This is a genomic window from Amycolatopsis sp. NPDC049691 (genome assembly GCF_040675005.1).
Lineage (GTDB): Bacteria > Actinomycetota > Actinomycetes > Mycobacteriales > Pseudonocardiaceae > Amycolatopsis.
Window position 1 is genome coordinate 1 of record NZ_JBFANX010000020.1, and the last position, 112,086, is coordinate 112,086.

Sequence of the window (112,086 nt, forward strand, 5' to 3'; positions counted from 1 at the left end):
AAGATGCAGGGCCCGATCGGCATGTCCGAGGAGAAGGACAGCGCCCAGATGGCGGCCGAGCAGGCGATGTTCGACGCCGGCCACCACGCGGGCGGCGTCGAGGACATCTCCGGCGTGCCGCCGCAGATGCAGCCGACGCCGGGCGTGCCGACCCGGATGGGTGCCGTCCGCCGCAAGGACCGGGTCATGGAGATCATGCACCGGCTGCCGGACGCCGCGCAGCAGAGCATCATCGCCTCGCTGAGCCCCGAGGAGCAGCGCCACTACGGCGTCAGCCCGCGGCGCGTCGCCCACGCCCAGCAGCAGCAACAGCAGCAGGTCCCGGCCGGCGCGCGCCCGCAGGGTGACGGCGTGCCGAACCAGCACCACGGCCAGCTGCCCGCCGATCAGGTCGCGCGCATCCCCGGCGGCCAGCCGCCGAGACCCGGCGCCCGGCGCATGCCACCGCCGCCGAACAACGGGCCAGGTGGCCGGTGAGCTCTCCCGCATCACAGGCGAAGATCCCCGGGATCGGCATGCTCCGCGAGACCGGGAACCTGTTCGCTCTCGGCCTGGACATCATCCGCGGCCTGTTCCAGCGCCCGTTCCAGCTGCGGGAGTTCATCCAGCAGTCGTGGTTCATCGCGAGCGTGACCATCCTGCCGACGGCCCTCGTGGCCATCCCGTTCGGCGCGGTCATCTCGCTGCAGTTCGGTTCGCTCGCCCGCCAGCTGGGCGCGCAGTCCTACACCGGCGCGGGCTCCGTGCTCGCCACCGTGCAGCAGGCCAGCCCGCTGGTCACCGCGCTGCTGGTGGCGGGCGCGGGCGGCTCCGCCGTCTGCGCCGACATCGGCGCCCGGACCATCCGCGAAGAGATCGCCGCGATGGAGGTGCTCGGCGTCTCCGCGGTCCAGCGGCTGATCGTGCCGCGCACCCTCGCGATGATGCTGGTCGCGCTCCTGCTCAACGGCATGGTCAGCGTCATCGGCGTGCTCGGCGGCTACTTCTTCAACGTCGTGCTGCAGGGCGGGACGCCGGGTGCGTACCTGGCGAGCTTCTCCGCCCTCGCGCAGCTGCCCGACCTCTGGGTCGGCGAGCTCAAGGCGCTGATCTTCGGGTTCATCGCCGCCGTCGTCGCGTCCTACCGGGGCCTGAACCCCTCCGGCGGCCCGAAGGGCGTCGGGGACGCGGTGAACCAGTCGGTGGTCATCACGTTCCTCATGCTCTTCGTCGTGAACTTCGTGATCACCCTGATCTACCTGCAGATCGTGCCCGGAAAGCTGGACTAGCGCCATGACGTTCCTCCAGGGCGCCAAGCGCGTCGCCAACCGTCCTCTGCAGACGCTGGACACCCTCGGTGACCAGATGTCGTTCTACGGCCGGGCGCTGCTGTGGACGCCGCGGACCATCCGCCGCTACACCAAAGAGGTGCTCCGGCTGCTGGCCGAGGTGAGCTTCGGCTCCGGCTCGCTGGCGGTCATCGGCGGCACGGTCGGCGTGATGGTCGGCCTGACGCTGTTCACCGGTGTCCTCGTCGGCCTCCAGGGCTACTCGGCGCTGAACTCGATCGGGACGTCGGCCTTCACCGGTTTCCTGACCGCGTTCTTCAACACCCGCGAGATCGCGCCGCTGGTCGCGGGCCTCGCCCTGAGCGCCACGGTCGGCGCCGGGTTCACCGCCCAGCTGGGCGCCATGCGGATCTCCGAGGAGATCGACGCGCTGGAAGTCATGGGCGTGCCGAGCCTGCCGTACCTGGTGACGACGCGGATCATCGCCGGGTTCGTCGCGGTCATCCCGCTCTACATCATCGGCCTGCTGAGCTCGTACCTCGCGTCACGGCTGGTCGTCATCTACATCTACAACCAGTCGGCCGGTACCTACGACCACTACTTCGACCTCTTCCTGCCACCGCAGGACGTGCTCTATTCGTTCATCAAGGTGCTGCTGTTCAGCGTCCTGATCATCCTGTCGCACTGCTACTTCGGTTACCGCGCGACCGGCGGCCCGGCCGGCGTCGGCGTCGCGGTCGGCAAGGCCGTGCGCCTGTCCATCGTCACGGTGTCGATCATGAACTTCTTCATCGGGTTCGCCATCTGGGGAACCGACGTCACGGTAAGGATCGCGGGATGAGGACGCTCCGACGCAGGCTGCTCGGCCTGCTGCTCATCGCCGTGATGGTCGGCGGGGTGGCGCTGTCCATCGCGCTCTACGACAAGGCGTTCACGCCGGTCGTCACGGTCAAGCTGCAGGCCGACAAGATCGGCAACCAGCTGATCAAGCAGTCCGACGTCAAGGTGCGCGGGCTGATCGTCGGGTCCGTCCAGGACATCGTCGCCACCGACCACGGTGCCGAGCTCACGCTCGCCCTCAAGCCGGAGTCGGCGAAGCTGATCCCGGAGAACGTCTCGGCGCGGTTCCTGCCCAAGACGCTCTTCGGCGAGCGGTTCGTCTCGCTGGAGATCCCGAAGGACCCGTCGGCGAAGACGCTGGCCAACGGCGACGTGATCCCGCAGGACCGCACGTCGAGCGCGGTCGAGCTGGAGCAGGCGTTCGCCCACCTGATGCCGGTCCTGCAGGCGGTGCAGCCGCAGAAGCTGTCGGCGACGCTCACCGCGATCTCGACGGCGCTGCAGGGCCGCGGCGACCAGCTCGGCGACACGCTGTCGCAGCTGGGCACCTACATCGGCGAGCTGAACCCGCACGAGCCGGAGCTGCAGCACAACCTCAAGGCGCTCGCGGAGTTCTCCGACCACCTCAAGGACGCCGCGCCGGACCTGGTGCAGAGCCTCGACAACCTGAGCACGACCACCCGGACCGTGGTCGACGAGCGGCAGAACCTGGCGAACCTCTACGGCAGCCTGACGACCGCGTCGCTGGACCTGCAGACGTTCCTGCAGAACAACAAGGAGAACATCATCTCCCTCGCCGACACCGCCCGGCCGACGGCCGAGCTGCTGGCGAAGTACGCACCGGAGTACCCCTGCGTGATCTCCCAGATGGCCGACAACGTGCCGCTGATCGACCAGGCGCTGGGCAAGGGCACCGACAAGCCCGGCCTGCACGCGACGATCGAGATCATCGTGCCGCGCGCGCCGTACGAAGCGGGCAAGGAGGAGCCGCGGTTCGAGGACAAGCGCGGCCCGCGGTGCTACGACATGAAGGACATCCCGAAGCCGTTCCCGTCCGAGCCGCCGGACGGCGCGTTCAAGGACGGCACGAAGCACCAGGCCGCCCCGAAGACCGTCGGCGAGGGCCTCAACCCGGCGAAGTTCAAAGCCGACGCGGCAGGCAACGGCGCGGGCGGCGGTGACCTGGCGTACTCGACGGCGGAGCAGGGCTTCCTCGCCGACCTGCTGGGCCCGCAGCTCGGCATGAACTCGGCGGACGTCCCCAGCTGGAGCGCGCTGCTCGTCGGCCCGCTGTACCGGGGCGCGGAGGTGACGGTCAAGTGAGGGGCCTGCTCGCGCCGCTGATCAAGCTCGGCATCTTCGTGGTCGTCACCGTGCTGTTCACGACGATCCTCGGGATCAGCATCGCCAACATCAACACCACCAGCACCAACGCCTACAAGGCGCGCTTCACCGACGCGACGCTGCTGCTGCCCAACGACGACGTCCGCATCGCCGGCGTCCGGGTCGGGCAGGTCAAGGACGTCAAGATCGTCGACAAGCGCCAGGCCGAGGTCGAGTTCGAGGTCGACGCCGGCCGGACGCTGCCCGCCGGGGTGACCGCGCAGATCAAGTTCCGCAACCTGGTCGGCCAGCGCTACGTCTCCCTCGGCGAGGGGGAGAACAGCGGCGGCAAGACCCTGCAGCCCGGCGGCACCATCCCGCTGGAGCGCACCACGCCCGCGCTGGACCTGACCGAGCTGTTCAACGGCTTCAAGCCGCTGTTCACCGCGCTCAACCCGGACGACGTCAACAAGCTGTCCTACGAGGTCATCCAGGTCCTGCAGGGCGAGGGCGGCACCGTGGAGAGCCTGCTGTCGCACACGGCCTCGCTGGCCACCACGATCGCGAACAAGGACCAGGTGATCGGCGAAGTCATCGACAACCTCAACTCGGTGCTCGACACGGTCAACGCGCACACGCCGCAGCTCAACGACCTGATCGTCAAGCTGCAGCAGCTGACCTCCGGCCTCGCCGCCGACCGCAAGCCGATCGGCGACGCCATCGAGAGCCTCGGCAACCTGGCCGAAACGACGTCCGGCCTGCTGGGCGACGTCCGGGAGCCGCTGAAGAACGACATCAGCGCCCTCGGGACCCTCACGGACCAGCTCAACAAGAACGAGCCGGAGCTGGAGCACTTCATCCAGTTCCTGCCGACCAAGGTGAGCACGCTGACCCGCACCGCGGACTACGGCTCCTGGTTCAACTTCTACGCCTGCGAGTTCACCGGGACGGTCAGCTTGCCGCCATTGATCCCCGCGACGGACCTGCCCCTCCTGCCCGCCAACCGGGAGAGGTGCAAGGGATGAAGTCCTTCCAGAAGCGCAACCCCGTCCCGATCGCGCTGGTCGGCATCGCCGTCCTCGCGCTCGGCTTCATCGCCGCGCTGAACTCCGACGACCTGCCGGTGATCGGCGGCGGCACCACCTACTCCGCCGAGTTCAGCGAGGCCTCCGGGCTGCAGAAGGACAACGACGTCCGGATCGCCGGGGTCAAGGTCGGCAAGGTCAGCGACATCGAGCTCGACGGCGCGTCGGTCAAGGTGTCGTTCAAGGTCAAGGACGCCTGGCTGGGCGATCGGACCAGCGCCGCGATCAAGATCAAGACACTGCTCGGCCAGAAGTACCTGTCGCTGGACCCGCAGGGCGAGGGCTCGCTGAACCCGGGCACCGCGATCCCGCGCGACCGCACGATGGCCCCCTACGACGTGCTCGACGCGTTCCGCGGCCTCTCGCAGACGGTCGACAACATCGACACCAAGCAGCTGGCGCAGAGCTTCGACACGATCTCGCAGACCTTCGCCAACACGCCGCAGGACGTGAAGGGCGCGCTGTCCGGGCTCTCGAAGCTTTCGGACACGATCGCCTCGCGCGACGAACAGCTCTCCAACCTGCTGGCCAACACCCGCGAGGTGTCGCAGACCCTGGTCGACCGCGACGCCGAGGTGCAGAAGCTGCTCACTGACGGCAACAAGCTGCTCGACGAGCTGTCCAAGCGCGAAGACGCGATCACGTCGCTGCTCAACGGCTCCCGCGAGCTGGCGACGCAGTTGCAGGGCCTGATCGACGACAACGGCAAGCAGCTCGACCCGGTGCTCACGTCGCTGGACCAGCTGACCTCGATGCTGCAGCGCAACCAGGACTCCCTGGCCGAGGGCATCAAGAAGTTCGCGCCGTTCATCCGCGTCTTCACCAACACCATCGGCAACGGGCGCTGGTTCGACAACTACATCTGCGGCCTGCTGCTGCCGTCGATGGGTCCGCTCAACGAAGAGGGGTGCTACACGAAATGAGTGACACCCGCTTCGGCCAGGCCCTGACCAGGGGCTTCACCATCGCGATCGTCCTCGCGCTCGTCGTCGCCGGCGGGATCTGGTGGACCCTCAAGGACGCCGGCCGCAACCACCTGACCGCGTACTTCGCCGGCGCCGTCGGCCTGTACGAGGGCAACAGCGTGCGGATGCTCGGCGTCGACATGGGCACGGTCACCAAGATCACGCCGATGGGCAACCAGGTGAAGGTCGACTTCGAGTACGACCGCTCGGTCGCCGTCCCGGCCGACGCCAAGGCGCTCATCGTGGCGCCGTCGCTGGTGTCCGACCGGTACGTCCAGCTGGCCCCGGCCTACACCGGCGGCCCGCGGATCTCCGACGGCGCGGTCATCGGCCTCGACCGCACCGAGGTGCCCCTCGAGGTCGACCAGCTGGCCGCCAGCCTGGCCCGGGTCAGCGAGACCCTCGGCCCGAACGGCGCCAACAAGGAAGGGTCGCTGTCGAACCTGCTGAACACCGCGGCGGCCAACGTCGACGGCAACGGCCAGGCGCTGCACGACACGATCACCAAGCTCGGCCAGGCGGCCGGGACGCTGGCCGGCAACAAGGACGACCTGTTCTCCACCGTGGAGAACCTCGGGAAGTTCTCGCAGACGCTGGCCGACTCCGACAAGCAGGTCCGCAGCTTCGAGAGCCAGCTCGCCGACGTCAGCGGCTACCTGGCGTCCGAAAAGGACAACCTGGCCGCGACCGTGCAGCAGCTGGGCACCACGCTCACCTCGGTGCAGGCGTTCATCGACGCCAACCACGACCGGCTCAAGTCCAATGTGGACAAGCTGGCCGGGATCACCAAGGTGCTCGTCGACCAGCGCAGCTCGCTCGCCGAGATCCTGGACGTCGCGCCGGTCGGCCTGAGCAACCTGGTCAACACCTACAACGGCTCGTCCGGCACGCTCGACGCCCGGCCGAACCTCAACGAGCTGACCCAGCCGCCGCTGGTGATGATCTGCCGGCTGCTCAAGCAGGTCGGCACCAACAACATCCCCGACGTGCTCGGCAACGCCTGCGAGAGCATCGCCGGCGTGGTCGACAAGGCGATCCCGCTGCCGTCCGTGGCGCAGACCGTGCAGGCCCTGCAGTCCGGTCAGCTGCCGCCGCTGCCGCTGCCCATCGCCGGGCAGCTCTACGGAGGTGGCCAGTGAAGAAGCTACTGACCGCGTGCGCGCTCGCCACGGCGTCCGCGCTGGTGCTGTCCGGTTGCGCCTTCAAGGGCATCTACGACCTGCCGCTGCCCGGCGGCGCCGACCTCGGCGACCACCCGTACACGGTGAACGTCGAGTTCCGGGACGTGCTCGACCTGACCCCGCAAGCCGGGGTGAAGGTCGACGAGGTGCCGGTCGGCCGGGTCGAGAACGTCGGCCTCACCAAGGACGGCTGGCACGCGCTGGTCACGCTCAAGGTCAACGGCGACATCAAGCTGCCGGCCAACGCGATCGCCAACGTCAAGCAGTCCAGCCTGCTCGGCGAGAAGTACGTCGAGCTGGCCTCGCCCGGCGACGACCAGGCCCAGGGCAAGCTCGCCGACAACGCGACCATCCCGCTGGCCAGGACCAACCGCAGCGTCGAGGTCGAAGAGCTGCTCGGCGCGCTGTCGCTGCTGCTCAACGGCGGTGGCGTCGACCAGCTCAACACCATCACCAAGGAGCTCAACAACGCCACGTCGGGCCGCGAGCCGGACATCAAGGCGCTGCTGGACAACGCGAACCAGCTCGTCACGAATCTCGACCAGCAGTCGCGCAACATTACGCGGGCCATCGACGGGCTGAACCGGCTGTCCTCGACCCTGAACGACCAGAAGGACAAGCTGGTCGGCGCGGTCGACAACCTCGGGCCCGGCCTCGGCGTGCTGGAGCAGCAGCGCGGCCAGCTGGTCACGATGCTGCAGGCGCTGGACCACCTGTCCGGCGTCGCCACCGACACCGTGAACCGGTCGCAGAAGGACCTCGTCGCCGACCTCAAGGCGCTGACGCCCACGCTGCAGAAGCTCGGCGAGGCGGGCAACGACCTGCCCAAGGCCCTGCAGATCCTGCTGACGTTCCCGTTCAGCGACCAGGCCGTCAACGACGTCAAGGGCGACTACTTCAACCTGTTCGCGAAGGTGGACCTGAACCTGAAGACCGTCGTCGAGAACCTGGGCAACAGCCGCCAGAACGCCCTGTCCGGAGTGCTCCCGCTGAAGGGCCTCACGGGCGGGACCGAGGGGGCCTCGGGCAACCCGCCGCTGCCGATCCCGGGGGAGAGCGGGTCCGCGCAGTCCGGGCAGGCGCAGCCGGGCCTCGGCAACCTCTTCGGGCTGCTCTCGGGAGGTGCTGGCTGATGCTGATCCGCCGGACGAAGATCCAGCTGATCGCCTTCGCGGTCATTTCGATCGTCGCGATCGTGTACGCGCTGATCCGGTTCGCCGGGCTCGGCAGCGTGTTCGGCAACGACGGCTACACGGTGAAGCTGCAGCTCAACGAGTCGGGCGGCATCTTCACCAACGCCGAAGTCACCTACCGCGGCTACAACATCGGCCGGGTCGGCGAGATGCGGCTGACCCCGACCGGGCTCGAAGCCGACCTGAACATCGACCCGTCGGCGCCGCAGGTGCCCGCCGACCTCGACGCCGTCGTCGCCAACCGCTCGGCGGTCGGCGAGCAGTACGTCGACCTCAAGCCGAAGGCCGACAAGGGCCCGTACCTCGCGGCCGGCTCGGTCATCCCGGCGTCGAAGACGACCACCCCGGTCAGCACCGACCGGCTGATCGGCGACCTCGACTCGCTGGCGGCGTCGGTCCCGGTCGACTCGCTGCGCACGGTCGTCGACGAGTCCTACGACGCCTTCCGCGGCACCGGCGGCGACCTGCAGAAGCTGCTGGACACCGCGCGCAGCTTCACCGCGACCGCGCAGGAGTACCTGCCGCAGACGATCCAGCTGCTCGACCAGGGCGGCAAGGTCCTGGACACGCAGAACGACGAGGCGGCGAACTTCGCGTCGTTCAGCAAGAGCCTCAACGAGCTGACCGGCACCCTGAAGAACTCCGACGGCGACCTGCGCAAGCTCATCGGCATCACGCCGCAGGTGGCGACGCAGATCAGCCAGGTGCTGCGGGAGTCCGGCCCCGGCCTGGGCGCGCTGACGGCGAACCTGCTGACCACGGCCAACCTGACCGTGACCCGGCTCGACGGCATCGAGCAGGGCCTGGTCACCTACCCGGCGCTGGCCGGCGCGGCGAGCAGCGTGGCGCCCGGCGACGGCACCGCGCACCTCGGCCTGGTGCTCAACCTGTTCAACCCGCCGTCCTGCACCAAGGGGTACCTGCCGTACTCGCAGTACCGGACGGGCAACGACCTCTCGGCGAAGCCGGCGAAGGACGACGCGTACTGTGCCGAGCCGAAGGGCAGCCCGATCAACGTCCGCGGCGCGCAGAACGCGCCGTACGGCGGAGTGCCGGTCGCCCCGTCCGACGCCGACGTCGCGGCCAACGCGAACCGGCCGGCGGAGGAGCTGGCGGACGAGCGGAACACCCGGGGCGTCCCGGGCATCGTCGGCAGCCCGGGCGTCAGCCTGAACAGCCTGGGTTCGCTGCTCGGGCTCGCCTGACGTGGATTTGATGACCGTTACCTACCCTGGAGTGCTATGAGTTCGGACGAGCCGGCCGCCGTGGCGGTGGACGAGGAGCCCACCGGTGCTCCGGAGCCGTCCTCGCGGATCCTGGTGCTCGGCGCCGCGGCGCTGGCGCTGGCCGCGCTGATCGCGGCGGCGATCTTCGGCGTCCAGTGGTGGGTGGCCGCGAACGACGACAACGCCGACCTGGCGGCGTCGCGCGAGGCCGTGGTCAAGGCGGGCACCAACGCGCTGAAGGCCTACACCGAGGTCGACTACCAGGACCTCGACGGGTTCTTCGCGCGGCAGAAGTCGGTGTCGGACGACAAGATGTCGCAGCAGATCGACCAGTCGGCGCCGACGTTCCGCAAGGCGCTCGCCGACGCCAAGACGAAGGTCGTCACCGACGTCCAGGACATCGCCGTCGAGGAGCTGGACGACCACGAAGGCAAGGCCAGCTTCCTCGCCGCCATCGCCACGACCGTCACCCAGGGCGACAAGAGCAGCGCGAAGCCGCTGCGCCTCGAGGTGTCGATGACCCGCGTCGGCGACGAGTGGAAGCTGTCCGGCATCGACAGCGTCCCGCTCGTCGCGGCCGGCCAGTAGCGTCACCTCAGAAGGAGCTCGTAGTGCCCCCCTCCCGCCGCCAGCCGCCTCGCAGCAGCAGCACCCCGCCGTCGCGCCGGCCGCGCGTGGCCGGTCTGCGCAAGCCGTCGGCGGACGAGTCCGCCGCCGAGCGGACCGGCCAGCTCCCCGCGGTCCCGGCCAAGCCGCGGCCGCGCCCGGCACCACGGCCGGCGCCGCGGCCGGCCGCCAAGCCCGCCGAGCAGCCGTTCGAGGCCGACAGCGGACAGCTCGACACGGCGCCGTCGGCCGAGGACACGCAGGTCTTCGCCGCGGTCGGCACCGAGGAGGAGCCGCAGGCCGACGCTCTCGCCGATGAGCCGGAAGCCCCGGCGAAGCCGGCTCCGCGGCGGAAGAAGCGGGACACCGGGATCGCGAAGCCGACGGACGAGTCCGACGTCCCGGTGGCTTCGGAGGCCTCGGCGGCTTCGGCGGCTTCGGAAGGGGAGCCGGCCCGGCCGAAGGTGCAGCGGCCGTACGTGGTCGCGGGCGCGCTGGTGCTGGTGGCGCTGATCCTGGGCGGGCTGGCGTACTGGTTCAAGTCCGAGGAGGTCAAGGTCTCCTCGGCGACGAGCAACACGGCGCTGCTCGACGTCGCCAGGACGGCCCAGGTCAAGGACGCGGTGTCCAAGGCGGCCGAGGCGCTGTTCTCGTACGACTTCAACAACATCAAGAAGACCGAGGACGCGGCGAACGACCTGCTCGCCAACGACGACGTCAAGAACAAGTACAACTCGCTGATGGGCGAGGTGAAGCGGCTGGCGCCGGCCCAGAAGATGATCGTGACGTGCAAGGTGACGCGCGCGGCGGTGATCATGCTCAACGGCGACCTGGCGAAGGTGATGGTCTTCGTCGACCAGACCTCGACCAGGACGGACACGAAGAAGACGACGGCGGGCACCGCCCAGCTCCACTTGAACGCCCAGCTCCAGGGGGACAAGTGGAAGATCACGGACATGGACACGTACAACGCGCCCAAGGTCCCGGCGGCCACGCAGGCCCCGGCGTCGTCCTCGGCGCCGGCGTCCCCCTCGCCGACCAAGTAGCTCCCCGCGACGGCCCGCGGCCCCGGATGGGTCGCGGGCCGTTTTCGCGCCCGCAGCCGCCCCCACAGCCGCCGTCACAACCGCGGGGCACGTGTGACGCCTGAGGCGGCCGGCGCCCCCGGAAAACGGCCCTCGGGCCGATCACCCGGAACCGCCGCGACACGCCGCCGGCGGCGGAACCGGTCCCGTCCGAAGTGGCCTGGAACACACGTCGGCCGCACCTCGGAACGCGGGAAACCCCCAGGTCCAACCCCTATTACTGGCGCTACCGGCCGGTAGCTGGAAGACTATTCGGCCGCTCACGCTCCGCTGACCTTCTTCAACGCTGCGCCAACCGGCGGGACCCCCGTGTGGCATCTTGACTCTCGGGCCCGGTGGGTTCACGCTTACTCCCGACGGCGAAACCGGCGGCCCTTGCGGGAGGGACAACCGGCTCGCCTGGAGGCATACCTGAAGACGTCGCGAGGCAGGCTGGGCCCCATCGGGAGCGCCCCCTGGACAGACCGCGCCGTTCGGGCTAGACTGCCTCTTTGCGCTGCCCTCTTTCAGGCTGCCCGGAGCCGGTAGTTAGGATAGTGGGCACACGGCACCCTTGACAGTCACTCATAGCTGTTGCTATGGCGGCTGCCACCGCTCATTGTCCCCGGAAGGACGCATCTTGGCAGTCTCTCCCGCGAACCAGGCCACTGCTGCGACCACCTCGGCTGAATCTCGCTCGGAGTCCACGGGAATCCCCGGCGCGCCCAAGCGGGTTTCCTTCGCAAAGATTCGCGAACCCCTCAGCACCCCCAACCTGCTCGACGTCCAGATCCAGTCGTTCCAGTGGTTCACCGGGGACGAAGCGTGGTTCGAACGCCGTGTCGAAGAAGGTGAAGAAAACCCGGTCGGCGGCCTCGAAGAGGTCCTGAACGAGATCTCCCCGATCGAGGACTTCTCCGGTTCGATGTCCCTGTCCTTCTCCGCTCCGCGCTTCGACGAGGTCAAGGCCTCGATCGAGGAGTGCAAGGACAAGGACATGACCTACGCCGCCCCGCTGTTCGTGACGGCCGAGTTCGTCAACAACAACACGGGCGAGATCAAGAGCCAGACGGTCTTCCTCGGCGACTTCCCGGTGATGACCGACAAGGGCACGTTCATCATCAACGGCACCGAGCGTGTCGTCGTGTCCCAGCTGGTCCGCTCGCCGGGCGTCTACTACTCGAAGGACGTCGACAAGACGACCGACAAGGACGTCTTCAGCGTCCGCGTGATCCCGAGCCGGGGTGCCTGGCTCGAGTTCGACGTCGACAAGCGCGACACCGTCGGCGTCCGCATCGACCGCAAGCGCCGCCAGCCGGTCACCGTGCTGCTGAAGGCGCTGGGCTGGACCACCGAGGCGATCCGCGAGCGCTTCTCCTTCTCGGAGACGCTGCTGGCCACCCTCGAGAAGGACCACACCGCCGGCACCGACGAGGCGCTGCTCGACATCTACCGCAAGCTGCGCCCGGGCGAGCCGCCCACGAAGGAGAGCGCGCAGACGCTGCTGGAGAACCTGTTCTTCAAGCCGAAGCGCTACGACCTGGCCAAGGTCGGCCGCTACAAGGTCAACAAGAAGCTGGGCCTCGAGACGCCGTACGACACCGGGACGCTGACCGAAGAGGACATCGTCACCACCATCGAGTACCTGGTCCGGCTGCACGCCGGCGAGGACAAGATGACCGCGGCGAACGGCACCGAGATCCCGGTCGAGACCGACGACATCGACCACTTCGGCAACCGGCGCCTGCGCACGGTCGGCGAGCTGATCCAGAACCAGATCCGGGTCGGCCTCTCCCGCACCGAGCGCGTCGTGCGCGAGCGCATGACCACGCAGGACGTCGAGGCGATCACGCCGCAGACCCTGATCAACATCCGCCCGATCGGCGCGGCGATCAAGGAGTTCTTCGGCACCTCGCAGCTGTCGCAGTTCATGGACCAGAACAACCCGCTGTCGGGCCTGACGCACAAGCGTCGTCTGTCGGCCCTCGGCCCGGGTGGTCTGTCCCGTGAGCGCGCCGGCATGGAGGTCCGGGACGTCCACCCGTCGCACTACGGCCGGATGTGCCCGATCGAGACGCCGGAAGGCCCGAACATCGGCCTGATCGGCTCGCTCTGCTCCTACGCGCGGGTCAACCCGTTCGGCTTCATCGAGACGCCGTACCGCAAGGTCGTCGAGGGCCGGGTCACCGACCAGGTCGACTACCTGACCGCGGACGAAGAGGACCGGTACGTCAAGGCGCAGGCCAACGCGCCGATCTCCGACGACGGCACCTTCCTCGAAGACCGCGTCATGGCCCGCCGCAAGGGTGGCGAGGTCGAGCTGATCGACCCGCTCGACATCGACTACATGGACGTCTCGCCGCGGCAGATGGTCTCGGTCGCGACGGCGATGATCCCGTTCCTCGAGCACGACGACGCCAACCGCGCCCTGATGGGTGCGAACATGCAGCGCCAGGCCGTGCCGCTGCTGCGCAACCAGGCCCCGTACGTGGGCACGGGTGTGGAGCTGCGCGCCGCGGTCGACGCCGGTGACGTGCTCGTCGCCGAGCAGGCCGGCATCGTCGAGGAGCTCTCGGCGGACCTGATCACGATCATGCACGACGACGGCACGCGGAAGAGCTACGGGCTGTACAAGTTCCGCCGCTCGAACCACGGCACCTGCTTCAACCACCGCCCGATCGTCAACGAGGGCGACCGGGTCGAGCAGGGCCAGGTCATCGCCGACGGCCCGTCCACCGAGAACGGTGAGATGGCGCTCGGCAAGAACCTGCTCGTCGCGGTCATGCCGTGGGAGGGCCACAACTACGAGGACGCGATCATCCTCTCCGAGCGCCTGGTGCAGGACGACGTGCTGACGTCGATCCACATCGAGGAGCACGAGATCGACGCCCGCGACACCAAGCTGGGCGCCGAGGAGATCACCCGGGACATCCCGAACGTCTCCGAAGAGGTCCTGGCCGACCTCGACGAGCGGGGCATCATCCGCATCGGTGCCGAGGTCCGCGACGGCGACATCCTGGTCGGCAAGGTCACGCCGAAGGGCGAGACGGAGCTGACCCCGGAGGAGCGCCTGCTCCGCGCGATCTTCGGCGAGAAGGCCCGCGAAGTCCGCGACACCTCGCTGAAGGTGCCGCACGGCGAGACCGGCAAGGTCATCGGCATCCGCGTGTTCTCGCGCGAGGACGACGACGAGCTGCCCCCGGGCGTCAACGAGCTGGTCCGCGTCTACGTGGCCCAGAAGCGCAAGATCCAGCCGGGCGACAAGCTCGCCGGCCGGCACGGGAACAAGGGTGTCATCGGCAAGATCCTGCCGGTCGAGGACATGCCGTTCATGGAGGACGGCACGCCCGTCGACATCATCCTGAACACCCACGGTGTGCCGCGCCGGATGAACATCGGCCAGATCCTCGAGCTGCACCTGGGCTGGCTGGCGTCGCAGGGCTGGACGATCGAAGGCAACCCGGACTGGGCGAAGAACCTGTCGCCGGAGCTCTACGACGTCGCGCCGGGCACGAACACCGCGACCCCGGTGTTCGACGGCGCGAAGGAAGAGGAGCTCACCGGGCTGCTCGGGGCGACCAAGCCGAACCGCGACGGCGAGCGCATGGTCAAGGAGAACGGCAAGGCCACGCTGTTCGACGGCCGCTCCGGCGAGCCGTACCCGTACCCGGTGTCGGTCGGCTACATGTACATCCTGAAGCTGCACCACCTGGTCGACGACAAGATCCACGCCCGCTCCACCGGTCCGTACTCGATGATCACGCAGCAGCCGCTGGGTGGTAAGGCGCAGTTCGGTGGCCAGCGCTTCGGTGAGATGGAGTGCTGGGCGATGCAGGCGTACGGCGCCGCCTACACGCTGCAGGAGCTGCTGACGATCAAGTCGGACGACGTGGTCGGCCGCGTCAAGGTGTACGAGGCCATCGTCAAGGGGGAGAACATCCCCGAGCCGGGCATCCCGGAGTCGTTCAAGGTGCTCCTCAAGGAGCTCCAGTCGCTGTGCCTCAACGTCGAGGTCCTCTCCAGCGACGGCGCGGCGATCGAGATGCGCGACTCCGACGACGAGGACCTCGAGCGCGCCGCGGCCAACCTCGGCATCAACCTGTCCCGCAACGAGTCGCCCTCGGTGGACGACGTCGTGCACTGATCGCGAGCTGAGCCGGGGCCTGCCTCCCGAATTGGACACAGGCCCCGGCTCGCCCGCCAACCCCTCTAGCCGAAACAACCCCAAGGGGATCTAGACGTGCTGGACGTCAACTTCTTCGATGAGCTCCGCATTGGTCTCGCCACGGCCGACGACATCCGTCAGTGGTCGTACGGCGAGGTCAAGAAGCCGGAGACCATCAACTACCGGACGCTCAAGCCCGAGAAGGACGGCCTCTTCTGCGAGAAGATCTTCGGCCCGACCCGGGACTGGGAGTGCTACTGCGGCAAGTACAAGCGCGTCCGCTTCAAGGGCATCATCTGTGAGCGCTGCGGCGTCGAGGTGACCCGCGCCAAGGTGCGCCGCGAGCGGATGGGCCACATCGAGCTGGCCGCGCCCGTCACCCACATCTGGTACTTCAAGGGTGTTCCGTCCCGCCTGGGCTACCTGCTGGACCTGGCGCCGAAGGACCTCGAGAAGATCATCTACTTCGCTGCTTACGTCATCACCGGCGTGAACACGGAGCTGCGCCACAACGACCTGCCGACCCTCGAGAACGAGATCGGCGTCGAGCGCAAGAACCTCGAGACCAAGCGTGACGCGGACATCGAGGCCCGCGCGCAGAAGCTGGAAGCCGACCTGGCCGAGCTGGAGGCGGAGGGCGCCAAGTCCGACGTCCGCCGCAAGGTCAAGGAGGGCGGCGAGCGTGAGATGCGCCAGATCCGCGACCGCGCCGGCCGCGAGCTGGACCGTCTCGAGGAGGTCTGGACGACCTTCACGAAGCTCGACACCCGCCAGCTGATCGCCGACGAGCTGCTCTACCGCGAGCTCGTCGACCGCTACGGCGAGTACTTCACCGGTGGCATGGGCGCGGAGGCCATCCAGAAGCTGGCCACCGAGTTCGACGTCGCCGCGGAGGCCGAGAGCCTGCGCGACACCATCCGCAACGGCAAGGGGCAGAAGAAGCTCCGCGCGCTGAAGCGGCTCAAGGTCGTCGCGGCCTTCCAGGCCACCGGCAACGACCCGCGCGGCATGGTGCTCGACGCCGTCCCGGTCATCCCGCCGGACCTGCGTCCGATGGTGCAGCTGGACGGTGGCCGCTTCGCGACCTCCGACCTGAACGACCTGTACCGCCGGGTGATCAACCGGAACAACCGCCTCAAGCGGCTGATCGACCTCGGCGCGCCCGAGATCATCGTCAACAACGAGAAGCGGATGCTGCAGGAGGCCGTCGACGCGCTGTTCGACAACGGCCGCCGCGGGCGTCCGGTCACCGGCCCGGGCAACCGGCCGCTGAAGTCGCTGTCCGACCTGCTCAAGGGCAAGCAGGGCCGGTTCCGCCAGAACCTGCTCGGCAAGCGCGTCGACTACTCGGGCCGTTCGGTCATCATCGTCGGCCCGCAGCTGAAGCTGCACCAGTGCGGTCTGCCGAAGGACATGGCGCTCGAGCTGTTCAAGCCGTTCGTCATGAAGCGGCTGGTCGACCTGAACCACGCGCAGAACATCAAGTCCGCCAAGCGGATGGTGGAGCGCTCGCGGCCGCAGGTGTGGGACGTGCTGGAAGAGGTCATCACCGGCCACCCGGTGATGCTGAACCGCGCGCCGACGCTGCACCGCCTCGGCATCCAGGCCTTCGAGCCGCAGCTGGTCGAGGGCAAGGCCATCCAGCTGCACCCGCTGGTCTGCGAGGCGTTCAACGCGGACTTCGACGGTGACCAGATGGCGGTGCACCTGCCGCTGTCGGCGGAGGCGCAGGCCGAGGCCCGGATCCTGATGCTGTCGGCGAACAACATCCTGTCGCCGGCGTCGGGCCGTCCGCTCGCCATGCCGCGGCTGGACATGGTGACGGGCCTGTTCCACCTGACCCGCCTCACCGAGGACGCCGAGGGCGCGGGCAACGCGTACTCGTCGCCGGCCGAGGCCATCATGGCCTTCGACCGCAAGGCGCTGAGCCTGCACGCCCCGGTCAAGATCCGCATCACCGACCGTCAGCCGGCGAAGGCCGACGAGCCGGCGCTCGCGGAAAAGGGCTGGGAGCCGGGCAAGCCGTGGCTGGCCGAGACGACCCTGGGCCGCGTGCTGTTCAACGAGCTGCTGCCGGCGGACTACCCGTTCATCAACGAGCCGATGCCGAAGAAGCGGCAGGCCGCGATCGTGAACGACCTCGCCGAGCGGTACTCGATGACCCAGGTCGCGCAGACCCTGGACCGCCTGAAGGACGCCGGGTTCTACTGGGCGACCCGCTCGGGCGTCACCGTCGCCATCTCGGACGTGCTCACCCCGGTGGGCAAGGCCGCCATCCTCGACGAGTACGAGGGCAAGGCCTCCCAGGTGGAGAAGCGCTACCAGCGTGGTCAGCTGTCGCACACCGAGCGCAACAACGAGCTCGTCAAGGTGTGGACGCAGGCCACCGAAGAGGTCCACAAGATCATGGAGACGGCGCTGCCGGACGACAACCCGATCGCCATGATCGTGAAGTCGGGCGCCGCCGGTAACATGACGCAGGTCCGGTCGCTGGCCGGCATGCGTGGCCTGGTGTCGAACCCGAAGGGTGAGTACATCCCGCGTCCGATCAAGGCCAACTTCCGTGAGGGCCTGTCGGTGGCGGAGTACTTCATCGCGACGCACGGTGCCCGGAAGGGCCTGGCGGACACGGCGCTCCGCACCGCCGACTCGGGTTACCTGACCCGGCGTCTGGTGGACGTCTCGCAGGACGTCATCGTCCGCGAGATCGACTGCGGCACCACCCGCGGCATCATGATGCCGATCGGTGAGGACATCGGCGACGGCAAGGTCCTGCGCGACCAGCACGTCGAGACCTCGGTGTACGCGCGGAACCTCGCGACGGACGCGGTGGACGCCAAGGGCAACGTCGTGCTGAACGCGGGCGACGACATCGGCGACCCGGCCATCGACAAGCTGCTCTCCAGCGGCATCTCGAAGGTCAAGGTCCGCTCGGTGCTGACCTGCGAGTCGGCCGTCGGCATCTGCGCGACCTGCTACGGCCGCTCGATGGCGACCGGTCAGCTCGTCGACGTCGGCGAGGCCGTGGGTATCGTCGCGGCCCAGTCGATCGGTGAGCCGGGTACGCAGCTGACTATGCGTACGTTCCACCAGGGTGGTGTCGCCGGTGACGACATCACGACCGGTCTGCCCCGTGTCCAGGAGCTCTTCGAGGCTCGGGTGCCGAAGGGCAAGGCGCCGATCGCCGATGTCGATGGCCGCGTGCGCATCGAGGAGAGCGAGCGGTTCTGGAAGATCACGCTGATCCCGGACGACGGCGGCGAAGAGATCGTCTTCGACAAGCTGTCCAAGCGTCAGCGGCTCGCGAACACCCCGAACGGCCCGCTGGGCGACGGCGACCACGTCCACGTCGGCCAGCAGCTGCTCGAAGGCACGCCGGACCCGCACGAGGTCCTGCGGGTCATGGGGCCGCGCGAGGCGCAGATGCACCTGACGGACGAGGTCCAGAAGGTGTACCGGGCGCAGGGTGTGTCGATCCACGACAAGCACATCGAGGTCATCGTCCGGCAGATGCTGCGCCGGGTGACGATCATCGACTCCGGGTCCACGGACTTCCTGCCGGGCGAGCTGCCCGAGCGGACCAAGTTCGAGGCGACGAACCGGGCCGCGGTCGCCGAGGGCGGCGAGCCGGCTTCGGGCCGTCCAGTGCTGATGGGTATCACGAAGGCGTCGCTGACCACGGACTCGTGGCTGTCGGCGGCGTCGTTCCAGGAGACCACGCGAGTCCTGACCGACGCGGCGATCAACGGCCGCTCGGACAAGCTCGTGGGCCTCAAGGAGAACGTGATCATCGGTAAGCTGATCCCGGCCGGTACGGGCATCAACAAGTACCGCAACATCCAGGTGCAGCCGACGGAAGAGGCCCGGGTCGCGGCGTACGCGATCCCGTCCTACGACGACGGCTACTACACCCCGGACGTGTTCGGTACGGGCACCGGTGCCGCGGTCCCGCTGGACGACTACGACTTCGGCCGCGACTTCCGCTGAAGCTGAGTCAACGAGAAAGGCCCTCGCCGGGTTCCGGCGGGGGCCTTTCCCGTTTCTCAAGCAGCGCGAGATCCATCGCGCGCTCTTTCGCCGTTCTCGCCGCCGCGGCTCTGCTGACCGGCGGAATCGCCGTCCCGGCCGGGGCGGACGAGCCGGCTTCGACGGCACCGTCCACGGTGGAGGCGCCGAGCACTCCGGCGGCGCCGGTATCCAGTGCGCCGAGTTCCAGCGCGCCGGAAAGCGCGCCGGTGAAACAGGCCGCGCCGGTGCAACGGGCCCAGGTCGAAATCTCGGTGGCGCTCGACAAGACCACCTACCGGACCGATGAGGACATCCGCTTCACCTTCACGGTGACGAACACCGGCTCGACCACCGCGAAGGGCCTCTGGGTCTCCCAGCACATCATCGAGCCGACCGACCTGTTCGTTCCGTACGACCCGGGCTGGGGGCCGCTCACGTCCGGCAAACCCGGCGTCGACCTCGAGCCCGGCAAGTCCTTCGTGTTCCACGGCACCGGGAAGGTCCGCGAGGTCGACCAGGCCACCACCGTCCTGCGGGGCGTCGTGTTCGACGCGACCCACTTCGGCGTCGGCGAGTTCTCCGCGGACGCGAAGGTCGTCCCGGCGCCCGGCCACGCCGAAGGCGTCGTCTACGGCGACAAGAACGGCAACGGCAAGCGCGATCCCGGAGAGGAGCTGGCGGGTGCCAAGCTCACCCTGCGGTACGTCAACGGCGGCGGCACGCACACCGCCACGAGCGGCCCCGACGGGACGATCGTCTTCGACGTCCCGGGTGCGGAGTACTACGTCGGCGGCGAGGTCGTCGACGGCTGGCTGATCCCGCTCCGGGTCGTCCGGATCGGCGCGGACACCCACCTGGACGTCCGCGGGGCACCGCCGCTGAACGGCGCGCTCAAGGCGTCGATGGCCTTCACCCAGAGCAGCTACCAGGCCGGCGAGCCGGCGCACGTCACCGTGACGCTGTCGAACTCCGGCCCGATCCCGCTCCGCGGCGTCGTGGCCGAGTGCAACCGGGTCGGCAACGACTACATCCTGAAGGGCACCGGACCCGGCTGGGGCGATCTGGTCTGGTCGCGCGGGGTGACTCTCGCCGCCGGCGAGACCCGCACGTTCGATGTCACGGAGACGGTGCCGAAGGCCGCGTTCAACCGCGGTTTCGTCGCCGCCTACTGCGACTTCGGCTACTACGAAGTCGACATCGACAACCACGCGCAGGCCCGCGCCGAGGCCGCGGTGCCGGGTGCCAAGGGCAATGTGGTCGGTGATGTCACCCACGGCACGGGGCAGGGGCTGGCCGAGGTCAAGATCGTGCTGGTGTCCGACCGACACTGCCCGGTCACCGGCGAGGCGACGACCGATGCGAAGGGACACTTCGAGTTCCACGACGTGGTGCCCGGACCCGCGTACCGGCTGTACCTCCTGCCGCCGAAGGGCTGGAAGGTCAAGTACGAGAACCCGACCTCGATCGACGTCTGGGGAGGCCAGGACAGCCGGGTCGGGATCGACGTCGTGGAAGGCGACGCGCCGCTGCCGACGGTGCCCACCAATCCGGCGGACTGCACCGCCACCACCCCGACGTCGACCACCGCCGCGGCCGGCGGCTCCGGGGGCGGGCAGAGCGGCGGCAGTGGCCTCGCCAGCACCGGCGTCGACGCGCTCGGGCTCGGCGCGCTCGCACTCATCGCTCTCGCGCTCGGCGGTGGCCGGGTGCTCGGCGCCCGCCGGCGTCGGCGCTCGGCCTGACGCACGAAAACAGCGGCCCCGGTCCACAACGGACCGGGGCCGCCGTCGTCAGCGGAGGCCGCAGCGGGACACCGGGAAGTCGAAGTACGTGTCCGGGAACGGCTCGCCGTTCAGCGTGTAGTGCCACCACTCCTCGGGCAGGTTCCGGAACCCCGCCGCCGTCATGGCGTTGCGCAGCACGTCCCGGTTCGTCCGGGCGACGCCGGTGATCGCCGGGTTGTCCGTGTGGGCCAGCGGGTCGAAGCAGTCGTACCCGGTGCCCATGTCGACCATGTTGTCCGGGAACCGCTGGTCCTGCGGTGCGAAGCACGGCTTCAGCGGCTCGCCGGGACGGTACGGCCGCTGGTGCCGCGGTGGGAGCTTCACCAGCGTGAGGTCCATCGTGCTGCCGCGGCTGTGCCCGGACTTCTCCGCGATGTACCCCTCTTCGAACAGCCGGTCCTTCTCGACGTTCGGGTAGAACTCGGCCTTCATCTTCTCGTCGGCGAGGTCCTTCGCCCACCGCACGAAGTGGTCGACCGCGCGCTGGGGGCGGTAGCAGTCGTACACCTTCAACGTGTAGCCCTGCCGGAGCACCTCCGCCTGCGCCTGCCGCAACCCCGAAGCGGCCTGGCGGGTCAGGATGCAGGTGGGCTCGAGGTACCCGTCGATCCGCTGCCCGACGAAGTTGTGCCGGGTGGCGTAGCGGATGTCCTGCAGGATCGACGGCGCCACGTCGGACAGCGCGACGAAGTCCGAAGCCGGTGCGGCCTGGGCGGGGACGGCGATGGCGGCCGAGGCGGTCAGAGCCACGACCAACGCGCGGAAGATCGGCATCCCTCTCGTCTACCAGCTCGGCACCGGACGGACAGCCGCCAACCGGTCAGGACCAGCCTTCGGGTGTCGTCGCGCGGAGGAAGTCGTCGGACGGCGGCTGCACCGGCCTGCCCTCGAACTGCGTCGACAGCACCACCGACGACCGCAGCTCACCGTGCTTGCCCAGCCGCTCCAGCAGACCCTCGAAGTGCTCGAGCGAGGCCGCCCGGATCTTCAGCATCGTGCAGTGGTCGCCGGACAGGCGGTGGATCTCCACGACCTCCGGGTAGTCCTCGGACTTCGACGTCTTCAACAGGCAGCTGCTCAGCGCGCAACGCATCTCGACGAACGCCTGCAGCGGCTGGCCCGCGCGCCGCGCGTCGACCTGCGCGCGGTAGCCGGTGATCACCCCGGTCTCCTCCAGCCGCCGCACCCGCTCGGCCACCGCCGGCGCCGACAGGTTGATCCGGCGGCCCAGCTCCTTGAACGACAGCCGCCCGTCGGCCTGCAGCAGGTCCAGCAGCCGCCAGTCGACGTCGTCCAGCGGCTTTTCCGAACGGAAGGTCATGGGCCCCATTTTCCTTCCGAACCGCGGCCGTGGCCACGGATTTGCCGTTCGCCGCCCCTTCGAACGCACCCCGGAAGTTCCTAAAGTTGCTGGTCATGGGGACTTTGACGGTGACCGGCCGGGCCCGGTCCATGGGAGCGCTGTTCGCCGGCGTCGCGCTGCTCAACACCGCGACGGTCGGGCTGAGCACGGCGGCGACGCTGATCGTCGCCGCGGGCAGCGGGCCGGGGTGGAGTGGCCTGCCGAGCGTCGCGAACGTGCTCGGCACGGCCGCCGGCGCGCTCGGCGCGGGCCTGCTGCTGCCGACGTACGGCCGTCGTCGCGTGCTGGCCGCCGGGTACGGCGTCGCCGCGGCGGGGGCGCTGGTCGCGTTCGCCGGCGCGCTGACGACGTCGCTCGTGCCGCTCCTGCTGGGCATCCTGCTGGTCGGCCTCGGCAACGGCGGCGCGCAGCTGTCGCGCTACCTGGCCGCGGACCTCTACCCCGAGGAACGCCGGGGCCGCGCGCTCTCGAACGTCGTGTGGGCCGGGACCGTCGGCGCGCTCGCCGGGCCGGCGCTGATGGCGCCGGCGGCGGACGTCGTCACCGGCTTCGGCTGGCCCGCGCTGTCCGGGCCGGTCGCCGTCGCGGTCCTCGCCACGGCTGGGGCGGCGCTGGCGGCGGCGTTCCTCCCGCGGCACGTCCCGCCCCCGCGGGAGAAGCCGGTGGCCGGGCCGGTGCGCGCGACCGGCGTCGCGCGGCCGCTGGTCGCGATGGTCGCCGCGCAGCTCACGATGGTCGCCGTCATGACGATGACGCCGTTGCAGCTGCAGAACCACGGGCACGGGCTCGACGTCGTCGGCTGGGTGCTGAGCGCGCACCTGTTCGGCATGTTCGCGCTGGCGCCGCTGTCCGGCCGGATCGCCGACCGCTGGGGCCCGAGCGTCACCGTCAACGCGGGCCTGGGTGTGCTCGCCCTCTCGACGGCGACGGCGCTCGCGGCCCCGACCGCGCACACGTCCGGCCTGCCGGTGGCGTTGTTCCTGCTCGGGTACGGCTGGAACCTGGTGTTCGTCGGCGGCAGCGCGCAGCTGACCCGCGACCTGGCCCCCGCCACGCGCAGCCGGGTGCAGGGCACCGTCGACGCGGTCGTCTGGTCGGCGTCCGCGCTCGCCGGGCTGGGCTCCGGGCAGCTGTTCGCCGGCGGCGGGTACGCGCTCGTCGCGGTAGTCGGCGGGGTGCTGGCTCTGCTGCCGCTGGTGTTGCTCGTTCCCCGGCGGCTGTGACATTCGGTGATCTTCCCAGGTCAACGGACCGTAGTGGGGCTGTTGTAGGCAAAATTCTCGTCCCGGCGGCCGCTGCGGGCTGGCGAAGATGGGCCGTGGCTGACTCTGTGCCCTTCACGGACAACTTCTCGGACCTCTCCAACACGCAGGGGTACCAGTTCGAGTTCCGGTGCGAACGCTGCGGCAACGGCTATCGATCCGCCTTCCAGCGCGACAACGTCGAGACCGGGCGAAGCGTGCTTCGCGCCGTCGGTTCCTTCTTCGGCGGGACGCTGCGGGACCTGAGCAACTCGGCGGACCAGTGGCGCTACGACCGCGCGACCAACTCGCCCGCCAAGGACAAGGCGCTGGCCGCCGCCGTCAAGGAGATCACGCCGAGCTTCCGCCAGTGCCGCGGCTGCGGCGACTGGATGTGCCAGGACCAGTGCTGGAACGAGGAGATCGGACAGTGCCTGCGCTGCTCTCCGAGCGTCGCCGAGGAGATCTCGCGTGCGCAGGCGTCGGCGCAGCGCGACCAGATCTGGGACAAGGCCCGCGAGAAGGACTGGACCACCGGCCTTGACATCGACACGCGCGCCAAGGTCACCTGCCCGGGCTGTGGCCTGAAGGCCGACGGCGGGAAGTTCTGCTCCTCCTGCGGCACGTCCCTGGCGCTGAAGGTCGCCTGCGGCGGTTGCGGGAGCGAAGCGAACAAGCCGGGCGCGCTGTTCTGCTCGGACTGCGGCACCAAACTCTGACCGGAGTTCCCAGCACTTCATAACGAAATCATAACGAGCAGCCCCGGCGTTCAGGCGCCGGGGCTGCGCCATTGTGACCAACAGTGACGCCGCCGGTTGGTCTAGTCGCTCCCCTCACCTGTTTGGCGTAGCAGGGGACGTCAAATCGGCCCACTTCGTGGGAGATTAACCCTTTCGGGTCGGTTCTCATTCTTTGATCACGGCTGGACCCTTTGCCCGCTTGGCGCGAATATCCCGTCCAGGTCGGCTGACGTCAGCTTTCCGTTGTGTCCCAACGGTTTCCAATCGTGAGAACAGGGAGAACCATGCGATCGACCCCGTTGCGCCCCGGCCGGTGGCGAAAGGTGGTGACCGGCGCCGCCGCACTCGCCCTCGCGGCCGGCGCGGTCACGTACACCGGCTCGGCCACCGGCGCCTACGCCGACGTCCAGACGATCACCGACGCGAAAACCGCGTCCGACGGCAAGCAGTACTGGGTGCAGAACCACCTGGTGGCCAAGGATCTCGCGGCCGAATCGCGGTCCGCGGGCGGGACGCCGAAGAAGTGGCTGCTGGTCTGGGCCGGTGACGAGAACATCGCCGACACGCTCGTCAAGGACGTCAAGAACCTGCCGGGCACGCTCGGCGGTGGCCTCAACAAGATCAAGAACGCGTTGCCGGGGCCGGACTTCCTCGCCGTCATCGACGCGACGCAGGGTTCGCCGACGTACGGCAAGGTCGTCAACACCGCGACCGTCGGCCCGCTGGTCGAAAACGAGCCGCACCACATGCAGTACGTGTGGCACAAGGGCGACACGATCTACGCGGGCGCGCTGTTCGCCGCGGCGACGTACGCCTTCGACGTCAGCGCGTTGCCGCAGCTGAAGCTCAAGGGCGTCAGCCTGCCGACCAACACCCTCGGCGGCAGCGTCCCGGACGCCTACTGGGTGCTCAAGGACGGCACCGCGTACGGCACGTACATGGGCGGCCCGGTCGTGCCCGGCCCGCACGCGTACGCCGACGGCTCCACCCAGATCGGCAACGGCTTCGCGGGCAGCCCCGGCGAGGTCGTCCACTTCGGACAGAACGCGCAGGTGCTCTCGGAGTCGCCGGCGGCGACCCCGCAGGGCGACAACGCCAAGCTGTGCGACAACCTGCCGCAGCTGGGCACGCCGACCTGCGCCAACCCGCACGGCATCCAGGCCCGCGAGGACCTGAACACGCTCGTCACGAGCGACTACGCCGAGCCGCGCAACATCATCCTCGACCCGGTGAAGCAGCCGTCGCCGTACCTGCGCCGGCCGACCGTGCGGACCTGGGACATCTCCGACCGCAACCACCCGAAGCTGAAGTCGGTGTCGTACCTGCAGGACGGCCCGCGCGCCGATCCGGCCGACCCGCTGCACGCCGAGAGCCGCGCGGTCATGGAGACCACGGTGACCAACCTGCCGGGCCACAAGGGCGCCTTCGCCCAGACCATGCAGGGCGGCGCGGTGTTCTACACGCCGGACATCACGGCGAAGGAGCCGCACTGGATCGAGGTGTTCGACGACGGCGCGGCGAACAAGTCCATCTATGCGAACAACGACTCGAACGGCGCCAGCTCCAACGGCGGCTGGATCCAGACGAGCCCGGACGACAAGTACCTCTACCGCGCGATCGTCGGGCGGCAGAAGGGCACCCTCTCGGCCGACGACCCCGGCACCACCGGCGGCGTCTACGTCCTCGACATCCAGAAGCTGGTCAACGCCGGCGACCGGATCGAGGACATCCAGGGCCGGGTCGACACGAAGGCGAAGGCGCAGCAGGGCGGCGGCGGCGACCTGCCGACCGTCGTCGGCGCGGCCTCGATCAACCCCGGCACGCCGGGCGCGGGCCCGCACTGGGGCGCCTACGACAACTGGGCGCTCGGCGACGACGGCTTCTACCACGAAACCACGTCGCCGCAGCACCTCGCGGTGTCGAACTACTTCGTCGCCCGGTCCGGTTTGGACGGTGACCACAAGGTCAACCTGCTGAACCTCGGGCCGGACGGGAAGGTCTCGGTCGACTCGAACTTCCGGGACGAGTTCACCGGGCAGGTCGGCATCAACTTCAACCGCAAGTCGTGGCCGCACGGGGACTTCGGCAACGCGAAGCCGCACTCCGAGCTGTTCGTGGTCGCCGACGCGAACATCAAGTAGCCGACGCGGGCGGGGTCGTTCGCGGCCCCGCCCGCCTCTCCTCGGAAGGTCCCGATGGAACACGACCACTCCGCGACCACCGGTTCGTCCACTGTGGACATCTTGGCGCTGGTGCTCCGGCTGGCCCTGCTGCTGTCCACGGCGTTCCTCGCCGGTGGCGGTCTCCTGCGCACGCCGGGGCAACGGCCGCGGCGCACGCTGTACGTCCTCGGCGGGGTTTCGGCGCTGCTCGCCGTGGTGTCGGCCTTCGCCGCCGACGTCAACGTGATCGCGCTGGCGATCCACGTCGTGCTCGCGGTGGCGGTGCCGGTCCTCCCGCGGGCCACCCGCTGGACGTCGGCCGCGCTGCTGGTGCTCGTCGTGCTGGAGACGTCGCTCGGCGGCACCGGCGTCGAGTTCGCGATCGACACGGTGTTCGTCGCCGCCGCGGCCGTGTGGTTCGGCTTCGCGCTGCTCGGCCCGGCCACGACGGCGGCCGTCCGGCCCGGGCCCCTCGCGCTCACCCTCGGCGGCCTGCTGGTGCTGGCCGGCGCGGTCCGGTTCGGGGTGTCCGGCCTCGGCTTCGACCGGCGGCTCTACAGCACGCTCTTCGGGCTCGCGGTGGTCGCCGTGGTGGTGCTGCCGGTGGTGGCGAGCGTGCTCGCCGGGGTCTTCAAGGCCCGCGCTTACCGGTTCGGCGTGCTCGGCGTCGCGCTCGGGTTCGTCGCGTGGAGCGCGCTCGGCGCGATCCCGGTGCCGCCGCCGCTGCCCGTGCCCGGCGTGCCGCTGCTCGCCGACGACGCCGGGTTCCCGGTGCTCGTCAGCCCGCAGCGGCCGGGCCGCAACGTCGTCCACTTCCCGGCGAGCGCGGGCGACGACCTGTCCGTGGGGGCTGGTGGGCTGGTCACGAAGGCCGTCGCGCGGCCGGGCGCCGAGGGCACCTGGGCCGACGTCGAGCTGCCGCCCGGCCGCAGCGACCTGGAAATCCGCCGCGGTGACGCGACGAGCGTCGTCGAGGTCGACGCGGGGACGGCGGCCGGTCCGGCGATCACCGACGCCGACGCGCCGGAATGCGCTTCGGCCGCGCTCGGCGGCCTGGTCGCCGGCCGCGCCGACGTGCTGAGCGCGTGCCCGTCCGACGCGCTGACGCCGGAAGACGGGGGAGCGCTGGTCAAGCTCGTCGAGTTCCTCGCCGGGCGCAAGCCGTCCGCGCTCACGTTGGTCGAGGACGACTCACCGCGGGGGGTCGCGGCCGCGAAGCTGGTGCGGGAAACCTCGGCGCGCACGGGTCTCGCCGTGCGGCCGGACGCCGGGCCCGACACCGCGCTCGTCGTCGTTTCCGGCTGGAGCGCCGGGTATACGGCGATGACGCGGGCCGCCGAGCTGCAGCGCCTCGAACCCACCCACCAGTACGGGCTCTACCTGGCGCCGTGGCTGCTGAACGGGCCGATCGTCAACGCCGTCGCGAGCGCGTCGCTGCCGCTGCGGTTCGACCCGCGGGAGGCGACCGCGGTCGGGTACGCCGTGGCGGTCGGCGACCGCTTCGGCGGCGAAAGCCCGACGCTCGGCGGCTTCCGCACCTGGCTGGGCGCGGACCGGCCGGCGGGTGACGTGCAGATCTTCGCCGCCGCCCAGGTCAACGCCATGCCGATGTACCCCACCGAACCCCACGCCACCGGAATGGTGATGAACCGCGACTACGCGGGCCAGTGGGTCCCCGACGGAACCATCGTGCCGATCACGTCGGTTCTCCGCTGAAAAACCCTTGCAACGAAAGGAAAAGCATGAAGCGTCTTGCTGCCCGCGTGCTGCTGCCGCTCGTCGCGGCGACGGCGTTCACCGGCCTCGCCGCCGGGGTCGCCTCGGCCGACCCGACCGACGGTTCCGTCTGGCTCGTGCCCGGCGTCGACCTCGGCAGCGTTCTCGGCCCGCTCGGCCAGCCGGTCGACCTGCTCGCGCCCGTCTTCGACCTGATCACCGCTGTTTCCTGAACGGGAGAGAACCCATGAAGAAGACCCTCGCTGTCGCCGTCCTCACCGGCGCCGCCCTGTTCGGCGCGGCGGCGCCGGCGCTGGCCGCCGACACCCCCGGTGTCGTCGTGGTCGACGAGCCGGACACCAGCGGCCTGAACAACATCTGGACGTTCGCGCCGCTGGGCGTCCCGGTGCTCGGCCTGATCCAGTCGGTCAACGGCGTGCCGGGCAAGCTCCTGCCCTCCTTCTGACCCGACGGCGGCCCCTCGCCCGAGGGGCCGCCGCTTTCCCTTGGGAGTAACCGTGAACCGGCAGCTGCTGGGCAGGCTCGGCATCGCCGTGATCGCGATCGCGGCGGTCACCGCGGGCATTTTCATCCTCGGCGACGACGGCTCGCCGCCGCCTTCGCCGTCGGTCGCGGTGGTGGGGGAGCCGTCGTGGTCGTCGGTGCCGCCGCGCACGATCATGGCGACGGTGACGTCCACCTCGACCCCGCCGGCCCCGTCCGGCTACCCGGTGACCTACGAGCTGGACGGCACCGGCACGGCGACGGTCGTCTACGACGCGAACGGCCTCGGCCTGGTCCACCAGGAGCTCGCGGTCCCGTTGCCGTGGCGCAAGGAGCTCTCGTGGGCGGCGCCCGGGTCGATCCAGCTGCTCGGGCAGGGGACCGGCGCGGTCGAATGCCGCGTCACGGTCGGCGGGCGGGTGGTGAAGACGCAGAAGTCGGCGCCCGGCGAGGTCGCCGCGTGCGTCAGCTGAGGGCCTTGGCGAACCAGTGCTCGGCGAACCGGTCGTCGTTGAAGGGGTCGACTTCCTCGTAACCGACCTTCGCGTACAGCGCGCGGGCCTCGACGAGGTCGTGGCGGGTGTCGAGCCGCATGAGACGGGAGCCGAGCCGCCGGGCGGTTTCCTCGGCGGCCGCCACCAGCGCGGGCGCGCCGCCGGTGCCCCGGTGCGCCGGCTTGACGAAGACCTTGGTCAGTTCGCTGATCCCCGGCGCCACCACGCGGGTCCCGGCGCAGCCCGCGACCGCCCCGCCGAGGTACCCGACGAAGAAGGCCCCCGTGGGCGGCACCAGGTCGGTGCCGGGCTCGTCGGCGAGCGCCTGGTCGATCTCGGCTTCGGTGGCCTGGCGCCCGTAGTAGCGCGAAGCGACTTCATCCATGTAGGCGCGCATGATCGCGACGGCGTCCACCCGGGCGACGTCGATCTGGGTGATCTTCCAGTTCACGTCCTCATCCTGGGGTCGCTGTCCAGCGAATTCGCGTGGCGCCGGGCACGATGAGGACATGACGACTGTCACGAAGCGCCTCGCGGTGGTGGCCGTTCTGCTGATCACGGTGGGCGCGATCCTGCTGTCGGTGGGGGCGATCGGTTTCCAGTCGGACAAGCAGGCCGACGCCAACATCGGCGCGGGGTTCGCCCTGCTGGCCGGCCCCTACATCGTGGGGCTGGGCCTGGTGTTCGCGTTGTCGGCGGGCTTGACGCACCTCACGACGCGCCGCCGCTGACGCTCCACAGCGCCGCGGGCAGGCTGTCGGCCAGGTCGGCGAGGTAGCCGGCCTCGGCGACGATGTTCTGCCGGGTTGCGCAGCCCGGCCCCCACGTCCGCGCCGAGCCGTGCTCGACGACGACGTCCCGCCGCGCGAACCGCGGGGTGGCGGCCAGCCAGCGGCTCAGCTCGCCCTCGAGCCGCGGGTCCGTGGGCATCGACACCGTCCCCGCGGTGATCCGCAGCTCGGGGCTCGGCGGCACCCGCACCTGCGTGACGTGGATGTCGCGGAAGTAGGTGTGGTCGTCGAAGTGCCGGTACGGCTCCTGGGCGTCGATGGCGATCACCGGCCGGTCCCCGTGGCGGAATTCGATCCACGTCGTGGTGCTGCCGGCCAGCGGGCGGCCGCTGGGGTGGCCGACCCCGAACGACGGAACCGCCCGCGTGTCGCTCGGCACGCCGCTGTCGAAGGTGCCGCCGCGCTCGGCCGCGAACGCCTTGAACCAGTGCTCCTTGCGGCTTTCGACGAACTTCGCGTGCGACCGCCACCAGATCGCGGCCGCGCCCGCGAACACCGCCGCGATCAGGACGATCACCACCACCACGGGCATCAGAAGTCCAGGTCCTCGCGGGTCTGTTCGTCGGATTGGTGCCGGCCGGTCTCGCCGTAGCCGCTCGCCTTCTTGGCGTTCTTGACGTGGCGGTCGAGCTTGCCGAGGTGGTCGTTGAGCGTCTTGGCCGGGTTGTCGCCGGGCTTGGCCGGGTTGAACCCGAAGACGCTCTTGGCCGCGGCCTCGCCGCCCTTCTTCGCCATCTCGGCCAGCGCGTTCTTCCCGGCCCGCTTGCCGATCATCCCGTCGGCGCCCGTGAGCTTGCCGGCCAGGCTCTTGCCCGCGTCCCGCTCGGCGATCTCGCCCAGCTTCTTCGCGGTCTTGCCGTCGGCGAAGACCTTGCCCAGCTTGGTCGCCGCGAGCTTGGCCTTCATCTTCCGCAGCCAGTCGAGGATCTTCTGCAGCAGCTCGCGGACCTTCGACACCTTCTGCGTCGTCTTCGCGGCGGTCGTGCCGAGCTTGACCTCCGACGCCGTGCCCGCGGTGGCGACCGAGGCCCCGCAGGTGGGCACCGCGGCCGCCAGCGCCGGGATCCAGATCATGACCAGCCAGGTGACCAGCTCGGTGAGGATCGCCTTGATCAGGTCCTCGACGAAGCTCATCAGCATGCTGCTCAGCTGCAGCATCCGCGCCTGGTCGCCGGACTTCGCCGAGACGCCGCCGATGCCGTGGGCGAACTCGCCGAGCGACCGGCGCGCGGCGTCGCCCGCGTCGCCCCGCCAGCCGGCCAGCGAGGTGTCGGCGACCTCGGCGAAGTTCTTCGCCAGCTGGTCGAGCCCGGTGGCGATGGCGTTGAAGTTGTCCGCGGCGACGCCGAGTGCGGGCCCGTCTCCGCTGACGAAGTGGATCGCGTCCTGGATCGGCTGGACCGCGCTGATCAGGAAGTTCAGCCCCTGCCCGACGAGCCAGCCGAGCGGGTCGGTCGCGATGTCGGTGATCGTGCTCGCGCTCGACTGGATGAAGCTCGTCGTGTCGGTCGCGATCGTGCCGAGCCCGAGCGCGATGTCGACACCGTCCGGGTGCGGCGCGCCGGCGGCCTCGACCACCGAGACGACGTCCTTGCCGACGGTCACCGCGCTGCCCACGAAGGGCGTCGCCTTGACCGCGTGGCCGACGTTCACCCCGAGCACGGTCGTGGGGTCGTCGCTCTTCACGCTGACGCCGCTCGCGGGCCGTCGAGCTGGACCTCGAGCCGGCCGAAGAACGCCGCGTGGTCGTCTTCGGTGCCCTGGTAGACATCGGCCGCATCGGTGAACTTCGCCTGCGCCGACGTCAGGCCCTCGGCCATCGACGCCAGCAGGTCACGCAGCTCCTGGAGGGTTTCGTCGTACCCGCGCTTGGTGAACAGGCCGACCACGCCCCACGACTTGTCCCCGACGTCGGACTGGCCGACCTTCTCGGTGTGTCGCCCGCGGACCCACCACCCGCGGGTGGCGGCTGAGGTGCGTCCGCTTGCCGAAGGACACGCTGCTCGGAGAAGTCCTCCGGCGGGGCCGCCTCTTCCCGCGTGAGCTTCGACCGCAGTTCCCCGACGGTGGTTCCGAACGCCTCCGCCTGCGTCTCGAGGACCTGGTCGACCAGGCCGAGCTCGTCGCCCAGGTGTTCCCGGACGAGCACCACCTGGCGCCGCGCGGCCTCGCCGACGGCTTCCCGGAGCGTCGCCATGAGCGCCGCGGAGAGGGCCTGCGCGCCCTTCGCGAGCGCGGCGTCGGTGAACTTGACGTCGAGGACCGCGCCGCCGGGCCCGGTGACGACGGTCACGCCGCCGTCCGGCGAGGAAGCGCTCGCCCGCAGCTCGGTCAGCTGCTACTGCATCGCGCCGAGGCCGGCGAACCGGTCGTCGACGTTCCGGATGCCCGACTGGAACCGCTCGAACTCGGCTACCAGCTGGTCGAACTCGGCCGCCATGCCCCTCGTTCCCTCCCGTGCGCGTGCTGCTCACCACTCATCGTGGCCCTTCGGCGACGGTGTGACGCACGGAACGCCGGATCCGATCCCACTGCATCACCCGGTCGGGTAATGGGTAGGTTGCCGCCGCAAGGGGAAGCAGGGGAACAGCGCTAGGAGTGCGTGATGAGCAGCAGCGAAGGGGCCGGCCGGCCCGACGAAGAACCGAAGTCGACGGGCAGCCACGCGGCGCCGGAGGGGGCCGGGGTGCACCCGCTCATCGACCTCTCGCGCGACCCGAACCCGGGCAAGCCGGACCACGCGAAGCCCGACGAGGACTGACGCCGGCGGGCTCCGGCCCGCTCGGGCCGGTGCCGTGGACGGCTCGTCCCGGCACCGGCCGCCGCGCGCCCCGGCCGCGGAACATTCCCGGGGCCCGCGGTGTTGGAAACACTGCCGGGAATCGCCCAGGGCCCCGCGGGCCCGGCGGACCGGCACGCCACCACGACCGGACTCCGGAACATCCCCCGGCGGGGCGGCACCGAGAGGTAGGCTGGAGGTTCGCCGACCTTCAGACCCCCCGCCGCGTTCCGTCCGGACCCGGGCGGGTATCTTTGGAGACCGTGCCCGGCAGGCGTCGGGCCGCTCCGCGTGCCGTGCGCATGGGCGGGGTGCTCAGGCACCCGGTCACCGGCTTCGGCAGGTCGGGGTTCCGACGGAAAATCCCTCCGGGAAGTTACCGGTCGAGAGACCGTGACGCGGGCCGACACGCCCGACCGCGGGGGCCGGTGAAGACACGAAGAAGCAGATCACGACAGGAAGCTGGTCCATTGCCCACGATCCAGCAGCTGGTCCGCAAGGGCCGCCAGGACAAGGCTGCCAAGCAGAAGACCGCGGCCCTCAAGGGGAGCCCGCAGCGGCGTGGCGTGTGCACCCGCGTGTACACCACGACCCCCAAGAAGCCGAACTCGGCGCTGCGCAAGGTCGCGCGTGTGAAGCTGACCAGCGGCATCGAGGTCACCGCCTACATCCCCGGTGAGGGCCACAACCTGCAGGAGCACTCGATGGTGCTCGTGCGTGGTGGTCGTGTGAAGGACCTTCCGGGTGTCCGTTACAAGATCATCCGCGGTTCGCTCGACACGCAGGGTGTCAAGAACCGCAAGCAGGCGCGCAGCCGGTACGGCGCGAAGAAGGAGAAGAGCTAATGCCCCGCAAGGGTCCGGCCCCGAAGCGGCCGCTGATCTCCGACCCCGTCTACGCCTCCCCGCTGGTCACCCAGCTGGTGAACAAGGTGCTGAAGGACGGGAAGCGGTCCCTGGCCGAGCGCATCGTGTACGGCGCGCTCGAAGGCGCTCGCGAGAAGACGGGCACCGACCCGGTCGTCACGCTGAAGCGCGCCCTCGACAACGTGAAGCCCACCATCGAGGTGAAGAGCCGCCGCGTCGGTGGTGCCACCTACCAGGTGCCGATCGAGGTCAAGCCGGGCCGCTCCACCACGCTGGCGCTGCGCTGGCTGGTCTCCTTCTCGCAGGCCCGCCGCGAGAAGACGATGATCGAGCGCCTGCAGAACGAGCTCCTGGACGCTTCCAACGGCCTCGGGGCCTCCGTGAAGCGTCGCGAGGACACGCACAAGATGGCCGAGTCCAACCGGGCCTTCGCGCACTACCGCTGGTGATTTCCGCCCGGCATCAGATGCAAGCCATGCCGGGCCCCACGCTTGAGACAGGGGAACATTCTCGTGGCACGTGAAGTGCTGACCGACCTCAACAAGGTCCGCAACATCGGCATCATGGCGCACATCGACGCCGGCAAGACCACCACCACCGAGCGGATCCTGTTCTACACCGGGGTCAACTACAAGATCGGTGAAGTCCACGACGGCGCCGCCACCATGGACTGGATGGAGGAGGAGCAGAAGCGGGGTATCACCATCACCTCGGCTGCCACCACCACCTTCTGGGACGACCACCAGATCAACCTGATCGACACCCCCGGGCACGTCGACTTCACCGTCGAGGTGGAGCGCAACCTGCGGGTGCTCGACGGCGCGGTCGCCGTCTTCGACGGCAAGGAGGGCGTCGAGCCCCAGTCCGAGCAGGTCTGGCGGCAGGCGGACAAGTACGACGTCCCGCGCATCTGCTTCGTCAACAAGATGGACAAGCTGGGTGCGGACTTCTACTACACCCTGCGCACCATCGAGGAGCGCCTCGGCGTCAAGCCGCTGGCGATCCAGCTGCCCATCGGCGCCGAGAACGACTTCGAAGGCGTCGTCGACCTGGTCCGCATGAAGGCCCTGGTCTGGCGCGGCGAGGTGCAGAAGGGCGAGGACTACACCGTCGAGGACATCCCGGCCGACCTGGCCGACCGGGCCGCGGAGTACCGCGAGAAGCTGGTCGAGACCGTCGCCGAGACCGACGACGCCCTGATGGAGAAGTTCCTCGAGGGCGAGGAGCTGACCGAGGCGGAGATCAAGGCGGGCATCCGCAAGATCGTCATCAACCGCTCGGCGTTCCCGGTCCTGGCCGGCTCCGCGTTCAAGAACAAGGGCGTGCAGCCCATGCTCGACGCGGTGATCGACTACCTGCCGTCGCCGCTGGACGTCCCGGCCGTCGAGGGCCTGCTCCCCGACGGTGAGACCCCGGCGACCCGGAAGGCTTCGGTCGACGAGCCGTTCGCGGCCCTGGCGTTCAAGATCGCGGCGCACCCGTTCTTCGGCAAGCTGACCTACATCCGGGTGTACTCGGGCAAGGTCGCTTCCGGCGCGCAGGTCATCAACGCGACCAAGGAGCGCAAGGAGCGCATCGGGAAGATCTTCCAGATGCACTCCAACAAGGAGAACCCGGTCGACGACGCCCAGGTCGGCCACATCTACGCGGTCATCGGGCTGAAGGACACCACCACGGGTGACACCCTGGCGGACCCGCAGAACCCGATCGTGCTGGAGTCGATGACGTTCCCCGAGCCGGTCATCCGGGTCGCGATCGAGCCGAAGACGAAGGCCGACCAGGAGAAGCTGTCCCTGGCGATCCAGAAGCTGGCCGAAGAGGACCCGACGTTCCAGGTCAAGCTGGACGAGGACACCGGCCAGACGATCATCGCGGGCATGGGCGAGCTGCACCTCGAGGTGCTGGTGAACCGGATGAAGTCCGACTACAAGGTCGAGGCGAACATCGGCAAGCCGCAGGTCGCCTACCGCGAGACGATCAAGAAGACGGTCGACAAGCTGGACTACGTCCACAAGAAGCAGACCGGTGGTTCCGGCCAGTTCGCGAAGGTCATCGTGAAGCTGGAGCCGCTCGAGCGCACCGACGGCGCGCTCTACGAGTTCGACAACAAGGTGACCGGTGGTCGCGTGCCGCGGGAGTACATCCCGTCGGTGGACGCGGGCGCGCAGGACGCGATGCAGTACGGCGTTCTGGCCGGCTACCCGCTCGTCGGGTTGAAGTTCACCCTGTTGGACGGTGCGTACCACGAGGTCGACTCTTCGGAGATGGCGTTCAAGATCGCCGGTTCCATGGCGATGAAGGAAGCCGCGAAGAAGGCCGGCCCGGTGATCCTGGAGCCGATGATGGCGGTCGAGGTGACCACGCCCGAGGACTACATGGGTGACGTCATCGGTGACCTCAACTCCCGCCGTGGTCAGATCCAGGCCATGGAGGAGCGGTCGGGCACCCGCGTCGTGAAGGCGCTGGTCCCGCTGTCGGAGATGTTCGGCTACGTCGGCGACCTCCGGTCCCGCACCCAGGGCCGGGCGAACTACTCCATGGTGTTCGACTCCTACGCCGAGGTTCCCGCGAACGTCGCGAAGGAAATCATCGCGAAGGCGACGGGGGAGTAAAAACCCCCACCGCGCGCGGGCATTAAGGGACTCTCCTGAACGTCCGCTAGCACCGACGAAGGAACATTCGGAGGGCAGCAGCCACGCTGCCCTCCGAGCACAAAGCGAAACCAGTCCAGGAGGACATTCCAGTGGCGAAGGCGAAGTTCGAGCGGAGCAAGCCGCACGTCAACATCGGGACCATCGGTCACGTCGACCACGGCAAGACCACGCTGACCGCGGCGATCACCAAGGTTCTGCACGACAAGTACCCCGAGCTCAACGAGTCGCGTGCGTTCGACCAGATCGACAACGCGCCCGAAGAGCGCCAGCGCGGTATCACGATCAACATCTCGCACGTCGAGTACCAGACCGAGAAGCGTCACTACGCGCACGTCGACGCCCCCGGTCACGCGGACTACATCAAGAACATGATCACCGGTGCCGCCCAGATGGACGGCGCGATCCTGGTCGTGGCCGCGACCGACGGCCCGATGCCGCAGACCCGCGAGCACGTGCTGCTCGCCCGCCAGGTCGGCGTGCCCTACATCGTGGTCGCGCTGAACAAGGCCGACATGGTCGACGACGAGGAGATCCTCGAGCTCGTCGAGCTGGAGGTCCGCGAGCTGCTGTCCTCGCAGGAGTTCCCGGGCGACGACGCCCCGGTCGTGCGCGTCTCGGGCCTCAAGGCCCTCGAGGGCGACGAGAAGTGGGCCGAGGCCGTTCTCGAGCTGATGACCGCCGTCGACGACAACGTGCCGGACCCGGTGCGTGAGCTCGACAAGCCGTTCCTCATGCCGATCGAGGACGTCTTCACCATCACCGGTCGCGGCACCGTCGTCACCGGCCGCGTCGAGCGTGGCGTGGTCAACGTGAACGAAGAGGTCGAGATCGTCGGCATCAAGGAGAAGTCGCAGAAGACGACTGTCACCGGTGTCGAGATGTTCCGCAAGCTGCTCGACTCGGGCCAGGCGGGCGACAACGTCGGCCTCCTGCTCCGCGGCATCAAGCGCGAGGACGTCGAGCGCGGCCAGGTCGTCGTGAAGCCGGGCACCACCACCCCGCACACCGACTTCGAGGGCCGGGTCTACATCCTGTCGAAGGACGAGGGTGGCCGTCACACCCCGTTCTTCAACAACTACCGCCCGCAGTTCTACTTCCGCACCACCGACGTGACCGGCGTCGTGACCCTCCCCGAGGGCACCGAGATGGTCATGCCGGGCGACAACACCGACATCTCGGTGCAGCTGATCCAGCCGGTCGCCATGGACGAGAACCTGCGCTTCGCGATCCGCGAGGGCGGCCGCACCGTCGGTGCGGGTCAGGTCACCAAGATCATCAAGTGATTCGACGCCCCGCCCGGGGGGTAATACACCCCCGGGTCAGGGGCGTCAAATCACGTGTGCGACACTATTCAGGTTGCTCGTCCTGGGGCGGCCGACTCCTTCGGGGTCCGGCCGCCCTGGTGCGAGTGGCCACGGTCCGCCGAGCTCTTCCTTCGGGTTGCAGGCGAGCGGGCAAAGGCAGTGAGACGGTCAGCCGGCTCATAGCCTCCTCACGTTGAGGAAGACCAGGCAAGACGACGATCCCGCGGGATCCGTCTGTGCGTCGGGCGCGACACGCCCGACCGCGTGGACCGGGGACAGGGCCGTTGAACTGCGGAAACCCAGCGTCAGGGTGGAAACACCCGGCGGGGTTTGTGAGATAGCGGCACGAGACGACAAGGAACGAGCAGCCACCATGGCGGGACAGAAGATCCGCATCCGGCTCAAGGCCTACGACCACGAGGCGATCGACACCTCGGCGCGCAAGATCGTGGAGACGGTCACGCGCACCGGCGCCCGGGTCGTCGGGCCGGTGCCGCTGCCCACCGAGAAGAACGTTTACTGCGTCATCCGCTCGCCGCACAAGTACAAGGACTCGCGCGAGCACTTCGAGATGCGCACGCACAAGCGTCTGATCGACATCCTCGACCCGACGCCGAAGACGGTCGACGCGCTCATGCGCATCGACCTGCCGGCGAGCGTCGACGTCAACATCCAGTAAGCGTTGGGCGAGCGGCGGAGATAAGAGACTCATGTCTGACAGGCAGATGAAGGGCATCCTGGGCACCAAGCTCGGCATGACCCAGGTCTTCGACGAGCAGAACCGGGTTGTCCCGGTCACCGTCGTGAAGGCCGGTCCGAACGTGGTCACCCAGGTTCGGACCCAGGAGAAGGACGGCTACAAGGCCGTGCAGCTGGCGTTCGGCGCGGTCGACCCGCGCAAGGTGAACAAGCCGCGCACCGGCCACTACGACAAGGCGGGCGTGACCCCGCGGCGCTTCCTCGCGGAGCTGCGTACCACCGACGCCGAGACCTACGAGGTCGGCCAGGAGATCACCGCCGAGGTGTTCGCCGCCGGCACCGAGGTCGACGTGACCGGTACCAGCAAGGGCAAGGGCTACGCCGGTGTCATGAAGCGCCACGGCTTCAAGGGCCAGGGCGCGAGCCACGGTGCCCAGGCCGTGCACCGCAAGCCGGGTTCGATCGGTGGCTGCGCCACCCCCGGCCGCGTCTTCAAGGGCCTGCGCATGGCGGGCCGGATGGGCAACGACCGGGTCACCACGCAGAACCTGACCGTGCACGCCGTGCGTGCCGAAGACGGCCTGCTGCTGATCAAGGGCGCCGTGCCCGGTCCCAAGGGCGGCCTGCTGTTCGTGCGCAGCGCCGCGAAGGGTGGTAACTCCGAATGACAAGCGTCGAGCTGAAGACCCCGGCCGGTAAAGCCGACGGCACGGTCGATCTCCCCGAGGAGATCTTCGACGTGCAGGCCAATGTCGCGCTGATGCACCAGGTGGTGGTGGCCCAGCTGGCCGCCGCGCGCCAGGGCACGCACGACACGAAGACCCGCGGTGAGGTCTCCGGTGGCGGCAAGAAGCCGTACCGGCAGAAGGGCACCGGCCGTGCCCGCCAGGGTTCGACCCGCGCGCCGCAGTTCGCCGGCGGTGGCGTCGTGCACGGCCCCACGCCGCGCGACTACACCCAGCGCACCCCGAAGAAGATGAAGGCCGCCGCTCTGCGTGGCGCCCTCTCCGACCGGGCCCGCGCCGGCCAGCTGCACGTCGTCACCGAGCTGGTGACCGGTGAGAAGCCGTCGACCAAGGCCGCCAAGACCGCCCTCGCCGCCGTCACGGCCGCGAAGCGCGTGCTCGTGGTGCTGGACCGGGCCGACGAGCTGAGCTGGGTTTCCCTCCGGAACCTGCCCGAGGTGCACCTGCTCTGGGCCGACCAGCTCAACACCTACGACGTCCTGGTCAACGACGACGTCGTGTTCACCAAGGCCGCGTACGACGCGTTCGTCGCCGGCCCCGCCCGCGGCAAGGCCAAGGCCTCGGCGCGGTCGGGCGAGGTCACGGAAGGGAGTGACGAGAAGTGAGTTCGGTCGCCATTCCGGACCCCCGCGACATCCTGCTCGCGCCGGTCATCTCCGAGAAGTCCTACGGGCTGCTCGAGGACCACAAGTACACGTTCATCGTCCGCCCGGACGCCAACAAGACCCAGATCAAGATCGCGGTCGAGAAGGTGTTCGGCGTCAAGGTGGTCAGCGTCAACACGGCCAACCGCCAGGGCAAGCGGAAGCGGACTCGCGCGGGCTTCGGCAAGCGCAAGGACACCAAGCGCGCCATCGTGACTCTTTCGCCCGAGAGCAAGGCGATCGAGATCTTCGGCGGACCCACCGCGTAAAGGACTGAGCTGACAATGGGCATCCGCAAGTACAAGCCGACGACCCCCGGTCGTCGCGGTTCGAGCGTCTCGGACTTCGCCGAGATCACCCGCTCCACCCCGGAGAAGTCGCTGCTTCGTCCGCTGAGCGGTTCGGGCGGTCGCAACTCGTCCGGCAAGATCACCACCCGGCACAAGGGTGGCGGCCACAAGCGCGCCTACCGCGTCATCGACTTCCGTCGCAATGACAAGGACGGCATCCCCGCCAAGGTCGCGCACATCGAGTACGACCCCAACCGGTCCGCTCGCATCGCGCTGCTGCACTACGCCGACGGCGAGAAGCGCTACATCATCGCGCCGGAGAAGCTGAAGCAGGGCGACACGGTCGAGAACGGCCCCCGGGCCGACATCAAGCCGGGCAACAACCTGCCGCTGCGCAACATCCCGGTCGGCACCGTGATCCACGCGATCGAGCTCCGCCCCGGTGGCGGCGCGAAGATGGCGCGGTCCGCGGGCGCGAAGGTGCAGCTCGTCGCCAAGGACGGGCCGTACGCCCAGCTGCGTCTCCCCTCGGGCGAGATCCGCAACGTGGACGTGCGCAACCGCGCCACGGTCGGCGAGGTCGGCAACTCCGAGCACGCCAACATCAACTGGGGCAAGGCGGGCCGCAACCGCTGGCGCGGCAAGCGCCCCACGGTCCGTGGTGTCGTCATGAACCCGGTCGACCACCCGCACGGTGGTGGTGAGGGCAAGACCTCCGGTGGTCGCCACCCGGTCAACCCGAACGGTAAGCCCGAGGGCCGTACGCGCCGGCGCAAGCCGTCCGACGCCCTCATCGTCCGCCGCCGGCGTACCGGCAAGAAGCGCTGAGCAGGGAGGTAGAAGCACATGCCACGCAGCCTTAAGAAGGGCCCGTTCGTGGACGACCACCTGCTCAAGAAGGTGGACGCGCTGAACGAATCGGGCAAGAAGACGGTCATCAAGACCTGGTCGCGCCGCTCGACGATCATCCCGGACTTCCTGGGTCACACGATCGCCGTGCACGACGGCCGCAAGCACGTCCCGGTGTTCGTCACCGAGGCCATGGTGGGTCACAAGCTGGGCGAGTTCGCCCCGACGCGGACCTTCAAGGGCCACATCAAGGACGACCGCAAGTCGCGCCGCCGCTGAGCGGGCACGAGAAAAGACAAGGGAAGTAGCGATGAACGCCCAGAACGACGCGACGGTCGAGGCCTTGCCTACGGCTTACGCGCGGGCTCGCTTCGTCCGGGACTCGCCGACCAAGGTGCGCCGGGTGATCGAGCTCATCAAGGGACGTAGCGCCGCCGACGCCTTGGCCGTGCTCCGGTTCGCCCCGCAGGCGGCCAGCGAGCCGGTCGCGAAGGTGCTCGCCAGCGCCGTGGCCAACGCCGAGAACAACCTTCAGCTGGACCCGGAGACGCTCTGGGTCAAGAACGCGTACGCCGACGAGGGCCCCACCCTCAAGCGCATCCGCCCGCGGGCCCAGGGCCGCGCGTACCGGATCCGCAAGCGGACCAGCCACATCACCGTCGAGGTGGAGTCGCGTCCGGCCGTCGCGCAGAAGGCTCAGAGCAAGAAGAAGGCAGGTGGCCGGTAGTGGGCCAGAAGATCAACCCGCACGGTTTCCGCCTGGGTATCACCACGGACTGGAAGTCGCGCTGGTACGCCGACAAGCAGTACGCCGAGTACGTGGCCGAGGACGTCAAGATCCGCAAGCTCCTCGCCACCGGCATGGAGCGAGCGGGCATCTCCAAGGTCGAGATCGAGCGCACCCGTGACCGCGTCCGCGTCGACATCCACACCGCCCGGCCGGGCATCGTCATCGGCCGCCGCGGCGCGGAGGCCGACCGGATCCGCGGCGCGCTGGAGAAGCTGACCAAGAAGCAGGTCCAGCTGAACATCCTCGAGGTCAAGAACCCCGAGGCCGACGCCCAGCTGGTCGCCCAGGCGGTCGCGGAGCAGCTCTCCAACCGCGTGGCGTTCCGCCGCGCGATGCGGAAGGCGATCCAGACCTCCATGCGCTCGCCGCAGGTCAAGGGCATCCGCGTGCAGTGCGGCGGTCGTCTCGGCGGTGCCGAGATGTCCCGCTCCGAGCACTACCGCGACGGCCGGGTCCCGCTGCACACGCTGCGCGCCGACATCGACTACGGCTTCTTCGAGGCCAAGACGACGTTCGGTCGCATCGGCGTGAAGGTGTGGATCTACAAGGGTGAGCTCGTCGGTGGCCTGAAGGCCCGCGAGGCCCGTGACGCCGCCGAGCGCGCGCCGCGTCGCGAGCGCAGCGACCGGCCGTCCCGCCCGCGTCGGTCCGGCGCGTCGGGCACGACCGCCACCTCGACCGAAGCCGGCCGCGCCGCCGCTGCCGCCACGACCGAGGCGGCCCCGGCCACCGAGACCGCAGAAAAGACGGAGGGCTGAGACGTGCTCATCCCGCGCAGGGTCAAGCACCGGAAGCAGCACTCCCCGAAGCGCCACGGCGCCGCCAAGGGTGGCACGAAGGTCAGCTTCGGCGAGTACGGCATCCAGGCGCTTGAGCACAGCTACGTGACGAACCGGCAGATCGAGTCCGCTCGTATCGCCATGACCCGTCACATCAAGCGTGGTGGCAAGGTGTGGACGACCATCTACCCGGACCGCCCGCTGACCAAGAAGCCGGCCGAGACCCGCATGGGTTCCGGTAAGGGTTCGCCCGAGTGGTGGATCGCCAACGTGAAGCCGGGCCGCGTGATGTTCGAGATCTCGTTCCCGAACGAGGAGACGGCCCGCGAGGCGCTCCGCCGCGCGATCCACAAGCTGCCCATGAAGTGCCGCATCGTGACCCGTGAAGGTGGTGAGTTCTGATGGCGAAGGCAGGTGCCCTGGCATCGGAGCTGCGTGAGCTCACCGCGGAAGAGCTCGTCCTGCGTCTGAAGGAATACAAGGAGGAGCTGTTCAACCTCCGCTTCCAGATGGCGACCGGGCAGCTCGACAACAACCGCCGTCTGCGCACCGTCCGCACGGACATCGCGCGGATCTACACGGTCATGCGCGAGCGCGAACTCGGCCTGTCCGTTGCCCCCGACGCCGAGAGTGAAGGTGCCGCATGAGCGAGCCCACCACCGAGACGCCGGCCCGGAACGACCGCAAGGTCCGCGAGGGCTACGTCGTCTCGGACAAGATGAACAAGACGATCGTGGTCGAGCTCGAGGACCGCAAGAAGCACCCCCGCTACTCGAAGGTCGTCCGCACCACCTCCAAGGTGAAGGTGCACGACGAGAACAACGAGGCGGGCGTGGGCGACCGGGTCACCCTGATGGAGACCCGCCCGCTGTCGGCGACGAAGCGGTGGCGCCTGGTGCAGATCGTGGAGAAGGCCAAGTAAGCAGGGCTCTCAGGAGTCTTTAGTTCCGCAAGGCTCGCCAATGTGGACCTCACAAGCGGGCGAGAACCGGCGCGACATACAGGAGTTGACGTGATCCAGCAGGAGTCGCGGCTTCGGGTAGCCGACAACACGGGTGCGAAGGAAATCCTCTGCATCCGCGTTCTCGGTGGTTCCGGGCGGCGCTACGCCGGCATCGGCGACATCATCGTCGCCACCGTGAAGGACGCCATCCCGGCCGCCGGGGTGAAGAAGGGCGACGTCGTCAAGGCCGTCATCGTCCGCACGGTCAAGGAGCGTCGTCGTCCGGACGGTTCCTACATCCGGTTCGACGAGAACGCCGCCGTGCTCATCAAGAACGACAACGAGCCCCGGGGCACCCGCATCTTCGGCCCGGTGGGCCGCGAGCTGCGCGACCGAAAGTTCATGAAGATCATTTCGCTCGCGCCGGAGGTGCTGTGATGAAGGTGAAGAAGGGCGACACGGTCGTCGTCATCGCCGGCAAGGACAAGGGCGCCAAGGGCAAGGTCATCCAGGCTTACCCGGAGCGCGACCGCGTGCTGGTCGAGGGCGTGAACCGGATCAAGAAGCACACGCGGATCACCCAGACCCAGCGCGGCGCGCAGTCCGGTGGCATCGTCACGCAGGAGGCGCCCATCCACGTCTCGAACGTGATGGTCGTCGACTCGGACGGCAAGCCGTCCCGGGTGGGCTACCGCATCGGCGAGGACGGCAAGAAGGTCCGGATCTCGCGCCGGAACGGTAAGGACATCTGATGACCACCGCAGAGAAGGTCGCGCCGCGCCTCAAGGTGCGCTACCGCGACGAGATCAAGGGCCAGCTGCAGGCGGAGTTCTCCTTCGCCAACGTCCACCAGATCCCGGGCGTGACGAAGGTCGTCGTGAACATGGGCGTCGGCGACGCCGCCCGCGACAGCAAGCTGATCGAGGGCGCGGTCAAGGACCTCGCGCTGATCACGGGCCAGAAGCCCGAGGTCCGCAAGGCCCGCAAGTCCATCGCGCAGTTCAAGCTGCGCGAGGGCCAGCCGATCGGCGCGCGCGTCACGCTGCGCGGCGACCGCATGTGGGAGTTCCTCGACCGGCTGCTGACCATCGCGCTGCCGCGTATCCGCGACTTCCGCGGGCTTTCGCCGAAGCAGTTCGACGGCCACGGCAACTACACCTTCGGTCTCAACGAGCAGTCGATGTTCCACGAGATCGACCCCGACTCCATCGACCGCCCGCGCGGCATGGACGTCACCGTCGTCACGACCGCTACGAACGACGACGAGGGCCGGGCGCTGCTGCGCAAGCTCGGCTTCCCGTTCAAGGAGAACTGAGCCGATGGCCAAGAAAGCACTGGTCCACAAGGCCGCGAAGAAGCCGAAGTTCGCCGTGCGCGCCTACACCCGCTGCCAGCGGTGCGGCCGCCCGCACGCCGTGTTCCGCAAGTTCGGGCTCTGCCGGATCTGCCTTCGCGAGATGGCGCACGCGGGCGAGCTGCCCGGCGTCCGCAAGTCCAGCTGGTAAGAGCTTCTTTTTAACTCCCACTTCGCCACAGGCCCCGCTCCTTCTGGGAGCGGGGAACCAGGGCGAGAAAGGTTGACAGGTCACCATGACGATGACCGACCCCATCGCAGACTTCTTGACGCGTCTGCGCAACGCGAACTCGGCGTACCACGACGAGGTCAAGCTCCCGCACTCGAAGCTCAAGGCGAACATCGCCGAGATCCTCAAGCGCGAGGGCTACATCGCGGGTTACCACGACGAGCCGGGCGAGAAGCACAAGAACCTGGTCGTCGAGCTCAAGTACGGCCCCAACCGTGAGCGGAGCATCGCCGGCCTGCGGCGCGTCTCCAAGCCCGGTCTGCGGGTCTACGCAAAATCGACCGAACTGCCGTCCGTTCTCGGCGGGCTGGGCATCGCGATCATCTCGACGTCCGGTGGCCTGCAGACGGACCGGCAGGCCAAGCGCAACAGCGTGGGCGGCGAAGTCCTCGCCTACGTCTGGTAAGGAAGGGGGCACAGACATGTCACGCATCGGAAAGCTGCCGGTCGCCGTCCCCTCCGGGGTCGAGGTGACCATCAACGGTCAGCACATCAGCGTCAAGGGCCCCAAGGGGACCCTGGAGCACACCGTCGCCGAGCCGATCACGGTCGAGCGCGACGACGACGGCACCCTGCTGGTCAAGCGCCCGGACGACGAGCGCACCAGCAAGGCTCTGCACGGCCTCACCCGCACCCTGGTGAACAACCTGGTCGTGGGTGTGACCTCGGGCTACGAGAAGAAGCTCGAGATCCACGGTGTCGGTTACCGCGTGCAGGCCAAGGGCTCGGACCTCGAGTTCGCCCTCGGCTACTCGCACCCGGTGAAGATCGAGGCTCCGGAAGGCATCACCTTCAAGGTGGAGAGCCCGACCCGGTTCTCGGTCTCCGGCATCGACAAGCAGAAGGTCGGCCAGATCTCGGCGGTCATCCGCCGGCTGCGGCGCCCGGACCCGTACAAGGGCAAGGGCCTGCGGTACGAGGGCGAGAAGATCCGCCGCAAGGTCGGAAAGACGGGTAAGTGATCATGAGCGACACGACTACGAAGCGCAAGCCGGTGGGCAAGGACATCTCGACCCGCCGCCGCGTCGCGAAGGCCCGTCGGCACTTCCGCCTCCGCAAGAAGGTCTCGGGCACGGACCAGCGTCCGCGCCTGGTCGTCAAGCGGTCCTCGCGGCACATCGCCGTGCAGGTGATCGACGACCTGGCCGGCCACACGCTGGTCTCGGCGTCCACCCTCGAGGCGGACGTCCGGGCGCTCGAAGGCGACAAGAAGACCAAGGCCGCCAAGGTCGGGGAGCTCGTCGCCGCGCGTGCCAAGAACGCCGGGATCTCGGCTGTGGTGTTCGACCGTGGCGGCAACGCCTACCACGGCCGCATCGCCGCGCTCGCCGACGCCGCCCGCGAGGCGGGGTTGGAGTTCTGACGATGCAGAAGCTTGTTAACGGAAGGAAAGCCTGATGCCGGGACGTACACGGCAATTCGGCGGCGGCCAGGGTGGACCCGGCGGGCAGGGCGGCAACGACCGCGGTGACCGTCGCGACCGCCGTGACCGGCGCGACAGCGGTCGTGGCGGGGCGGCCCAGGACAAGACCCCGCACCTCGAGAAGGTCGTGACGATCAACCGCGTCGCCAAGGTCGTCAAGGGTGGTCGTCGCTTCAGCTTCACCGCCCTGGTGGTCGTCGGCGACGGCGACGGTCAGGTCGGCGTCGGCTACGGCAAGGCCAAGGAAGTTCCCGCGGCCATCGCCAAGGGCGTCGAGGAAGCGAAGAAGAACTTCTTCCGCGTTCCCCGCGTCGGCGGCACCATCCCGCACCCGATCCAGGGTGAGGAGGCCGCCGGTGTCGTGCTGCTCCGTCCGGCGTCCGCCGGTACCGGCGTCATCGCCGGTGGCCCGGTGCGCGCGGTGCTGGAGTGCGCGGGTGTCCACGACGTGCTGTCGAAGTCGCTCGGCTCCGACAACGCGATCAACATCGTGCACGCGACCGTGGCGGCCCTGAAGGGCCTGCAGCGTCCCGAAGAGGTCGCGGCCCGCCGCGGTCTCCCGCTCGAGGACGTCGCGCCGGCCCGGATGCTGCGCCAGCGCGCGGGCCAGGGGGTCTGACATGGCTCAGCTCAAGGTCACCCAGGTCAAGAGCAAGATCGGCACGAAGCACGCTCACCGCGAGTCGCTGCGCACCCTCGGGCTGCGCAAGATCCGCCAGAGCGTCGTGCGTGAAGACACCCCCCAGGTGCGCGGCCTGATCCACACCGTCCGCCACCTGGTGGAGGTCGAGGAGGTCCAGGCATGACGGCCATCAAGATCCACCACCTGCGTCCGGCCCCGGGCGCGAAGACCGACAAGATCCGCGTCGGCCGTGGTGAGGGCTCGAAGGGCAAGACGGCCGGTCGCGGTACGAAGGGCACCAAGGCCCGGAAGAACGTGCCCGCCGGGTTCGAGGGTGGGCAGATGCCCATCCACATGCGGCTCCCGAAGCTGCGTGGCTTCAAGAACCGCTTCCGCACCGAGTACCAGCCGGTGAACGTGGGCGACATCGCCCGCGTCTTCCCGGACGGCGGCACCATCGGTGCCGACGAGCTGGTCAAGGGCGGTCTGGTTCGCAAGGGCAAGCTGGTGAAGGTCCTCGGCAACGGCGACGTGAACGGCGTCAAGCTGAACGTCACCGCCGACGCGTTCTCCGGCTCCGCCAAGGAGAAGCTCGAAGCGGCCGGTGGCTCCGCCACCACCAACTGAGGTTGCTCGTTCGAAGGCCCGTCTGGTTCGCCAGGCGGGCCTTCGGCGTTTTCCGAGGGGGAGTTCATGCGTTCGTGGTTCGCACCGGTGCTCGTCGTGGTCGCGACGGCGTTGACCGTGGTGGGGACGTTCCTGCCGTTCTTCCGCACGGAACAGGCGGTGGGGCTGGAGCCGTCGGGGATCGCGCGGACGACGCTGCGGGCCTGGCGGATCGACTTCACGTTCCCGGGCCAGGGGGAGCTCAGCTCACCGTCGGCACCACTGGGCGTCCCGCTGCTGCTGGCGGCCGCGATCCTGCTGGCGGCGTCGGTGTTCGGCGTGGTGACGCGCCGGCCCGCGCGGCGGACGACGCTGGTGGGCGCGGCGTTCCTGGCGGGAGCGGTGTGCACGGTCGCGGTGCAGGGCATGCGCAGCCTGGTCGACGACCGCGGCCCGCAGGTTTCGACCACGCCCCTGGCCGGCACATGGGTCCTGCTGGCGGCGGTGGCCACGGCCGCGGCGGCGGCGGTGATCCAGTCGGCCACCCGCCGGTGGGCCGACCCGGAGGCGGCGTACGCGGACACGCCGACTCCGCCGTCGGGAGTGGTGATCACGGTGCTCCCGCCCGAGGAGGACTGACCGGACAGGTTCCTTGCCGCGGTGCGGGTCCGGACGGAGGATCGAGGGGTGGACAGACCGTCGCAGGAGCCGCCTGAGCCCCCGGAGTCACCGTTGAGCTTCCCGGTGGAGGCGCCGAAGGTCGCGGGCGTGGAGCCGGGCGCGGGCTCGCCGCCGAACGGGGATCCGCTGGCGTTCCCGGTGGAAGCCACGCCGCTTTCCGCTGGTTCGCCGCCCCCGGTGGCGGCGCAGCCGCCGGGGGACCGTGCCGGTGGAGCGCTCGCCAACCCGCTCGACTTCCCGGTCACGCAAGCGCCCCCGCCGACCGCGGAGCCCTTCCCAGCCCCGCAGGCACCCCCACCGGCCACACCGCTGCCGTTTCCGGTCGCCCAGTTGCCCGGCACCGTCCCCGCCCCTCCGCCGGCCGCGCCAACAGCGCCAACCCCACCGGCGCAGCCGATCCCGGCCACCGAAGCACCCGCCGGAACCCCCAGGCTCCTGCGCTTCCTCCCACCGGCCCTCACCGCGGCAGCGGCCCTCCTGGCCACCGGCGGCCTCTTCCTGCCCCTCTTCCGCCTCCAGCAGCACGTCAGCGTCCGGCAGCGGTACTTCGATGCCCAGCTCACCGTCACCGAAACCGCCTGGGGCAGCCGGATCGAAATCCCCGGGCAGGAAGCCACCGACCAGGCCTCCTCGCCCGTCGGCATTCCCGTCGTCCTGGCCGTCCTCCTGCTCGCCATCGCCGCGTTCACCGCCTTCGCGCGGCCTCGCCGCGGGCGGTGGCTCGTCGGGGCCGGGGCCTTCTTCACCGGCGGGGTCGTCCTCACCGTCGGGATGAGCGGGCTCGGCTGGTCCGCCATGGCCGACGGCATGGACCTCGAGGTCACCACCGCCGCCGGCATGTGGCTGCTCATCGCCGCCACCGCCGTGGCCGCCGCCGCGGCGGTCGTCGCCGCACTGCCGGGCCGGAACTGGGCCGATCCCGCCCTCGCCTACGCCGACACCCCGACCCCGCCCAGCGGGGTCGCCATCACCGTGCTCCCGCCCGAAGAACCCGGTTGACCCCGGCGGCTACCGTGGAAACGTGTCGTGGCTGCTGGTCTTCTTCGGGGCTTCCGTCCTCATCGCGCTTACGCCCGGGGCGAACAACCTGCTCGGCCTCCACCACGGGATGACGCACGGTGTCCGCCGCGGCCTCGCCGGGCTGGCCGGCCGGCTGGCCGCGTTCACCCTGTTGATCACCGCCGTCGCGGCCGGGCTGGGACAGCTGCTGGCCGCCTCCGAGACCGCCTTGACGATCATCAAGTGGGCCGGCGCCGCCTATCTGCTCTACCTCGGCCTGCGCCTGCTGTGGTCGACTTTCCGGGGCAAAACGGACGTCCCCGAATCGGACACGCGACCCGCCTCGGCCTGGCGGGTGACGTGCAAGGAGTTCGGCGTAGCGATCACCAACCCCAAGGCCATCCTGATCTTCACCGCGTTCGTCCCGCAGTTCATCGACGCAGGTCACGGGCCATTTCCGGCACAAATCGCACTGCTCGGCGCGGTCTACCTGCTCGCCGAGTTCCTGGCCGGCTCGGTCTACGTCGGGGCCGGCGCCTGCCTGAAGACGATCAAGCTGACCCGGCGGACCCGCCGCAACGTGGACCGGGGGACCGGCGTGGTCCTCGTCGGCCTGGCCGGCGTGCTCGCGACGTCGAACGCGTGAGCCGTAATCTGTCAAGGAATACGGCCAAGACGGCGATGTGGATCAACCCGCCGGAGCAACCTTGGTACGGAAAACGCACACGGACTGCGGACACGCCCTGTGAAGCTGTTAGAGTCGGCGACACGCTTCGGGACGAGTGTGCCCCGAAGCGTTCCTGGCTTGCCTGCCAGTAGTGCTGTGTGTTCCCGCCGGCCCCGTGCCGGCCAAGCCGATCGTCGGTTGAGGACGGCCGACGACGCCGAGGAGGTCCCCCGCGTGTTCAGCGCCTTCCGCTCGGCTCTCGCGACGCCGGATCTACGCAAGAAGATCCTGTTCACGCTAGCCATCGTCGCGGTCTACCGAATCGGTGCGACCATTCCGGCACCCGGGATCTCCTACGGGGCGGTACAGGCCTGTAGCTCCCAGGCGCAGCAGGAGGGCGTCTACCAGCTGCTGAACCTGTTCAGCGGCGGTGCGCTGCTGCAGCTGTCGCTCTTCTCGACCGGCATCATGCCGTACATCACGGCGAGCATCATCATCCAGCTGCTGACCGTGGTCATCCCGCGGTTCGAGGAGCTGAAGAAGGAAGGTCAGTCCGGCCAGGGCAAGCTGACCCAGTACACCCGGTACCTGACGGTCGCGCTGGCGATCCTGCAGGCCACCGGCGTGGTCGCGCTCGCGGACCGCAAGCAGCTCTTCCCCGACTGCGACCAGCCGATCATCCCGGACAACAGCGTCTACTCGCTGGCGATCATCGTCATCACCATGACCGCGGGCACCGCCGTCATGATGTGGCTGGGCGAGCTGATCACCGAGCGCGGCGTCGGCAACGGCATGTCCGTCCTGATCTTCCTGAACATCGCCGCGCGCATCCCGGTCGAGGGCGGGAACATCCTGTCCAACGGCGGTGGCATCGCGCTGACGATGATCTGCATCTTCGGCCTCGTGATCATCGCGAGCGTCATCTTCGTCGAGCAGGGCCAGCGCCGGATCCCGGTGCAGTACGCCAAGCGCATGATCGGCCGCCGGATGTACGGCGGCACGTCGACCTACCTGCCGATCAAGGTGAACCAGGCCGGCGTCATCCCGGTCATCTTCGCGTCGTCCCTGCTGTACCTGCCGGACCTGATCAGCCGTCTCGTCGGCGACCAGAACAGCAACTCCGGCTGGCAGGTCTTCATCAAGAACTACATCGTGAACCAGTCCAGCTGGGTGCACATCGCGCTGTACTTCGGCCTGATCATCTTCTTCACGTACTTCTACATCACGATCACGTTCAACGTGGACGAGCGTGCGGAAGAGATGAAGAAGTTCGGCGGGTTCATCCCGGGCATCCGCCCGGGCCGCCCGACGGCCGAGTACCTGAGCTTCGTCCTGGGCCGGATCACCCTGCCCGGCTCGCTGTACCTGGGCATCATCGCGATCCTTCCGAACTTCTTCCTGTCGGTGACCGGTAGCGGGAACAACCAGAACTTCCCGTTCGGTGGCACGGCTGTGCTGATCATGGTCGGTGTCGGGCTCGACACCGTGAAGCAGATCGAAAGCCAGCTGATGCAGCGCAACTACGAAGGGTTCTTGAAGTGACGCGGCTGGTTCTCGTGGGTCCGCCCGGCGCGGGCAAAGGTACGCAGGCGGTGGCTCTGTCGGAGCAGCTGCGCATCCCGCACATCTCCACGGGCGAGCTGTTCCGCGCGCACGTCGGCCAGGAGACCCCGCTGGGCCAGGAGGCCAAGCGCTACCTCGACTCCGGCGAGCTCGTGCCCGACTCGGTGACCAACGAAATGGTCCGTGAGCGGCTGGCGGAGCCGGACGCGAAGGCCGGCTTCCTGCTCGACGGCTTCCCCCGCAACACCAAGCAGGCCGAGGTGCTCGGGGAGATCCTGGGCGACGCCGACGTCTCGCTCGACGCCGTGATCCAGCTGCAGGTGCCCGAGGACGTCGTCGTCGGGCGGCTGATGTCCCGAGGCCGCGCGGACGACACCGAAGAGGTCATCCGCCGCCGCCAGCAGATCTACGTGTCGGACACCGCGCCGCTGCTGGAGTACTACGCCGACATCCTGGTGACCGTCGACGGCGTCGGCAGCGTCGAGGAGATCTCCGGCCGGGTGCTGAAAGCGCTGCGCGACCGCACGTGAACCTCGGAGGATTGCGTGTTCTGCAAGTGCTCCGCCGTGGGCGCATGATCGAGGTCAAGACCCCGGACGAGCTGCAGGCGATGCGGGCCGCGGGGCTCGTCGTCGCCCGCACGCTCGCGGCGGTCCGCGCCATCGCGAAACCGGGCGTCAGCACGGCCGAGCTCGACGAGCTGGCCGAGCAGACGATCCGGGACGCCGGCGCGGTGCCGTCGTTCAAGGGCTACCACGGTTTCCCCGCGTCGATCTGCGCGTCGGTGAACGAGCAGATCGTCCACGGCATCCCGGCCAAGACGCAGGTGCTGGCCGACGGCGACATCATCTCCGTCGACTGCGGCGCGATCCTCGACGGCTGGCACGGCGACTCCGCCGTCACGCTGGCCATCGGCGCGGTCTCCGACGCCGACCTGGCGCTGTCCGCGGCGACCGAGGCGGCGATGTGGGCCGGCATCGAGGCGGTCAGCGCCGGCGGCCGGTTGACCGACATCTCCCACGCCGTCCAGTCGGCCGCCGAACGCGCGGGCCGGGACGACGGCATCGAGTACGGGATGATCGTCGAGTACGGCGGCCACGGCATCGGCCGCCAGATGCACATGGACCCGTTCCTGCCGAACGTCGGCAAGCCGGGCAAGGGCCCGCGGCTGAAGCCCGGCATGGCGCTGGCGATCGAGCCGATGCTCACCGGCGGCGGCGGCGAGACCCGCGAGCTGGACGACGGCTGGACGGTCGTCACGGCCGACGGCTCCCGCGCGGCGCACTGGGAGCACACGGTCGCGATCACCGAAGACGGCCCCTGGGTGCTCACGGCCCCGGAAGACTCCTGACCTGCGATTTCACCCGTTCGAGGTGATCGCCATCACGTCCACCTGCACGGCCCTTTAGCATGGTCACCCCCGGTTTGGGGGTCGCGACACGACATGCGTACACTGTCAAGTCGGCGCACTTATCGCGCCCGGATCCTGCGCGCTCGTGAATTCACGGTCTTGGGAGCCGGGCACCAGTGTGCCACGCAACACCCGACCCAGCACTAGTGCTCGAGTTGATCAGGTGTGGCGACAGACGATACCGACAGGGAAATGCGGAGGACATGGCGAAGAAAGACGGGGCCATCGAGGTCGAAGGCCGCGTAGTCGAGCCGCTCCCCAACGCGATGTTCCGCGTCGAGTTGGAGAACGGTCACAAGGTCCTGGCACACATCAGCGGCAAGATGCGGCAGCACTACATCCGCATCCTGCCCGAGGACAGGGTTGTCGTGGAGCTCTCGCCCTACGACCTCTCTCGTGGTCGCATCGTCTACCGCTACAAGTGATCACGAAGAGCAGCTACTAGGAGAGCAGAAGACGTGAAGGTCCAGCCGAGCGTCAAGAAGATCTGCGACAAGTGCAAGGTGATCCGCCGGCACGGCCGGATCATGGTGATCTGCGAGAACCTGCGGCACAAGCAGCGGCAGGGCTGATCGCCAAGCACTCGACCAGAGTGGATTGACGGCTACACAACCTCCCCGCACCTGCCGGGCCACGCGAGTGGTCCGGTTCACCCCCGGACTTCAGGCCGGGGCCGGGACACCCGAAGCGCAAGCCGAGGGCACGACAGGCGAGTCGGTCCCGGAACCGGACGGGGAGCAGACCTGAAGAGGAAACCTACGAAGGAGCATCAGCGCCAATGGCACGACTCGCTGGCGTAGACCTCCCCCGCGAAAAGCGGTTGGAGATCGCGCTTACGTACATCTACGGCATCGGCCGTACCCGCTCGAAGCAGCTCATCAAGGCTGCCGAGCTCAACGCGGACACCCGCGTCAAAGACCTCAGCGATGACGACCTCGCCAAGCTGCGTACGTACATCGAAGAGAACTTCAAGGTCGAGGGTGACCTTCGCCGCGAGGTGAACGCCGACATCCGTCGGAAGATCGAGATCGGGTGCTACGAGGGCCTTCGCTGGCGCCGCGGACTTCCCGTCCGCGGTCAGCGCACGAAGACCAACGCCCGTACCCGCAAGGGTCCGAAGAAGACGGTCGCCGGCAAGAAGAAGGCTGGCAAGAAGTGAGCGTCCAGGGCAAGAAGGTCGTGCAGATGGGTGGCGTTCACCGCCGCGGCTCGGCTTGTGTCTCGCCCAAGGCGCTCTACGCCCGCCCGATGGCGCTCCGCAACCTGTACACCGACGCCGGTTCGATCATCCGGCGCGGCCAGGCCGAAGCGGTCGCCGCTCACCAAGAGAACGCGCGCTAACAGGAGAACCCTCAGAACATGCCACCGAAGTCTCGTACTGCGGCCGGGGCCAAGAAGGTCCGCCGCAAGGAAAAGAAGAATGTCGCGCACGGTCACGCGCACATCAAGAGCACCTTCAACAACACCATCGTCTCGATCACGGACCCGACCGGTGCCGTGATCGCGTGGGCGTCGAGTGGTCACGTGGGCTTCAAGGGCTCCCGTAAGTCCACCCCGTTCGCCGCGCAGATGGCCGCCGAGAACGCTGCCCGCAAGGCCGCCGAGCACGGCATGAAGAAGGTCGACGTCTTCGTGAAGGGCCCGGGTTCGGGCCGCGAGACGGCGATCCGCTCGCTGCAGGCGGCCGGCCTCGAGGTCGGCACCATCCAGGACGTGACCCCGCAGCCTCACAACGGCTGCCGCCCGCCCAAGCGGCGCCGGGTCTGAGGAACGGGGAGGAGTAAGAAGAAATGGCTCGTTACACCGGCCCCGCGACGCGTATTTCGCGTCGCCTCAAGGTTGACCTCATCGGCGGCGACCAGGCTTTCGAGCGTCGCCCCTACCCGCCGGGCCAGCACGGCCGCGGGCGCATCAAGGAGTCCGAGTACCTCCTGCAGTCGCAGGAGAAGCAGAAGGCTCGCTACACCTACGGCGTTCTCGAGCGTCAGTTCGTCCGGTACTACAAGGAAGCCGTCCGGCGTCCGGGCAAGACCGGTGAGAACCTGCTGCAGATCCTCGAGTCCCGCCTGGACAACGTGATCTACCGCGCCGGCATCGCCCGCACCCGCCGCCAGGCGCGTCAGCTGGTGAGCCACGGCCACTTCCTGGTCAACGGCCAGAAGGTGAACGTCCCGTCGTTCCAGGTCACCAAGTGGGACATCATCGACGTGCGGCCGAAGTCCATGGGCATGCTGCCGTTCGTGGCGGCGAAGGAGTCCTTCGGCGAGCGCCCGATCCCGGCGTGGCTGCAGGTCGTCCAGTCCAACCTCCGCGTGCTGGTCCACCAGCTCCCGGAGCGTGCGCAGATCGACGTTCCGGTTCAGGAACAGCTGATCGTCGAGCTTTACTCGAAGTAGTCCGGCCCCGGCTGGACCACGGGCGGCGGCGCGACAGGTGCGCCGCCGCCTACGCCATCCCTTCGACGTCATATGGCGGGCGTCGTCTGGAAAGGAAAACAAGGAATGCTGATTTCCCAGCGGCCGGCTCTCGGCGAAGAGACGGTCAACGAGACCCGCTCCCGGTTCACCATCGAACCGCTGGAGCCCGGCTTCGGCTACACGCTCGGCAACTCGCTGCGGCGCACGCTGCTGTCGTCCATCCCGGGCGCGGCCGTGACGAGCATCCGCATCGACGGCGTGCTGCACGAGTTCACCACCGTTCCCGGGGTGAAGGAAGACGTCACCGACATCATCCTGAACCTCAAGGAGCTCGTGGTGTCCTCGGAAGAGGACGAGCCGGTCACCATGTACCTGCGCAAGCAGGGCCCGGGTGAGGTCACGGCGGCCGACATCGTGCCGCCGGCGGGTGTCACCGTGCACAACCCGGATCTGCACATCGCGTCGCTGAACGGCAAGGGCAAGCTCGAGATCGAGCTCGTCGTCGAGCGCGGCCGCGGTTACGTTCCGGCCCTGCAGAACAAGCAGGCGGGCGCGGAGATCGGCCGGATCCCGGTCGACTCGATCTACTCGCCGGTGCTGAAGGTGACCTACAAGGTCGAGGCCACCCGTGTCGAGCAGCGCACCGACTTCGACAAGCTGATCCTGGACGTCGAGACCAAGCCGTCGATCACGCCGCGTGACGCGGTCGCGTCGGCCGGCAAGACGCTGGTGGAGCTGTTCGGTCTCGCCCGCGAGCTGAACGTCGACGCCGAGGGCATCGAGATCGGCCCGTCGCCGCAGGAGGCGGACACCATCGCCGCCTACGCGATGCCGATCGAGGACCTGGACCTCACCGTCCGGTCGTACAACTGCCTCAAGCGCGAGGGCATCCACACGGTGGGCGAGCTGGTCTCGCGCAGCGAGGCGGACCTGCTCGACATCCGCAACTTCGGCGCCAAGTCGATCGACGAGGTCAAGCTCAAGCTCGTCGGCCTCGGCCTCGCGCTGAAGGACAGCCCGCCCGGGTTCGACCCGACCGCGGCGGCCGCCAGCTACGACGGTGAAGGCTGGTCGGAGGGTGTCGGTGGCATCGCCGACGGGATTTCGGACGGCCACGACGATGGCCAGGACTACGCAGAGACCGAGCAGCTCTGAGGCCGTGTGCCTGGACGCTGTGAGCTGAACTAGGAGAACCAATGCCCACCCCTACCAAGGGAGCCCGGCTCGGCGGGTCGTCCGCGCACGAGCGGCTGATCCTGGCCAACTTGGCCACGCAGCTGTTCGAGCACGGCAAGATCACCACCACCGAGGCGAAGGCGAAGCGGGTCCGTCCGCTGGCCGAGAAGCTGATCACCAAGGCGAAGCGGGGCGACCTGCACAACCGCCGTCAGGTGCAGCGCGTCGTCCGTGACAAGGACGTCGTCCACAAGCTGTTCGCGGAGATCGGCCCGCACTTCGCCGAGCGCGACGGTGGCTACACCCGGATCACCAAGACGCTGCCGCGCAAGGGCGACAACGCCAAGATGGCGGTCATCGAGCTGGTGGCCGAGAAGACGGTGACTTCGGAAGCCGAGCGCGCTCGCAAGACGAAGTTCGCGAAGGACGAGAAGCCCGCCGCCGCCCCGGCCGCCGAGGAGACCACCTCCACCGAGGAGGCTCCGGCTGCCGAGGAGGCCAAGGCCGAGGAGACCACCGAGGCTCCCGCCTCGGAGGAGACCGACGCCGACGCCAAGAAGGACTGACGTCCTGACGGCACAGTCGACACCGGACGAGCCCGCCACTCCCGCTGGGGAGGGCGGGCTCGTTCGTCTGCGCCTGGACGTCTCCTACGACGGCACGGACTTCTCGGGCTGGGCCCGCCAGCCGGGCCGCCGGACGGTCCAGGGGCTCCTGGAGGAGGCGCTGCAGCGCCAGCCACCGGGGGCTTCGGTGCCGAAGTCCGTGGTCGTGGCGGGCCGCACGGACGCCGGGGTGCACGCGACGGGCCAGGTGGTGCACGTCGACGTCGTCCCGCTGGCTCCGGGTGCTCCGGGCCGGATTCCGGTTTCTCCGGAAGGGATCCCCGACCTGACCCGGATGGCGGGCCGCTGGAACCGCCTCCTGCCGGGCGATGTGCGCGTGCTGGGCGCCCGGGTGGCCCCCGCGGGGTTCGACGCCCGGTTCTCGGCGATCCGCCGGCACTACCGCTACCGGGTCTCGGACGCACCGTGGGGCGTGGACCCGTTGCGCCGCCACGACACGCTGGCGTGGAACCGTCCACTGTCGACGGACGCGATGAACGCGGCGGCCGCGGAACTGCTGGGCCTGCACGACTTCGCGGCGTACTGCAAGCAGCGCGACGGCGGCACGACGATCCGCGAGCTGCAGCGCCTGGAGTGGGCGCGGGTGGAGGAGCACCTGCTGGAGGTCCGCGTGTCGGCGGACGCGTTCTGCCACTCGATGGTCCGCAGCCTGGTGGGAGTCCTGCTCCTGGTCGGCGACGGCCGCCGCAGCGACGGCTGGCCGGCGAAGGTCCTGGAGAGCGGAATCCGCGACAGCGCGGTGGCCCCGGCCCACGGCTTGACGCTGCTGGGCGTGGACTACCCGCCGGACGAAGAACTCGCGGCCCGCGCGGAGCAGACGAGGAACGTCCGCACCTCCGCCGACCTCTGAGCCGACCTCGACGGAACGAAAAGCGGGTGGCTCCCCGAGGGAAACCACCCGCTTCCGCGTGTCCGGAGGAACTCAGTCGCCGCGGCGGACCGGGCCGAGCAGTTGCTGCTCCTTGCCCGTCGTCACCAGCCTCAGCGGCCGCCACAGGTTGCGGCCCAGGGCCACCACCTGGTCGTCCTGCAACGTCGTCAGCTGGCGCATCATCTGCGGCGGGAGCCGCCAGATCCGGGCCGCCAGCTCGGCCTGCCCGGCCGGGAGGCGCTGCATCAGCACCAGGTCCGCCGCGTTCGCCGTCGCGCCCGCCTGGGGGTGCAGGTACGGCAGCACGTAGACCGTCGTCTGCCAGGGCGACCGCGGCGGGAACAGGTCCTGCGGGGTCGGGCCGCCGTCCGTGACGACCAGCAGCGGTGCGTCCTCCGACGGCCGCGGCAGCTCGACCGGGGACAGCCGGCGGATCTGGACCAGCGGTGACGGCCGTCCGTCGCGGGTGCCCGCCGCGCGGGACAGCACCTGCCACTCCGTCGGGCGGCCCGTCGCCACCACGACCCACGCGCCGACCGCCATCGCGCGCATCGCCACCTGGCGGGCCAGGTACAGCCCGCCCACCAGCACGATGCGGGTCGGCGTCGAGCGCAGCGCCGAAATCGTCAGCGGCTCGCCCTTCAGGCCCGAGCCGAGCACGATGCCGCCGCGGTCACCCGACGGGCTGATCGCGTCGAGCATCGCCGGGTCGACCGTGAACTCCGGCGCCACCCCGAGGTTCTGCCCGGCGTCACGCATCCGGGAGCTCATGCCGTACCTCCGATCGGCAGCGTCGCGGCGAACGCCGAAACCTGCAGCCCGCGCAGCGGCGTCAGGTCGACGCCCAGCCGCTCGGACAGCCCGTGCAGCCGCTGGTCGGCGGCTTCGAGCTCACGCGGGTTGCGCGCGCTCAGCCGGACCACCCCGCGCAGTCCGATCTTGCCTTCGTCGGACGCGGGGGAGATCGACATCGCCAGCGTCGCCGACAGGGCGCGGACGCTCGTCAGCGCGTTCAGGCTGCCGGTGATCTTGCCCTTCGGCCAGCCGGTGATCGCGTAGCTCGCGTGCCCGATGCCCGCCGCCGTCACGCCGGACCAGCGCTCCTGCAGCGTCACCTTGCTCGGCGAACCGGCGACGGACGTGAGCTCCGCGGCCGAAATGCTGGCGCGCAGCAGCTCGTCCGGGTCGAGCGGCCGGGTCGGCACGCCTTGGGACTCCAGCGCGTTGCGCACCCGCGAAAGCGCGCCGATCAGCGCGCGGTGGGCGCCGACGACGCCGCCGCCGCGCTCGCGGATCGCCGCCGGGCAGCGCTTCGGGTCGAGCCGGATCGCCACCCACGTCGTGCGCCGCGCCGCCGCGGGCAGCGGGCCGAGCACCTCCATGTAGGAGCTGAGGGCGGGCGAGTCCGCGGGCAGCGCCGCGCTGCCCGGGTAGCAGTGCCAGATCATCTGGATCGAGTCGAGGACCACGCCGCGGTCCTCGAGGCAGGGCGCGAGCGCCGACAGCGGCAGGCTCGGCGCGCCGCCGGCCTGGGTGATCAGCGCCGGCGTCGGCTCGACGAGCAGCACCGCCGTCCAGGTGCCGTCGTTCCACGCGAGGCCGACCTGCTGGCGTTCGTGGTCGACGCCGTGCGCCACCACGAGGTCCGGGACGGCGACGCGCAGCAGGTTGACGCGGGCGTCGTCGGGGCCGGTCACCGTGGTCTCCTCGGCGGCCAGCTCCTCGACGGTGCTCGGCGGCAGCGGTTCGGCGACGCGGTCGTGGGACCGGAAGGAGTAGCGCAGCGTCAGACCGATCCACTGGGTGAACCAGCGGCCGCGCCAGCGCAGCAGCGCGACGATGAGGGCGAAGCCGACGATGCCGACGCCGACCCACTTCAACGACATGTCGATGGCGAGCAGCACGAGCCCGACGGCGAGGCCGACCTCGAGCACGACGAGGTTCGCGACCGGCAGCGGGCCGAGGTTCACGCCCGAGGAGCGGCGCCGCGCGGGCGGCGCCATCCGCACGGGGCTGGGCGGGGGAGTGGACGGGCCGCTGTCGTCGGGTCCCTGGGGTCCGCTGGGACCACCGCCACCGGGACCACCGGGGCCGCCGCCGCCGGGGCCGCCCGGGCCACCGGGACCGCCACCGCCGGGACCGCCCGGACCACCGGGTCCGCCGCCACCTGGACCGCCGCCACCGGGTCCACCCGGGCCACCGGGGCCGCCAGGTCCGCCGGGCCGTCCACCCGGGCCGCCGGGACCGGGAACGGGACCACCGGGACCGCGCGGGGGCATGCCGGGTCCGCCGGGACCGCCACCGGGTCCGCCGGGGCCACCAGGACCACCCGGGACACCTCCGGGACCGCCGGGGCCACCGGGTCTCACCGGACGGGGCGGCGGGCCCGGCTGGCGGCCGGGCGGCGGGGGCCCGGGCGGGCCAGGCGGACGTGGAGGGTTGGTGACGGACATCCGCGCTTTCTCTTCCCCTCGTGCTTGCTGCGTACCCGGAAGCCGGGTCCCGGGGTGTCCGACACTAGCTTGAGTTGGTAGAAACCCCACACCAGACGGTCCCCGTACGGCTATCCTGCGGAACCGTACCGCGACGGGGAGAGCTGTAGGTCGAGAATGCCATCAACACCCACGACTAAGTCTCAGGTTCAGGCGTATCAGTTCGTCCTACGGCGGATGCAGTCGGCGCTGGTCCGGCGGGACGCCGTGATGCTGCACGACCCGATGCGCACCCACACGAGGGCCACCATCGTGGGTGTCGTGCTGGGCGCGCTCGGCATGATCGTTTTCGTCGTCTGGGGACTGCTCAGCCCGGCGCCGTCGGTGCCCGAGGCCGGGAACATCGTGATCGGCGAACAGTCCGGCACGGTGTACGTGGTGATGGGGAACCCGAAAACCCTTGTCCCGACGTTCAACCTCGCGTCGGCTCGGCTTCTCCTGCTGGCCCAGCAGAAGCAGCAGTCGAACGCCGGCGGCGCGAGCGGCGCGACGGCGGCGCCCGCCCCGGCGGCGGCGAGCACCGCGGCTGTGAAGAATCCCACGGTCGTTTCCGACGAGCAGCTGAAGGACATTCCGCGCGGAAAACTGACCGGAATTCCGGACGGGCCGCAGCTGATGCCGTCCGATTCCCAGCGCATTTCCCCCAACTGGGCGGTGTGCGACCAGGTTCTGCTGGATCCGACGCAGCCGAACCCGGACATCGGCAAGACCGACACCTACGTCTTCGGCGGCGTCGCCCCGAGCGGCCTCGGCACCGAGCTGGGCGAAAAGGAGGCGTTGCTGGCGGCGGCCGACAACGGCAAGACGTACCTGATCTACCGCCTGCCGAGCACGCAGAACCGCCCGAACGCCAACACCGTCCGCGCCGAGATCGACACCAGCGACTCGCACAACGCCGTCTCGACGGCCTTGCAGCTGCTGAACCAGAAGCCGCGGAAGATCACCCAGGGCCTGCTGAACGCCATCCCCGAGGTGCCGCGCCTGAGCCCGCCGAACATCCCGGACGGCCCGGCGCCCGCCGACCTCGACGGGCTGGCCGCGGGCGACGTCTTCTCCACGCAGCCCACGGGTGAGCAGCCGCAGTACTGGGCGATCACCACGAACGGCATCCAGCAGGTGTCGCAGGCGGTCGCCGACGTCATGCGCGTCGCGAAGCACGGCAGCGCGAGCAAGCTGCGGACGCTCGGCCTCGACAAGCTGTCCGGCGTCCGCGTGCTGCGGTCCGGCGACCCCGACTACATCCAGGTCGACGACTTCCCGCGCGCGGTGCCGACAGTGCTCGACGCGACGAAGAACTCCGCGGTCGCGTGCCTCGGCTGGTCGGTGGTCGGCGACGGCGACAACCGCGACGGCCACACGTCGGTGTACATCGACACCCAGCTGCCGGGCCAGAACAGCCACGGCCCCAAGTTCGCCACGACCAAGGTCACCACGCCGGGCCCGAACCGCGTGCCGATCACCGGCTTCTACCTCCAGCCGGGCTTCGCCGCGGTGGTGCAGTCCGCCACCGGCAAGGCCAGCTTCGGCAAGGGCGCGATCCAGCTGATCTCCGACCGCGGGGTCCGCTACAGCGTCCCGGACGCCGCGACCGCGGACGCGATCGGGCTGAACAACCGGCAGCCCGCACCCGAGTCGATCATCGGGCTGCTGCCGACCGGTGCTTCGCTGAACACCCAGGACGTGCTCAAGCAGTTCGACTCCGTGCCGATCGACCCGAACGCCGGTTCGTTCCCGACCCCGACGCAGCAGGCGGGCGGCTGAGCGGAACCGGCGGCCGGCGGCGGACGTCACACGCCCGAAGGGTTTCCCGGTGAGCGGAGAGGTGCCATGGCCGGCTTGAGGATGGACGGCGTGGTCGTCGCCGAGTACGCCCGGACCGCCGAGGAGGCCGCTGACGACCTCCACGCGGCCGCGGCGGAGGTGGGCGGGGACGGCGTCTCCGGCGAGTCCTACGGCGCGCTGGGGGCGCAGATCGGCCTCGGCGAGTCGTACGGCCGCGCGGCGGGCGCGTTGCGGCGTCAGCTGGTCGACGGCGCGGAAGCGCTGAAGTCGGCCGCGGAGGCGCTGCGGCACGTCACGGTCCGCCACAGCGGGCAGGACGCGGAGGCCGCGGAGCTGATCAAGCGCGCGGGCAGGCCGGAATGATGTTCGCCGAGCCGGAAGCTTCCACCGACTCCATCCCGCACCCGTTCGCGAAGCGGACGGCCGCCCCGGTGGTCCCCGCGGTGGCCTTCGCCCCGGACGCCGAGGGCGACGAGATCGCCGCCACCGCCGAGCCGTACCTGGCCTACCTGACCGACGTTTCCCGCGAGCTGGGACTGATCGACCCGGTCGGGACGTACTTCCGGCCGCTGATCGGCCGCTGGGGCGACCTCGGTGCCGAAGCCGGGCGGCTGCGCACCGCCGCCGCGGCGGCGGCCGAGGTGTCCACGCGGCTCGACGACCGCCTCGGCCGGCTCGACGCCGGCTGGGCGGGCCGGGACGCCGACGCGTTCGTCGCGTACATGCGGGAGATCGGCGCCGCGGGCGGCGACCTCCAAGAGGCGTTCACGGTCCTCGCCGGCGCGCTCGACGAGCTGGTGACAACCCTTCGCCACGTCGTCGTCGACCTCGCCGAGGTCCTGGTCGACGCCGCGGACCTGATCTCCGAGACGATGATGCTGCCCAGCGGTGGCACCAAGCGGGCGCGGGCGCAGCTGCGGGAGACACAGGATTCGGCGAAGGCGCTGTACGAGACCGCGCGGGACGTCCTGGAGGCGTTCGACCGGCTCTGCGACGGCGTCGACGACCCCGACGCGACCACGCGCAGCATCGAGATCGCCCACCGGTACCCGGAGGAGCGGTTCCGGTTGCACGAACCGGAATCCGCCGCTGCTCCCGCTGGTGCCGCCGCCGGTTCCGACGAGGTGCTGACGCCGTCGTCGGCGAGCGGGGACCCGGCGGAGCCGAAGCACACGGGCGTGGGCACCCCGGACGCGGCACAGCCCGCCGACGCGGCACCGCAGCCGGCGCCGGCGCAGGACAGCTCGGCGAACCACGGGACGTCGGGCATGCCGATGATGCCGATGATGGGCTTCGGCGCGTTCGGCGGCGGTGGGGGCGGTGGCCGCCGCCAGTCGAAGACGCGTCCGACGACGACGCCGTCGGAGTTGCTGGGGGAGCCCGGCCTGGTGGCCCCGCCGGTGATCGGCGAGGACGAGGACGCCCAGCAGCAGAAGAAGAAACCCCCGGCGCCACCGGCGAAGTGACTCGAGCCCGGCCCGCGGTCCGCCGCGGGCCGGGCTTTCGTTCAGCGGCGGGTGCCCGCCGTCTCGGCCGGACGGTTGCGGCGGATCGTGCGCATCACGAACAGCGTGATCAGCAACGCCACCAGACCGCCGCCGGTACCGGCCAGCGCCACGATCATCGGGGTCGAGTTGTTGTCGTTCGCCGGCGGGAGCTGGGCCACCTGCGGGGCCGGGATCGGCGCCTGGTTGCCCACCTCGGACGGGAGGCTCTGGGTCAGCGCGGCCACCGGGTCGATCACCCCGTAGCCGACGAAGTTGTCGCGCCCGCCCGGGGCCGCCGGGTGCTGGGCGGTCTCCTTGATCCGGTTGATGATGCCCTTCGCGTCCAGGCTCGGGTACTTGGCCTTCACCAGGGCCGCGAGGCCCGACACGTACGGCGCCGCGAAGCTCGTTCCCTGGATCGCGCTGGCCTTGTCGCCGCTTTCGAACGTCAGGTTCGCCAGTCCGTCGGAGCCTTCGGCGGGGTCGAGCGAGATGATCTGCGTCCCCGGCGCCGCGACACCGACCCACGGGCCGTGCACGCTGAACGGGGCCACGCCGCCGGTCTCGTCGATCGCGCCCACCGACAGCACGTCGTCGGCGAACCACGGCGGCGTCACGATCGTCTTCGGCTTCCGCGCGTCCGGCTGGTCGTTCTGCGGGCACGTGTCCGTCGCGTTGCCCGCGGCGGCAATGATCACGATGCCCTGCGACGCGGCGAAGCGGACGGCGGCCTGGACCTGCTGCTCGCCGTCGGTGATGCGCCCGTCGGCGGTGCGGCAGTTGTCGACCGACATGTTGATGATGTCGGCCTCGTGCCGCTCGGCGATGCCGTGGATGATCTCGGCCAGCGTCTTCAGCGTGCCCGCCGTGCCGGCCTTCTCCAGCTGGCGCCCGCCGTTCGACTGCCCGGGGGACGTCCCGTCGCCTTCACCGGAGCCGCCGCCACCGCCCTGGGTGCTCGGCGGGAGCGCGGACTCCGAGCCGGCGGGCGGGTTCGTGCTCGACGACGGCGTCCCGCTCGAACTGGCGGGCGGGTTCGGCGTCGAGGTCGACGTGTCGGGCTCGTAGTTCTCGCTCAGCTGCCGGTAGGAGACGATCGTGGCGTCCGGGGCGACGCCGACGAACCCGACCTCCGGGTTGTCCGGCCTGGCCGCGATGATGCCGGCGACCTCGGTGCCGTGGCCGTCGCAGTCTTCGAGGCCGTCGGGCTTGCCGTTCGGCTTCGCGACGTACTCCCCGCCGGACAGGAGGCGGTCCTGCAGCCAGGGGTGCTTCGTCACGCCCGTGTCGACCACGGCGACCTTGACGCCCCGGCCCGCACCGCCGTTCGTGGCGGCCCTGACGATTTCCTGCGCCTTGGCGATCTGCAGGTACTCCTGGCCCCACGGCCGGTTCTTCAGCACGATGTTCTGGCCGAGCGTGCTGCGCTGGACGCAGCCCTTCGACTGCTTGTACTTCTTGTCCGGCTGCCGGGAGTCCGGGATCAGCTTGGTCATGTCCACCGGCGGCGGCGTCGCGAAGTAGCCGTCGGCCGGCGCCGACTGGCCCCACGCCGGGACCGTCGCGCCCACCGGGACCAGGATGCCGAGCGTGCCGGCGAGCAGGGCCGTCGTGGTGCGCCGGGTCGTGCCGAAACGGCGTCCTGGTGCCATCCGAGATTCACCCGATCCGGTCACTTGAAGTTCAGGTGCCGCAGAGTCGTGTACAGGTCCATGACGCCCAGGGCGAGGGGCAGCACCGACGCGATGCAGATCGCTTCGATGATCTCCACCGTGCGCCGCAGCGGCGGCGAGAAGCGCTGGTTCGGGAAGATCACGCCGACCACGAGCGCGCCCGCGGCCAGCAGGACCAGCGCGCCGAAGACGTAGAGCAGGCGGTTCTGCGCGCTCGCCGTGACGAGCCAGCCGATCCCGATGCCGGTCGCCGCGACCAGGCCGTTGGTGAGCAGGGCGATCGCCTGGCTGCCGTTCGCGTACGCGCGGGCGCGCAGGAGCAGCACGAGCGTCGCGACGACGCCGAGGATGATCCCGAACGCGCCGGGCGCGGTGGCGGCGATGATCGCGGACACCGCGACCGTGGCGCCGCAGCCGATCATCAGGCCGGTCATGTAGTTGTGCGCGACCGCCGTGCGGCGCTCGATCGCCCGGTAGTCCGGGAAGCCCGAGTCTTCCTTCAGCTCTTCGGCGTTGCTCGGGACGTGCGGCAGCGGCAGCTTCGCCAGCCAGATCGTGGCGCGCGGCAGGATCGAGATGCAGGCGAGGGCGACCGCGACCGTGCCGGCCGCGATGCCGGCCGCCGGGTGCGCGACGAGCGTGCCGAAGAGGAAGGCCAGCGCGCCGAAGGTGCCCGCGGTGGCGGCGGCGATGAACGTCGTGATGCCGGCGCCGATGACCATGATGCAGACCGACGCGACGATGATCACGAGCACCGCGCCGAGCAGCAGGTTCGCCCGCATGGAGAGGCCGGGCACGATGTAGAAGCCGCTGACGAACGCCAGCGGCAGCCCGCCGGCCGCGGCGATCAGGACACCGGTGGCTTCCGCGCCGTAGGCCTTGGCGAGGGTGGCGCCGACCGCGACGCAGGCGATGGCCCCGATGCCGCCGGCGATGGCGGCGCCGAGCGCGCTGCCGCCGTAGAGCGAGCCGCTCATGAACAGCGCGATGGCGGCGGCGACCAGCGCCAGCCCGCCCGCGACGTGCCCGAAGCGGTTCGCCGTCTCCTTTGTCCACGGGCGGAAGCTGTCGGGGGAGGACTCGGCGATGGCGTCGACGACGTCGTCGTACAGCGGCGGCGGCGGGTTCTCGTTGCGCTTGCGCAGCTGCAGCAGCTCACCGTCGACGACGCCGAGCGAGGCGAGCGTCCGGCTCGGGTCGAGCGGGGCGTCGCCGAGCTTGGCGAGGGCCCAGCCGCCGTGCCGCGCCCCGCCGTCCGGCGACGACTCCTTGGCCATGTCCAGCAGCATCGGCAGGAGATCGGCCACCGCGACGTCGGCGGGCAACGCCACGTCGATCCGGGTGGACGGTGCGACGACCGTCACCCTGCTGAAAACTGTCGTGCCCGTAGCCACTGCACTGCCCCCGCTCGGTCGAGACTGCTCCCGGGGGAACTTATACCGAACCCCGGCGCCCCCATCACCGAACGTCCGAAAATCACCGTCAGCCGCAGGTCGCGGACCGAACGCCGGGATTACTGTCGGTGCCGGGCCGTACACTCGCCTGACGAGGGCAAGCCCACGGTGACGAGCGGTTCCGGCATCCGCCGGAATTCGACCGGCGCGTTCGATAGGTTGTTCGCGCACCCAGCGCACACCTTGCGGTGGCCGCCATCGTCGAGTTTTTGAATGAGGGGTCCTTCGATGAGCACGCTGCAGTTCAAGAAGTCGCCGCGGCTGGCGGCACCGCGGCCGCCGGGCGGTGAGGTGCACCTCGAGCCGCCGCCCGAGGTGCCCCGGGTCATCCCCGGCAACATCGTGATGAAGGCGCTTCCGGTCGTCATGATCGTCGCGTCGCTCGGGATGATGGTCTTCATGTTCCAGGCCAGCAACCGGAACCCGATGATGATGGCCATGGGCGGCATGATGGTCGTCGGGACGCTCGGGATGATGGCCGGCGGCGGTGGCAAGGGCGGCGGTGCCAAGCGCGCCGAGATGGACGAAGACCGCAAGGACTACCTGCGTTACCTGGGCCAGATGCGCGACCGCGCCCGCGAGGCGATGGTCGACCAGCGCGCCGCGCTGGAGTGGGTGCACCCCGACCCCCAGTCCCTCTGGTCGCTGGCCGCCAGCCGCCGCATGTGGGAACGCCGCCAGAACGACCAGGACTTCCTGCACCTGCGCGTCGGGCGCAGCTCGCACCGCCTCGCGACGCGGCTGGTCCCGCCGCAGACCGGGCCGGTCGACGAGCTGGAGCCGATCGCCACCCTCGCGCTGCGCCGGTTCGTGCGCGCGCACTCGATCGTGCCGGACCTGCCGACCCAGATCACCCTCCGCGGGTTCGCCGCCGTCAGCATGCAGGGCGACCGCGCGCTGACCCGCGGCCTCACCCGCGCGATGCTCGCGCAGCTGGTCACCTTCCACAGCCCCGACGACGTGCTGATCGCGGTCGCCACCGCGGGCCGCGCGAAGGAGGAGTGGGAGTGGGCGAAGTGGCTGCCGCACGTGCAGCACCCGACGCTGTCGGACGGCATCGGCCAGCTCCGCATGATGGCCGGTTCGCTGGCCCAGATCGAAAACTGGCTCGACGAAGAGCTGCGTGACCGCCAGCGCTTCTCCCGCAACGCCACGCCGGCGCCGGACCAGCCGCACGTCGTCATCGTCATCGACGACGCCGAGGTCACCCGCGAAGAGCAGATCATCCTCGAGGAGGGCCTGGTCGGCGTCACGCTGGTCGACCTGTCCGACTCCATCGGCAACCTCGCCGCCCGCCGCGGCCTGCGGCTGGTCGTCGAGGCCGAGCGCCTCGGCGCGCGCAGCGCCGGCGGCGTCGAGTGGTTCGGCCGCCCGGACACCCTGTCCGTGGTCGAGACCGAGTCGCTGGCCCGGCTGATCTCGCCCTACCGCGTCGGCGGCGCGGCCGGGCAGGACGTCGGCGACGAAGAGCCGCTGCTGTCCAACCCGTCGCTGCTGGAGCTGCTCGGCATCCCCGGCGACCCGATGACGTTCGACGTCCAGCAGGCGTGGCGGCCGCGCCCGATCCGCGACCGCTACCGCGTCCCGTTCGGGGTCGGCGAGTACGGGCAGCCGGTCGAGCTGGACATCAAGGAAGCCGCGGCCGAGGGCATGGGCCCGCACGGCCTGTGCATCGGTGCGACCGGTTCCGGTAAGTCGGAGTTCCTGCGCACGCTGGTGCTCGGCATGCTCGCCACGCACTCGTCCTCGACGTTGAACTTCGTCCTCGTCGACTTCAAGGGTGGCGCGACGTTCCTGGGGCTGGACAAGGCCCCGCACGTCTCCGCGGTCATCACCAACCTCGCGGACGAGGTCACGCTGGTCGACCGCATGAAGGACGCCCTGGCCGGCGAGATGAACCGGCGGCAGGAAGCGCTGAAGAACGGCGGTAACTTCAAGAACGTCTGGGAGTACGAGAAGGCCCGCGAGAACGGCGCCGACCTCGACCCGCTGCCCGCGCTGTTCATCGTCTGCGACGAGTTCTCCGAGCTGCTGGCCGCGAAGCCGGACTTCATCGACCTGTTCGTCGCGATCGGCCGGCTGGGCCGGTCGCTGCAGATGCACATGCTGCTCGCCTCCCAGCGCCTGGAAGAGGGCAAGCTGCGCGGCCTGGACTCGCACCTGTCCTACCGGATCGGCCTGAAGACGTTCTCCGCGGCGGAATCCCGCGCGGCGATCGGCGTGCCGGACGCGTTCGAGCTGCCCTCGGTCCCCGGTGGCGGGTACCTCAAGTACGACACCTCGACGCTGGTGCGGTTCAAGGCGGCCTACGTCTCGGGCCCGTACCGGCCGGCCGGCATCCAGGCGGCGGGCCCGGCGGCGACCGTGGTCCGCGCGGACAAGCGGCCGCAGCTGTTCGTCCCGGACTTCGTCGAGCTGCCCAAGGAACCGGAGCCGCAGCAGATCGAGGCGGCCCCGGTGGCCCAGCAGCCGCAGTCGGAAGAGGCGGTCGAGCCGTCGGAGCTGGATGTCATCGTCTCGCGGCTGGTCGGGCAGGGCCCGCCGGCGCACGAGGTGTGGCTGCCGCCGCTGAAGGACCCGAACTCCCTCGACACGCTGCTGCCGAACCTGAACCCGACCGACGACCGCGGCTTGTCCCCGGTCGGCTTCTTCGGCAACGGGCGGCTGCAGGTGCCGCTGGGCATCATCGACCGGCCGTACGAGCAGCGGCGCGACCCGCTGTGGGCGGACTTCTCCGGCGCGGCCGGGCACGGCGTGATCGTCGGCGGCCCGCAGTCGGGCAAGTCGACGATGCTGCGGACGCTGATCATGTCGATGGCGCTGACCCACACCCCGGAAGAGGCGCAGTTCTACTGCCTCGACCTCGGTGGTGGCACGCTGGCGGGGCTGGCCGACCTGCCGCACGTCGGTGGTGTCGCGGTGGCCCGGCGCGAGCCGGACAAGGCCCGCCGGATCGTGGCCGAGCTGACCACCCTGCTCACCGAGCGGGAAGGCCGGTTCGGGGCGATGGGCATCGACTCGATGACCGAGTTCCGCAACCGCAAGCGCCGCGGCGAGATCCGCGCCGACCAGGACCCGTTCGGCGACGCGTTCCTCATCGTCGACAACTGGCGTGCCCTGCGGGATGACTTCGAAGAGCTGGAAACCACGATCACCCGGCTCGCCACGCAGGGTCTGTCCTACGGCGTGCACGTGATCATCGCGGCGAACCGGTGGGCCGACATCCGCCCGGCGATCAAGGACATGATCGGCACCCGGTTCGAGCTGCGCCTCGGTGACCCGACCGAGTCCGACATCGACCGGCGCGTCGCGGTGAACATCCCGGCCGGGCGCCCGGGCCGCGGCCTGACCCGCGAGAAGCTGCACATGCTGGGCGGCCTCCCGCGGATCGACGGCTCGAGCGACCCGGAGACGATCGCGGCCGGCGTCGCCGACGCCGTGGCCAAGATCAAGGGCGCGTGGCGGGGCCGGGTGGCGCCGCAGGTCCGCCTGCTGCCGGAGCTGATCACCTACGAGGACGTGCTCAAGCTCGACGCGCACCGGGACTCCAAGCTGATCCCGATCGGGGTCAACGAGGAGGACCTGCAGCCGATCTACCTGGACTTCAACGCCGAGCCGCACTTCTACGCCTTCGCCGACGGCGAGTCCGGGAAGACGAACCTGCTGCGCCAGATCGCCCGCGGGATCTCCGAGCGGTTCACCGCCAAGGAAGCGCTGATCCTGCTGGTCGACTACCGGCGCACGATGCTCGGGTTCATCCAGGGCGACTCGCTGCTCGGGTACGCGGTGTCGGCCGCACAGCTGGAAAGCATGGTCGGCGACGTCTTCAACTCGATGACCCGCCGCCTGCCCGGTCCGGACGTCACCCAGGAGCAGCTGAAGACCCGGTCGTGGTGGAAGGGGCCGGAGCTGTTCATCCTGGTCGACGACTACGACCTGGTCGCGACCTCGACGAACAACCCGCTGCGGAAGATCTCCGACTTCCTGCCCCAGGCCAAGGACGTCGGCCTGCACCTGGTCGTCGTGCGCCGCACCGGTGGCGCGTCGAAGGCGATGTACGACCCGATCATCGGCAAGCTCAAGGAAATCGCCGCACCCGGCATGGTGATGAACGGCTCCCGCGACGAAGGCGCGCTGGTCGGCAACATCAAACCGTCGGCGATGCCGCCGGGCCGGGGCAACCTGCTCACTCGCAAGGCGGGCAAGCAGCTGATCCAGGTGTCGTGGATCCAGCCCGACTGACGACGGTGGCCGGACGCGCTCTCGGCGGGGTGGGTAGGTTCCTCCCCGAGGGTGCGTCCCGCCGGCGGGACGCGGGGGAACGCGACAAGTACTGCGGGAGCTGCTGGTGACGGTCCGGGTTGCGGTGGACTTCGGGACGTCGAGCACCTGCGTCGTCGCCTCGGTGAACGGGCGCGACCCGCAGGTCGTCGTGATCGACGGCCAGCCGCTGATGTCGTCGGCGGTGTTCGCGGCCGCGGACGGCACCCTGTTCGTCGGCCAGGAGGCCGAGCGGCAGGCGGCCGTCGACCCGTCGCGGTACGAGCCGAACCCGAAGCGGCGGATCGACGAAGGCGAGCTGCTGCTCGGGGACAGTGTCCTGCGCGTCACCGACGTCGTGCACGCCGTGCTGGGCCGCGCGGTCGCCGAAGCGCGCCGGCTGGCCGGCGAGGCCGAGGTCGACCTGCTGGTGCTGACCCACCCCGCGGACTGGGGCGCCATCCGCACCCGGCTGCTGCGGCAGGCCGCGGGCGGGCTGGCGCGCGAGGTCGCGCTGGTGCCCGAGCCGGTCGCGGCGGCGGTCTACCACGCGGCGACGTTCGCGCCGCAGGACGTGACGAACGACCGCACCGTCGAGTTCAGCGGGCGCCCCGGCGACGCGCTCGCGGTGCTGGACCTCGGCGGCGGCACGGTCGACGTCAGCGTGGTGCGCCGGCTGCCGCCGGACGCCGCGCGCGACCGGGCCGGCCGTCCGCAGCGCGGCGGCTTCCAGGTGCTCGCCACCCGGGGCGACCCCGCGTTCGGCGGCGCGGACATCGACCAGGCGCTGCTGGAGCACGTGGGCTCGCTCGTCGCCGGTGCCGACCAGGACGCGTGGCGGCAGCTCGTCGAAGGCCGCGAAATGGTGGACCGGCGCCGCCGCCGCGTGCTGCGCCAGGACGTGCGGGGCGCCAAGGAAACGCTGTCGCGGCACGCCTACACCGACGTGCCGATGCCACCGCCGTTCGCCGACGCGCACGTGACCCGCGAAGACCTGGAGCGGCTGATCGCGGCGCCGCTGGGCCGGGCCGTCGAGCTGACGGTCGCGGCGATCGGCGACGCCGGCCTGCGGCCGAAGCAGCTGACGGCGATCTTCCTGGTCGGCGGGTCGAGCCGGATCCCGATGATCTCGCGGCTGGTGCACGAACGCACCGGCGTCGTGCCGACGAGCCTCGACCAGCCCGAGACGGTCGTCGCCCGCGGCGCGCTGCGGGCGGTCCTGGTGGACCCGGACCGCACGGGCGCGCTGCCCGGCGAAGCCATGGCGCGCCTCGGCGCGGTGCCCGGCGGTGCCATGAGCCCGGCGGCGCAGCGCACGGAGGTCGTCCGCCCCGGCGACGTCGCCCCGCGCCCCGCGGAGCAGCGTCCGGCGCCCCCGCGCACCCCGGCCGCCGTGCCGGTCCCGCCCGGGCCCCCCGGGTTCCCGAACCGCGCCGCCCCGCCGTCGCCGCCCCACGGGCAGCCGGCGGCCCGGCCGTGGACCCCGCCCGCCGGCCAGCCCGCCCAGGGCCCGCCGCCCGGTCACCGCCCCGGCGGCGCCACCGCGCAGCCGGAGAAGAAGAGCCGCAAGAAGCTGTGGCTGATCGTCGCCGTGGTCGTCGTGGCCGCGCTCGTCGGCACCGGGATCTTCGTGTTCCGCGGTTCCGGGAGCGACGCCGAAACCGGCCGGACGCTCTCGCAGTACGACTTCAAGTTCGTCTCGCCCGAAGACTGGGTCCAGACCGACGACCGGGTCGCCCAGAAGCAGGTCGTCATCCACCCGCAGGAGTCCCGCGACGGCAACGACCTCCTGGTGGCGCAGGAGTTCGTGATGGACTACGACGCGACGGCGGACCCGCAGAAGCTCGTGGACTACCTCCGGAACGGCGCGGAACAGAAACCCGACCAGTACAGCTCGTTCAACCCGAGCCTGTCGTACGCGGGCAAGACGGTCATCGGCTACCACGAGATCAAAGAGGACCGTCCCGATCTCCAGGTCGACTGGTACGTCGTCGCGAAGGGGCGGATCCGCGTCCACGTCGGCTGCCAGTACGCCACGGCGCAGCTGCGCGACCGGGTCGCCGCCGCGTGCACGCAGGCCGTGCGCACGGTCGAGATCCTCGGCTGAGAGAAAGGGGGGCACCCGGTGCCGTCCGAAGAGTTCGACAGCGCCGCGGCGGCCTTCCGGCGCACCGGCGAAGACGCGGTGACGCACGCGCGCCGCGTGGCCGGGAACGCGAAGGCGCGCACCCACCGGCACCACAGCGAAAACGCCGAACTGCTGAAGCGCCACGGCCGCGGCGCGAAGTCCGGTGACCCGACGCCCGGCACGCTGCGCGCCGCCGCCGAACGGTTCCGCCGCGCCCGCGGGCTGGCGGTCCCGGCGGTTCCCGATCCCGCCGATTCGGTTCCTTCGCGTTCGCAATCCACCGCTCGCGCCCCTCGAACGGGTGACGAGGACGAAGACTTTTCCCAGATGCGAATCATGAAACGCGACGACTGAGCCGCGCCGCCGATTGCTGTGCGTGTGCTAACTCCGCTGGTGGAGAACACTTTTTCGGGTGACGCATCGCCGAGTCGGGGCGTTCGCGGAATACCCGCCGCGTCCGGTTCCCGGTGCGGGCGTTCACGCAAGCAACTACTTGCGGGCAAAGCACGACAAGGGGGAACCGGACATGGCAGGGTCTGCGTCGTAGGGCCGTACAACGAACAAGCTCGGTACGGACAACCAACACTCTTCGAAGGGGGTACCGGTATGAGCGCCGGAGCCGGATTCCAGGGAACAGTTCAGCAGTTCACCGAAGCCGAAGGCCGCGTCACCGAGGTGCGCGCCGGCATGGACAGCAACCTCGTCACGCTGCGCGACCGCATCGAGGCCACCCGCGCCGGCTGGCAGGGTGAAGCGCAGAAGGCGTTCGACAACGTCATGCGCCGCTTCGACGACGACGCCCGCCAGATGAACCAGGCGCTGCAGCGCATCGCGGAACTGCTCCGCGAGGCCGGTTCGAAGTACGAGCGTTCCGAGCAGCAGCAGCAGGAGATCCTCGCGGCCGTCAACAAGGGCTTCGACGCGCTCGGCTGAGCTCCACCCCTGAACTTTCTTTCCCGCCACCAAAACTTTCTCTGCACAGAAGGAGCACATCATGCCTGATGGCGCCGGCATTGTCGTCAATTACGCCACCATCCACGCGGCCGCCGAGGACTGCAACGCCACCGGTGGCGAGCTGCAGGCCGCTTTCGACCGCCTGAAGGACGACCTCAAGCCGCTGGTCACGACCTGGACCGGTTCCGCGAAGGAGCAGTACGACCAGGCCCAGCGCACCTGGGACCAGAAGTTCGAGGACCTCAAGCAGGTTCTGGCGCAGATCGCCGCCGCCCTGCCGGAGATCGCCAACGGCTACCAGGCGACGGACAACGCCGTCGAAGGCCTGTTCTGAGCCGCTGAGCCCGGAAACCACGGCGGGCCCGCACTTCGGTGCGGGGCCCGCCGTTTTCGTTTGCGCGGCAAGGAAACGCCGGCGCGCTCAGTGCGGCGCGCCGACCTCGTACTCGGGCCGGTCGTTGAGCACCCGCACCGTGACTTTCTTGTCCTGGCCGCCGATCTTCACCGTGCAGTCGAACGTCGTGCCGTTCTGGGCGGCTTCGTTCGCCGGGCACTGCGCGTTCGTCACGTCCGGCTCGCCGTAGCTCTCGTTGAGGACCTTGACCACACCGTCCTCAAGGGACTGTTGCTCGAGCACGTCGCCGCGGAACGCGCCCAGCAGCCACGCCGTCACTCCGCCGATGGCGAGCACCAGCACCGCGGCGCCGGCGATCAGCACCGGCTTCTTCGACTTCGGCTTCTTCTCCGGCTCCGCGGCGAACGCTCCGAGGCCGCCGTACTGCGCCGGCTGGAACCCGCCGCCGTACTGCTGCTGCGGAGCCGGCGGCGGGAACTGCGCGGGCTGACCCCCGCCCGGCGTGCCCGGCTGCTGCGGCGTCGGCTGGGACGGCGGCTGCCACGGGCCACTGGCCGGCTGGCCGGGCTGCCACGGTCCCGAGAACGACCCGGAACCCTGCTGCTGCCCGGGGTTCCACTGGCCGGTGTAGGACCCGGAGGTCGCGCCCGGGTCCGCGTTCTGCTGCCACTGCCCGGCGTGCGGGCCGGTCGCCTGCTGCTCCGGCCACCCCGCGGGCGGGCCGGCCGGGTTCTGGGGGTGCTGCGGTGGCTGCCACCACTGCGGGCCGGGCGGCTGGGTCATCGGAGATCACCTCGGGTCGGGGCGGTGGTCACTGGCCCTGCGCTTCGCCGAGCCGGCGGTAGAAGTCGTTCATCGCCGCCCGGTCGGGCAGCACCGTGATCTGCGACGCGTCCGGCAGCTTCGGCATGTCCTGCAGGCTCGCCCTGCCGGTGAACCGGAAGTCGTACTTGAGCTCGACGTTGTGGCCGTCGCCGGAGAACTTGGCGTCCATGACGAACGAGACCAGGCTGCCGTCCGGGTTCAGCGTGATCGTGCTCGGCACCATGGCCTTCTTCAGCTCCGGCCCGACCTGGTTCGTGATGCTGGGCGGCAGGATCTCGACCTTGTTCTTGACGAAGATCTCGAACGGCACGTTGACGGTCAGCGCGGTCTTCCCGTCGCCGAGGCTCTTCGCGCCGCGGACCGCGCGCTTGTCCGCCTTGTAGGCGTCCACGGTCGAGTCCGCCATCCGGCACGGGGTCAGCACCCCGCCCCAGACGCACGGCTGGACCAGGCCGGCCTCCGGCTTCGGCATCGAGACCCACGCCGTCGGCGAGACGCCCTTCTGGACGTACATGGGGCCGAGGTAGGTGTACTCGACCGCGCCGTCGGCGGGCGTGTACGTGTCGATGATCTCGTCCGGGTTCTTCTGCGACCGGTGCCGCACCGCCCGGCTCTCCGGGCTGCCGGTGCGCGCCGACGTCACGGTGCTGTGGATCCACTTGTCGTCGAACTTGAAGTAGGCGTCCAGCGAGTTGGTGACGTCGCGGGTGTCGGTGATGGCGTCGCCGAGCTTCCCGATGACCTGCTCGAACTTGGCGCCGACGTAGTCCGCCGCGTCGTCGCCCTTCGGCAGCGCGGTGCCGGCCTTCGCCGTGCCGCAGGCGCTGACCAGGGCCAGGATGGCGCCCAGGACGAAGATCGCCGTCGGTCGTCTGCTCATGCGCGTCCCCTGCTCGATGGTGCCGCCCGGATCGTCTCATCCTCGCGTGTCGGGGCGACGAGTGCAGGCACTTCGGCGGGAAAACCGGGTAGAGTCCGGCTGCGCCCGGGCCGGTCGGAGCCGAGTGGGGGCGCTTCAACCCACCCCCGATGCACGGGTACGGTGGGCGTGCGGGTATCTTTACATGTCGTTGTGCGCTGCGGCGCGTAAGCGCTAGGCCCGCACAGAACCCACACGCAATGTTGACGACGAGGTAGACCCTTGCCCACGTACAGCCCCAAGCCCGGCGATCTCACTCGTGCCTGGCACGTGATCGACGCCGAGGATGTCGTGCTCGGAAGGCTGGCGACCGAGGTCGCCACGCTGCTGCGCGGCAAGCACAAGCCGACCTACGCCCCGCACGTGGACACCGGTGACTTCGTCATCATCGTCAACGCCGAGAAGGTCGCGCTCACCGGTAACAAGCGCGAGCAGAAGTTCGCCTACCGGCACAGCGGTTACCCGGGCGGTCTGCGGAAGCGCTCGTTCGGCGAGCTGCTCGACACCAAGCCCGAGCACCTGGTCGAGAAGGTCGTCAAGGGCATGCTGCCGAAGAACAAGCTCGGCCGCGCCCAGGCGAAGAAGCTGAAGGTGTACGCCGGCCCGCAGCACCCGCACGCCGCGCAGCAGCCGCAGGCGCGCGAGATCACCAAGATCGCGCAGGTCGCGCAGTGAGTGAGGAACAGTCTGTGACCAGCACCGAGACCGAGACCCCCGAGGTCGTCGAGGCCACCGAGGCGACCGAGACCGGCGCCGTCGCGACCAGCGAGACCCCCGCCGCGCCGCGTCCGTCGCGTGCCGCCGGCGGCAACGCGCAGACCGTCGGCCGCCGCAAGGAAGCCGTCGTCCGCGTGCGGGTCGTCCCGGGTACCGGTGAGTTCAAGCTCAACGGCCGCACCCTCGAGGAGTACTTCCCGAACAAGGTGCACCAGCAGCTCATCCGCGAGCCGCTGGTCACGGTCGAGAAGCCGGACTCCTTCGACATCTTCGCCAACCTCAAGGGCGGCGGCGTCTCCGGCCAGGCCGGTGCGCTGCGCCTGGCGATCGCCCGCGCGCTCGTCGAGGTCGACGCCGACGACCGCCCGGCCCTCAAGAAGGCCGGCTTCCTGACCCGTGACGCGCGCGCCACGGAGCGGAAGAAGTACGGCCTCAAGAAGGCCCGCAAGGCCCCGCAGTACAGCAAGCGCTGATCGCGCCCCTGGCGCAACCCACCGGAGCGCCCATCCGTCCATCGGATGGGCGCTCCGGTGTTTTCAGGGGTGTTTCGCCGCCGCTGCCCGGAGCGACACTCCGGGGGTGGGGGAAGGCGGTCCGCCCACGTCGCTAGGTTGTCGTGGTCATCCACAAGGAGGTCGATCGATGGCACGCCTGTTCGGTACCGACGGGGTACGTGGCCTGGCCAACGCCGAGCTGACGCCGGAGCTGGCGCTCTCGCTGGCGGCCAGCGCAGCCCGCGTCCTCGCCGCGCACGACCGTTCGCACCGGCCGGTCGCGGTCGTCGGCCGCGACCCGCGCGCCAGCGGCGAGATGCTCGAGGCCGCGGTCGTCGCGGGCCTCACGTCCGCCGGGGCCGACGTCCTGCGCGTCGGCGTCCTGCCGACGCCCGCCGTCGCCTACCTGGTCGGCTCGCTCGAGGCCGACCTCGGCGTGATGATCTCCGCGTCGCACAACCCGATGCCGGACAACGGCATCAAGCTCTTCGCCGCGGGCGGGCACAAGCTCCCCGACGGCATCGAGGACGAGATCGAGGCCGGCCTGTCCGCCGACGCCGTCCGCCCGACCGGCATCGGCGTGGGCCGCGTCCACGACGTCGACGACGCCCTCGACCGCTACGCCACCCACCTGCTCGGCGCGACGCCGCACTCGCTCGCCGGGCTGAAGGTCGTCGTCGACTGCGCGAACGGCGCGTCGTCGGCCGCCGCCCCCGAGGTCTACCGCCGCGCCGGCGCCGAGGTCGTCGCGCTGCACGCGGAGCCCGACGGCATCAACATCAACGAGCACTGCGGCTCGAACCACCCCGAGAAGCTGCGTGAGGCGGTCGTCGCGCACGGCGCCGACCTGGGCATCGCCCACGACGGCGACGCCGACCGCTGCGTGGCCGTCGACTCCGCGGGCGAGCTCGTGGACGGCGACCAGATCATGGCCGTGCTGGCCCTCGCGCTGGCCGAGTCCGGCGAGCTGGTGAAGGACACGCTGGTCGCGACCGTGATGAGCAACCTCGGCCTGCACCTGGCGATGAAGGCCCACGGCGTGAACGTCGTCACGACGGCGGTGGGCGACCGGTACGTCCTCGAGGAGCTGCGCGCGAGCGGCTACGCGCTCGGCGGCGAGCAGTCCGGCCACGTCGTGCTGCCGGCCCACGCGACCACGGGCGACGGCCTGCTGACCGCGTTGCGGCTGATGAGCCGCATGGCGGAGACGGGCAAGTCGCTGGAAGACCTGGCCGCGGTGATGAACCGGCTGCCGCAGGTCCTGGTGAACGTCCCGGTCGCGGACAAGGCTGCGGTCGCCGACTCGTCGGAGGTCCGCGACGCCGTCGGCGCGGTCGAGGCCGAGCTCGGCGAGGAGGGCCGGGTGCTGCTGCGCCCGTCCGGCACCGAGCAGCTGGTCCGCGTGATGGTCGAGGCCCCGGCGCAGTCGACGGCCCAAGCCGCGGCCGATCGCCTGGCCGGCGTGGTCTCAGCGGTTTCCTGACCGGGTGACCACGGCCTTCGCCAGGCCGTGGAACACCGGGTGGGTCTTCCACTCCACTTCGCCGACCTCACAACCGCCGTCGAGGTGCTCGGCCAACGCCGTGAGCGCGGCCTCGCCCTCGGCCAGCGCGACTCCCGACCCCGGGCACGCGTGCCGCCCGAGCCCGAACGGGAGACCGTCGGCCAGCGACACGGCCACCGGCCCCTCCGGCCCGAACCGCAGGACGTACCGGGCCGGGCAGACCGACGTCACCAGCTCACGCACACTCCGCGGCCCTGACGTCGCCAGTTCCAGCCCGGCGCACGCGAGGAAGTTCAGCGAGTTCTCGTAGGCCGCGTGCGCCAGCACCACGGCGTTGAGCGCCAGCTCGTCCTCGTCGAGCCGGCCCGCCGCGTGGGCCTCCCGCAACGCCGTCAAGCCGCCCGGCCCGGCCGGCGCCCGGCTGAGCTGCACCGCGAGCCGGAACGCCGCCGCCTGGCCGGCCCGGTCCGCGCCGCCGAAGACGTCGAGGTTCGCCGTCGTCGCCTCCAGGCGGTCCAGGAAGGCGTCGTCCAGCTCGACGCCGAGCACCGCCGACGTCACCAGCCCCGCCACCGGCCGCGCGAAGCCGCGCACCAGGTCGAACGATGACCCCAGACCGCCGACCACGGCCTCGATCCCGGCGACCACCGGCGCGGGCAGCGGCTCCAGCCCGGCGATGATCTCCCGCAGCACCCCGCGGACGCGGGTGTGGCCGTCGCCGTCGCGCAGCAGGACGCTCGGCGAACCGCCGCCCGGATCCGACGTCAGCTCGGGGGAGCGCAGGGCCCGCGCGCAGGCGTCGCGGCCGGCGACCACGCCGATCCCGTGCCGCTCGAAGTCGTCCATCGCTTCGACACGGTAGGGCAGGATGAGCGCGTGCCGCCCGCAGACGTCCCGGAAGAGGTCCTGACCACCCCGTTCACGGACTACCTGCTCCGCAACGCCGCCGACGACCGGCCCGCGTTCACCTGCCGCACCTTCCCCGGCCCCGCCGACCACACCCTGACCTGGCCGCAGGTGCTCGCGCGCGTCCGCGGGGTCGCCCGCGAGCTGCGGCGCCGCACGCGGCCGGGCGACCGGGTGGCGATCGTCGCCCGGCAGGACCTCGGCTACGTCGTCGCGTTCCTCGGCACGCTCTACGCGGGGCGCATCGCGGTGCCGCTGTCCGTCCCGACCGGCCGCACCGGCCGCGCCCGGATCGAGTCGGCCTTCGCCGACGCCACCCCGACGGCCTGCCTGACCTCGAAGGACCTCCTGGACAAGCTGCCGCCGGTCGCCGCACTGGCCGTCGAGGACATCGAGCCGGACGACACCGAGCCGCCCGCCGAAGTGGCGATGGGCGACCCGGCGTACCTGCAGTACACGTCGGGCTCGACGAGCCGCCCGGCCGGCGCGGTGATCTCGCACCGCGCGCTCGTGGCCGCCTGCTGGCAGACGACGCGGTGCTACCACGCCGACGCCTCGACCCACCTCGCCGGCTGGGTGCCGTTCTTCCACGACATGGGCCTGGTCCTGCTCATCGGCACGCCGGTGTTCCTCGGCGCGCGTTCGGTGTTCTTCACGCCGATGGAGTTCGTCCGCGACCCGCTGCGCTGGATCCGGCTGCTCGCCGAGCATCCCGGCGCGGTCACCGCCGCGCCGAACTTCGCCTTCGACCTGACCGCGGAGGCCGTGGGCGAGCTGGCAGACGCCGACCTTTCGCACGTCAACTCCGTGCTCAACGGCAGCGAGCCGATCCGCGCGGCCAGCCTCGACGCCTTCCACCGCGCCTTCGCGCCCTTCGGACTGCCGCGCACTTCGCTCAAGCCGTGCTACGGCCTGGCCGAGGCGACGGTGTTCGTCGCGAGCGCGGGCGACGAGGGCCCGACGGTCACGACGTTCGACGGCGGCGAGCCGCGGGTGTCGGTGGGGCGGCCGTACGGCCAGCGGATCCGCATTGTCGACAAAGAGATCCAGGTGTCCGGGTCCAATGTCGCCGACGGCTACTGGGGGCGGCCGGACCGCGGGGACACCTTCACCGCGGACGGCTGGCTCCGCACCGGCGACCTCGGGTTCGTCCACGATGGACAGCTGTACGTCACCGGGCGGCTGAAGGACCTGATCATCGTCGACGGCCGCAACCACCACCCGCAGGACATCGAGGCCACCGTCGAGGCCGCCCACCCCGCCATCCGGCCGGCGCGCGTCGCCGCGTTCGCCGTGCGGGACGGCGGCGGCGAGGGCGTCGCGGTGGTGGCCGGCTGCACGGCGCCCGGCGAAGACGTCGAGACGGCCGTGCGGCGAGCCGTGTCCGCGGGCCACGACCTGCCGCTGCGCGCACTGTGGCTGGTGCCGCCGGGCGCGGTGCCGCGGACCTCCAGCGGCAAGGTGTCCCGCGCCGCGGCCCGCGACCGGTGGTGGGGCGAGAATGGGCGCCATGGATGACGCGGGCACCTACGCCGACGAGATCCGCAAGATCGTCTGCACCGCGCTGGAGATCCCGCCGGAGCGGCTGACCGACACCACGCCGTTCGACGACATCGGCATGACGTCCCGGCAGCGCGTCCAGCTGCTCGCCCGGGTCGAGGTGCGCTACGGCGTGTCGGTCGACCTGGACGAGCTCGACCGGCTGGTGGACGTCCGCGGCGTCGCCGAAGTGATCTCCGAGGCGGTCGCCGCGCAGCGGCCCACCGCCTGAGTGCACTTCGGCGAAGCCCAGGTAGGCCGCTCGCCCGAACGCTAGACTCTGTGTGCATCTGCGACGGCACCGAACGGCGGCCGGGCGCGTCACAGTCCAGGAAACCGAGCGAGGACTGTGGGATCGAAGGGGGCAGCGACCATGCCAAACGGCTATGAAGCGAGTTCGGAGGCGATGACGCGGGCGCAGGTGCGCTTGGCGGACGCCGCGGACGACCCGGCGACCGAGGCGTCGAAGGTCGCGCCGACCGAGCTCGTGGCCGGGGACTTCGGCCGCGTGCACCAGGAGAGCTTCGGCAAGTACAAGTCCGGGATCGACCAGATCGGCGCCGGCATGACCGGGCTGTCGAACGCGCTGATGAACCTCAGCTCCGGGATCGGCACCGCGGGCTCCAAGTACAGCGCGCAGGAGCAGGACGCCGGCGCGCGGGCGAACGCGGCGGGGAGCAAGTAATGGCCGACTGGGCGGAAATCAAGAAGGTCCTCGACGACCCGAACGTCTCCATGGAAAAGAAGTCGGCGCTCATGGAGGCGTACGACGACAACACCTGGAACTTCAACGAAGAGGAAGAGAAGTACGCCAAGGAATACATCGACGGCTATTCCGACCGGACCTGGCTCGACGCGAAGACGCCGTCGATCGGTTCGGGTGAGGACGTCGACAACCGGCTGAAGGAAGCCCAGCAGGAAGCGGCGGCCAAGGGCAAGGAGCAGCAGGCCCAGACCGACCGCAAGAACCAGGCGAAGAAGAACCTCGACGGGATCGCGACCCCCACGCTGGGCGTCGGCGCGAAGACGTCGGACGAACTGCTCGACCAGGGCAACATCACGGTCGACTTCCTGGCCCTGTGGACCGACGACATCTGGAACAAGATCAAGGGCGGGTCGGGCCACATCGACTCGCAGAAGGACATCAAGGACAAGTTCCACGAGAACCGCGGCATCCAGTTCCAGAAGTTCCTCACCGAGGCCGACGACCTGAGCAAGGCCCACAAGGTCGTCGAGGACACGCTGACCAAGAGCGACACCGAGCTCCAGACCCTCTTCGGGGAGTGGAAGGGCAAGGGCGCGAACGCCGCGGAGATCAAGTACGACGAGACGGTCAAGCCGCACGCCCAGGAGCTGTCCAAGCAGATCGACGGGGCCGCGAAGCTGATCCCGCAGACCGTGACCCACGTCTTCGACGCCGTCAAGAAGAAGGTCGACGAGGTCCTGCAGCTGCACCGCACGACGATCGCCCAGGCCGACATCAACATGGCGCGTGACGTCCTCAAGATCGCCAACGGCGAGACCGAGGAGTTCGACGACTTCATGAAGGTCGCCGGCTGGGTCGACGCCGTCAACGCGAAGAACGGCAACCAGACCAACCTCGCCGAGCGGCTGCAGAACGACGACTGCGGCTTCAACGACGAGAACAAGGAGTACGGCCGCAACGTCTGCCGCTACTGGCGCGACGGCGCGTTCACGACCGAGTACCAGGGCCTGATCAACGCCTTCAACGGCTCGTGCAAGTCCGCCAAGGACACGATCGACCAGCAGTTCGGCGCGCTGGCGAAGTTCATGGACGGCTACCGCAACCAGCTCACCGAGCCCAAGAACGACCCCGGCAAGGGATCCGGCGACGGTGGCGGCGACACGCACCGCGGCAACACCGGCGGCGGCGACAACGGGGGCGGCGGCTCCACCGGCGGCGGCGGGTCCACGGGTGGCGGCGGCAGCACGGGCGGCGGGGGCAGCACGACGCCGTCGGCGAGCGAGCCGCCCAAGACCGACGACCCGGCCAAGCCCGAGGACGGCAAGAACCCGATCACCGGCAAGCCCCTCGAAGTCGACCCGGACACCGGCAAGCCGTACCCGATCGACCCGACGACCGGCGAGGCCATCAAGGACATGGACGACACCGACACGGTGTCGGTCAAGAAGGGCGACAACACGATCGAGATGTCCGAGCCCGACAAGGAGGGCAAGCAGGACATCTCCGTGGACGACGGCCACGGCCACAAGAAGGACTACCACCTCGACTGGGGTGACGACGACAAGGACAAGGCCGAGGCGGGCAAGGACGGCGCGAAGGACGGCGCCGGCTTCGGTCCCCAGGGCGCGCAGGCCGTGAAGGAGGGGCAGCCCTCCGCCGACGGCAGCTACAAGCCGGGCCCGGACGGCAAGATCCACATCCAGGACGGCAACCTCAAGATCACGGCCGAGCGGCCGGAGGGGCCGGACGGCCCGACGATCGTGACCGTCGACGACGGCAAGGGCGAGCCGACGACGTACACGCTCGACGAGAAGGACGACCCCAAGGCGAGCGACCTCAAGACCGACCCCGCCGCCACGACCGACAAGCCCGTCGGCGCGGACATCCGGCACGACCCCGGCGCCGAGCCGGCGGTGGCGAAGGACCCGGCGCCGGACCACCCCGACCCGGGCTTCACTCGGGGCGCGTCGAGCGAGGGCGGGTTCGTCGCCCCGGGTGGCCAGGACTTCTCGGGTGACTTCGGCGGCAGCGTCGGCGCGGAGCCGGCGGTGGCGACGGCCGACGCGGGTGCCGGTGGCGGCGACACCGCGGTGGCCGGCGGCGGCGACGCGACGACCACGGCGGGTGCGAGCGACTTCGGTTCGGCCGTCACCGGTGGCGGGTCCGCGGACTTCGCCGGCGCGGTATCGCTCGACCCGGGCGCGCAGACCGGCAGCGACACGTCGCTCCCCATGTCCGACGGCGGCGGGCTGGGCGCGACCCCGGTCGACGCGGGCGCGCACGCCGCGGCCGCGAGCTCGTCGAGCGGCATGAGCGGGATGTCCGGCATGGGCGGGATGGGCATGATGGGCGGCATGGGCGGCGCGCCCGGCGGTGGCGGCGGCGACCAGCAGCGCGGGCCCAGCCAGTACCGCGTCGAGGGCGGCGTCTTCGAGACGAGCGGCGCCAAGGGCCGGATCAGCGGCTCGCTCGACGACGAGGGTGACCGTTCGATCCGGTACGACCGGTGACCAGGGCTGAGGAGGGGCGATGACCAGCGCCGAAGACCGGTACCGCGCGGCGATCTCGACGATGGACGCCGCGGCGCGGGAGCAGGACGAGCAGCGCGGGCTGCGCGAACGCCGGGTCGCGGAAGCCGAGACGCAGGCCCGCGAGGGGCTGAAGAACGAGCTGGCCGCCGCGCAGAAGTACGCCGAGCACATGGACGAGCTCAACAAGCGCAAGCAGAGCGCGGGCGGCTGGGCGACGGAGAAGACGCTGGCCGACAAGGGCCGCGAGTCCCTGATGGAGTTCGGCGTCCAGGACGAGGAAGCCGACACCGGCTACACGGCCTACCCGACGCCGAGCTACGGGACGCCGGTCCAGGCCGCGCCGCCCGCGCCGGAGCCTCCCGCGCCACCGGCGCCGGAGCCGCCGAAGCGGGGCCGCCACGCGCGTCAGCCCGACGACGAGGACGACTTCTCCAGCACCAGCTGGCTGGTCTGACCCGCGCGCGTCAGTGCGCGGGTTCTTCCTCCCGCTCGATGGGGGCGCGCTTGACGTCCGCCTCGAGGAGGGGCCGGTACTTGTCGGTGCCGGTCAGGTGGGTGAGGAAGAACGCCGTGAACAGGGCGCGCGTGAGCTGCTGGGTCCTGCGGTGCGGCTTGCCGTGCATGATCAGCTGCGACCAGTGCTTGCCCTCGGTGACGCCCAGGTGGGTCGCCTTGCCGAGGGTGCGCAGCTGGACGTCTTCGCCGCCCCAGGCGTCGGTGATGGCCTCGGCGTGCCCGACCTTCGGGGCGACGAGGTCTTCCTCGGCGGCGAGGTGCAGGCCCGGAACGGTGATGGCCTTGGCGGCCTCGGTGGCGGGCGGCATCGTCTGAGCGGCGGTGATGGTGGCGACGGCCTTGATCCGGGGCTTGTCGGCTCGGGCGTCCTGAGCCGCGGCGAGGACGGCGGAGCCACCCCCGGTGGAGTGCCCGGCGAGGCCGAGCTTGCCGGGGTCGACGCTGATGCCGTCCGGCCCGAGCCGCACGGTGGTGACGACGTCGAGGGTGGTCAGCAGATCGGCGGCGAGCAACCGGTGCGAGGGCAGGGGCCCTTTTTGCGTGGCCGGCGCGGCGGCGACGATGCCCCAGCTGGCGAGGTGGTGCAGCAGCTGCCGGTACCGATCGGGCGGCTGCAGCCACCCGTGCCCGAAGGCAAGGGCGGGCAACCCGAGCCCGGAGCGAGGTGTGTAGACAACACCGGGCAGCCCGACCAGGGCGAGGTTGCCCCGCAGGACCTCGTGCGGACCGGGGTGCGTCAACTCCGCGAGCAGCTGCTTGGGCTTGCTGGCCATGGCCGGAACCCTACTGTGCGAGGGCAAGAGCGGCTCGCCCGCCGCACCGACGCGCCGCAACGGTGAGCTGCCCCGAAGTCAGGAGACCGGCGGCCGGAGAGCAGAAAAGGGCACCCGGCCACCCAGACCGCCCCGCAACCCCGATCCGAAGCCAGAACACGGACGGCAGTGCCGGGTCAAGGCACGCTTTCCCGCCTTGACGCGGTGCTGCCGTCCGTAGTCACAATCGGGCATCGGGGTGGCGGGTAGATAAGCGAGCCACGTGTGGGTGACGCGGCATTGGTCCGGACCACCACGCCAGTGATATCCGCAGGTCAACCCCGGTATCCAGACCCCGTCAACCGGCCGAACATCCCTCGTTAGGCTGGTGAGCGTGTGTGGAATCGTGGGATATGTCGGGCACCGCCCGGCTCTGGACGTCGTCCTCGGCGGGCTCCGGCGCATGGAGTACCGCGGTTACGACTCGGCCGGCATCGCCGTGCTGGACGGTGGCGAACTGACCGTCGAGCGCAAGGCGGGCCGCCTGGCCAACCTGGAAGCCGAGCTCGACAAGGTCGGCCGGGACACCTTCACCGGGACCGCCGGCATGGGCCACACCCGCTGGGCCACCCACGGCGCGCCGATCGACCGGAACTCGCACCCGCACCGGGACGCGACCCAGCGCGTCGCCGTCGTGCACAACGGCATCATCGAAAACTTCGCCACGCTCCGCGCCGAGCTGGAATCCGACGGCGTCGAGATGGCCAGCGACACCGACAGCGAGACCGCCGCCCACCTCGTCGCGCGCGCCTACGCCGAAGGCGACACCAAGGGTGACCTCGCCGCGAGCGTCGCCGCCGTCTGCCGGCGGCTCGAAGGCGCCTTCACCCTCGTCGTGACGCACGCCGACCAGCCGGACACCATCGTCGCCGCGCGGCGGTCGTCGCCGCTGGTCGTCGGCGTGGGCGACGGTGAGCACTTCGTCGCCTCGGACGTCGCCGCCTTCATCGAGCACACCCGGGAGGCCGTCGAACTGGGCCAGGACCAGCTCGTCGTCATCACCCGCGAGGGCTACGAGGTCACCGACTTCCACGGCGACGCCGCCCAGGCCAAGCCGTTCACCGTCGACTGGGACCTCTCCGCCGCCGAAAAGGGCGGCCACGAGTACTTCATGCTCAAGGAGATCGAGGAGCAGCCCGAGGCGCTGGCCAACACGCTGCGCGGCCACTTCGAGTCCGGCCGGATCATCCTCGACGAGCAGCGCATCTCCGACCAGGACCTCCGCGACGTCGACAAGGTCTTCGTCGTGGCCTGCGGGTCGGCCTACCACTCCGGCCTGGTCGCGAAGTACGCCATCGAACACTGGACGCGGCTGCCGGTCGAGGTCGAGCTGGCGTCGGAGTTCCGCTACCGCGACCCGGTGCTGGACCGCGACACGCTCGTCGTCGCCGTGTCCCAGTCCGGCGAGACGGCCGACACACTCGAAGCCGTCCGGCACGCGCGCGAGCAGAAGGCGCGCGTCCTCGCCGTCTGCAACACCAACGGCGCGCAGATCCCGCGCGAGTCCGACGCCGTCCTCTACACCCACGCCGGGCCCGAGATCGGGGTCGCCTCGACCAAGGCGTTCCTCGCCCAGATCGCGGCGAACTACCTCGTCGGCCTGGCGCTGGCGCAGGCCCGCGGCACGAAGTACCCGGACGAGGTCGCCCGCGAGTTCGCCGAGCTGGAGGCCATGCCCGCGGCCGTCCAAAAGGTACTGTCCACTGTGGAGCAGACCCGCGACCTCGGCCGGCGCATCGCCGACTCGCGGGCGGTGCTGTTCCTCGGCCGTCACGTCGGCTTCCCGGTCGCCCTCGAGGGTGCGCTGAAGCTCAAGGAACTCGCGTACATGCACGCCGAGGGGTTCGCCGCCGGCGAGCTGAAGCACGGCCCGATCGCGCTCATCGAAGAGGGCCTGCCGGTCGTCGTCGTGATGCCGTCGCCCAAGGGCCGCGCGGTGCTGCACTCGAAGCTCGTGTCGAACATCAGCGAGATCCAGGCGCGCGGTGCCCGCACGATCGTGATCGCCGAAGAGGGCGACGAGACCGTCCGGCCGTTCGCCGACGAGCTCATCGAGGTCCCCGCGGTGCCGACGCTGCTGCAGCCGCTGGTATCCACGGTGCCGCTGCAGGTCCTGGCCGCGGAGATCGCCCGCGCCCGCGGGTACGACGTCGACAAGCCGCGTAACCTGGCGAAGTCCGTCACAGTCGAGTAATCGCGGGAGGCCCCGCCGTGCAGGGAATCTGGACCACGGAACGGATTCGCGAGGCGGAGGGGCGGGCGTTCGCCGTCACACCGGACGGCGAGCTGATGCGGCGGGCGTCGTTCGCGCTCGCGGTGCACATCGCGGACTTCCTCGAAGACCACACCGGCGGCGTTTCCGGCCGCCGGGTCGTGCTGCTCGTCGGTTCCGGGGACAACGGCGGTGACGCCCTCTGGGCCGGAGCCTTCCTGCGCCGTCGTGGTGTGGCCGTCACGGCGATCCTGCTGAAGCCCGAGAAAGCCCACGCCAAGGGACTGGCGGCGCTCAAGCGGGCCGGTGGCCGTGCGGTGCCCGCCGCGGACGGTCCACAGTGGATCGCGAAGGCCGACGTCGTGGTCGACGGGATCGTCGGGATCTCCGGCAAAGGGGGACTGCGGCCGGACGCCGCGCGGCTGGTCGAGCTGGTCGAGGCGCCGATCGTCGCGGTCGACCTGCCCAGCGGCGTCGACCCGGACACCGGCGCGGTCGACGGCCCCGCGGTCACGGCGGCCAAGACCGTCACGTTCGGCGCGCTCAAGCCGGTGCACGCGCTCGCGCCCGCCCACTGCGGCGAAGTCGTGCTGGTCGACATCGGCCTCGAACTCACCGACCCCGACCTGCGCCGGCTCGACATCGTCGACGTCGCCGCGGCCTGGCCGATCCCCGGCCCGGAGGACGACAAGTACAGCCAGGGCGTGGTCGGCATCGCGGCGGGCTCGGCGACGTACCCGGGCGCGGCGGTGCTGGCGGCGGGCTCGGCGGTCCGCGCGACGGCGGGCATGGTCCGCTACGCCGGCCACGCGGCCGACGTCGTGCGGGCGCAGTGGCCGGAGATCATCGCGACGGGGACGGTCGCCGACGCCGGCCGCGTCCAGGCGTGGGCGGTCGGTCCGGGCATCGGCACGGGCGCGGAGGGCCGCGACGTCCTGCGGTACGTCCTGGGCCAGGGCGTCCCGGTGTGCGCCGACGCCGACGCGACGACGATCATCGCGAAGTCCCCGGAGGTCCTGGACGCGCGCGACCCGGACACGCCGCTGGTGCTGACCCCGCACGCGGGCGAGTACGAGCGCCTGATGGGCCGCAAGCCGGGCGCCGACCGCGTGACGGCGGCGCGCGAAGCGGCGGCGAAGTACGACGCGGTGGTGCTGCTGAAGGGGCACGTCACGGTGATCGCGGCCCCGGACGGCCGGGTCGCGCTGAACAAACCGCACGGTGCGTGGCTGGCGACGGCGGGGTCGGGCGACGTCCTCTCCGGGCTGGTCGGGTCGCTGCTGGCGGCAGGCCTCGACCCGTGGCTGGCGGCGGCGATGGCGGCCCACGTGCACTCGCTCGCCGGGGCGATCGCGGCCCAGAACGCCCCGACGTCGGCGTCGGGCCTGGTCCACGCCATCCCGGAGGCCATCCGGTCGATCCGCTCTCTAACGTCCTGAGAAGAGTTATCGAGTTCTCTGTTAACTCCGGACGATAAATCTGGTAAGAATGCCGTGTGAGCGGCGGCACAGCACCCGGAGACCGGAAGACCCGGCCGTCCGATGCCGTCGTCGAACAGCGGCGGCAGGACATCCTCGACCACGTCATCGAGCACGGCGAAGCCCGCATCGACGACCTGACCAGCCGGTTCAAGGTCAGCCTGATGACCATGCACCGCGACCTCGACGACCTCGCCGAGCGCCGCCTCCTGCGCAAGCTGCGCGGCAAGGTCGAGGCCTACCCCGCGCTCACCATCGAGACCGCCGCCCGCTTCCGCGACACCCTCCACCACGGCGAGAAGGACGCTCTCGGCGAAGCCGCCGCGAAGCACGTCCAGCCCGGCCAGACCGTCTTCGTCGACGACTCCACGACGCTGCTCCCGCTGATCAAGCGCCTGGCCGAGATCGACGCCCTCACCGTCGTCACCAACTCGCTGCACGCCGCGCGCCTGCTGGGCCCGAAGAACGACGTCGTGCTCGCCGGCGGCCGGTACTCGCCCGAGTACGACTCCTGCGCCGGTCCCGAGGTCCTCAACCTGCTCGACTCGATCCGCGCCGACGTCTCGTTCGTCTCGGTCACCGCGGTCGCCGTCGGGCGGCTCTTCCACCCCGACCGCGACTACGCCGAGCTCAAGAAGGCCGCGCTCAAGGTCGCGAACCAGAACGTCCTCGTCGTCGACCACTCGAAGTTCGGCCGCACCGCCACCTACGCGCACGGCGACGTCGGCGACTACGACCTGCTGATCACGGGCCAAGCCACGCCCACCGAGGAGATCGAGGCCGCGCTCAACGCGGGCACCGCGATCGAGATCGTCGAACACGTCGCAGAGGGGCAGCCCTATGACAGCTGAGCTGGTCGCCGGCATCGACTCGTCCACGCAGTCGACCAAGGTCGTCGTGTGTGACGCCGAAACCGGCGAAATCGTCCGCACCGGCCGCGCGCCGCACCCCGAGGGCACGGAGGTCGACCCCGCCGCCTGGTGGGACGCCTTCCAGGAGGCCACCCGGGGCCTGCTCGACGACGTCAAGGCCATCGGCGTCGGCGGTCAGCAGCACGGCATGGTCACCCTCGACGAGGACGGCGAGGTCGTCCGGCCGGCGCTGCTGTGGAACGACACCCGCTCCGCCCGCGCGGCCCTCGACCTCGTCGACGAGCTCGGCGGGCCGTCCGTCTGGGCGAAGTCCGTCGGCTCGGTGCCGGTCGCCAGCTTCACCGTCACGAAGCTGCGCTGGCTGGCCGACAACGAGCCCGCGCTCGCCGACCGCGTCGCCCGCGTGCTGCTCCCGCACGACTGGCTGACCTGGAAGCTCACCGGTGGCGACCCGGTCACCGACCGCGGCGACGCCTCCGGCACCGGCTACTTCTCGCCGTCCGACAACGCCTACCGCCTCGACGTCCTGAGCCACGCCTTCGGCGGCCGGACGCCGGAGCTGCCCACCGTGCTCGGCCCGGCCGACGCCGCCGGCCACACCCCGGCGGGCGTGCTCGTCTCGGCGGGGACCGGCGACAACATGGCCGCCGCGCTCGGGCTCGAGCTGCGGCCCGGCGACGTCGTCGTCTCCCTCGGCACCAGCGGCACCGTGTTCGGCGTCGCCGAGAAGGGCGCGGCCGACGCGTCCGGCGAGGTCGCCGGGTTCGCCGACGCCACCGGCCGCTTCCTCCCACTGGCCTGCACGCTCAACGCCGCCCGCGTCCTCACCGCGACGGCGTCGATGCTCGGCGCGACGCTGAGCGAGTTCGACCGGCTGGCCCTGACCGCCGAACCGGGCTCCGGCGGCCTGACCTTCCTGCCCTACCTGGACGGCGAGCGCACCCCGAACCTCCCGGGCGCGACGGGCTCCCTGAGCGGGCTGACCAGGGACAACATGACCCCGCAGAACCTCGCGCGCAGCGCCGTCGAAGGCATGCTCTGCGGCCTCGCCGCCGGGCTGGACGCGGTGCGCGCGCACGGCCTCGACGTCGAGCGCGTGCTGCTGATCGGCGGCGGCGCGCAGTCGGCCGCCGTCCGCGCGGTGGCGCCGCTGGTGTTCGGCGTGCCCGTGCAGCTGCCCGAAGTCGCCGAGTACGTCGCCATCGGGGCGGCGCGCCAGGCGGCCTGGGCCTTGGCGTCCAGCGCGGAACCCCCGTCCTGGCAGAAGAACCAGAAGCTCCGGCTCGAGCTGGACGAGCCGACCGAGGCGCAGCGCGCCGAGGGCCACCGGATCCAGCAGCGCCACCTCGAAGCCCGCGAAGCGGCTTACGGGGTCCGGCGGAATCTCGGAGAGGACTGACCGATGGCTTCCATCACCTACGACAAGGCGACCCGGCGCTACGCCGGTTCGGAGCGCCCCGCGGTCGACGCGCTGGACCTGCAGATCGAGGACGGCGAGTTCCTCGTGCTGGTCGGCCCGTCGGGCTGCGGCAAGTCGACCAGCCTGCGCATGCTCGCCGGCCTCGAGGACATCGACGACGGCGCCGTCTGGATCGGCGACCGCGACGTCACGCAGCTGCCGCCGCGCTCGCGCGACATCGCGATGGTGTTCCAGAACTACGCGCTGTACCCGCACATGACGGTCGCCCAGAACATGGGCTTCGCGCTGAAGATCGCCGGCCGCCCCGCGTCCGAGATCAAGCAGAAGGTCCTCGAGGCCGCGAAGCTGCTGGACATCGAGCAGTACCTCGACCGCAAGCCGAAGGCGCTGTCGGGTGGTCAGCGCCAGCGCGTCGCGATGGGCCGCGCGATCGTCCGCGAGCCGCAGGTCTTCCTGATGGACGAGCCGCTGTCGAACCTCGACGCGAAGCTGCGTGTCTCGACGCGTACGCAGATCGCCGCGCTGCAGCGCCGCCTCGGCGTCACGACTGTGTACGTCACGCACGACCAGGTCGAGGCCATGACGATGGGTGACCGCGTCGCCGTGCTCTCGGACGGCCTGCTCCAGCAGTGCGACACCCCGCGCGCCCTGTACGACCGGCCCGCGAACGCTTTCGTCGCCGGGTTCATCGGCTCGCCCGCCATGAACCTCGTCACCGCGAAGCTGACGGTCGACGGCGCCGAGCTGGGTGGCGCGCGCGTGCCGCTGTCCCGCGAGACCATCGCGGCCGCCGACGGCGACACCGTCAAGCTCGGCTTCCGGCCGGAGGCGCTGGAGGTCACCACCTCCGAGGACGGCACGCTGCCGGTCAAGGTGGACCTGGTCGAGGAGCTGGGTTCGGACGCCTACGTCTACGGCAAGCTCGCCGGGACCGACGCCGCGGGCACCCAGTCCAACGTCGTCGCCCGCGTCGACCCGCGCACGCCGCCGGCCATGGGCGACACGCTCCACCTGCGCATCCGCCCGGACGAGCTGCACGTGTTCTCGGCCACAGGCGACGGGGCCCGCCTGCCCTGACCTGTCGCAGGAGCCGCCACCCCGAAGCCGGATTGTGACTACGGCCGGTAGTGCCGCGTCAAGGCGGGAAAGCGTGCCTTGACCCGTCACTACCGGCCGTGTTCTGGCTTCGGATCGGGGTTGCGGGGAGGTCTGGATGGCTCGTGAGCCTTGCCGCGGCGCCCGGGTGAGCATGCCCACCCGGGCCCTGACCTCCGGTCATGGGAAAATGGAGGGTGCCATGACTCCCAGTTTCCCGCGTGCCCAGGTCGACATCGACCTCGACGCGATCCGCCACAACCTCACCCTGCTGGGCGCCCGCGCGCCCGGCGCCGAAGTGATGGCCGTGGTGAAGGCCGACGCCTACGGCCACGGCGCGCTGCCGGTGGCGCGCGCCGCGGTCGAGGCCGGGGCGAGCTGGCTCGGCACCTGCTCGCTCGGCGAAGCCCTCGCCCTGCGCGAAGCCGGCATCACGGCCCGGCTGTTCAGCTGGCTGGACACCCCGGACGTCGACTTCGCGCCGGGCATCGAAGCCGGCGTCGACCTGGCGGCCAGCTCCCTGGGTGAGCTACGCCGCATCACCGCCGCGGCTTCCGCGGGTACCCGGGCGCGTGTGCACCTCAAAATCGACACCGGGCTCTCGCGCAACGGCTGCCCGCCGTCCGCCTGGGCCGAACTGGTCGAAGCGGCGGCCGCCGAACCGCGGGTCGAAGTCGTCGCCGTCTGGTCCCACCTCGCGTGCGCGGACGAGCCGGACCACCCGGCGACCGACCTGCAGGCCAAGCGCTTCGCCGAGGCCTACGACGCCGCCCGCGCCGCCGGCCTCGATCCGAAGCGGCACCTGGCGAACTCCGCGGCCCTGCTCACCCGGCCGGACCTGCACTTCGACGTCGTGCGCCCGGGTATCGCGATGTACGGGCTGAACCCCGTGCCGCAGCCCGAAGACCTGCGCCCGGCCATGACGTTCCGGTCCGCGGTCGCCCTGGTCAAGCGCGTCGAAGCCGGCGAATCGGTGTCCTACGGCCACACCTGGACGGCCTCGCGCGACACGAACCTGGCGCTGGTCCCGGCCGGGTACGCCGACGGCGTCCCGCGGTCGCTGTCCGGCCGGATGGACGTCTTCCTCGGCGGGCGGCGGCGGCCGGTCGCCGGGCGGGTCTGCATGGACCAGCTGGTCGTCGACTGCGGCGACTACGAACCCGCTGTCGGCGACGAGGTCGTCCTGTTCGGCGACGGGGCGCACGGCGAGCCGACGGCCCGGGAATGGGCCGACAAGCTGGGCACCATCGACTACGAGATCGTGACTTCGATGTACCGGCCGCGGGTGCGCCGCCGGTATCTGGGGGAACGGTCGTGACACCTTCACGACGACTGCTGGCCATCGCCGGCGGGGTCGGAGCCCTCGCCACCGGGACCGCCGCCGCCGCTATCGTCGCCGCGCAGCAGCGGCGGCACAGTGAGGACCCGTACGTGGACGAGCCGCTGGGGGAGCTGAAGCCGGACCGTGCCTCCACGGTCGCGGCCGAGGACGGCACGCCGCTTTCGGTCGAGGAGATCGACCCGGAGGACGGCGGCGAACCGGAACTGACCGTCGTGGGAGTGCACGGCTTCGCGCTTTCGCGGCGCTGCTGGCACTTCCAGCGCCGTGACCTGGCTTCGCTGACGTTGCCGCGCGTGCGTCAGGTGTACTACGACCACCGCGGCCACGGGCTGTCCGGCGCGGCTTCGGCGGAGACGTCGACGATCGAGCAGCTGGCCCGGGACCTCGACTGCGTGCTGCGGTCGGTGGTACCGGAGGGGCCCGTCGTGCTGCTGGGGCACTCGATGGGCGGCATGGTCATCATGGAGCTGGCCGCGGAGTTCCCCGAGCTGTTCGAGGACCGCGTCTGTGGGGTCGCCTTCATCGCGACGGCGGCGGGCGAAGTGGGCGCACGCGGGTTGCCGCGTTCGCTGCTCTCGAAGTACAACCCGCTGACCCGCGCGGCCGGCGGCCTCGCGGGCTGGCAGCCGGGGCTGGTCGAGTTCGTCCGCGCGGCGGGCGGGCAGCTGACGCGCCAGGCCGTGCGGCGGCTGGCGTTCGGCAGCCGCGACGTCGCGCCTCGGCTCGTCGACTTCATGCTCGAAATGCTGGAAGTGACGCCGGTGCGCGGGCTCGTGAACTTCGTCGACACGCTCGGCAGCCACAACCGCTACGCCGCGCTGGCCGGGCTGAAGCACGCGCAAGTGCTGGTCATCGGCGGCGATTCGGACCGGTTCACGCCGTTCTCGCACGCCGAGCGGATCGCGGCCGAGCTGCCCGACGCGGAGCTGGTCCGCGTCCGCGGCGCCGGCCACATGGTCCAGCTCGAGCAGCCGGAGCTGGTGAACAGCCATCTGATCGATCTCCTCCAACGCTGTTCCGGTGCGGACGGCGAATCCTCGTCCCGGCGAACCTGGTGGTGGCAGCGTTGAGTTTCGTGTTCCCGACCCCCGAAGAGACCATGGACTTCGGGCGGGCCCTCGGCCGCGTCCTGCGGGCGGGTGACCTGGTCCTGCTGGCCGGGCCGCTCGGCGCGGGCAAGACGACGCTGACCCGCGGCATCGCGGACGGCCTGGGCGTCGGCGGCCGGGTCAGCTCCCCGACGTTCGTCCTGGCCCGCGTCCACCCGGCGGGGGCCGCGGGGGTGCCGCTGGTGCACGTGGACGCGTACCGGCTCGGCGGGGACCTGTCGCAGCTGGACGACCTGGACCTGGACACGGACCTGGAGCGCTCGGCGATCGTGGTCGAGTGGGGCGAGGGGTCGGCGGAACGGCTGTCGGAGGACTACCTGGTGGTCCGGCTGGACCGCCGCGAGGACGACGTCCGCGAGGTCACGCTGGAACCGCACGGCACCTGGGCCGACCGGGTACCGGAGCTCGCCAAGACCTCGTGAGTGAGAAACAGGGTTCTAACCCTGTTTCTCACTCACGAGGTAGGTGCGCTCAGCCGCCGTTGTACTGCTGGTAGGCCGGTGCCCGGAAGGTCCTGGTGCCGGCGCCCGCGATCTTGTCGACCGCGCGCAGGAACTTCGGCCCCATCTCCGCCGTGGCCTGCCGGACCGGGTGGGTGGCCCCGAAATCGTCCGGGTTCGCCTGGCCGTGCGCGAACATCGAGTAGATCAGCACCGGCTTGCCCGCGGCGTCGAACATGATCCCCGCCTCGTTGCGGCCGTCGTTCAGCCAGCCCGCCTTCGTGGCGATCCTCGCCCGGTCCGCGGACGACATCTCACGGCGGATACCGTCGGTGAACGCCACCTGCGACCGCAGAATGGACAGCAGGTACTCCGTCGATGCCGGGCTCAGCAACGTGCCCGCGACCAGCGCCTTCAGCAGGTCGTGGGTCTCGCGCGGAGTGGTCTGGCCGAGGAAGTAGCGGTTCGGGTTGGCCACCGGCGTGACCTGGGTCTTGGGGAAGCCCTTGGCCACCAGGATCTGGTTGATCTCGGCCGCCGGAACCACGAGCCCCACCAGCCGGACGCACGTGTCGTCCGAAACAGTGAGGAACAGCGACAGGACGTGGCCCAGCGTGAACGCGCTCGGGTACGCCTTGTCCAGGATGATGATGCCGTCGCCACCCGGCACGACGATGCTCTCCGGCACCTGGACCTGCTGGTCCAGCGTGAGCAGGCCACGGTCGATCTTGTCCATCAAGGTGACCGCGACGGCCACCTTGTTGACGCTGTACGCCTCGACGATCTCGTCGGACGCCACGTCGACGGCCACCTGGTCGGCCACGCTGATGTAGGAGTTCCAGACGCCGCCTGCCTCAGCGGCGGCGTTGTCGTAGACGCGCTTCACCTTCTGCCTGGCCCGGTCCGGTGTGGCCGGGCTGGCCTCGATGTCTGCTTCCTGCGCGAACGCGGGAGAGCCGGTCAGAACGCTTCCGGCGACGACAGCGGTCCCCAAACCGAACGCCGCTCGCCTGTTGAGTCGATACCCCATCGCAAGATCCAACCACGGATGGACCCATCAAGATGTCGTGAGCGAGAAACAGCGTTCTAACCCTGTTTCTCACTCACGACCGCGCGGGCCACACCCAGGTCCACCAGGTCCTGCGGCCGCAGCCGCAGCTGGTCGGCGATGGCCGGGACCTCCGCCGCCGGCCGCTTGAGGATCGCCGCCGCGGCCTCCGGGGACGTCACCGAGAAGTACGCGTCCGGTGCCACCCACGTCGACCCCAGCGCCGCGAACGCCAGCGCCCCACCTGAGCCGCCTTCGCCGATCACCAGCGTGGTCACCGGGATCGACGCCGTCGCCACCGCTTCGAACATCGCCGCGATCGCGCCGCCCGCGCCCGCCTGCTCGGCCGCCGCGTCGTTCGCCGCACCCGGCGTGTCGACCAGCGTCAGCACCGGGATTCCCAGCCGGGACGCCAGCTGCACCAGCCGCGCCGCCGTCCGGAAGCCCGCCGGCGACGTCGGCGTGCCGCACTGCGCCGCGTACGCGATCGTCCGGCCGTCGCGCCAGCCGAAGCCGCACGCCACCCCGGGGTCGACCCCGCCGGCCCGGTCGCCGCTGACGTCCTCGCGCCAGTCGAAGTACGCGTCCAGGTACTCGACCGCCCGCGGCCGTCGCGGGGAACGCGCCGCCTGGACCGCTTCCCAGCCCGTCTCGGGCAAGGCGGCCGAGCGCAACGCCGTGGGCGGGGGAGCCGCCGCCGACGAGCGGGCCGTCAGCAGCCGCAGCCACCGCTCCAGCGTCACGCCGAGGTTCTCCGGCGCGACGATCGCGTCGACCTGGCCCCACTCGAGCTTGGCCTCCGCGGTGTACGCCTCCGGCGAACCGGCCGGACGCACCCGCGAGCCCGCGAAGCCGACCTGCGCTTCCGGCAAGGCGAGGATGACGTCGGCACCGGCGCCGAGCGTCGCCCAGCCGCCGCCGGTCGTCGGGTCGCGCAGCACCGAGATCTGCGGGATGCCCGTCGACCGGGTCAACGCCGACGCCCGCGCCACCCGCTGGAGCTGCATCAGCGCGCGCATGCCCTGCTGCATCCGGCTGCCGCCGGTGGACACCAGCGACACCACCGGGAGCCGCGCGTCGCGCGCGTGCGCGAACGCCGCCTCGATGCGGTCGCCGGTGCGCTGCCCGAGCGAGCCGCCGAGGAACCCGAACTCGAACGCGATCAGCACGGCCTCGACGTCGCCGATCTTCGCCGTCCCGCAGACGACCGACTCCTTCTCGCCGGTGCGCTCCTCCGCGGCGGCGCGCGCGGAGCGGTAACCCGGCCAGTGGATCGGGCCGTCGGCCGGCTCGTCCCGCAACGGCGTGGGGAACTCCGTGAACCCGTTCGCGATCGCGCCGACGACTTCGCGCGCCGGCTGCCTAGACACCGAGCGCCCGCTTCATGACCTTGCCCATGTCGTTGCGCGGCAACGCATCCAGGTAACGGACGACCCGCGGGCGCTTGTGCGGGGCCAGCAGCTTCGCGACGTGGTCGGCCAGCTCGTCGGACGACGGCGGTTCGCCGGAAGGCACGATCCACGCGACGATCCGCTCGCCGAGGTCGTCGTCCGGCTCGCCGGTGACGGCGGCCTCGGCGACGCCGGGGTGTTCGAGCAGCGCGTTTTCGATCTCGCCCGCGCCGATCTTGTAGCCGCCGCTCTTGATCAGGTCGGTCGCCTTGCGCCCGACGATCTTCACGTACCCGTCGCTGTCGCGCGTCGCCATGTCGCCGGTGCGGAACCAGCCGCCGTCGAACGCGGCCTCGGTCGCGTCCGGCCGGTTGAGGTACTCGGTGAACAGGTTCGGGCCGCGCACCTGGATCTCGCCGACGGTCTCGACGTCCTCGACCACCTCGCCGGCCTCGCCGACCAGCCGCAGTTCGACGCCGCGCAGCGGGACGCCGACCGTGCCGGGCTTGCGCTCGCCGTCGGCGCGGACGCTCGTGTTCATCAGCGTCTCGGTCATGCCGTAGCGCTCGACGACCTGCTGGCCGGTCGCCGCGGTGATCCGCTGGTGGTCGTGCACCGGCAGCGCCGCGGATCCGGACACCAGGAGCCGCGCGCCCTTGAGCGCCTCCGCCAGCGCGGTGTCGGTACCGACTTCGCCGGCGATGCGGTGGTACATGGTCGGGACGCCGAACAGCATCGTCGCGCCGTTCGCGAGTTCGCGCGCGACGCCCTCGGTGGAGAACCGGCCGAGGTGGCGCACCGAGCCGCCGCGGCGCAGCGGGCCGAGGATGCCGAGGATCAGGCCGTGCACGTGGAACAGGGGAAGCGCGTGCACGAGGACGTCGTCCGCGGTCCAGCCCCAGGCGTCTTCCAGCGCGTCGAGCGTGGTCGCGATGGAACGGCGGGGGAGCACCACGCCCTTCGGCGGGCCGGTCGTGCCTGACGTGTAGACGATCAGCGCGGGCGTCTCGGGGTCGGGCTCGTCCGCGAGCGGCGTCTTCTCGCCGGTCAGCGGGATGTCCCGCCGGGGCAGGCCGGCCAGGCCCGCGGGCAGCTCGGCCCCGGGTTCGGCCAGCACCAGCTGGGGCTCGCTGTCGGCGAGGATGTGCGCGAGTTCGCGTTCGCCGATCTTCGGGTTCAGCGGCACGGCCGGGACGCCGGCCAGGAGCGCGGCGACGACGGCGACGCTGGTGTGGACGGTCGGGGTCGCCCAGACGGCGACGCGGCCGCGCGGCAGCTCGGCGGCGAGGCTCCCGGCGACAGCGGCGAGGTCGGCGTGGGACAGGACGTGGTCGCCGAAGCGCAGGGCCTCTTTGGCGGAACCGTCGGCGAGGGTGGGGAACAACGGGGCGGGCACCGCGGGGACCTCCCAGAGTCGGACTCCATCCGCACGTTACCGTGCGAATCCTTCCCCTGCAGCGAGCTGCCGAAGGCGCTGGTCGTACGCTTGCTCACCGTGTTGGTACTGGCGATCGATACCTCGACCCCGGCGGTGACCGCGGGCGTCGTCGCGGTGGACGACAGCGGGGTCGAGACGCGCGGACACCGCGTCACGGTCGACCCCCGCGCCCACGGCGAACTGATCATGCCGCACGCGCTGGCGGCCGCCGAAGAAGCCGGCGTGGCCCTCCGGGACCTCGACGCGATCGTCGTCGGCGTCGGCCCCGGGCCGTTCACCGGCCTGCGCGCCGGGATGGCCACCGCCGCCGCCCTCGGGCACGCGCTCGGCCTGCCGGTGTACCCGGTCTGCAGCCTCGACGCGCTCGCCGCCGACGTCGCCCCGGGCGACAGCGCTTTCCTCGTCCTCACCGACGCGCGCCGCCGCGAGGTCTACTGGGCGGCCTACGACGCCACCGGCGCCCGCACCGACGGCCCGCACGTCCAGCGCCCGGCCGACCTCGAGACCGACGTCAAGGTCGCGGCCGGCGACGGCGCCGTGCTGTACGCCGACGCGCTCGCCATCAGGCCGATCGAGCCGCGCTTCCCGTCGCCCGCCGGGCTGGTGAAGGCCGCGCGTGCCGCGTTGCTCGCGAAGGAAACGCCCGGGCCGCTGACACCCCTGTACCTGCGCCGTCCCGACGCCGCCGAGCCCACCGCCCCGAAACGGGTGACCGCGCAGTGAGACTCGAGCCGCTGCGCCGCCGGGACATCCCCCGGTGCGTCGAGATCGAGCAGATCCTCTTCCCCGGCGACGACCCGTGGAGCTCCCGCGCGTTCCACTCCGAGCTGGACGCGGGCAACTTCTACCTCGCCGCGCGCCCCGACGAGGGCGACGAGCTGCTCGGGTACGCCGGCCTGGCCGTCGTCGGGCGGCGCCGCGGCGAGTACGAGGCGACCGTGCACACCATCGGCGTCGCACCGGAACACCAGGGCCAGGGCATCGGCAAGGCGCTGCTGCGGGCGCTGCTGGAGCGGGCCGACGAGTTCGAAGCGCCGGTGTTCCTCGAGGTGCGCACGGACAACGAGACGGCTCTCGCGCTGTACGAGAGCCACGGCTTCGAACGGCTCGGCATCCGGAAGCGCTACTACCAGCCCTCCGGTGCCGACGCGTACACGATGGTCCGCCCCGCGCGGACGCGAGACGAGGTGGCGGGCTGATGTCACGCATCATCATGGGCATCGAGAGCTCGTGCGACGAGACCGGCGTCGGCCTGGTCCGCCTGCACGACGACGGCACGGTGGAGCTGCTCGCCGACGAGGTCGCCTCCAGCGTCGAGCAGCACGCCCGTTTCGGCGGTGTGGTGCCCGAAGTGGCGAGCCGTGCGCACCTCGAAGCGATGGTTCCCACGACCACGCGTGCCTTCGAGAAAGCCGGGCTCGCACTGTCCGATGTGGACGCCATCGCGGTGACGGCCGGGCCGGGACTCGCGGGCGCGCTGCTCGTCGGGGTCTCGGCGGCGAAGGCCTACGCGACGGCGCTGGACGTGCCGCTCTACGGCGTCAACCATCTGGCCGGGCACATTGCGGTGGACACGCTGCAGCACGGGCCGTTGCCCACGCCGTGCCTGGCGTTGTTGGTGTCGGGTGGGCACACGCAGCTGCTGCGCGTCGACGACATCGCGTCGGAGATCGTCGAGCTGGGGTCCACTGTGGACGATGCAGCGGGTGAGGCTTACGACAAGGTCGCCCGGGTGCTCGGCCTGCCCTACCCCGGTGGGCCGCCGATCGACAAGGCTGCGAAGAACGGCGATCCGGCCGCGATCGCGTTTCCGCGGGGGATGACTGGTCCGCGGGATGCCAGGAACGATTTTTCCTTCTCCGGGTTGAAGACTGCGGTCGCGCGGTGGGTCGAAGGTGCTTCCCGGCGGGGCGAGGAGATTCCGGTGGATGACGTCGCCGCGTCGTTCCAGGAAGCCGTCGCGGATGTGCTGACGATGAAGGCGGTTCGCGCGGCGAAGGAGCAGGGGATCGGGACCATTGTGATCTCCGGGGGTGTCGCGGCGAACTCTCGGTTGTCTTCGCTGGCCGCTGAACGGTGCGCTGCCGCGGGGATTGAGCTGCGGGTGCCGCGGCCTCGGCTGTGCACGGACAACGGGGCGATGATCGCCGCTTTGGGGGCGCATGTTGTTGCTGCCAAGCGGCCTACCGCGCCGTTGGACTTCAGTGCCAACCCTGCTCTGCCGGTGAACGTGGTGTCGCTGTAGGGCGGTTCGCTCAGGTCTGGACGATCCGCCACCCCGCTCGCCCATTGTGACTACGGCCGGCGGCACCGCGTCAAGGCGGGAAAGATGCCTTGACCCGGCGCCGCCGGCCGTGTTCTGGCTTCGGATCGGGGTTGCGGGGGGTCTGGGTCCCCCTGTGTCTGGGGGCGCGTGTCCCCTTCCGTTAGGACGCCGCCGCGTGCTTGTGTGCTGGCGTTCCCACGCCCAGCAGTTCCTCGATTGCCGCGACCGCTAGCGCTGCCGCATTGCCTTCGCCGTAGGGGTTTCCGACCTGGGCTGGGCGCAGCTCGCCGCTCAGCAAGCGCGCCGCCGTGTCCGCTATGCGGGACGTGTCCGTGCCCACCAGCCACGCGCAGCCGGCCTCGACGACCTCCATTCGTTCGGTCACGTCCCGTAGGACCAGTACCGGCGTTCCGAACGTCGGGGCCTCCTCCTGGATCCCGCCGGAATCCGTCAGCACCAGCGATGCCAGCCGCAACGCTCGGACCAGGTCCGGGTACTCCAGCGGGTCCGTCACCGTCACCCGGGGCAGGCCGCCCAATGCCGCCTCCACCTGGGCGCGGACCTGGGGGTTCGGGTGGGCCGGGAACAGCACCTGGACGTCCGGGTGCTCCGCCACGATCAGCTGCACCGCCGCGCACGTCCGCTCCAGCGGCTCGCCCCACGACTCGCGCCGGTGGGACGTCACGAGCACCAGGCGCTCGTCCGCCTCCGCGATCTCCATCTCCAGCAACGCCAGCGCCGTGTTGCGCGCCGGGAGGTCGCGCGCCGCGATCTCCAGCACCGCGTCCACCACCGTGTTGCCTGTGACCGCGATCCTTTGCCTGGCAACGCCTTCCGCGCGCAGCTCGGCCGCTGCGCCGAGGGTTGGCGCCAAGTGCAGCGCCGCCAGCCGGGACACCATCTGGCGCGCGCCTTCCTCCGGGAAGGGCGCTGTGAGGTCGTGGGTGCGCAGCCCGGCTTCCAGGTGCACCACCGGGATGCCCAGCCAGAACGCGGCCAGCGCGCCCGCCAGCGTCGTCGTGGTGTCGCCCTGGACGACGAGCGCGGCCGGTGCGTGGCGGCGCAGGACGTCGTCGAGCGGGGGCAGCAGGCCCGCGACGAGCTCCGCCTGGCCGCCGGTCACGCGCGGCGGCACGGCCAGCCACTCGTCCACGACCAGGCCGAACGGCGTCAGCGCCTGCTCGACCATGCCCGCGTGCTGCCCGCTGTGGACCAGGATCGGCCGCAACGCGGGGTGCGCCTCCAGCGCCAGCGCCAGCGGCGCGAGCTTCAGCGCTTCCGGCCGCGTCCCGGCCAGCAACATCACATCCACCCCGTGGTGCCCCTTCTCCACATAGTCCAGTGTCCAGGAAAAGCTGACCGCGGGGCCGCCGGCGTGCGAGGGGCGCACGCCGACGGCCCCTTCCTCACTCCCGCGCCTGGGAGAGACGGCGGTTGCGGCGGTGGACGGCGATCAGCGCGACGGTCCCGAGCAGGACCAGGAGCACGCCGACGGCCAGCCACCACCCGACGTCGGCGCCGGTGGCGGCGAGGGTGCCCACCCCGCCACCGGCCACGCCGACGCCCGCGCCCGGCATCTTGTACATGCGGGCCTCGCTCAGGCCTGCGCCGAGCGGCGGCGGTAGATGCGCGTGCCGACCGGCACCGCGACGGCGCCGAGCAGCCCGAGCCCGATCCACAGGCCCGCCCCGGACGCCAGCGGCATCGGCGGCGCGGCCGGGCCGCAGGTCGCCGACGACACGATCACGTCACCCGAGCCGAGCGCGTTGAGGCCTTCGCCGAGCAGCTTCACGTGGACGGCGTTGACCGTGAGGCTGCCGTCGGAGTTCTTGACCTGCTCGTTGAGGATGATCGTCGCGACGTTGAGCGCGCCGAGCCCGACCTTGATCTGCGTGTTGGCGGCCGGCGTGGCGTCGACCTTGCCGACGCTGCCGAGGTTCGCGCCGACCAGCTTCGTGCTGCCCTCGACGCCCTTCTGCGTCGCCGTGCAGACGGCCTCGACGACCTTGATGCCGACGTCGCCGAGGGCCGCCTTCAGCAGCGGCAGCCCGACGTCGGCGGTGCTCGCCTTCGCCGTCACCGCGCCGGAGTTCTCGTCGCGCTTGGCTTCGGTGTTGACCGCGCCGGCGGTGAGGATGCCGGTGAGGTCGACCTTCGCGAGGCTGTTGCTCGTCGGGCCCGCGGTGTTCGCGGCCGCGAGCGGCCCCGCCTGCACCGCCTGCTGCCCGAGCAGCTTCACGTCGACCTTGACGCCGTACGCGGACCCGTCGCCGGGTGCGGCCGAAGCGGGGGCCGCGCCGGCGAGCACGACGCTCGCCACGGCCGCGGCGAGCAGGCCGCCGCGGCGCACGAGGGAGCTCTTCATCAACTGATCCTCCGAAATTCGCTGGGTTTCCCTGGAGTTCGCGTGACGGTGGCGCGGATCGAACCGGCTTGCCTCGACTCGGCACGCGAATCGACTATCGCGAAGAGTGGCTCGAATAGCACACGAAATTTCCCGAATCACCGGATCGGGTATTCCGCGGCGCCGTTTGCGCTGGTCGCTCGGGACGTCACCCGGTCGGCCTAGCAAGTTCGCCGCGAAAACTGCCGAATGGCGGCCCAAACCACACCTCCGGGTGGAACGGCGCCGCGGTCATGACTTACGCTCGCCCCGGGGTCCGCAGCTGGAACGAAAAACCGACATCGAGAGGATCGTCGTGGCCGTAGCGAGCGCTCCGAACTCTGGCATGGCAAGGTTTCCGCTGGTCATCGCGCTGGGCGCGCTGGCGGCCGCGGGGGTCGCGGTGGTGCTGGCCGAGCGGTTCTACCGCGAACTGGAAGTACGGCTGGCGGGTGCGATCCTCGACGTCATCACTACATCGGGTGTTTATGTCGCCCCTGATCGGGAGTCCGTTTACTTTGGGTTGAGCAGCGCTGCTCCATTCGGGTTGAGAATGACTCCGGAATGCTCTTCGGCGTTCCTTTTGCTCCCGCTGCTCGTTGTGACCATGGTCATGTTGTATTTCCGCCCGTCGAATGCGAAGCGCCTGTTCTTTTCCCTCGGCATTTCCGCGCTGGTCGTCGTGCTGGTGAACCAGCTGCGCATTCTCACGATCGTCGGGCTGGTCCACGGGTTCGGCACCGACGAGGGCTACTACTGGGGCCACACGCTGCTCGGCTCGATGGTCAGCGTGTTCGGCGGCGCGGTCTCGATCGTCCTGCTCGTCTGGCTGGCCACGCGGAAGAAGAAGGCATGAGCGTCAAGGTCCTGCTGGCGATCACGCAGGCGTTCGCGCTCACGATGAGCGTGGCGTTCCTGGTGTACGTCGTCGTCATCGTGGTGCCCTATCTGCGCCGCAAGCCCGGCCCGGTCGGCGACCCGGCGGACTTCACGTGGCACTTCTTCGTGCCGTGCCGCGACGAGCAGGTGGTCATCCGCGACACGATCCGCTACCTGCGCACGACGTTCCGCAAGGCGCACGTCTGGGTCGTCGACGACGACTCGGAGGACCGCACCGCCCGCGTCGTCCGGATGCTGTGGCGGCGCCACGGCGGCTACGACCCGTACCTGCACCTGGTGCCGCGCGTGCGGCCCGAAGCGAGGACGGGCAAGGGCGACGCCCTCAACGCCGCCTACCGGGCGCTCAACGACTGGATGGGCCCGGCCGCCGCGCGGGACGACGTCGTCGTGGTGGTCGTCGACGCCGACGGCCGGCCGGCCCCGAACTGCCTGGAGGTCTGCGCCGCGGACCACCTCTTCGGCGACCCGGGGATCGGCGCGGTCCAGCTCGACGTCCGGATGAGCAACGTCGAGACGCCGCCGCCGTCGCGCAACCCGGTCGGCCGCTGGTTCGGCCTGAAGCTCGCGCAGCTGCAGGACCTGGAGTTCCGGACGGCGATCGCGGCGATCCAGACGTCCCGCGGCTTCACCGGCACGATCTCCATGGGCGGCAACGGCCAGTTCACCCGGCTCACCGCGCTCGACTCGATCGCGGGCGGCACCGAAGAACCGTGGCGCGGCTCGCTGCTGGAGGACTTCGAGCTGGGCGTCCACCTGCTGACGGCGGGCTGGCGCACCGGGTTCACCCCGGATTCCCATGTGGCGCAGGAAGGTCTGTACAGCCTGCGCCGGTTCCTGGTGCAGCGCACCCGGTGGGGCCAGGGCACCATGCAGTGCGCCCGCTACCTGCGCCGGATCTGGGATTCCCCGCACGTCAGCACGCTCGGCGCGGCGGAGATGATGTACTACCTGGCCCAGCCGTGGCTGCAGCTGCTCGGCTCGCTGCTCTACCCGATCCCGTTCGTCCTGCTGGTGGTGAGCACGGCGGGCGACCCGGCGCAGATGTGGACCTGGTTCACCGGCGGCGCGTGGATCCTGTTCGCCATCTACGGCTCGTTCGGGCTGCTGCCGTTCCTGGTCTGGGGCCCGATCTACCAGCTGAAGTGCCTGCGCAGCGGCAACATCCTGCGCGGCATCGGGCTGGGCTTCGCGTACGCGGCGTACATCTACACGTTCTACGTGACGTCGTGGCGCGCGCTGTTCAGGTTGGTCCGCGGCCGCAACGGCTGGGCGAAGACCCGCCGCAACACCGAGCAGGCGGCGGGGGCGAAGGTCGCGCTCGACGCGTGAGCGCGACCTCCGCCGGAGGCGGCTAGAACGCCGGGAGGATCCGGACGTCGTCCGCCTTGACGAACGCGATCCGGTGCCCGAACTGGATCTGGACGTACTTGAGCTTGCCCTTGACCACGACGTGGTCGGCCGGGTCGAACGTCACCGCGTAGTAGTACTCCGACCCGACCGTGCCCGCCGACGAGTACTTCTGGCCGGCCGACAGCGTGTACGGCAGCGGCGTGATGGCCTGCACCGGCACGTTCGCCGGGTAGGCCTCCGGTTCGGGGTAGGCACGCCCGTACACCGGCACGGTCGCGAGACCCGGCTTCGGCGTCACGACCCAGCCGATCGCGGGCTTCGCGACCTTGGCGCCGTGCGGGTTGTGGAACCAGCCCTGCTGCCCGAGGTACCAGATCGCCGTCCAGTCACCGCTGACGCCGGCGACGGCGTACTGCTGCCCGGTCGCGACGCGGCTGCCGACGTCCGAAACGTCCATTGTGGACGGCGTGCCGTCGGTGTGCAGGCCGACGTCCTTAAGCAGCGGCGACGACTCACTGGGTTCCGAGTGCAGCACCACGGCTTCCGAGCCGCGCGGCGCGCACGGCGTCCCGGGGCTGTCGCAGCCGGTGAACGCGGGCTGGTTCTTCGCGAAGTCCGGGTCGATGGTGACCAGCGACGAGCCTGGCAGGCCGAACCCGCCGAGCGGCGCGCCCAGCAGGTCGAAGTAGTGCGACCAGTCCCAGTAGGGGCCCGGGTCCCAGTGCATGCCCTTGATCGTCGACGGAACCGTGCCCGGCACGTTGTCGTGGCCGATGATGTGCGCGCGGTCGAGCGGGATGCCGTACTTGCGCGCGAGGTAGCCGACGAGCTTCGCGCTCGATCGGTACATGGCCTCGGTGTACCAGGTGCCCTTCGCGGCGAAGCCCTCGTGCTCGATGCCGATGGACTTGGCGTTGACGTACCAGTTGCCCGCGTGCCAGGCGACGTCCTTGGTCGGCACGTGCTGCGCGATCAGGCCGTCGTTGGAGCGGATCGTGTAGTGCCAGCTGACGTACGTCGGGTCCTGGGCGAGCTTGAGGACGCTGTCCCAGTAGCCCTCGGTGTCGTGGATGACGATGTGGTCGATCTTCTGGCTGTTCGGCCGGTCGGCGAGGTCGTGGTTGCCGTAGTCGTCGTTCGGCAGCTCCTGGTAGGGCGCCGGGACGGACTCGCAGGCGACGGTCCGCGGGCATTCGACGTCCGACGGGTTCCCGGCGTGCTGCGGGGTGGTCAGCCCGGGCGTCGCGGCCAGGGTGACCTGCTGGCCGTCGTCGGTGGTCCGGGAGACGCCGCTCTTGATGGTCTCGTAGACCTCGTCGGCGAAGGTCCGGGCGGCCTCCCCGGTGGACCCGCTGTACTTCGCGACGGCGTCGTACCAGTCGCTCTGGCCCGCGTGGTACTTCGCGAGCAGGGCGGCGCCGCCGCGGATGTTCTGGGTGGGGTCGGTGCGGAGGGTCTCCGCTTTTTGGCCGGTGAGCTGCGCGGCTTCGTCGACGGTCTGGAGCCCTTGCGGCGGCGTGGCGGGCCCGGCCTGCGGGTGCAGGGCGGGGCGGGCGTCGTCGCCGCGCGGGTCTTCGGTGCCTTCGTCGTGGTGGGTGGTCGCGACGCCGGCTTCGCGGACGTCGGTGAGGTGCATCGGGCCGTAGCCGGCGGAGGTGCTGGGCGTGCCGGCGTTGAAGTCCCAGCGGGACTCCAGGTAGGAGACGCCGAGGAGGACGTTCTCCGGGACGCCGAACTCCTTCGCGGCGGCGGTGAAGTCGTGTTGGCGTTGGCTGGTGGTGTCGGCTTGGGCCGGAGTGGCGAGGGCTGTCGTGAGGGTGACCGCGGCGATGAGTGCGGCTGATCTTGGGAGGGAACGGGAGGACATGGGCATAAACCCCCAGGGTTCAGGTGCCAGACGGTGAGAACCTAACCAGAAACTCACGCCGGGGGTAAGAGTCCTGGCCGACTGCCTATTCGGCTGCCGCCCGCAACGACGCCGGAAAGTTCGCCAGCCCGGCCCAGTTGTCGACGGCGGACGCGAGGATCTTCTTCAAGTGGTCTTTTGTCTCACTGAGGGCGAGTGCCACGAAGCAGGGGCAGCGGGCCAGGTCCTGGCCGTCGGCCAGACAGATCACGATGCCGGTCAGCTGGACTCCGCGAGCCACTGCGGTGAACTTCGCGTCCACGGGCAACGGGAGGTTTTCGGCCAGTTCCCGTGCGACGGTGACGGCCAGCCGTCCTCTTCCGAAGCGTTTCACGAGCCACGCCGCCAACCAGCCGACCGCGCTGTGCAGCTTCTTCTTCGTCGCGAGGGTCTCCGCAGCGAGATCGGCCAGTGCCTTGCACAGCCCTGACCGGCGAGCGGTGAAGAGCTTCTTCCAGGTGCGCTCGGTGATGTACTCCGTGGCACGGTCGGCAACCGTTGCCTGCCAGCCGTCGGTCGCCACCTCCCGTGCGACCTTGACGGCCTTCTCGATCCGTTCTTGCCTCTTGCGCTCCGCCGCCTTCGAAGACGCCTGGCGAGGGCGAGGTCGTCCCGTCCCGCTGCTTCGATGCGCCGATGTGCTCGTCTTCGCCGTCCGACGGCTCGCCGTCGGCTTGGCAGTTCGCTTCCGCGGAGGCTTGGGGTGCCGGGGGCCTTCGGCCGGCATCCCGCGATGCTTGGAGCACCGGTCGCCCTCTCGGCGGACCGGGTTCTTGCAGAGCGTGTTCTGCTGGGTTCGAGCGCGGCATCTGGGCACCCATCGAGGCTCCCGCCCATGTCGGAAGACCGGCGTCTGCCAAACGAGCTACTTCTGGTATTTACCCGAACACTCGTGGTAATCGGGTTGTAGAGGCTTGCCGCACGGCGAGCCGGCGAAGCGTCGGGGATCCACCCTTCGAGCGGACCCTGGTTGCACGGCTGGCACTCACGTGGCTAGAGTGCTAATCGCACGGCCCGAACAGCCCCGGCACCCGCGACGGCGGGGGTGGTAGAGCCGTAACCACATCCTGCCAACGCTTTCGACGACCGTGGAGGTCAACCCGGTGAGCGTGAACATCAAGCCGCTCGAGGACAAGATCGTTGTCCAGACGAGCGAGGCCGAGGAGACGACCGCTTCCGGCCTCGTCATCCCCGACACCGCCAAGGAGAAGCCCCAGGAGGGCAAGGTTCTGGCCGTGGGCCCGGGCCGGATCGACGACAAGGGCAACCGTGTCCCGCTGGACGTGAACGTCGGCGACGTCGTCATCTACTCCAAGTACGGCGGCACCGAGGTCAAGTACAACGGTGAGGACTACCTCATCCTGTCCGCCCGCGACGTGCTGGCCGTCATCAACTGACGTCCGCTCGCAGCGCATGACGCCCCGGGCCCCGCAACACCGGGGAGCGGGGCGTTCTTGCGTTCAGAGAAAGGTAAGCGGAACACGCTATGCCCAAGCAGATCAGTTTCGACGAGGACGCTCGTCGCGCGCTGGAGCGCGGGGTGAACAAGCTCGCCGACGCCGTCAAGGTCACCCTCGGCCCGCGTGGTCGCCACGTCGTGCTCGACAAGAAGTTCGGCGGCCCGACCATCACCCTCGACGGCGTGACCGTCGCCCGTGAGGTCGAGCTCGACGACCCGTTCGAGAACCTCGGCGCGCAGCTCGCCAAGAGCGTCGCCACCAAGACCAACGACGTCGCCGGCGACGGCACCACCACCGCGACCGTGCTCGCGCAGTCGCTGGTGAAGGTCGGCCTGCGCAACGTGGCCGCCGGCGCCAACCCGACCTCGATCGGCCGCGGCATCGAGGCCGCCGCGGAGAAGGTCATCGAGGTCCTCAAGGCCAAGGCCATCCCGGTCAAGGGCCGCGAGAACATCGCCCAGGTCGGCACCGTGACCTCCCGCGACGCCAACATCGGCGCCCTGCTCGGCGAAGCCGTCGAGAAGGTCGGCGAAGACGGCGTCATCACCATCGAGGAGTCGTCGACCCTGGCGACCGAGCTGGTGATCACCGAGGGCGTGCAGTTCGACAAGGGCTTCCTCTCGGCGCACTTCGCGACCAACCCGGAGGAGCAGAAGGCGATCCTCGAGGACGCCTACGTCCTGCTGCACCGCGAGAAGATCTCGGCGCTGGCCGACCTGCTCCCGGTGCTGGAGAAGGTCGTCGAGGCCAAGAAGCCGCTGCTCATCATCGCCGAGGACGTCGACGGCGAGGCGCTGTCCACCCTCGTGGTGAACTCGCTGCGCAAGACGATCACCGCCGTCGCGGTCAAGGCGCCGTTCTTCGGCGACCGCCGCAAGGCGTTCCTGGACGACCTCGCGGTCGTCACCGGCGGCGAGGTCATCTCCGCGGAGATCGGCCGCAAGCTCTCCGACGTCGACCTCGGCGCGCTGGGCAAGGCCCGCCGGATCGTCGTCACCAAGGACGACACCACGATCGTCGACGGCGCCGGCTCCAAGGACGCCATCGCCGGGCGGGTCGCGCAGATCCGCAAGGAGATCGAGACCACCGACTCCGACTGGGACCGCGAGAAGCTGCAGGAGCGGCTCGCCAAGCTCGGCGGCGGCGTGGCGGTCATCAAGGTCGGCGCGGCCACCGAGACCGAGCTGAACGAGCGCAAGCACCGCATCGAGGACGCCGTGGCTTCGACCAAGGCGGCCGTCGAGGAGGGCATCCTGCCCGGCGGTGGTTCGGCGCTGGTCCACGCGGTCAAGGAGCTCGAGGGCGGCCTGGGCCTGGAGGGTGACGAGGCCACCGGCGTGCGCATCGTCAAGGACGCGCTGACGGCGCCGCTGTTCTGGATCGCGACCAACGCGGGCCACGAGGGCGCGGTCATCGTCAACAAGGTGCAGGAGCAGGGCTGGGGCCAGGGCTTCAACGCCGCCACCGGCGAGCTGACCGACCTGCTGGCCGCCGGCATCGTCGACCCGGTCAAGGTGACCCGGTCCGCGGTGGCGAACGCCGCCTCGATCGCGCGGCTCGTGCTGACGACGGAGTCGTCGGTCGTCGAGAAGCCGGCCGAGGAAGAGCCCGCCGCGGCGGGCCACGGCCACTCGCACTGACGCACCACCGGAAACGGGGCGGCACTCGTGCCGCCCCGTTTTTCGTGCCTTGAACAGCACGGAGGGCGGCACCCCACCCGGTGCCGCCCTCCGATGTCGGTGGGGCGCTCAGCCGCCGGACATGCTGAGCGCGCGTTTGTCGGACTTGATGAGGTGCTCGCGTTCCGATTCCGAGAGCCCGCCCCAGATGCCGTAGGGCTCGTGCACCGCCAGCGCGTGGCTGCGGCACATCTCCAGGACGGGGCAGCTCAGGCAGACCGCCTTCGCCCTGGCCTCCCGCCGTGCCCGCGCCGGGCCGCGCTCGCCGTCCGGGTGAAAGAAGGACGCGCTGTCCATCCCCCGGCACGACCCTTCGAGCTGCCAGTCCCACATGTCGGCGTTGGGTCCTGGGAGCCTGCGCGTGTCTGCCATCCTGACCGCCTCCGTCAATCGGTCGATGCCGCTAGCTGCTCTGCTGTGGTGCCGATACTCCATTCGGTGCAACGGCGGTAACGTTAGAAGCGCGCCAATAGTTGTTCAAGCGATCCGGCCCGATTCAGCCGTTAGGCATCCCCCGGATGTGTGAGCAGGGATTT

At 70.3% G+C, this 112,086-nt stretch carries 119 protein-coding genes and 1 pseudogene; 94 read left to right on the top strand and 26 right to left on the bottom strand.

The window, feature by feature from the left end:
* The 13 genes and pseudogenes from AB0J40_RS35290 to AB0J40_RS35350 all read left to right on the top strand — a co-directional run.
* Positions 1–477, top strand: a pseudogene (locus AB0J40_RS35290) (ABC transporter ATP-binding protein); the annotation flags it as partial.
* Positions 478–515: 38 nt separating this feature from the next.
* The gene (locus AB0J40_RS35295) at positions 516–1,268 is read left to right on the top strand and encodes an ABC transporter permease (RefSeq protein ID WP_086675527.1); all 753 of its coding nucleotides are present in this window, start codon (positions 516–518) and stop codon (positions 1,266–1,268) included.
* A 4-nt stretch (positions 1,269–1,272) separates the two neighbouring features.
* Entirely contained in the window at positions 1,273–2,109 is an 837-nt protein-coding gene (locus AB0J40_RS35300) for an ABC transporter permease (protein WP_354841406.1), read from the top strand.
* Entirely contained in the window at positions 2,106–3,431 is a 1,326-nt protein-coding gene (locus AB0J40_RS35305) for an MCE family protein (protein ID WP_364462102.1), read from the top strand. The genes AB0J40_RS35300 and AB0J40_RS35305 overlap by 4 nt, the downstream gene beginning before the upstream one ends.
* Positions 3,428–4,456, top strand: coding sequence for an MCE family protein (locus AB0J40_RS35310; RefSeq protein ID WP_364462105.1), 1,029 nt, complete (start codon positions 3,428–3,430; stop codon positions 4,454–4,456). Before AB0J40_RS35305 ends, AB0J40_RS35310 begins: the two co-directional genes overlap by 4 nt.
* Positions 4,453–5,439: an MCE family protein gene (locus AB0J40_RS35315; protein ID WP_364462108.1), complete on the top strand. Its 987-nt coding sequence runs from the start codon at positions 4,453–4,455 to the stop codon at positions 5,437–5,439. Before AB0J40_RS35310 ends, AB0J40_RS35315 begins: the two co-directional genes overlap by 4 nt.
* On the top strand, positions 5,436–6,620 hold the full coding sequence (locus AB0J40_RS35320; RefSeq protein ID WP_364462111.1) for an MCE family protein: 1,185 nt from the start codon (positions 5,436–5,438) through the stop codon (positions 6,618–6,620). Before AB0J40_RS35315 ends, AB0J40_RS35320 begins: the two co-directional genes overlap by 4 nt.
* Positions 6,617–7,795, top strand: a complete 1,179-nt coding sequence (locus AB0J40_RS35325) for an MCE family protein (RefSeq protein ID WP_364462114.1) — start codon at positions 6,617–6,619, stop codon at positions 7,793–7,795. Before AB0J40_RS35320 ends, AB0J40_RS35325 begins: the two co-directional genes overlap by 4 nt.
* Complete coding sequence (locus tag AB0J40_RS35330; RefSeq protein ID WP_364462117.1) at positions 7,795–9,060, top strand: MlaD family protein; 1,266 nt, start codon at positions 7,795–7,797, stop codon at positions 9,058–9,060. Before AB0J40_RS35325 ends, AB0J40_RS35330 begins: the two co-directional genes overlap by 1 nt.
* A gap of 36 nt (positions 9,061–9,096) precedes the next feature.
* Positions 9,097–9,669: a hypothetical protein gene (locus tag AB0J40_RS35335; RefSeq protein ID WP_364462120.1), complete on the top strand. Its 573-nt coding sequence runs from the start codon at positions 9,097–9,099 to the stop codon at positions 9,667–9,669.
* 86 nt (positions 9,670–9,755) lie between these two features.
* A complete protein-coding gene (locus tag AB0J40_RS35340) occupies positions 9,756–10,733 on the top strand; it encodes a hypothetical protein (protein WP_364462554.1) in 978 nt (325 codons plus the stop codon).
* A gap of 658 nt (positions 10,734–11,391) precedes the next feature.
* Entirely contained in the window at positions 11,392–14,895 is a 3,504-nt protein-coding gene (locus AB0J40_RS35345) for a DNA-directed RNA polymerase subunit beta (protein ID WP_364462123.1), read from the top strand.
* A gap of 96 nt (positions 14,896–14,991) precedes the next feature.
* The gene (locus tag AB0J40_RS35350) at positions 14,992–18,903 is read left to right on the top strand and encodes a DNA-directed RNA polymerase subunit beta' (protein WP_364462126.1); all 3,912 of its coding nucleotides are present in this window, start codon (positions 14,992–14,994) and stop codon (positions 18,901–18,903) included.
* Positions 18,904–18,910: 7 nt separating this feature from the next.
* On the opposite strand, the gene AB0J40_RS35355 is transcribed toward AB0J40_RS35350, so the two are convergent.
* Positions 18,911–19,210: a hypothetical protein gene (locus AB0J40_RS35355; RefSeq protein WP_364462129.1), complete on the bottom strand. Its 300-nt coding sequence runs from the start codon at positions 19,208–19,210 to the stop codon at positions 18,911–18,913.
* Here AB0J40_RS35355 and AB0J40_RS35360 point away from each other — a divergent pair.
* Positions 19,197–20,666, top strand: coding sequence for a hypothetical protein (locus AB0J40_RS35360; protein WP_364462131.1), 1,470 nt, complete (start codon positions 19,197–19,199; stop codon positions 20,664–20,666). The genes AB0J40_RS35355 and AB0J40_RS35360 overlap by 14 nt on opposite strands.
* A 48-nt stretch (positions 20,667–20,714) precedes the next feature.
* Here AB0J40_RS35360 and AB0J40_RS35365 read toward each other — a convergent pair whose 3' ends face one another.
* Positions 20,715–21,482, bottom strand: a complete 768-nt coding sequence (locus AB0J40_RS35365) for a M15 family metallopeptidase (RefSeq protein ID WP_364462134.1) — start codon at positions 21,480–21,482, stop codon at positions 20,715–20,717.
* 46 nt (positions 21,483–21,528) lie between these two features.
* Entirely contained in the window at positions 21,529–22,029 is a 501-nt protein-coding gene (locus AB0J40_RS35370) for an Lrp/AsnC family transcriptional regulator (protein WP_364462137.1), read from the bottom strand.
* 95 nt (positions 22,030–22,124) lie between these two features.
* Between AB0J40_RS35370 and AB0J40_RS35375 the strand changes: the two genes are divergently transcribed.
* The 7 genes from AB0J40_RS35375 (at position 22,125) to AB0J40_RS35405 (ending at position 28,907) form a co-directional block, all read left to right on the top strand.
* Entirely contained in the window at positions 22,125–23,294 is a 1,170-nt protein-coding gene (locus tag AB0J40_RS35375) for an MFS transporter (RefSeq protein ID WP_364462140.1), read from the top strand.
* A 95-nt stretch (positions 23,295–23,389) separates the two neighbouring features.
* Positions 23,390–24,031 (top strand): zinc ribbon domain-containing protein, encoded by a 642-nt coding sequence (locus tag AB0J40_RS35380; protein WP_364462143.1) that lies wholly within the window; start codon positions 23,390–23,392, stop codon positions 24,029–24,031.
* 305 nt (positions 24,032–24,336) lie between these two features.
* Positions 24,337–26,193, top strand: coding sequence for a hypothetical protein (locus AB0J40_RS35385; RefSeq protein ID WP_364462146.1), 1,857 nt, complete (start codon positions 24,337–24,339; stop codon positions 26,191–26,193).
* 54 nt (positions 26,194–26,247) lie between these two features.
* Positions 26,248–27,930, top strand: coding sequence for a hypothetical protein (locus AB0J40_RS35390; RefSeq protein WP_364462148.1), 1,683 nt, complete (start codon positions 26,248–26,250; stop codon positions 27,928–27,930).
* Positions 27,931–27,956: 26 nt separating this feature from the next.
* A complete protein-coding gene (locus AB0J40_RS35395) occupies positions 27,957–28,163 on the top strand; it encodes a hypothetical protein (RefSeq protein ID WP_360768190.1) in 207 nt (68 codons plus the stop codon).
* Positions 28,164–28,177: 14 nt separating this feature from the next.
* Positions 28,178–28,396, top strand: a complete 219-nt coding sequence (locus AB0J40_RS35400) for a hypothetical protein (RefSeq protein WP_364462151.1) — start codon at positions 28,178–28,180, stop codon at positions 28,394–28,396.
* A 52-nt stretch (positions 28,397–28,448) separates the two neighbouring features.
* On the top strand, positions 28,449–28,907 hold the full coding sequence (locus AB0J40_RS35405; RefSeq protein ID WP_364462154.1) for a hypothetical protein: 459 nt from the start codon (positions 28,449–28,451) through the stop codon (positions 28,905–28,907).
* Here AB0J40_RS35405 and AB0J40_RS35410 read toward each other — a convergent pair.
* Positions 28,900–29,379 (bottom strand): GNAT family N-acetyltransferase, encoded by a 480-nt coding sequence (locus tag AB0J40_RS35410; RefSeq protein ID WP_364462157.1) that lies wholly within the window; start codon positions 29,377–29,379, stop codon positions 28,900–28,902. The two genes, AB0J40_RS35405 and AB0J40_RS35410, sit on opposite strands and share 8 nt — an antisense overlap.
* A gap of 58 nt (positions 29,380–29,437) precedes the next feature.
* On the opposite strand from AB0J40_RS35410, the gene AB0J40_RS35415 reads away from it, so the two are divergent.
* The gene (locus AB0J40_RS35415) at positions 29,438–29,659 is read left to right on the top strand and encodes a hypothetical protein (protein WP_364462159.1); all 222 of its coding nucleotides are present in this window, start codon (positions 29,438–29,440) and stop codon (positions 29,657–29,659) included.
* Here the strand turns inward: AB0J40_RS35415 and AB0J40_RS35420 are convergent.
* From AB0J40_RS35420 to AB0J40_RS35435, 4 genes are read right to left on the bottom strand one after another with little or no spacing between them, the layout of a single operon-like run.
* A complete protein-coding gene (locus AB0J40_RS35420) occupies positions 29,640–30,251 on the bottom strand; it encodes a hypothetical protein (RefSeq protein WP_364462162.1) in 612 nt (203 codons plus the stop codon). The genes AB0J40_RS35415 and AB0J40_RS35420 overlap by 20 nt on opposite strands.
* Entirely contained in the window at positions 30,251–31,405 is a 1,155-nt protein-coding gene (locus tag AB0J40_RS35425) for a hypothetical protein (protein WP_364462165.1), read from the bottom strand. Before AB0J40_RS35425 ends, AB0J40_RS35420 begins: the two co-directional genes overlap by 1 nt.
* Entirely contained in the window at positions 31,402–31,608 is a 207-nt protein-coding gene (locus AB0J40_RS35430) for a hypothetical protein (RefSeq protein WP_364462168.1), read from the bottom strand. Before AB0J40_RS35430 ends, AB0J40_RS35425 begins: the two co-directional genes overlap by 4 nt.
* Positions 31,524–32,054: a YbaB/EbfC family nucleoid-associated protein gene (locus tag AB0J40_RS35435; protein ID WP_364462557.1), complete on the bottom strand. Its 531-nt coding sequence runs from the start codon at positions 32,052–32,054 to the stop codon at positions 31,524–31,526. Before AB0J40_RS35435 ends, AB0J40_RS35430 begins: the two co-directional genes overlap by 85 nt.
* Before the next feature lie 270 nt (positions 32,055–32,324).
* On the opposite strand from AB0J40_RS35435, the gene AB0J40_RS35440 reads away from it, so the two are divergent.
* From AB0J40_RS35440 to truA, 41 genes are all read left to right on the top strand, one after another.
* On the top strand, positions 32,325–32,480 hold the full coding sequence (locus tag AB0J40_RS35440) for a hypothetical protein (RefSeq protein ID WP_086675507.1): 156 nt from the start codon (positions 32,325–32,327) through the stop codon (positions 32,478–32,480).
* 488 nt (positions 32,481–32,968) lie between these two features.
* Complete coding sequence (gene rpsL, locus AB0J40_RS35445) at positions 32,969–33,343, top strand: 30S ribosomal protein S12 (protein WP_003102113.1); 375 nt, start codon at positions 32,969–32,971, stop codon at positions 33,341–33,343.
* Positions 33,343–33,813: a 30S ribosomal protein S7 gene (rpsG, locus tag AB0J40_RS35450; protein ID WP_003102106.1), complete on the top strand. Its 471-nt coding sequence runs from the start codon at positions 33,343–33,345 to the stop codon at positions 33,811–33,813. Before rpsL ends, rpsG begins: the two co-directional genes overlap by 1 nt.
* A gap of 63 nt (positions 33,814–33,876) precedes the next feature.
* On the top strand, positions 33,877–35,976 hold the full coding sequence (gene fusA, locus AB0J40_RS35455; RefSeq protein WP_364462171.1) for an elongation factor G: 2,100 nt from the start codon (positions 33,877–33,879) through the stop codon (positions 35,974–35,976).
* 131 nt (positions 35,977–36,107) lie between these two features.
* Positions 36,108–37,301: an elongation factor Tu gene (gene tuf / locus AB0J40_RS35460; protein ID WP_364462174.1), complete on the top strand. Its 1,194-nt coding sequence runs from the start codon at positions 36,108–36,110 to the stop codon at positions 37,299–37,301.
* 394 nt (positions 37,302–37,695) lie between these two features.
* The gene (gene rpsJ / locus AB0J40_RS35465) at positions 37,696–38,001 is read left to right on the top strand and encodes a 30S ribosomal protein S10 (RefSeq protein ID WP_003102098.1); all 306 of its coding nucleotides are present in this window, start codon (positions 37,696–37,698) and stop codon (positions 37,999–38,001) included.
* A 31-nt stretch (positions 38,002–38,032) separates the two neighbouring features.
* Positions 38,033–38,689 (top strand): 50S ribosomal protein L3, encoded by a 657-nt coding sequence (gene rplC, locus AB0J40_RS35470; RefSeq protein ID WP_364462176.1) that lies wholly within the window; start codon positions 38,033–38,035, stop codon positions 38,687–38,689.
* The gene (gene rplD, locus AB0J40_RS35475) at positions 38,686–39,372 is read left to right on the top strand and encodes a 50S ribosomal protein L4 (protein WP_364462179.1); all 687 of its coding nucleotides are present in this window, start codon (positions 38,686–38,688) and stop codon (positions 39,370–39,372) included. Before rplC ends, rplD begins: the two co-directional genes overlap by 4 nt.
* Complete coding sequence (gene rplW, locus AB0J40_RS35480) at positions 39,369–39,680, top strand: 50S ribosomal protein L23 (RefSeq protein ID WP_003102087.1); 312 nt, start codon at positions 39,369–39,371, stop codon at positions 39,678–39,680. Before rplD ends, rplW begins: the two co-directional genes overlap by 4 nt.
* Before the next feature lie 15 nt (positions 39,681–39,695).
* A complete protein-coding gene (gene rplB, locus AB0J40_RS35485; protein WP_257921854.1) occupies positions 39,696–40,529 on the top strand; it encodes a 50S ribosomal protein L2 in 834 nt (277 codons plus the stop codon).
* 18 nt (positions 40,530–40,547) lie between these two features.
* Positions 40,548–40,829 carry a 30S ribosomal protein S19 gene (rpsS, locus tag AB0J40_RS35490; protein ID WP_003102083.1) on the top strand — a complete coding sequence of 94 codons (282 nt, stop codon included), beginning with the start codon at positions 40,548–40,550 and terminating at the stop codon, positions 40,827–40,829.
* Positions 40,830–40,860: 31 nt separating this feature from the next.
* Positions 40,861–41,277 (top strand): 50S ribosomal protein L22, encoded by a 417-nt coding sequence (gene rplV / locus AB0J40_RS35495; protein WP_125306112.1) that lies wholly within the window; start codon positions 40,861–40,863, stop codon positions 41,275–41,277.
* Positions 41,277–42,098, top strand: a complete 822-nt coding sequence (rpsC, locus tag AB0J40_RS35500) for a 30S ribosomal protein S3 (RefSeq protein ID WP_323329520.1) — start codon at positions 41,277–41,279, stop codon at positions 42,096–42,098. The genes rplV and rpsC overlap by 1 nt, the downstream gene beginning before the upstream one ends.
* A gap of 3 nt (positions 42,099–42,101) precedes the next feature.
* Positions 42,102–42,521: a 50S ribosomal protein L16 gene (gene rplP / locus AB0J40_RS35505; RefSeq protein WP_004558864.1), complete on the top strand. Its 420-nt coding sequence runs from the start codon at positions 42,102–42,104 to the stop codon at positions 42,519–42,521.
* Positions 42,521–42,766, top strand: coding sequence for a 50S ribosomal protein L29 (rpmC, locus tag AB0J40_RS35510; RefSeq protein WP_125306113.1), 246 nt, complete (start codon positions 42,521–42,523; stop codon positions 42,764–42,766). The genes rplP and rpmC overlap by 1 nt, the downstream gene beginning before the upstream one ends.
* Positions 42,763–43,041, top strand: a complete 279-nt coding sequence (gene rpsQ, locus AB0J40_RS35515) for a 30S ribosomal protein S17 (RefSeq protein WP_285456195.1) — start codon at positions 42,763–42,765, stop codon at positions 43,039–43,041. The genes rpmC and rpsQ overlap by 4 nt, the downstream gene beginning before the upstream one ends.
* A gap of 90 nt (positions 43,042–43,131) precedes the next feature.
* Positions 43,132–43,500, top strand: a complete 369-nt coding sequence (rplN, locus tag AB0J40_RS35520; protein WP_004558867.1) for a 50S ribosomal protein L14 — start codon at positions 43,132–43,134, stop codon at positions 43,498–43,500.
* Entirely contained in the window at positions 43,500–43,814 is a 315-nt protein-coding gene (rplX, locus tag AB0J40_RS35525) for a 50S ribosomal protein L24 (RefSeq protein ID WP_086675498.1), read from the top strand. The genes rplN and rplX overlap by 1 nt, the downstream gene beginning before the upstream one ends.
* Positions 43,814–44,377 (top strand): 50S ribosomal protein L5, encoded by a 564-nt coding sequence (gene rplE, locus AB0J40_RS35530; protein WP_364462185.1) that lies wholly within the window; start codon positions 43,814–43,816, stop codon positions 44,375–44,377. Before rplX ends, rplE begins: the two co-directional genes overlap by 1 nt.
* Before the next feature lie 4 nt (positions 44,378–44,381).
* Entirely contained in the window at positions 44,382–44,567 is a 186-nt protein-coding gene (locus tag AB0J40_RS35535) for a type Z 30S ribosomal protein S14 (RefSeq protein WP_004558870.1), read from the top strand.
* Positions 44,568–44,652: 85 nt separating this feature from the next.
* Entirely contained in the window at positions 44,653–45,051 is a 399-nt protein-coding gene (gene rpsH / locus AB0J40_RS35540; protein ID WP_004558871.1) for a 30S ribosomal protein S8, read from the top strand.
* 16 nt (positions 45,052–45,067) lie between these two features.
* Positions 45,068–45,607, top strand: a complete 540-nt coding sequence (rplF, locus tag AB0J40_RS35545) for a 50S ribosomal protein L6 (RefSeq protein WP_364462188.1) — start codon at positions 45,068–45,070, stop codon at positions 45,605–45,607.
* A gap of 2 nt (positions 45,608–45,609) precedes the next feature.
* A complete protein-coding gene (gene rplR / locus AB0J40_RS35550; protein WP_364462190.1) occupies positions 45,610–46,008 on the top strand; it encodes a 50S ribosomal protein L18 in 399 nt (132 codons plus the stop codon).
* A 34-nt stretch (positions 46,009–46,042) separates the two neighbouring features.
* Positions 46,043–46,687, top strand: a complete 645-nt coding sequence (gene rpsE, locus AB0J40_RS35555) for a 30S ribosomal protein S5 (protein WP_004558874.1) — start codon at positions 46,043–46,045, stop codon at positions 46,685–46,687.
* Position 46,688: 1 nt separating this feature from the next.
* The gene (gene rpmD, locus AB0J40_RS35560) at positions 46,689–46,874 is read left to right on the top strand and encodes a 50S ribosomal protein L30 (protein WP_004558875.1); all 186 of its coding nucleotides are present in this window, start codon (positions 46,689–46,691) and stop codon (positions 46,872–46,874) included.
* On the top strand, positions 46,871–47,317 hold the full coding sequence (gene rplO / locus AB0J40_RS35565; protein ID WP_364462193.1) for a 50S ribosomal protein L15: 447 nt from the start codon (positions 46,871–46,873) through the stop codon (positions 47,315–47,317). Before rpmD ends, rplO begins: the two co-directional genes overlap by 4 nt.
* Before the next feature lie 66 nt (positions 47,318–47,383).
* On the top strand, positions 47,384–47,935 hold the full coding sequence (locus tag AB0J40_RS35570; RefSeq protein ID WP_364462195.1) for a hypothetical protein: 552 nt from the start codon (positions 47,384–47,386) through the stop codon (positions 47,933–47,935).
* A 93-nt stretch (positions 47,936–48,028) separates the two neighbouring features.
* A complete protein-coding gene (locus tag AB0J40_RS35575) occupies positions 48,029–48,976 on the top strand; it encodes a hypothetical protein (RefSeq protein ID WP_364462198.1) in 948 nt (315 codons plus the stop codon).
* Positions 48,977–48,998: 22 nt separating this feature from the next.
* Entirely contained in the window at positions 48,999–49,622 is a 624-nt protein-coding gene (locus tag AB0J40_RS35580) for a LysE family translocator (protein WP_364462201.1), read from the top strand.
* Positions 49,623–49,877: 255 nt separating this feature from the next.
* Positions 49,878–51,185, top strand: a complete 1,308-nt coding sequence (secY, locus tag AB0J40_RS35585; RefSeq protein WP_364462560.1) for a preprotein translocase subunit SecY — start codon at positions 49,878–49,880, stop codon at positions 51,183–51,185.
* Positions 51,182–51,736, top strand: a complete 555-nt coding sequence (locus tag AB0J40_RS35590; protein ID WP_086681357.1) for an adenylate kinase — start codon at positions 51,182–51,184, stop codon at positions 51,734–51,736. The genes secY and AB0J40_RS35590 overlap by 4 nt, the downstream gene beginning before the upstream one ends.
* 44 nt (positions 51,737–51,780) lie before the next feature.
* Positions 51,781–52,557 carry a type I methionyl aminopeptidase gene (gene map, locus AB0J40_RS35595; RefSeq protein WP_364462204.1) on the top strand — a complete coding sequence of 259 codons (777 nt, stop codon included), beginning with the start codon at positions 51,781–51,783 and terminating at the stop codon, positions 52,555–52,557.
* Between the two features lie 263 nt (positions 52,558–52,820).
* Complete coding sequence (gene infA, locus AB0J40_RS35600; protein WP_004558881.1) at positions 52,821–53,042, top strand: translation initiation factor IF-1; 222 nt, start codon at positions 52,821–52,823, stop codon at positions 53,040–53,042.
* Positions 53,043–53,075: 33 nt separating this feature from the next.
* On the top strand, positions 53,076–53,189 hold the full coding sequence (rpmJ, locus tag AB0J40_RS35605; protein WP_004558882.1) for a 50S ribosomal protein L36: 114 nt from the start codon (positions 53,076–53,078) through the stop codon (positions 53,187–53,189).
* A gap of 206 nt (positions 53,190–53,395) precedes the next feature.
* Complete coding sequence (gene rpsM / locus AB0J40_RS35610) at positions 53,396–53,776, top strand: 30S ribosomal protein S13 (RefSeq protein ID WP_004558883.1); 381 nt, start codon at positions 53,396–53,398, stop codon at positions 53,774–53,776.
* Positions 53,773–53,958, top strand: a complete 186-nt coding sequence (locus AB0J40_RS35615; protein WP_004558884.1) for a hypothetical protein — start codon at positions 53,773–53,775, stop codon at positions 53,956–53,958. Before rpsM ends, AB0J40_RS35615 begins: the two co-directional genes overlap by 4 nt.
* An 18-nt stretch (positions 53,959–53,976) precedes the next feature.
* Complete coding sequence (gene rpsK / locus AB0J40_RS35620; protein WP_004558885.1) at positions 53,977–54,384, top strand: 30S ribosomal protein S11; 408 nt, start codon at positions 53,977–53,979, stop codon at positions 54,382–54,384.
* A 23-nt stretch (positions 54,385–54,407) separates the two neighbouring features.
* Positions 54,408–55,013 (top strand): 30S ribosomal protein S4, encoded by a 606-nt coding sequence (gene rpsD, locus AB0J40_RS35625; protein WP_125306120.1) that lies wholly within the window; start codon positions 54,408–54,410, stop codon positions 55,011–55,013.
* A 105-nt stretch (positions 55,014–55,118) separates the two neighbouring features.
* Positions 55,119–56,189: a DNA-directed RNA polymerase subunit alpha gene (locus tag AB0J40_RS35630; RefSeq protein WP_004558887.1), complete on the top strand. Its 1,071-nt coding sequence runs from the start codon at positions 55,119–55,121 to the stop codon at positions 56,187–56,189.
* Positions 56,190–56,230: 41 nt separating this feature from the next.
* Entirely contained in the window at positions 56,231–56,776 is a 546-nt protein-coding gene (rplQ, locus tag AB0J40_RS35635; protein WP_364462207.1) for a 50S ribosomal protein L17, read from the top strand.
* 73 nt (positions 56,777–56,849) lie between these two features.
* A complete protein-coding gene (truA, locus tag AB0J40_RS35640) occupies positions 56,850–57,686 on the top strand; it encodes a tRNA pseudouridine(38-40) synthase TruA (RefSeq protein WP_364462563.1) in 837 nt (278 codons plus the stop codon).
* A 72-nt stretch (positions 57,687–57,758) separates the two neighbouring features.
* Here truA and AB0J40_RS35645 read toward each other — a convergent pair whose 3' ends face one another.
* From AB0J40_RS35645 to AB0J40_RS35655, 3 genes are read right to left on the bottom strand one after another with little or no spacing between them, the layout of a single operon-like run.
* Positions 57,759–58,478, bottom strand: a complete 720-nt coding sequence (locus tag AB0J40_RS35645; RefSeq protein ID WP_364462209.1) for a hypothetical protein — start codon at positions 58,476–58,478, stop codon at positions 57,759–57,761.
* Positions 58,475–59,710 (bottom strand): type VII secretion protein EccE, encoded by a 1,236-nt coding sequence (gene eccE, locus AB0J40_RS35650; RefSeq protein WP_364462212.1) that lies wholly within the window; start codon positions 59,708–59,710, stop codon positions 58,475–58,477. The genes AB0J40_RS35645 and eccE overlap by 4 nt, the downstream gene beginning before the upstream one ends.
* Positions 59,674–60,036 (bottom strand): hypothetical protein, encoded by a 363-nt coding sequence (locus AB0J40_RS35655; protein WP_364462215.1) that lies wholly within the window; start codon positions 60,034–60,036, stop codon positions 59,674–59,676. The genes eccE and AB0J40_RS35655 overlap by 37 nt, the downstream gene beginning before the upstream one ends.
* Positions 60,037–60,316: 280 nt before the next feature.
* On the opposite strand from AB0J40_RS35655, the gene eccB reads away from it, so the two are divergent.
* The 3 genes from eccB to AB0J40_RS35670 all read left to right on the top strand — a co-directional run bounded on the left by eccB (position 60,317) and on the right by AB0J40_RS35670 (position 63,447).
* Complete coding sequence (gene eccB, locus AB0J40_RS35660; RefSeq protein WP_364462216.1) at positions 60,317–61,960, top strand: type VII secretion protein EccB; 1,644 nt, start codon at positions 60,317–60,319, stop codon at positions 61,958–61,960.
* Between the two features lie 66 nt (positions 61,961–62,026).
* Positions 62,027–62,344 (top strand): hypothetical protein, encoded by a 318-nt coding sequence (locus tag AB0J40_RS35665; RefSeq protein WP_364462219.1) that lies wholly within the window; start codon positions 62,027–62,029, stop codon positions 62,342–62,344.
* Positions 62,344–63,447, top strand: coding sequence for a WXG100 family type VII secretion target (locus AB0J40_RS35670; protein WP_364462566.1), 1,104 nt, complete (start codon positions 62,344–62,346; stop codon positions 63,445–63,447). Before AB0J40_RS35665 ends, AB0J40_RS35670 begins: the two co-directional genes overlap by 1 nt.
* Positions 63,448–63,488: 41 nt before the next feature.
* On the opposite strand, the gene AB0J40_RS35675 is transcribed toward AB0J40_RS35670, so the two are convergent.
* Together AB0J40_RS35675 and eccD are read right to left on the bottom strand one after the other, a co-directional pair.
* Positions 63,489–65,120 carry a S8 family serine peptidase gene (locus tag AB0J40_RS35675; protein ID WP_364462222.1) on the bottom strand — a complete coding sequence of 544 codons (1,632 nt, stop codon included), beginning with the start codon at positions 65,118–65,120 and terminating at the stop codon, positions 63,489–63,491.
* Positions 65,121–65,140: 20 nt separating this feature from the next.
* A complete protein-coding gene (eccD, locus tag AB0J40_RS35680; RefSeq protein WP_364462225.1) occupies positions 65,141–66,505 on the bottom strand; it encodes a type VII secretion integral membrane protein EccD in 1,365 nt (454 codons plus the stop codon).
* 318 nt (positions 66,506–66,823) lie between these two features.
* Between eccD and eccCa the strand changes: the two genes are divergently transcribed.
* The 5 genes from eccCa to AB0J40_RS35705 all read left to right on the top strand — a co-directional run bounded on the left by eccCa (position 66,824) and on the right by AB0J40_RS35705 (position 74,271).
* On the top strand, positions 66,824–70,837 hold the full coding sequence (gene eccCa, locus AB0J40_RS35685) for a type VII secretion protein EccCa (RefSeq protein WP_364462228.1): 4,014 nt from the start codon (positions 66,824–66,826) through the stop codon (positions 70,835–70,837).
* A gap of 106 nt (positions 70,838–70,943) precedes the next feature.
* The gene (locus AB0J40_RS35690; RefSeq protein ID WP_364462230.1) at positions 70,944–72,962 is read left to right on the top strand and encodes a type VII secretion-associated protein; all 2,019 of its coding nucleotides are present in this window, start codon (positions 70,944–70,946) and stop codon (positions 72,960–72,962) included.
* 18 nt (positions 72,963–72,980) lie between these two features.
* Positions 72,981–73,337 carry a hypothetical protein gene (locus tag AB0J40_RS35695; RefSeq protein ID WP_364462233.1) on the top strand — a complete coding sequence of 119 codons (357 nt, stop codon included), beginning with the start codon at positions 72,981–72,983 and terminating at the stop codon, positions 73,335–73,337.
* A gap of 252 nt (positions 73,338–73,589) precedes the next feature.
* On the top strand, positions 73,590–73,916 hold the full coding sequence (locus AB0J40_RS35700) for a WXG100 family type VII secretion target (protein ID WP_364462236.1): 327 nt from the start codon (positions 73,590–73,592) through the stop codon (positions 73,914–73,916).
* Between the two features lie 61 nt (positions 73,917–73,977).
* The gene (locus tag AB0J40_RS35705) at positions 73,978–74,271 is read left to right on the top strand and encodes a WXG100 family type VII secretion target (protein WP_364462239.1); all 294 of its coding nucleotides are present in this window, start codon (positions 73,978–73,980) and stop codon (positions 74,269–74,271) included.
* An 87-nt stretch (positions 74,272–74,358) separates the two neighbouring features.
* Here AB0J40_RS35705 and AB0J40_RS35710 read toward each other — a convergent pair whose 3' ends face one another.
* Together AB0J40_RS35710 and AB0J40_RS35715 are read right to left on the bottom strand one after the other, a co-directional pair.
* Positions 74,359–75,075, bottom strand: a complete 717-nt coding sequence (locus tag AB0J40_RS35710) for a DUF4333 domain-containing protein (RefSeq protein WP_364462242.1) — start codon at positions 75,073–75,075, stop codon at positions 74,359–74,361.
* 28 nt (positions 75,076–75,103) lie between these two features.
* Positions 75,104–75,997 carry a hypothetical protein gene (locus tag AB0J40_RS35715; protein ID WP_364462244.1) on the bottom strand — a complete coding sequence of 298 codons (894 nt, stop codon included), beginning with the start codon at positions 75,995–75,997 and terminating at the stop codon, positions 75,104–75,106.
* Between the two features lie 261 nt (positions 75,998–76,258).
* Here AB0J40_RS35715 and rplM point away from each other — a divergent pair, with 261 nt between their 5' ends.
* The 3 genes from rplM to glmM all read left to right on the top strand — a co-directional run bounded on the left by rplM (position 76,259) and on the right by glmM (position 78,730).
* Positions 76,259–76,711: a 50S ribosomal protein L13 gene (gene rplM, locus AB0J40_RS35720; protein WP_086679273.1), complete on the top strand. Its 453-nt coding sequence runs from the start codon at positions 76,259–76,261 to the stop codon at positions 76,709–76,711.
* Positions 76,712–76,725: 14 nt separating this feature from the next.
* Positions 76,726–77,226: a 30S ribosomal protein S9 gene (gene rpsI, locus AB0J40_RS35725; RefSeq protein WP_004560139.1), complete on the top strand. Its 501-nt coding sequence runs from the start codon at positions 76,726–76,728 to the stop codon at positions 77,224–77,226.
* A gap of 169 nt (positions 77,227–77,395) precedes the next feature.
* Positions 77,396–78,730: a phosphoglucosamine mutase gene (gene glmM / locus AB0J40_RS35730; protein ID WP_364462246.1), complete on the top strand. Its 1,335-nt coding sequence runs from the start codon at positions 77,396–77,398 to the stop codon at positions 78,728–78,730.
* Here glmM and AB0J40_RS35735 read toward each other — a convergent pair.
* Entirely contained in the window at positions 78,716–79,597 is an 882-nt protein-coding gene (locus AB0J40_RS35735) for a cytochrome P450 (RefSeq protein ID WP_364462248.1), read from the bottom strand. The two genes, glmM and AB0J40_RS35735, sit on opposite strands and share 15 nt — an antisense overlap.
* Before the next feature lie 30 nt (positions 79,598–79,627).
* Between AB0J40_RS35735 and AB0J40_RS35740 the strand changes: the two genes are divergently transcribed.
* From AB0J40_RS35740 to AB0J40_RS35760, 5 genes are all read left to right on the top strand, one after another.
* Positions 79,628–81,175 (top strand): fatty acyl-AMP ligase, encoded by a 1,548-nt coding sequence (locus AB0J40_RS35740; RefSeq protein ID WP_364462250.1) that lies wholly within the window; start codon positions 79,628–79,630, stop codon positions 81,173–81,175.
* Complete coding sequence (locus AB0J40_RS35745; RefSeq protein WP_364462252.1) at positions 81,168–81,428, top strand: acyl carrier protein; 261 nt, start codon at positions 81,168–81,170, stop codon at positions 81,426–81,428. The genes AB0J40_RS35740 and AB0J40_RS35745 overlap by 8 nt, the downstream gene beginning before the upstream one ends.
* 141 nt (positions 81,429–81,569) lie before the next feature.
* A complete protein-coding gene (locus AB0J40_RS35750; RefSeq protein ID WP_364462255.1) occupies positions 81,570–81,881 on the top strand; it encodes a hypothetical protein in 312 nt (103 codons plus the stop codon).
* Positions 81,881–84,412 carry a hypothetical protein gene (locus tag AB0J40_RS35755; RefSeq protein WP_364462258.1) on the top strand — a complete coding sequence of 844 codons (2,532 nt, stop codon included), beginning with the start codon at positions 81,881–81,883 and terminating at the stop codon, positions 84,410–84,412. Before AB0J40_RS35750 ends, AB0J40_RS35755 begins: the two co-directional genes overlap by 1 nt.
* Positions 84,413–84,431: 19 nt before the next feature.
* Entirely contained in the window at positions 84,432–84,887 is a 456-nt protein-coding gene (locus AB0J40_RS35760) for a hypothetical protein (RefSeq protein ID WP_364462261.1), read from the top strand.
* A gap of 10 nt (positions 84,888–84,897) precedes the next feature.
* Here AB0J40_RS35760 and AB0J40_RS35765 read toward each other — a convergent pair whose 3' ends face one another.
* Positions 84,898–85,722: an alpha/beta hydrolase gene (locus tag AB0J40_RS35765; protein WP_364462264.1), complete on the bottom strand. Its 825-nt coding sequence runs from the start codon at positions 85,720–85,722 to the stop codon at positions 84,898–84,900.
* 373 nt (positions 85,723–86,095) lie between these two features.
* Here AB0J40_RS35765 and glmS point away from each other — a divergent pair, with 373 nt between their 5' ends.
* The 8 genes from glmS (at position 86,096) to tsaE (ending at position 95,711) form a co-directional block, all read left to right on the top strand.
* The gene (gene glmS / locus AB0J40_RS35770; protein ID WP_364462266.1) at positions 86,096–87,955 is read left to right on the top strand and encodes a glutamine--fructose-6-phosphate transaminase (isomerizing); all 1,860 of its coding nucleotides are present in this window, start codon (positions 86,096–86,098) and stop codon (positions 87,953–87,955) included.
* Positions 87,956–87,972: 17 nt separating this feature from the next.
* Positions 87,973–89,412, top strand: coding sequence for an NAD(P)H-hydrate dehydratase (locus tag AB0J40_RS35775; protein ID WP_364462269.1), 1,440 nt, complete (start codon positions 87,973–87,975; stop codon positions 89,410–89,412).
* Between the two features lie 56 nt (positions 89,413–89,468).
* Positions 89,469–90,302: a DeoR/GlpR family DNA-binding transcription regulator gene (locus AB0J40_RS35780; protein WP_364462272.1), complete on the top strand. Its 834-nt coding sequence runs from the start codon at positions 89,469–89,471 to the stop codon at positions 90,300–90,302.
* Positions 90,292–91,722, top strand: coding sequence for a xylulokinase (gene xylB, locus AB0J40_RS35785; RefSeq protein WP_364462275.1), 1,431 nt, complete (start codon positions 90,292–90,294; stop codon positions 91,720–91,722). The genes AB0J40_RS35780 and xylB overlap by 11 nt, the downstream gene beginning before the upstream one ends.
* Before the next feature lie 3 nt (positions 91,723–91,725).
* A complete protein-coding gene (gene ugpC / locus AB0J40_RS35790) occupies positions 91,726–92,820 on the top strand; it encodes a sn-glycerol-3-phosphate ABC transporter ATP-binding protein UgpC (RefSeq protein WP_364462278.1) in 1,095 nt (364 codons plus the stop codon).
* A gap of 220 nt (positions 92,821–93,040) precedes the next feature.
* Entirely contained in the window at positions 93,041–94,156 is a 1,116-nt protein-coding gene (alr, locus tag AB0J40_RS35795; RefSeq protein WP_364462280.1) for an alanine racemase, read from the top strand.
* On the top strand, positions 94,153–95,250 hold the full coding sequence (locus tag AB0J40_RS35800) for an alpha/beta hydrolase (RefSeq protein WP_364462282.1): 1,098 nt from the start codon (positions 94,153–94,155) through the stop codon (positions 95,248–95,250). Before alr ends, AB0J40_RS35800 begins: the two co-directional genes overlap by 4 nt.
* Positions 95,247–95,711, top strand: a complete 465-nt coding sequence (gene tsaE, locus AB0J40_RS35805) for a tRNA (adenosine(37)-N6)-threonylcarbamoyltransferase complex ATPase subunit type 1 TsaE (RefSeq protein WP_364462285.1) — start codon at positions 95,247–95,249, stop codon at positions 95,709–95,711. The genes AB0J40_RS35800 and tsaE overlap by 4 nt, the downstream gene beginning before the upstream one ends.
* 49 nt (positions 95,712–95,760) lie before the next feature.
* On the opposite strand, the gene AB0J40_RS35810 is transcribed toward tsaE, so the two are convergent.
* From AB0J40_RS35810 to AB0J40_RS35820, 3 genes are all read right to left on the bottom strand, one after another.
* Positions 95,761–96,615, bottom strand: coding sequence for a serine hydrolase (locus AB0J40_RS35810; protein WP_364462287.1), 855 nt, complete (start codon positions 96,613–96,615; stop codon positions 95,761–95,763).
* 200 nt (positions 96,616–96,815) lie between these two features.
* Positions 96,816–98,147 (bottom strand): carboxyl transferase domain-containing protein, encoded by a 1,332-nt coding sequence (locus AB0J40_RS35815; RefSeq protein ID WP_364462290.1) that lies wholly within the window; start codon positions 98,145–98,147, stop codon positions 96,816–96,818.
* Positions 98,140–99,564, bottom strand: a complete 1,425-nt coding sequence (locus AB0J40_RS35820; protein ID WP_364462293.1) for an acyl-CoA synthetase — start codon at positions 99,562–99,564, stop codon at positions 98,140–98,142. Before AB0J40_RS35820 ends, AB0J40_RS35815 begins: the two co-directional genes overlap by 8 nt.
* Positions 99,565–99,663: 99 nt before the next feature.
* Here AB0J40_RS35820 and tsaB point away from each other — a divergent pair, with 99 nt between their 5' ends.
* From tsaB to tsaD, 3 genes are read left to right on the top strand one after another with little or no spacing between them, the layout of a single operon-like run.
* Entirely contained in the window at positions 99,664–100,329 is a 666-nt protein-coding gene (gene tsaB, locus AB0J40_RS35825; protein WP_364462296.1) for a tRNA (adenosine(37)-N6)-threonylcarbamoyltransferase complex dimerization subunit type 1 TsaB, read from the top strand.
* Positions 100,326–100,805 carry a ribosomal protein S18-alanine N-acetyltransferase gene (rimI, locus tag AB0J40_RS35830; RefSeq protein ID WP_364462299.1) on the top strand — a complete coding sequence of 160 codons (480 nt, stop codon included), beginning with the start codon at positions 100,326–100,328 and terminating at the stop codon, positions 100,803–100,805. Before tsaB ends, rimI begins: the two co-directional genes overlap by 4 nt.
* Positions 100,805–101,851: a tRNA (adenosine(37)-N6)-threonylcarbamoyltransferase complex transferase subunit TsaD gene (gene tsaD, locus AB0J40_RS35835; RefSeq protein ID WP_364462302.1), complete on the top strand. Its 1,047-nt coding sequence runs from the start codon at positions 100,805–100,807 to the stop codon at positions 101,849–101,851. The genes rimI and tsaD overlap by 1 nt, the downstream gene beginning before the upstream one ends.
* 181 nt (positions 101,852–102,032) lie before the next feature.
* Here the strand turns inward: tsaD and wecB are convergent, their stop codons facing one another.
* The 3 genes from wecB to AB0J40_RS35850 all read right to left on the bottom strand — a co-directional run bounded on the left by wecB (position 102,033) and on the right by AB0J40_RS35850 (position 104,237).
* The gene (gene wecB, locus AB0J40_RS35840; protein WP_364462569.1) at positions 102,033–103,184 is read right to left on the bottom strand and encodes a UDP-N-acetylglucosamine 2-epimerase (non-hydrolyzing); all 1,152 of its coding nucleotides are present in this window, start codon (positions 103,182–103,184) and stop codon (positions 102,033–102,035) included.
* A gap of 94 nt (positions 103,185–103,278) precedes the next feature.
* Positions 103,279–103,458, bottom strand: coding sequence for an LPXTG cell wall anchor domain-containing protein (locus tag AB0J40_RS35845; protein ID WP_086672860.1), 180 nt, complete (start codon positions 103,456–103,458; stop codon positions 103,279–103,281).
* An 11-nt stretch (positions 103,459–103,469) separates the two neighbouring features.
* A complete protein-coding gene (locus tag AB0J40_RS35850; RefSeq protein WP_364462305.1) occupies positions 103,470–104,237 on the bottom strand; it encodes a choice-of-anchor P family protein in 768 nt (255 codons plus the stop codon).
* A gap of 364 nt (positions 104,238–104,601) precedes the next feature.
* On the opposite strand from AB0J40_RS35850, the gene xrtP reads away from it, so the two are divergent.
* Positions 104,602–105,111: an exosortase P gene (gene xrtP / locus AB0J40_RS35855; RefSeq protein ID WP_364462572.1), complete on the top strand. Its 510-nt coding sequence runs from the start codon at positions 104,602–104,604 to the stop codon at positions 105,109–105,111.
* Positions 105,108–106,484, top strand: coding sequence for a glycosyltransferase (locus AB0J40_RS35860; RefSeq protein WP_364462308.1), 1,377 nt, complete (start codon positions 105,108–105,110; stop codon positions 106,482–106,484). The genes xrtP and AB0J40_RS35860 overlap by 4 nt, the downstream gene beginning before the upstream one ends.
* 22 nt (positions 106,485–106,506) lie before the next feature.
* Here the strand turns inward: AB0J40_RS35860 and AB0J40_RS35865 are convergent, their stop codons facing one another.
* Together AB0J40_RS35865 and AB0J40_RS35870 are read right to left on the bottom strand one after the other, a co-directional pair.
* The gene (locus AB0J40_RS35865) at positions 106,507–108,378 is read right to left on the bottom strand and encodes an N-acetylmuramoyl-L-alanine amidase (protein ID WP_364462311.1); all 1,872 of its coding nucleotides are present in this window, start codon (positions 108,376–108,378) and stop codon (positions 106,507–106,509) included.
* Between the two features lie 79 nt (positions 108,379–108,457).
* Positions 108,458–108,934: a hypothetical protein gene (locus AB0J40_RS35870; RefSeq protein ID WP_364462314.1), complete on the bottom strand. Its 477-nt coding sequence runs from the start codon at positions 108,932–108,934 to the stop codon at positions 108,458–108,460.
* Positions 108,935–109,514: 580 nt separating this feature from the next.
* On the opposite strand from AB0J40_RS35870, the gene groES reads away from it, so the two are divergent.
* Positions 109,515–109,808, top strand: a complete 294-nt coding sequence (gene groES, locus AB0J40_RS35875) for a co-chaperone GroES (protein WP_004559922.1) — start codon at positions 109,515–109,517, stop codon at positions 109,806–109,808.
* Between the two features lie 89 nt (positions 109,809–109,897).
* Positions 109,898–111,511 (top strand): chaperonin GroEL, encoded by a 1,614-nt coding sequence (gene groL, locus AB0J40_RS35880; protein WP_364462316.1) that lies wholly within the window; start codon positions 109,898–109,900, stop codon positions 111,509–111,511.
* 108 nt (positions 111,512–111,619) lie between these two features.
* On the opposite strand, the gene AB0J40_RS35885 is transcribed toward groL, so the two are convergent.
* Positions 111,620–111,922 carry a WhiB family transcriptional regulator gene (locus AB0J40_RS35885; protein WP_043792619.1) on the bottom strand — a complete coding sequence of 101 codons (303 nt, stop codon included), beginning with the start codon at positions 111,920–111,922 and terminating at the stop codon, positions 111,620–111,622.
* Positions 111,923–112,086: the final 164 nt, after the last annotated feature.

What these genes read in the sequence shown, in the direction of transcription:
- AB0J40_RS35850 (WP_364462305.1), bottom strand. Translation starts at nt 104,237, where the DNA reads ATGAAGAGCTCCCTCGTGCGCCGCGGCGGCCTGCTCGCCGCGGCCGTG.
- AB0J40_RS35670 (WP_364462566.1), top strand. Translation starts at nt 62,344, where the DNA reads ATGTTCGCCGAGCCGGAAGCTTCCACCGACTCCATCCCGCACCCGTTC.
- rpsS (WP_003102083.1), top strand. Translation starts at nt 40,548, where the DNA reads ATGCCACGCAGCCTTAAGAAGGGCCCGTTCGTGGACGACCACCTGCTC.
- AB0J40_RS35715 (WP_364462244.1), bottom strand. Translation starts at nt 75,997, where the DNA reads ATGAGCAGACGACCGACGGCGATCTTCGTCCTGGGCGCCATCCTGGCC.
- rpsJ (WP_003102098.1), top strand. Translation starts at nt 37,696, where the DNA reads ATGGCGGGACAGAAGATCCGCATCCGGCTCAAGGCCTACGACCACGAG.
- rplR (WP_364462190.1), top strand. Translation starts at nt 45,610, where the DNA reads ATGAGCGACACGACTACGAAGCGCAAGCCGGTGGGCAAGGACATCTCG.
- AB0J40_RS35845 (WP_086672860.1), bottom strand. Translation starts at nt 103,458, where the DNA reads ATGTACAAGATGCCGGGCGCGGGCGTCGGCGTGGCCGGTGGCGGGGTG.
- xylB (WP_364462275.1), top strand. Translation starts at nt 90,292, where the DNA reads ATGACAGCTGAGCTGGTCGCCGGCATCGACTCGTCCACGCAGTCGACC.
- rpsD (WP_125306120.1), top strand. Translation starts at nt 54,408, where the DNA reads ATGGCTCGTTACACCGGCCCCGCGACGCGTATTTCGCGTCGCCTCAAG.
- AB0J40_RS35860 (WP_364462308.1), top strand. Translation starts at nt 105,108, where the DNA reads ATGAGCGTCAAGGTCCTGCTGGCGATCACGCAGGCGTTCGCGCTCACG.
- eccB (WP_364462216.1), top strand. Translation starts at nt 60,317, where the DNA reads ATGCCATCAACACCCACGACTAAGTCTCAGGTTCAGGCGTATCAGTTC.
- AB0J40_RS35755 (WP_364462258.1), top strand. Translation starts at nt 81,881, where the DNA reads ATGGCCGACTGGGCGGAAATCAAGAAGGTCCTCGACGACCCGAACGTC.
- rplF (WP_364462188.1), top strand. Translation starts at nt 45,068, where the DNA reads ATGTCACGCATCGGAAAGCTGCCGGTCGCCGTCCCCTCCGGGGTCGAG.
- AB0J40_RS35305 (WP_364462102.1), top strand. Translation starts at nt 2,106, where the DNA reads ATGAGGACGCTCCGACGCAGGCTGCTCGGCCTGCTGCTCATCGCCGTG.
- AB0J40_RS35865 (WP_364462311.1), bottom strand. Translation starts at nt 108,378, where the DNA reads ATGCCCATGTCCTCCCGTTCCCTCCCAAGATCAGCCGCACTCATCGCC.
- rpsH (WP_004558871.1), top strand. Translation starts at nt 44,653, where the DNA reads ATGACGATGACCGACCCCATCGCAGACTTCTTGACGCGTCTGCGCAAC.
- AB0J40_RS35390 (WP_364462148.1), top strand. Translation starts at nt 26,248, where the DNA reads ATGGAACACGACCACTCCGCGACCACCGGTTCGTCCACTGTGGACATC.
- AB0J40_RS35760 (WP_364462261.1), top strand. Translation starts at nt 84,432, where the DNA reads ATGACCAGCGCCGAAGACCGGTACCGCGCGGCGATCTCGACGATGGAC.
- AB0J40_RS35365 (WP_364462134.1), bottom strand. Translation starts at nt 21,482, where the DNA reads ATGCCGATCTTCCGCGCGTTGGTCGTGGCTCTGACCGCCTCGGCCGCC.
- AB0J40_RS35330 (WP_364462117.1), top strand. Translation starts at nt 7,795, where the DNA reads ATGCTGATCCGCCGGACGAAGATCCAGCTGATCGCCTTCGCGGTCATT.
- rplQ (WP_364462207.1), top strand. Translation starts at nt 56,231, where the DNA reads ATGCCCACCCCTACCAAGGGAGCCCGGCTCGGCGGGTCGTCCGCGCAC.
- AB0J40_RS35885 (WP_043792619.1), bottom strand. Translation starts at nt 111,922, where the DNA reads ATGGCAGACACGCGCAGGCTCCCAGGACCCAACGCCGACATGTGGGAC.
- glmM (WP_364462246.1), top strand. Translation starts at nt 77,396, where the DNA reads ATGGCACGCCTGTTCGGTACCGACGGGGTACGTGGCCTGGCCAACGCC.
- groL (WP_364462316.1), top strand. Translation starts at nt 109,898, where the DNA reads ATGCCCAAGCAGATCAGTTTCGACGAGGACGCTCGTCGCGCGCTGGAG.
- AB0J40_RS35395 (WP_360768190.1), top strand. Translation starts at nt 27,957, where the DNA reads ATGAAGCGTCTTGCTGCCCGCGTGCTGCTGCCGCTCGTCGCGGCGACG.
- rpsE (WP_004558874.1), top strand. Translation starts at nt 46,043, where the DNA reads ATGCCGGGACGTACACGGCAATTCGGCGGCGGCCAGGGTGGACCCGGC.
- rplX (WP_086675498.1), top strand. Translation starts at nt 43,500, where the DNA reads ATGAAGGTGAAGAAGGGCGACACGGTCGTCGTCATCGCCGGCAAGGAC.
- rplD (WP_364462179.1), top strand. Translation starts at nt 38,686, where the DNA reads ATGACAAGCGTCGAGCTGAAGACCCCGGCCGGTAAAGCCGACGGCACG.
- AB0J40_RS35370 (WP_364462137.1), bottom strand. Translation starts at nt 22,029, where the DNA reads ATGACCTTCCGTTCGGAAAAGCCGCTGGACGACGTCGACTGGCGGCTG.
- rplC (WP_364462176.1), top strand. Translation starts at nt 38,033, where the DNA reads ATGTCTGACAGGCAGATGAAGGGCATCCTGGGCACCAAGCTCGGCATG.
- rpsQ (WP_285456195.1), top strand. Translation starts at nt 42,763, where the DNA reads ATGAGCGAGCCCACCACCGAGACGCCGGCCCGGAACGACCGCAAGGTC.
- rplO (WP_364462193.1), top strand. Translation starts at nt 46,871, where the DNA reads ATGACGGCCATCAAGATCCACCACCTGCGTCCGGCCCCGGGCGCGAAG.
- AB0J40_RS35710 (WP_364462242.1), bottom strand. Translation starts at nt 75,075, where the DNA reads ATGACCCAGCCGCCCGGCCCGCAGTGGTGGCAGCCACCGCAGCACCCC.
- AB0J40_RS35665 (WP_364462219.1), top strand. Translation starts at nt 62,027, where the DNA reads ATGGCCGGCTTGAGGATGGACGGCGTGGTCGTCGCCGAGTACGCCCGG.
- infA (WP_004558881.1), top strand. Translation starts at nt 52,821, where the DNA reads ATGGCGAAGAAAGACGGGGCCATCGAGGTCGAAGGCCGCGTAGTCGAG.
- rpsM (WP_004558883.1), top strand. Translation starts at nt 53,396, where the DNA reads ATGGCACGACTCGCTGGCGTAGACCTCCCCCGCGAAAAGCGGTTGGAG.
- alr (WP_364462280.1), top strand. Translation starts at nt 93,041, where the DNA reads ATGACTCCCAGTTTCCCGCGTGCCCAGGTCGACATCGACCTCGACGCG.
- AB0J40_RS35415 (WP_364462159.1), top strand. Translation starts at nt 29,438, where the DNA reads ATGACGACTGTCACGAAGCGCCTCGCGGTGGTGGCCGTTCTGCTGATC.
- eccCa (WP_364462228.1), top strand. Translation starts at nt 66,824, where the DNA reads ATGAGCACGCTGCAGTTCAAGAAGTCGCCGCGGCTGGCGGCACCGCGG.
- AB0J40_RS35745 (WP_364462252.1), top strand. Translation starts at nt 81,168, where the DNA reads ATGGATGACGCGGGCACCTACGCCGACGAGATCCGCAAGATCGTCTGC.
- rpsK (WP_004558885.1), top strand. Translation starts at nt 53,977, where the DNA reads ATGCCACCGAAGTCTCGTACTGCGGCCGGGGCCAAGAAGGTCCGCCGC.
- rplV (WP_125306112.1), top strand. Translation starts at nt 40,861, where the DNA reads ATGAACGCCCAGAACGACGCGACGGTCGAGGCCTTGCCTACGGCTTAC.
- rplB (WP_257921854.1), top strand. Translation starts at nt 39,696, where the DNA reads ATGGGCATCCGCAAGTACAAGCCGACGACCCCCGGTCGTCGCGGTTCG.
- rpmC (WP_125306113.1), top strand. Translation starts at nt 42,521, where the DNA reads ATGGCGAAGGCAGGTGCCCTGGCATCGGAGCTGCGTGAGCTCACCGCG.
- tsaD (WP_364462302.1), top strand. Translation starts at nt 100,805, where the DNA reads ATGTCACGCATCATCATGGGCATCGAGAGCTCGTGCGACGAGACCGGC.
- xrtP (WP_364462572.1), top strand. Translation starts at nt 104,602, where the DNA reads ATGGCAAGGTTTCCGCTGGTCATCGCGCTGGGCGCGCTGGCGGCCGCG.
- AB0J40_RS35675 (WP_364462222.1), bottom strand. Translation starts at nt 65,120, where the DNA reads ATGGCACCAGGACGCCGTTTCGGCACGACCCGGCGCACCACGACGGCC.
- AB0J40_RS35315 (WP_364462108.1), top strand. Translation starts at nt 4,453, where the DNA reads ATGAAGTCCTTCCAGAAGCGCAACCCCGTCCCGATCGCGCTGGTCGGC.
- AB0J40_RS35320 (WP_364462111.1), top strand. Translation starts at nt 5,436, where the DNA reads ATGAGTGACACCCGCTTCGGCCAGGCCCTGACCAGGGGCTTCACCATC.
- AB0J40_RS35420 (WP_364462162.1), bottom strand. Translation starts at nt 30,251, where the DNA reads ATGCCCGTGGTGGTGGTGATCGTCCTGATCGCGGCGGTGTTCGCGGGC.
- rplE (WP_364462185.1), top strand. Translation starts at nt 43,814, where the DNA reads ATGACCACCGCAGAGAAGGTCGCGCCGCGCCTCAAGGTGCGCTACCGC.
- AB0J40_RS35645 (WP_364462209.1), bottom strand. Translation starts at nt 58,478, where the DNA reads ATGAGCTCCCGGATGCGTGACGCCGGGCAGAACCTCGGGGTGGCGCCG.
- AB0J40_RS35765 (WP_364462264.1), bottom strand. Translation starts at nt 85,722, where the DNA reads ATGGCCAGCAAGCCCAAGCAGCTGCTCGCGGAGTTGACGCACCCCGGT.
- ugpC (WP_364462278.1), top strand. Translation starts at nt 91,726, where the DNA reads ATGGCTTCCATCACCTACGACAAGGCGACCCGGCGCTACGCCGGTTCG.
- AB0J40_RS35735 (WP_364462248.1), bottom strand. Translation starts at nt 79,597, where the DNA reads ATGGACGACTTCGAGCGGCACGGGATCGGCGTGGTCGCCGGCCGCGAC.
- AB0J40_RS35335 (WP_364462120.1), top strand. Translation starts at nt 9,097, where the DNA reads ATGAGTTCGGACGAGCCGGCCGCCGTGGCGGTGGACGAGGAGCCCACC.
- rpmD (WP_004558875.1), top strand. Translation starts at nt 46,689, where the DNA reads ATGGCTCAGCTCAAGGTCACCCAGGTCAAGAGCAAGATCGGCACGAAG.
- map (WP_364462204.1), top strand. Translation starts at nt 51,781, where the DNA reads ATGATCGAGGTCAAGACCCCGGACGAGCTGCAGGCGATGCGGGCCGCG.
- rpsG (WP_003102106.1), top strand. Translation starts at nt 33,343, where the DNA reads ATGCCCCGCAAGGGTCCGGCCCCGAAGCGGCCGCTGATCTCCGACCCC.
- AB0J40_RS35440 (WP_086675507.1), top strand. Translation starts at nt 32,325, where the DNA reads ATGAGCAGCAGCGAAGGGGCCGGCCGGCCCGACGAAGAACCGAAGTCG.
- AB0J40_RS35630 (WP_004558887.1), top strand. Translation starts at nt 55,119, where the DNA reads ATGCTGATTTCCCAGCGGCCGGCTCTCGGCGAAGAGACGGTCAACGAG.
- AB0J40_RS35705 (WP_364462239.1), top strand. Translation starts at nt 73,978, where the DNA reads ATGCCTGATGGCGCCGGCATTGTCGTCAATTACGCCACCATCCACGCG.
- AB0J40_RS35300 (WP_354841406.1), top strand. Translation starts at nt 1,273, where the DNA reads ATGACGTTCCTCCAGGGCGCCAAGCGCGTCGCCAACCGTCCTCTGCAG.
- AB0J40_RS35700 (WP_364462236.1), top strand. Translation starts at nt 73,590, where the DNA reads ATGAGCGCCGGAGCCGGATTCCAGGGAACAGTTCAGCAGTTCACCGAA.
- AB0J40_RS35535 (WP_004558870.1), top strand. Translation starts at nt 44,382, where the DNA reads ATGGCCAAGAAAGCACTGGTCCACAAGGCCGCGAAGAAGCCGAAGTTC.
- AB0J40_RS35750 (WP_364462255.1), top strand. Translation starts at nt 81,570, where the DNA reads ATGCCAAACGGCTATGAAGCGAGTTCGGAGGCGATGACGCGGGCGCAG.
- AB0J40_RS35385 (WP_364462146.1), top strand. Translation starts at nt 24,337, where the DNA reads ATGCGATCGACCCCGTTGCGCCCCGGCCGGTGGCGAAAGGTGGTGACC.
- AB0J40_RS35400 (WP_364462151.1), top strand. Translation starts at nt 28,178, where the DNA reads ATGAAGAAGACCCTCGCTGTCGCCGTCCTCACCGGCGCCGCCCTGTTC.
- AB0J40_RS35295 (WP_086675527.1), top strand. Translation starts at nt 516, where the DNA reads ATGCTCCGCGAGACCGGGAACCTGTTCGCTCTCGGCCTGGACATCATC.
- AB0J40_RS35375 (WP_364462140.1), top strand. Translation starts at nt 22,125, where the DNA reads ATGGGGACTTTGACGGTGACCGGCCGGGCCCGGTCCATGGGAGCGCTG.
- eccE (WP_364462212.1), bottom strand. Translation starts at nt 59,710, where the DNA reads ATGGCGCCGCCCGCGCGGCGCCGCTCCTCGGGCGTGAACCTCGGCCCG.
- AB0J40_RS35570 (WP_364462195.1), top strand. Translation starts at nt 47,384, where the DNA reads ATGCGTTCGTGGTTCGCACCGGTGCTCGTCGTGGTCGCGACGGCGTTG.